At 41.8% G+C, this 115,343-nt stretch carries 88 protein-coding genes, 3 rRNA genes and 3 pseudogenes (1 of these 94 cut by a window edge); 44 read left to right on the top strand and 50 right to left on the bottom strand.

Features of this window, described 5'->3' with window-relative positions:
- Positions 1 to 385 precede the first annotated feature (385 nt).
- From RB214_RS16795 to rrf, 3 genes are all read left to right on the top strand, one after another.
- Positions 386 to 1,921: ribosomal RNA gene (locus RB214_RS16795) — 16S ribosomal RNA — on the top strand.
- A 297-nt stretch (positions 1,922 to 2,218) separates the two neighbouring features.
- A 23S ribosomal RNA gene (locus RB214_RS16790) occupies positions 2,219 to 5,108 on the top strand.
- Between the two features lie 143 nt (positions 5,109 to 5,251).
- Positions 5,252 to 5,366, top strand: a 5S ribosomal RNA gene (gene rrf, locus RB214_RS16785).
- The 16S, 23S and 5S rRNA genes sit together here, the layout of an rRNA operon.
- Before the next feature lie 153 nt (positions 5,367 to 5,519).
- Here rrf and RB214_RS16780 read toward each other — a convergent pair.
- Positions 5,520 to 6,047, bottom strand: a complete 528-nt coding sequence (locus RB214_RS16780; RefSeq protein WP_309167860.1) for a sugar O-acetyltransferase — start codon at positions 6,045 to 6,047, stop codon at positions 5,520 to 5,522.
- Positions 6,048 to 6,206: 159 nt separating this feature from the next.
- Between RB214_RS16780 and RB214_RS16775 the strand changes: the two genes are divergently transcribed.
- The 7 genes from RB214_RS16775 (at position 6,207) to RB214_RS16745 (ending at position 16,653) form a co-directional block, all read left to right on the top strand.
- Positions 6,207 to 6,971, top strand: coding sequence for a DeoR family transcriptional regulator (locus RB214_RS16775; RefSeq protein ID WP_309167859.1), 765 nt, complete (start codon positions 6,207 to 6,209; stop codon positions 6,969 to 6,971).
- A 46-nt stretch (positions 6,972 to 7,017) separates the two neighbouring features.
- Complete coding sequence (glmS, locus tag RB214_RS16770; RefSeq protein ID WP_309167858.1) at positions 7,018 to 8,838, top strand: glutamine--fructose-6-phosphate transaminase (isomerizing); 1,821 nt, start codon at positions 7,018 to 7,020, stop codon at positions 8,836 to 8,838.
- Positions 8,839 to 8,982: 144 nt separating this feature from the next.
- Entirely contained in the window at positions 8,983 to 9,813 is an 831-nt protein-coding gene (locus tag RB214_RS16765) for a TnsA endonuclease C-terminal domain-containing protein (RefSeq protein WP_309167857.1), read from the top strand.
- Positions 9,797 to 11,878 carry a DDE-type integrase/transposase/recombinase gene (locus RB214_RS16760; protein WP_309167856.1) on the top strand — a complete coding sequence of 694 codons (2,082 nt, stop codon included), beginning with the start codon at positions 9,797 to 9,799 and terminating at the stop codon, positions 11,876 to 11,878. Before RB214_RS16765 ends, RB214_RS16760 begins: the two co-directional genes overlap by 17 nt.
- Positions 11,878 to 13,533, top strand: coding sequence for an AAA family ATPase (locus tag RB214_RS16755; protein WP_309167855.1), 1,656 nt, complete (start codon positions 11,878 to 11,880; stop codon positions 13,531 to 13,533). The genes RB214_RS16760 and RB214_RS16755 overlap by 1 nt, the downstream gene beginning before the upstream one ends.
- Positions 13,523 to 15,043 (top strand): TnsD family Tn7-like transposition protein, encoded by a 1,521-nt coding sequence (locus RB214_RS16750; RefSeq protein WP_309167854.1) that lies wholly within the window; start codon positions 13,523 to 13,525, stop codon positions 15,041 to 15,043. The genes RB214_RS16755 and RB214_RS16750 overlap by 11 nt, the downstream gene beginning before the upstream one ends.
- The gene (locus RB214_RS16745) at positions 15,040 to 16,653 is read left to right on the top strand and encodes a Tn7-like element transposition protein TnsE (RefSeq protein ID WP_309167853.1); all 1,614 of its coding nucleotides are present in this window, start codon (positions 15,040 to 15,042) and stop codon (positions 16,651 to 16,653) included. Before RB214_RS16750 ends, RB214_RS16745 begins: the two co-directional genes overlap by 4 nt.
- Before the next feature lie 280 nt (positions 16,654 to 16,933).
- Here RB214_RS16745 and RB214_RS16740 read toward each other — a convergent pair whose 3' ends face one another.
- On the bottom strand, positions 16,934 to 17,590 hold the full coding sequence (locus RB214_RS16740) for a TetR/AcrR family transcriptional regulator (RefSeq protein ID WP_105188713.1): 657 nt from the start codon (positions 17,588 to 17,590) through the stop codon (positions 16,934 to 16,936).
- A 181-nt stretch (positions 17,591 to 17,771) separates the two neighbouring features.
- Between RB214_RS16740 and RB214_RS16735 the strand changes: the two genes are divergently transcribed.
- From RB214_RS16735 to RB214_RS16715, 5 genes are all read left to right on the top strand, one after another.
- Positions 17,772 to 19,256: an efflux transporter outer membrane subunit gene (locus tag RB214_RS16735; protein ID WP_105188712.1), complete on the top strand. Its 1,485-nt coding sequence runs from the start codon at positions 17,772 to 17,774 to the stop codon at positions 19,254 to 19,256.
- Positions 19,253 to 20,809: an MFS transporter gene (locus tag RB214_RS16730; RefSeq protein ID WP_309167852.1), complete on the top strand. Its 1,557-nt coding sequence runs from the start codon at positions 19,253 to 19,255 to the stop codon at positions 20,807 to 20,809. Before RB214_RS16735 ends, RB214_RS16730 begins: the two co-directional genes overlap by 4 nt.
- A 13-nt stretch (positions 20,810 to 20,822) precedes the next feature.
- Positions 20,823 to 21,857 (top strand): HlyD family secretion protein, encoded by a 1,035-nt coding sequence (locus tag RB214_RS16725; protein ID WP_309167851.1) that lies wholly within the window; start codon positions 20,823 to 20,825, stop codon positions 21,855 to 21,857.
- Between the two features lie 696 nt (positions 21,858 to 22,553).
- Positions 22,554 to 23,744: an alpha/beta hydrolase-fold protein gene (locus RB214_RS16720; RefSeq protein WP_309167850.1), complete on the top strand. Its 1,191-nt coding sequence runs from the start codon at positions 22,554 to 22,556 to the stop codon at positions 23,742 to 23,744.
- Between the two features lie 159 nt (positions 23,745 to 23,903).
- Entirely contained in the window at positions 23,904 to 25,205 is a 1,302-nt protein-coding gene (locus tag RB214_RS16715) for a DEAD/DEAH box helicase (protein ID WP_309167849.1), read from the top strand.
- A gap of 97 nt (positions 25,206 to 25,302) precedes the next feature.
- Here the strand turns inward: RB214_RS16715 and RB214_RS16710 are convergent, their stop codons facing one another.
- Positions 25,303 to 26,706: a 5-methyltetrahydrofolate--homocysteine methyltransferase gene (locus RB214_RS16710; RefSeq protein ID WP_309167848.1), complete on the bottom strand. Its 1,404-nt coding sequence runs from the start codon at positions 26,704 to 26,706 to the stop codon at positions 25,303 to 25,305.
- 32 nt (positions 26,707 to 26,738) lie between these two features.
- Positions 26,739 to 29,168 carry a TonB-dependent receptor gene (locus tag RB214_RS16705; protein ID WP_309167847.1) on the bottom strand — a complete coding sequence of 810 codons (2,430 nt, stop codon included), beginning with the start codon at positions 29,166 to 29,168 and terminating at the stop codon, positions 26,739 to 26,741.
- 141 nt (positions 29,169 to 29,309) lie between these two features.
- Between RB214_RS16705 and RB214_RS16700 the strand changes: the two genes are divergently transcribed.
- On the top strand, positions 29,310 to 29,726 hold the full coding sequence (locus RB214_RS16700) for a MerC domain-containing protein (protein WP_309169043.1): 417 nt from the start codon (positions 29,310 to 29,312) through the stop codon (positions 29,724 to 29,726).
- Between the two features lie 161 nt (positions 29,727 to 29,887).
- Here RB214_RS16700 and RB214_RS16695 read toward each other — a convergent pair whose 3' ends face one another.
- The 7 genes and pseudogenes from RB214_RS16695 to RB214_RS16665 all read right to left on the bottom strand — a co-directional run bounded on the left by RB214_RS16695 (position 29,888) and on the right by RB214_RS16665 (position 35,158).
- Complete coding sequence (locus RB214_RS16695; protein ID WP_309167846.1) at positions 29,888 to 31,429, bottom strand: BCCT family transporter; 1,542 nt, start codon at positions 31,427 to 31,429, stop codon at positions 29,888 to 29,890.
- Positions 31,416 to 32,321, bottom strand: a complete 906-nt coding sequence (locus tag RB214_RS16690) for a homocysteine S-methyltransferase family protein (RefSeq protein WP_309167845.1) — start codon at positions 32,319 to 32,321, stop codon at positions 31,416 to 31,418. Before RB214_RS16690 ends, RB214_RS16695 begins: the two co-directional genes overlap by 14 nt.
- A 168-nt stretch (positions 32,322 to 32,489) precedes the next feature.
- Positions 32,490 to 32,738 (bottom strand): DUF3297 family protein, encoded by a 249-nt coding sequence (locus RB214_RS16685; RefSeq protein WP_002963088.1) that lies wholly within the window; start codon positions 32,736 to 32,738, stop codon positions 32,490 to 32,492.
- A 231-nt stretch (positions 32,739 to 32,969) separates the two neighbouring features.
- A complete protein-coding gene (locus RB214_RS16680; protein WP_007580429.1) occupies positions 32,970 to 33,179 on the bottom strand; it encodes a cold-shock protein in 210 nt (69 codons plus the stop codon).
- A 186-nt stretch (positions 33,180 to 33,365) separates the two neighbouring features.
- The gene (locus RB214_RS16675) at positions 33,366 to 33,575 is read right to left on the bottom strand and encodes a cold-shock protein (RefSeq protein WP_024595869.1); all 210 of its coding nucleotides are present in this window, start codon (positions 33,573 to 33,575) and stop codon (positions 33,366 to 33,368) included.
- Positions 33,576 to 34,001: 426 nt separating this feature from the next.
- A pseudogene (locus RB214_RS16670) lies at positions 34,002 to 34,118 on the bottom strand (putative sulfate exporter family transporter); the annotation flags it as partial.
- A 290-nt stretch (positions 34,119 to 34,408) separates the two neighbouring features.
- Positions 34,409 to 35,158 (bottom strand): GntR family transcriptional regulator, encoded by a 750-nt coding sequence (locus RB214_RS16665; protein ID WP_165743225.1) that lies wholly within the window; start codon positions 35,156 to 35,158, stop codon positions 34,409 to 34,411.
- 582 nt (positions 35,159 to 35,740) lie between these two features.
- Between RB214_RS16665 and RB214_RS16660 the strand changes: the two genes are divergently transcribed.
- The 3 genes from RB214_RS16660 (at position 35,741) to RB214_RS16650 (ending at position 39,985) form a co-directional block, all read left to right on the top strand.
- Positions 35,741 to 37,330, top strand: coding sequence for an alkaline phosphatase (locus tag RB214_RS16660; RefSeq protein WP_309167844.1), 1,590 nt, complete (start codon positions 35,741 to 35,743; stop codon positions 37,328 to 37,330).
- 11 nt (positions 37,331 to 37,341) lie between these two features.
- Positions 37,342 to 39,132: an alkaline phosphatase gene (locus tag RB214_RS16655; protein WP_309167843.1), complete on the top strand. Its 1,791-nt coding sequence runs from the start codon at positions 37,342 to 37,344 to the stop codon at positions 39,130 to 39,132.
- 139 nt (positions 39,133 to 39,271) lie between these two features.
- Complete coding sequence (locus RB214_RS16650; protein ID WP_309167842.1) at positions 39,272 to 39,985, top strand: hypothetical protein; 714 nt, start codon at positions 39,272 to 39,274, stop codon at positions 39,983 to 39,985.
- Between the two features lie 1,155 nt (positions 39,986 to 41,140).
- Here RB214_RS16650 and RB214_RS16645 read toward each other — a convergent pair.
- The 10 genes from RB214_RS16645 to RB214_RS16600 form a co-directional block, all read right to left on the bottom strand.
- The gene (locus RB214_RS16645; RefSeq protein WP_309167841.1) at positions 41,141 to 43,030 is read right to left on the bottom strand and encodes a monovalent cation:proton antiporter-2 (CPA2) family protein; all 1,890 of its coding nucleotides are present in this window, start codon (positions 43,028 to 43,030) and stop codon (positions 41,141 to 41,143) included.
- Between the two features lie 162 nt (positions 43,031 to 43,192).
- Positions 43,193 to 45,589, bottom strand: a complete 2,397-nt coding sequence (locus tag RB214_RS16640; protein WP_309167840.1) for a PKD domain-containing protein — start codon at positions 45,587 to 45,589, stop codon at positions 43,193 to 43,195.
- A 209-nt stretch (positions 45,590 to 45,798) separates the two neighbouring features.
- Positions 45,799 to 46,692 (bottom strand): hypothetical protein, encoded by an 894-nt coding sequence (locus RB214_RS16635; protein WP_309167839.1) that lies wholly within the window; start codon positions 46,690 to 46,692, stop codon positions 45,799 to 45,801.
- A gap of 206 nt (positions 46,693 to 46,898) precedes the next feature.
- Positions 46,899 to 49,427 carry a TonB-dependent receptor plug domain-containing protein gene (locus tag RB214_RS16630; protein WP_375144330.1) on the bottom strand — a complete coding sequence of 843 codons (2,529 nt, stop codon included), beginning with the start codon at positions 49,425 to 49,427 and terminating at the stop codon, positions 46,899 to 46,901.
- Positions 49,428 to 49,708: 281 nt separating this feature from the next.
- Positions 49,709 to 50,554: a DUF4198 domain-containing protein gene (locus tag RB214_RS16625; protein WP_309167838.1), complete on the bottom strand. Its 846-nt coding sequence runs from the start codon at positions 50,552 to 50,554 to the stop codon at positions 49,709 to 49,711.
- Between the two features lie 34 nt (positions 50,555 to 50,588).
- Complete coding sequence (locus tag RB214_RS16620) at positions 50,589 to 51,092, bottom strand: DUF2271 domain-containing protein (protein WP_309167837.1); 504 nt, start codon at positions 51,090 to 51,092, stop codon at positions 50,589 to 50,591.
- A complete protein-coding gene (locus tag RB214_RS16615) occupies positions 51,092 to 51,724 on the bottom strand; it encodes a PepSY-associated TM helix domain-containing protein (protein ID WP_309167836.1) in 633 nt (210 codons plus the stop codon). Before RB214_RS16615 ends, RB214_RS16620 begins: the two co-directional genes overlap by 1 nt.
- Before the next feature lie 144 nt (positions 51,725 to 51,868).
- Positions 51,869 to 52,264: a YbaN family protein gene (locus RB214_RS16610; RefSeq protein WP_309167835.1), complete on the bottom strand. Its 396-nt coding sequence runs from the start codon at positions 52,262 to 52,264 to the stop codon at positions 51,869 to 51,871.
- 129 nt (positions 52,265 to 52,393) lie between these two features.
- On the bottom strand, positions 52,394 to 53,716 hold the full coding sequence (locus RB214_RS16605) for a carbohydrate porin (protein WP_309167834.1): 1,323 nt from the start codon (positions 53,714 to 53,716) through the stop codon (positions 52,394 to 52,396).
- A 99-nt stretch (positions 53,717 to 53,815) separates the two neighbouring features.
- Positions 53,816 to 54,298, bottom strand: coding sequence for a MarR family winged helix-turn-helix transcriptional regulator (locus tag RB214_RS16600; protein WP_007580457.1), 483 nt, complete (start codon positions 54,296 to 54,298; stop codon positions 53,816 to 53,818).
- 427 nt (positions 54,299 to 54,725) lie between these two features.
- Between RB214_RS16600 and RB214_RS16595 the strand changes: the two genes are divergently transcribed.
- From RB214_RS16595 to RB214_RS16580, 4 genes are all read left to right on the top strand, one after another.
- Positions 54,726 to 55,574, top strand: a complete 849-nt coding sequence (locus tag RB214_RS16595; RefSeq protein WP_024605152.1) for a D-hexose-6-phosphate mutarotase — start codon at positions 54,726 to 54,728, stop codon at positions 55,572 to 55,574.
- 29 nt (positions 55,575 to 55,603) lie between these two features.
- Entirely contained in the window at positions 55,604 to 56,137 is a 534-nt protein-coding gene (locus RB214_RS16590) for a PH domain-containing protein (protein ID WP_182197757.1), read from the top strand.
- Positions 56,130 to 57,677: a PH domain-containing protein gene (locus RB214_RS16585; RefSeq protein WP_309167833.1), complete on the top strand. Its 1,548-nt coding sequence runs from the start codon at positions 56,130 to 56,132 to the stop codon at positions 57,675 to 57,677. Before RB214_RS16590 ends, RB214_RS16585 begins: the two co-directional genes overlap by 8 nt.
- A 122-nt stretch (positions 57,678 to 57,799) precedes the next feature.
- Entirely contained in the window at positions 57,800 to 60,616 is a 2,817-nt protein-coding gene (locus RB214_RS16580; RefSeq protein WP_309167832.1) for a hypothetical protein, read from the top strand.
- A 35-nt stretch (positions 60,617 to 60,651) separates the two neighbouring features.
- On the opposite strand, the pseudogene RB214_RS16575 reads toward RB214_RS16580, so the two are convergent.
- Both RB214_RS16575 and RB214_RS16570 read right to left on the bottom strand, forming a co-directional pair.
- Positions 60,652 to 61,811: pseudogene (locus RB214_RS16575) on the bottom strand (tetratricopeptide repeat protein).
- A 49-nt stretch (positions 61,812 to 61,860) separates the two neighbouring features.
- Entirely contained in the window at positions 61,861 to 62,994 is a 1,134-nt protein-coding gene (locus RB214_RS16570; RefSeq protein WP_165743240.1) for a PepSY domain-containing protein, read from the bottom strand.
- A gap of 290 nt (positions 62,995 to 63,284) precedes the next feature.
- Here RB214_RS16570 and RB214_RS16565 point away from each other — a divergent pair, with 290 nt between their 5' ends.
- The 4 genes from RB214_RS16565 (at position 63,285) to RB214_RS16550 (ending at position 69,288) form a co-directional block, all read left to right on the top strand.
- Positions 63,285 to 63,899: a PQ-loop repeat-containing protein gene (locus RB214_RS16565; RefSeq protein WP_033013459.1), complete on the top strand. Its 615-nt coding sequence runs from the start codon at positions 63,285 to 63,287 to the stop codon at positions 63,897 to 63,899.
- Between the two features lie 72 nt (positions 63,900 to 63,971).
- Positions 63,972 to 64,760 (top strand): PhzF family phenazine biosynthesis protein, encoded by a 789-nt coding sequence (locus tag RB214_RS16560; protein WP_309167831.1) that lies wholly within the window; start codon positions 63,972 to 63,974, stop codon positions 64,758 to 64,760.
- A gap of 217 nt (positions 64,761 to 64,977) precedes the next feature.
- Positions 64,978 to 66,153, top strand: coding sequence for an efflux RND transporter periplasmic adaptor subunit (locus RB214_RS16555; RefSeq protein WP_309167830.1), 1,176 nt, complete (start codon positions 64,978 to 64,980; stop codon positions 66,151 to 66,153).
- Between the two features lie 12 nt (positions 66,154 to 66,165).
- The gene (locus RB214_RS16550) at positions 66,166 to 69,288 is read left to right on the top strand and encodes an efflux RND transporter permease subunit (RefSeq protein WP_309167829.1); all 3,123 of its coding nucleotides are present in this window, start codon (positions 66,166 to 66,168) and stop codon (positions 69,286 to 69,288) included.
- A gap of 90 nt (positions 69,289 to 69,378) precedes the next feature.
- Here RB214_RS16550 and RB214_RS16545 read toward each other — a convergent pair whose 3' ends face one another.
- Together RB214_RS16545 and RB214_RS16540 are read right to left on the bottom strand one after the other, a co-directional pair.
- Positions 69,379 to 69,831 carry a cytochrome c gene (locus tag RB214_RS16545; protein WP_309167828.1) on the bottom strand — a complete coding sequence of 151 codons (453 nt, stop codon included), beginning with the start codon at positions 69,829 to 69,831 and terminating at the stop codon, positions 69,379 to 69,381.
- 90 nt (positions 69,832 to 69,921) lie between these two features.
- The gene (locus tag RB214_RS16540; protein WP_309167827.1) at positions 69,922 to 70,392 is read right to left on the bottom strand and encodes a DUF2721 domain-containing protein; all 471 of its coding nucleotides are present in this window, start codon (positions 70,390 to 70,392) and stop codon (positions 69,922 to 69,924) included.
- A gap of 229 nt (positions 70,393 to 70,621) precedes the next feature.
- Between RB214_RS16540 and RB214_RS16535 the strand changes: the two genes are divergently transcribed.
- Positions 70,622 to 74,320 (top strand): S8 family serine peptidase, encoded by a 3,699-nt coding sequence (locus RB214_RS16535; protein WP_309167826.1) that lies wholly within the window; start codon positions 70,622 to 70,624, stop codon positions 74,318 to 74,320.
- A gap of 47 nt (positions 74,321 to 74,367) precedes the next feature.
- Here the strand turns inward: RB214_RS16535 and RB214_RS16530 are convergent, their stop codons facing one another.
- The gene (locus tag RB214_RS16530; protein ID WP_375144327.1) at positions 74,368 to 75,696 is read right to left on the bottom strand and encodes an IS4 family transposase; all 1,329 of its coding nucleotides are present in this window, start codon (positions 75,694 to 75,696) and stop codon (positions 74,368 to 74,370) included.
- Between the two features lie 201 nt (positions 75,697 to 75,897).
- On the opposite strand from RB214_RS16530, the gene RB214_RS16525 reads away from it, so the two are divergent.
- On the top strand, positions 75,898 to 78,072 hold the full coding sequence (locus RB214_RS16525) for a S9 family peptidase (RefSeq protein ID WP_309167825.1): 2,175 nt from the start codon (positions 75,898 to 75,900) through the stop codon (positions 78,070 to 78,072).
- A 43-nt stretch (positions 78,073 to 78,115) separates the two neighbouring features.
- Here the strand turns inward: RB214_RS16525 and RB214_RS16520 are convergent, their stop codons facing one another.
- The 4 genes from RB214_RS16520 to RB214_RS16505 all read right to left on the bottom strand — a co-directional run bounded on the left by RB214_RS16520 (position 78,116) and on the right by RB214_RS16505 (position 81,848).
- Positions 78,116 to 79,603, bottom strand: coding sequence for a HAMP domain-containing sensor histidine kinase (locus tag RB214_RS16520; RefSeq protein WP_309167824.1), 1,488 nt, complete (start codon positions 79,601 to 79,603; stop codon positions 78,116 to 78,118).
- A gap of 10 nt (positions 79,604 to 79,613) precedes the next feature.
- Positions 79,614 to 80,339 (bottom strand): response regulator transcription factor, encoded by a 726-nt coding sequence (locus RB214_RS16515; protein WP_007580488.1) that lies wholly within the window; start codon positions 80,337 to 80,339, stop codon positions 79,614 to 79,616.
- Between the two features lie 62 nt (positions 80,340 to 80,401).
- Positions 80,402 to 81,136, bottom strand: coding sequence for a spondin domain-containing protein (locus tag RB214_RS16510; RefSeq protein WP_024607274.1), 735 nt, complete (start codon positions 81,134 to 81,136; stop codon positions 80,402 to 80,404).
- A gap of 10 nt (positions 81,137 to 81,146) precedes the next feature.
- The gene (locus RB214_RS16505; RefSeq protein ID WP_309167823.1) at positions 81,147 to 81,848 is read right to left on the bottom strand and encodes a spondin domain-containing protein; all 702 of its coding nucleotides are present in this window, start codon (positions 81,846 to 81,848) and stop codon (positions 81,147 to 81,149) included.
- Between the two features lie 185 nt (positions 81,849 to 82,033).
- Here RB214_RS16505 and RB214_RS16500 point away from each other — a divergent pair, with 185 nt between their 5' ends.
- Positions 82,034 to 82,399: a DUF4870 domain-containing protein gene (locus RB214_RS16500; RefSeq protein ID WP_165729341.1), complete on the top strand. Its 366-nt coding sequence runs from the start codon at positions 82,034 to 82,036 to the stop codon at positions 82,397 to 82,399.
- 66 nt (positions 82,400 to 82,465) lie between these two features.
- Positions 82,466 to 82,900, top strand: coding sequence for a YqaA family protein (locus RB214_RS16495; RefSeq protein ID WP_309167822.1), 435 nt, complete (start codon positions 82,466 to 82,468; stop codon positions 82,898 to 82,900).
- Positions 82,901 to 82,916: 16 nt separating this feature from the next.
- Here RB214_RS16495 and folX read toward each other — a convergent pair whose 3' ends face one another.
- The 7 genes from folX to ycaO all read right to left on the bottom strand — a co-directional run bounded on the left by folX (position 82,917) and on the right by ycaO (position 91,607).
- Entirely contained in the window at positions 82,917 to 83,273 is a 357-nt protein-coding gene (gene folX / locus RB214_RS16490) for a dihydroneopterin triphosphate 2'-epimerase (protein ID WP_002962340.1), read from the bottom strand.
- Positions 83,274 to 83,277: 4 nt separating this feature from the next.
- Complete coding sequence (gene folE / locus RB214_RS16485) at positions 83,278 to 83,832, bottom strand: GTP cyclohydrolase I FolE (protein ID WP_002962341.1); 555 nt, start codon at positions 83,830 to 83,832, stop codon at positions 83,278 to 83,280.
- A 22-nt stretch (positions 83,833 to 83,854) separates the two neighbouring features.
- Entirely contained in the window at positions 83,855 to 84,574 is a 720-nt protein-coding gene (folM, locus tag RB214_RS16480; protein WP_309167821.1) for a dihydromonapterin reductase, read from the bottom strand.
- A gap of 222 nt (positions 84,575 to 84,796) precedes the next feature.
- Complete coding sequence (gene nadE, locus RB214_RS16475) at positions 84,797 to 85,627, bottom strand: ammonia-dependent NAD(+) synthetase (protein WP_024589633.1); 831 nt, start codon at positions 85,625 to 85,627, stop codon at positions 84,797 to 84,799.
- Positions 85,628 to 85,695: 68 nt separating this feature from the next.
- On the bottom strand, positions 85,696 to 86,325 hold the full coding sequence (locus tag RB214_RS16470; RefSeq protein WP_002962344.1) for a YceH family protein: 630 nt from the start codon (positions 86,323 to 86,325) through the stop codon (positions 85,696 to 85,698).
- 43 nt (positions 86,326 to 86,368) lie between these two features.
- Complete coding sequence (locus RB214_RS16465; RefSeq protein WP_309167820.1) at positions 86,369 to 89,731, bottom strand: ATP-binding protein; 3,363 nt, start codon at positions 89,729 to 89,731, stop codon at positions 86,369 to 86,371.
- Between the two features lie 115 nt (positions 89,732 to 89,846).
- Entirely contained in the window at positions 89,847 to 91,607 is a 1,761-nt protein-coding gene (gene ycaO / locus RB214_RS16460) for a 30S ribosomal protein S12 methylthiotransferase accessory factor YcaO (RefSeq protein WP_182682617.1), read from the bottom strand.
- A 156-nt stretch (positions 91,608 to 91,763) separates the two neighbouring features.
- On the opposite strand from ycaO, the gene RB214_RS16455 reads away from it, so the two are divergent.
- From RB214_RS16455 to RB214_RS16440, 4 genes are all read left to right on the top strand, one after another.
- Positions 91,764 to 94,049, top strand: coding sequence for a penicillin acylase family protein (locus RB214_RS16455; protein WP_309167819.1), 2,286 nt, complete (start codon positions 91,764 to 91,766; stop codon positions 94,047 to 94,049).
- A gap of 58 nt (positions 94,050 to 94,107) precedes the next feature.
- Positions 94,108 to 94,956, top strand: coding sequence for an MBL fold metallo-hydrolase (locus RB214_RS16450; RefSeq protein ID WP_039486908.1), 849 nt, complete (start codon positions 94,108 to 94,110; stop codon positions 94,954 to 94,956).
- 88 nt (positions 94,957 to 95,044) lie between these two features.
- A complete protein-coding gene (locus tag RB214_RS16445; protein ID WP_024595458.1) occupies positions 95,045 to 96,577 on the top strand; it encodes a bifunctional GNAT family N-acetyltransferase/carbon-nitrogen hydrolase family protein in 1,533 nt (510 codons plus the stop codon).
- On the top strand, positions 96,577 to 96,894 hold the full coding sequence (locus RB214_RS16440) for a multidrug efflux SMR transporter (RefSeq protein WP_002962354.1): 318 nt from the start codon (positions 96,577 to 96,579) through the stop codon (positions 96,892 to 96,894). The genes RB214_RS16445 and RB214_RS16440 overlap by 1 nt, the downstream gene beginning before the upstream one ends.
- 66 nt (positions 96,895 to 96,960) lie before the next feature.
- Here RB214_RS16440 and RB214_RS16435 read toward each other — a convergent pair whose 3' ends face one another.
- Positions 96,961 to 97,839, bottom strand: a complete 879-nt coding sequence (locus RB214_RS16435; protein ID WP_375144348.1) for an EamA family transporter — start codon at positions 97,837 to 97,839, stop codon at positions 96,961 to 96,963.
- Positions 97,840 to 98,078: 239 nt separating this feature from the next.
- On the opposite strand from RB214_RS16435, the gene RB214_RS16430 reads away from it, so the two are divergent.
- On the top strand, positions 98,079 to 98,462 hold the full coding sequence (locus tag RB214_RS16430; RefSeq protein ID WP_165743255.1) for an MAPEG family protein: 384 nt from the start codon (positions 98,079 to 98,081) through the stop codon (positions 98,460 to 98,462).
- 73 nt (positions 98,463 to 98,535) lie between these two features.
- Here the strand turns inward: RB214_RS16430 and RB214_RS16425 are convergent.
- The 3 genes and pseudogenes from RB214_RS16425 to RB214_RS16415 all read right to left on the bottom strand — a co-directional run bounded on the left by RB214_RS16425 (position 98,536) and on the right by RB214_RS16415 (position 100,922).
- A pseudogene (locus RB214_RS16425) lies at positions 98,536 to 99,744 on the bottom strand (TonB family protein).
- A 9-nt stretch (positions 99,745 to 99,753) separates the two neighbouring features.
- Positions 99,754 to 100,128, bottom strand: coding sequence for a BlaI/MecI/CopY family transcriptional regulator (locus tag RB214_RS16420; RefSeq protein WP_007580531.1), 375 nt, complete (start codon positions 100,126 to 100,128; stop codon positions 99,754 to 99,756).
- Between the two features lie 101 nt (positions 100,129 to 100,229).
- Positions 100,230 to 100,922, bottom strand: a complete 693-nt coding sequence (locus tag RB214_RS16415; protein WP_309167818.1) for a pseudouridine synthase — start codon at positions 100,920 to 100,922, stop codon at positions 100,230 to 100,232.
- Positions 100,923 to 101,011: 89 nt separating this feature from the next.
- On the opposite strand from RB214_RS16415, the gene RB214_RS16410 reads away from it, so the two are divergent.
- On the top strand, positions 101,012 to 101,317 hold the full coding sequence (locus RB214_RS16410) for a DUF6482 family protein (RefSeq protein ID WP_002961002.1): 306 nt from the start codon (positions 101,012 to 101,014) through the stop codon (positions 101,315 to 101,317).
- A 230-nt stretch (positions 101,318 to 101,547) separates the two neighbouring features.
- On the opposite strand, the gene RB214_RS16405 is transcribed toward RB214_RS16410, so the two are convergent.
- Entirely contained in the window at positions 101,548 to 102,585 is a 1,038-nt protein-coding gene (locus tag RB214_RS16405; protein WP_309167389.1) for an IS110 family transposase, read from the bottom strand.
- A gap of 355 nt (positions 102,586 to 102,940) precedes the next feature.
- Between RB214_RS16405 and RB214_RS16400 the strand changes: the two genes are divergently transcribed.
- Positions 102,941 to 103,348 (top strand): GNAT family N-acetyltransferase, encoded by a 408-nt coding sequence (locus RB214_RS16400; RefSeq protein WP_309167817.1) that lies wholly within the window; start codon positions 102,941 to 102,943, stop codon positions 103,346 to 103,348.
- 10 nt (positions 103,349 to 103,358) lie between these two features.
- Here RB214_RS16400 and RB214_RS16395 read toward each other — a convergent pair whose 3' ends face one another.
- The 8 genes from RB214_RS16395 to RB214_RS16360 form a co-directional block, all read right to left on the bottom strand.
- Positions 103,359 to 103,715 carry a HopJ type III effector protein gene (locus RB214_RS16395; protein WP_002960998.1) on the bottom strand — a complete coding sequence of 119 codons (357 nt, stop codon included), beginning with the start codon at positions 103,713 to 103,715 and terminating at the stop codon, positions 103,359 to 103,361.
- 21 nt (positions 103,716 to 103,736) lie between these two features.
- Positions 103,737 to 104,840, bottom strand: coding sequence for a retroviral-like aspartic protease family protein (locus RB214_RS16390; protein WP_309167816.1), 1,104 nt, complete (start codon positions 104,838 to 104,840; stop codon positions 103,737 to 103,739).
- 28 nt (positions 104,841 to 104,868) lie between these two features.
- Positions 104,869 to 105,576 carry an HAD-IA family hydrolase gene (locus RB214_RS16385; RefSeq protein WP_309167815.1) on the bottom strand — a complete coding sequence of 236 codons (708 nt, stop codon included), beginning with the start codon at positions 105,574 to 105,576 and terminating at the stop codon, positions 104,869 to 104,871.
- 8 nt (positions 105,577 to 105,584) lie between these two features.
- On the bottom strand, positions 105,585 to 106,529 hold the full coding sequence (locus tag RB214_RS16380) for a tyrosine recombinase XerC (protein ID WP_024605938.1): 945 nt from the start codon (positions 106,527 to 106,529) through the stop codon (positions 105,585 to 105,587).
- A complete protein-coding gene (locus RB214_RS16375) occupies positions 106,526 to 107,137 on the bottom strand; it encodes a DUF484 family protein (protein WP_024605937.1) in 612 nt (203 codons plus the stop codon). Before RB214_RS16375 ends, RB214_RS16380 begins: the two co-directional genes overlap by 4 nt.
- A complete protein-coding gene (gene dapF / locus RB214_RS16370) occupies positions 107,134 to 107,964 on the bottom strand; it encodes a diaminopimelate epimerase (RefSeq protein WP_007580548.1) in 831 nt (276 codons plus the stop codon). Before dapF ends, RB214_RS16375 begins: the two co-directional genes overlap by 4 nt.
- A gap of 64 nt (positions 107,965 to 108,028) precedes the next feature.
- Positions 108,029 to 109,282: a diaminopimelate decarboxylase gene (gene lysA / locus RB214_RS16365; RefSeq protein WP_024605936.1), complete on the bottom strand. Its 1,254-nt coding sequence runs from the start codon at positions 109,280 to 109,282 to the stop codon at positions 108,029 to 108,031.
- Positions 109,283 to 109,477, bottom strand: coding sequence for a lipoprotein (locus RB214_RS16360; RefSeq protein ID WP_024605935.1), 195 nt, complete (start codon positions 109,475 to 109,477; stop codon positions 109,283 to 109,285).
- Between the two features lie 341 nt (positions 109,478 to 109,818).
- Here RB214_RS16360 and cyaY point away from each other — a divergent pair, with 341 nt between their 5' ends.
- The 6 genes in view from cyaY to RB214_RS16330 are tightly spaced (at most 35 nt apart) and all read left to right on the top strand, a layout consistent with a single transcriptional unit that may run on beyond the window.
- Positions 109,819 to 110,142 carry an iron donor protein CyaY gene (gene cyaY / locus RB214_RS16355; protein ID WP_002960979.1) on the top strand — a complete coding sequence of 108 codons (324 nt, stop codon included), beginning with the start codon at positions 109,819 to 109,821 and terminating at the stop codon, positions 110,140 to 110,142.
- Positions 110,139 to 110,795: an alpha/beta hydrolase gene (locus RB214_RS16350; protein WP_182733921.1), complete on the top strand. Its 657-nt coding sequence runs from the start codon at positions 110,139 to 110,141 to the stop codon at positions 110,793 to 110,795. Before cyaY ends, RB214_RS16350 begins: the two co-directional genes overlap by 4 nt.
- Before the next feature lie 22 nt (positions 110,796 to 110,817).
- On the top strand, positions 110,818 to 111,795 hold the full coding sequence (locus tag RB214_RS16345; protein WP_309167814.1) for a DUF2914 domain-containing protein: 978 nt from the start codon (positions 110,818 to 110,820) through the stop codon (positions 111,793 to 111,795).
- Between the two features lie 35 nt (positions 111,796 to 111,830).
- Positions 111,831 to 112,769 (top strand): hydroxymethylbilane synthase, encoded by a 939-nt coding sequence (gene hemC, locus RB214_RS16340; protein ID WP_309167813.1) that lies wholly within the window; start codon positions 111,831 to 111,833, stop codon positions 112,767 to 112,769.
- Entirely contained in the window at positions 112,770 to 114,611 is a 1,842-nt protein-coding gene (locus tag RB214_RS16335) for a uroporphyrinogen-III synthase (protein ID WP_309167812.1), read from the top strand. It begins immediately after the preceding gene.
- Positions 114,608 to 115,343, top strand: the 5' portion of a protein-coding gene (locus RB214_RS16330; RefSeq protein WP_309167811.1) for a heme biosynthesis HemY N-terminal domain-containing protein. The gene runs 371 nt beyond the window's last position; only the first 736 of its 1,107 coding nucleotides appear in the window; it begins with the start codon at positions 114,608 to 114,610; its stop codon lies off the right edge, out of view. The genes RB214_RS16335 and RB214_RS16330 overlap by 4 nt, the downstream gene beginning before the upstream one ends.

Genomic DNA, 115,343 nt, shown 5'->3' with positions numbered 1-115,343 from the left:
ACTCAGAGAGTTAAATAAAACTTCGGTTTTAAATCTTCTAAAAAGAAATTTTAAAACAAAGTGTTGACTCGAAAAATAAAGGGTGTATTATTCGCATCCCTTGAGTCGCTAAAGCGACTCAAGCGTTCTTTAACAATATAAAGCAATCATCTGTGTGGGCACTCGTACAGATTGAGTTCTAACAGCCAACCTACTTAGGTAGCGAGGCAAACAAATTAGAGTCTCAATTGAAACTGAGTGACCATATGTTATTAAAAGATTCAGCCTTGAGCTGTTTTGATTTCACTTTTTTAAAAGTGAAAGTAATAACGCACAGTCAATTCGTTTTTGGCAACAAAAACAAAAATTCAGAATTCATTGAGCTGTCGAAAGACATAAAACTTTTTAATTGAAGAGTTTGATCATGGCTCAGATTGAACGCTGGCGGCAGGCCTAACACATGCAAGTCGAGCGGTAACAGAGAGTAGCTTGCTACTTTGCTGACGAGCGGCGGACGGGTGAGTAATGCTTGGGAACATGCCTTGAGGTGGGGGACAACAGTTGGAAACGACTGCTAATACCGCATAATGTCTACGGACCAAAGGGGGCTTCGGCTCTCGCCTTTAGATTGGCCCAAGTGGGATTAGCTAGTTGGTGAGGTAATGGCTCACCAAGGCGACGATCCCTAGCTGGTTTGAGAGGATGATCAGCCACACTGGGACTGAGACACGGCCCAGACTCCTACGGGAGGCAGCAGTGGGGAATATTGCACAATGGGCGCAAGCCTGATGCAGCCATGCCGCGTGTGTGAAGAAGGCCTTCGGGTTGTAAAGCACTTTCAGTCAGGAGGAAAGCGTGGTGGTTAATACCCATCATGTGTGACGTTACTGACAGAAGAAGCACCGGCTAACTCCGTGCCAGCAGCCGCGGTAATACGGAGGGTGCGAGCGTTAATCGGAATTACTGGGCGTAAAGCGTACGCAGGCGGTTTGTTAAGCGAGATGTGAAAGCCCCGGGCTCAACCTGGGAACTGCATTTCGAACTGGCAAACTAGAGTGTGATAGAGGGTGGTAGAATTTCAGGTGTAGCGGTGAAATGCGTAGAGATCTGAAGGAATACCGATGGCGAAGGCAGCCACCTGGGTCAACACTGACGCTCATGTACGAAAGCGTGGGGAGCAAACGGGATTAGATACCCCGGTAGTCCACGCCGTAAACGATGTCTACTAGAAGCTCGGAGCCTCGGTTCTGTTTTTCAAAGCTAACGCATTAAGTAGACCGCCTGGGGAGTACGGCCGCAAGGTTAAAACTCAAATGAATTGACGGGGGCCCGCACAAGCGGTGGAGCATGTGGTTTAATTCGATGCAACGCGAAGAACCTTACCTACACTTGACATACAGAGAACTTACCAGAGATGGTTTGGTGCCTTCGGGAACTCTGATACAGGTGCTGCATGGCTGTCGTCAGCTCGTGTTGTGAGATGTTGGGTTAAGTCCCGCAACGAGCGCAACCCCTATCCTTAGTTGCTAGCAGGTAATGCTGAGAACTCTAAGGAGACTGCCGGTGATAAACCGGAGGAAGGTGGGGACGACGTCAAGTCATCATGGCCCTTACGTGTAGGGCTACACACGTGCTACAATGGCGCATACAGAGTGCTGCGAACTCGCGAGAGTAAGCGAATCACTTAAAGTGCGTCGTAGTCCGGATTGGAGTCTGCAACTCGACTCCATGAAGTCGGAATCGCTAGTAATCGCGTATCAGAATGACGCGGTGAATACGTTCCCGGGCCTTGTACACACCGCCCGTCACACCATGGGAGTGGGTTGCTCCAGAAGTAGATAGTCTAACCCTCGGGAGGACGTTTACCACGGAGTGATTCATGACTGGGGTGAAGTCGTAACAAGGTAGCCCTAGGGGAACCTGGGGCTGGATCACCTCCTTATACGATTTAGAACTTATTTGTTCGTAGTGTCCACACAGATGATTGTTAATTAGTGCGTGTCCTTCGGGATAACTAATTAATATGCTCTTTAAAAATTTGGAAAAGCTGATAATAAAATTCTGATAGATACATTGTATTTATCAAGAGTTTTCAAAAGTAAAAAAAGAATGGTAGCAGTACCATTCAGTGCCATTTAATTAACGTTTTACGTTGATTGATTGGTATCTACTTTAGTATTCAATATTAACTTCTGGCGAAGTTAAACTGTCACGAAACAAAGACCCGTTTGGGTTGTATGGTTAAGTGACTAAGCGTACACGGTGGATGCCTTGGCAGTTGGAGGCGATGAAGGACGTATTAACTTGCGATAAGCCTAGTCAAGCTAGTAAAAAGCGCTTGAGACTAGGATTTCCGAATGGGGAAACCCACCTGCTTGCAGGTATCGTTAACTGAATACATAGGTTAACGAGGCGAACGCGGAGAACTGAAACATCTAAGTACCCGTAGGAAAAGAAATCAACCGAGATTCCGAAAGTAGCGGCGAGCGAAATCGGAACAGCCCTTAAGCTTATTATGTGTTAATGGAAGGCTCTGGAAAGTGCCACGATACAGGGTGATAGTCCCGTACATGAAAAGACATTTTAAGTGAAATCGAGTAGGTCGGAGCACGTGAAACTTTGACTGAATATAGGTGGACCATCATCTAAGGCTAAATACTCCCAACTGACCGATAGTGAACCAGTACCGTGAGGGAAAGGCGAAAAGAACCCCTGTGAGGGGAGTGAAATAGAACCTGAAACCGTGTACGTACAAGCAGTAGGAGCCCACTTGTTGGGTGACTGCGTACCTTTTGTATAATGGGTCAGCGACTTATATTTTGTAGCGAGGTTAACCGAATAGGGTAGCCGTAGGGAAACCGAGTCTTAACTGGGCGACTAGTTGCAAGGTATAGACCCGAAACCCGGTGATCTAGCCATGGGCAGGTTGAAGGTTGAGTAACATCAACTGGAGGACCGAACCCACTAACGTTGAAAAGTTAGGGGATGACCTGTGGCTAGGAGTGAAAGGCTAATCAAACCGGGAGATAGCTGGTTCTCCCCGAAATCTATTTAGGTAGAGCCTCGGACGAATACTTACGGGGGTAGAGCACTGTTAAGGCTAGGGGGTCATCCCGACTTACCAACCCTTTGCAAACTCCGAATACCGTAAAGTAATATCCGGGAGACACACGGCGGGTGCTAACGTCCGTCGTGAAGAGGGAAACAACCCAGACCGCCAGCTAAGGTCCCAAAGTCATAGTTAAGTGGGAAACGATGTGGAAAGGCCCAGACAGCCAGGAGGTTGGCTTAGAAGCAGCCATCCTTTAAAGAAAGCGTAATAGCTCACTGGTCGAGTCGGTCTGCGCGGAAGATGTAACGGGGCTAAACTATGCACCGAAGCTGCGGATTCAGAATTTATTCTGAGTGGTAGGGGAGCGTTCTGTAAGCGGTTGAAGGTGTACCGGGAGGTATGCTGGACGTATCAGAAGTGCGAATGCTGACATGAGTAACGATAATGGGAGTGAAAAACTCCCACGCCGGAAGACCAAGGGTTCCTATCCCATGTTAATCAGGGTAGGGTAAGTCGACCCCTAAGGCGAGGCCGAAAGGCGTAGTCGATGGGAAACAGATTAATATTTCTGTACTCGATATAATTGCGATGGGGGGACGGAGCAGGCTAAACAAGCATGGCGTTGGTAGTCCATGTGAAAGTGAGTAGGTTGGTGACTTAGGTAAATCCGGGTTGCTATTAAGACTGAGACACGAGACGAGTCACCACGGTGATGAAGTTGTTGATGCCATACTTCCAGGAAAAGCCTCTAAGCTTCAGATTATATGGAATCGTACCCCAAACCGACACAGGTGGTCAGGTAGAGAATACTAAGGCGCTTGAGAGAACTCGGGTGAAGGAACTAGGCAAAATCGTACCGTAACTTCGGGAGAAGGTACGCTCCTATCTGTGATGAGACTTGCTCTCTAAGCGGACGGGAGCCGCAGTGACCAGGTGGCTGGGACTGTTTATTAAAAACACAGCACTGTGCAAAATCGCAAGATGACGTATACGGTGTGACACCTGCCCGGTGCCGGAAGGTTAATTGATGGGGTTATCCTTAGGGAGAAGCTCTTGATCGAAGCCCCGGTAAACGGCGGCCGTAACTATAACGGTCCTAAGGTAGCGAAATTCCTTGTCGGGTAAGTTCCGACCTGCACGAATGGTGTAACCATGGCCACGCTGTCTCCACCCGAGACTCAGTGAAATTGAAATCGCAGTGAAGATGCTGTGTACCCGCGGCTAGACGGAAAGACCCCGTGAACCTTTACTACAGCTTGGCACTGAACATTGAACCTACATGTGTAGGATAGGTGGGAGACTTTGAAGCAGCGACGCTAGTTGTTGTGGAGTCGTCCTTGAAATACCACCCTTGTAGTTTTGATGTTCTAACGTTGGCCCCTGAATCGGGGTTACGGACAGTGCCTGGTGGGTAGTTTGACTGGGGCGGTCTCCTCCTAAAGAGTAACGGAGGAGCACGAAGGTTGGCTAAGTACGGTCGGACATCGTACGGTTAGTGTAATGGTAGAAGCCAGCTTAACTGCGAGACAGACACGTCGAGCAGGTACGAAAGTAGGTCATAGTGATCCGGTGGTTCTGAATGGAAGGGCCATCGCTCAACGGATAAAAGGTACTCCGGGGATAACAGGCTGATACCGCCCAAGAGTTCATATCGACGGCGGTGTTTGGCACCTCGATGTCGGCTCATCACATCCTGGGGCTGAAGTCGGTCCCAAGGGTATGGCTGTTCGCCATTTAAAGTGGTACGCGAGCTGGGTTTAGAACGTCGTGAGACAGTTCGGTCCCTATCTGCCGTGGGCGTTTGAGAATTGAGAGGGGTTGCTCCTAGTACGAGAGGACCGGAGTGAACGAACCGCTGGTGTTCGGGTTGTCATGCCAATGGCATTGCCCGGTAGCTACGTTCGGAACTGATAAGCGCTGAAAGCATCTAAGCGCGAAGCAGGCCTCGAGATGAGTTCTCACTAGACTTTTAAAGTCTCTGAAGGGCCGTTGAAGACTACAACGTTGATAGGCAAGATGTGGAAGTGGTGTGAGCCATTAAGCTAACTTGTACTAATTACCCGTGAGGCTTAACCATACAACGCCAAACGCGTTTTATGCGACAGTTTGACAGAAGTTAATATGACTAAAGTAGAAATTACTGAAAAGACTTAAAAAATATTATCAGATATTTTCCAAATTCAGTTAATGCGTAGAAATACGGATTAACGCCCTAATTTGCTTGGTGACAATAGCGTTTTGGACCCACCTGACTCCATGCCGAACTCAGTAGTGAAACGAAACAGCGCCGATGATAGTGTAGCATTTGCTATGTGAAAGTAGGACATTACCAGGCTTCAAATTGTAGAGAGCCCGACTAGAAATAGTCGGGCTTTTTTACGTCTGAAGAAAAGTGAAATACGCGCAATTAACACACACTCATATCAACATCATCACGCAGGGCGGGCAAGCATAGCGACTCCCGACGTTAAAATCACATCGGTAATAGCTATAATGTTCTTATTTCACGAGCTGGGTTACCCGCTACCACGGTATTAGCCATTACATTTTTAGTTACTACAGATCCTGCACCTACAATACTATTTTCACCAATACTCACACCCGCTAAAATAATAGCGCCTGCGCCAACCCATACGTTATTGCCTAACGCGATAGGGCCTGCAAAGTTTTCCTTATTAAGCCTTTCTGCTGGATTAGTAGCATGTGACACAGCTAAAAGCTGAACGTTCGGGCCTATTAAACAGTCATCACCAATGGTGATTGAGTGATTGGCTAATGGCGAGTCGAGAAGTGTGCAATTAATATTCATAAAAGTACGATCACCAATAACTATTTGATTGCCGTAATCGCAATGAAAACCTGATTCTATAATTACACCATCACCCGACTTTAAAAATAACTCTTTGATACGTTTTAAGTTGCCTTTACTTGGGCTCTTATTAAATAAACGGCAGGTTTCACCTGCTTGCTTTCGCTGTGCTAAGTATTCTTTACTGATACTGTTAAATGACTGCATTGTATTTATCTTTATCGCTTAATTAGTTATAGCTTACCGTACTTTTAGTTTTATTATTATTAGAATAAAGCTGTGTTTTTTTTGCTCGTTCACTTGCCATTTAGGTTGTTTCGTTTAAAATCGCATAACTTTCGAAATGAAACTTAATTCACGAGCTTTATGACTAAACGAAACACACAGCAGCGTCGTCACAATATACTGGTTCAAGTTAATGAATTAGGTGAAGTAGCCGTTGAAAAGTTAGCACAGCAGTTTCAAACATCTGAAGTAACCATTCGAAAAGATTTAACCTCGCTTGAAAAAAGTGGCTTATTACTTCGCCGCTACGGTGGTGCTATTGCACTACCTAAAGAAATTGTTAGCGATGAAGTAGATTCAAAGCGCAAAGTCGCAATAGCAAAAGCTGCAGCAAAACTTATAAAAGATCATAACCGCATTATTATTGATAGCGGGCGTACCACAGCAGCTATGATCCCTGAGCTTGCTGATAAGCATGGGCTAGTTGTTATGACCAACGCTATTAAAGTAGCGAGTCGTTTATTAGCACTCGAGAACGAGCCGACACTTTTAATGACCGGCGGAACGTGGGATCCACATTCTGAGTCATTTCAGGGGCAAGTTGCCGAAAATGTATTATGTTCTTACGACTTTGATCAGCTATTTATTGGCGCTGACGGCATAGATGTAAAGCGTGGTACTACTACCTTTAATGAGCTAGTTGGTTTAAGCCAAGTTATGGCAAAAGCCGCTCGTGAAGTAATTGTAATGGTTGAATCAGATAAGATTGGCCGAAAAATACCAAATTTAGAATTACCGTGGAAAATAGTAACCACATTAATAACCGACAATGGCTTAGCAGACGAAAAACGCAAAGCAATTGAGGCGTGTGGTGTAAAACTAATTTGCGCAGAGATTATTGAATAGTAACTACAAAGTGAGTTACTAGAATTAAAAAATTAATGGAGACACTATGTGTGGAATAGTTGGGGCAGTTGCAGAACGTCCAGTAAACAAAATTTTAGTTGAAGGCCTTAAACGTCTTGAATACCGTGGTTATGATTCAGCAGGCGTAGCATTGCTTGATGGCAACACACTTAATACTGTTAAAGCAGTAGGTAAAGTAGTAAACGTAGAAGCTGCACTTGAGAAAGCAGGCGTTAGCGGTCATACAGGTATTGCACACACACGCTGGGCAACTCACGGTAGCGTTACAGAAGAAAACGCACACCCGCATGTATCAAACAACCAGTTAGCACTTGTGCATAACGGTATAATTGAAAACCACGCAAGCCTGCGCGCATCGCTTAAAGAAGAAGGTTACGAGTTCCTATCTGAAACCGATACCGAAGTAATGGTGCACTTAATTCATAAGCTTCGTAAGCAGCACACTAGTTTACTTGCTGCAGTACAGGCAGCTGTTAAGCAATTTGAAGGTGCATTTGGCACGGTTGTATTTGATAAAGACAACGACAACGAAATTATCGTAGCACGTTCAGGTAGCCCTCTTGTTATTGGTTTAGGCCTTGGCGAGAACTTTATTGCCTCTGATCAGTTAGCACTATTACCAGTTACTCGTAGCTTCATCTTTTTAGAAGAAGGCGACGTAGCCCGCATTACACGTGACACTGTTGAAATCTTTGATGAAAATGGCGACGCTGTAGAGCGCGAAGTGATTGAATCAAACATCACACAAGATGCATCAGGCAAAGGCGACTACCGCCACTACATGCTAAAAGAAATTTACGAGCAGCCCCTTGCGGTACGTAATACCCTTGAAGGGCGTTTAAACGACGATCGCGTAGCAATTGATGCGTTTGGCGAAAGCGCTCAGCAAATATTTAAAGACGTAAAACACGTGCAAATTATTGCCTGTGGCACGTCTTACCATTCAGGTATGGTTGCACGTTATTGGCTTGAGCAATTTGCAGGCGTTAGCTGTAATGTAGAAATAGCTTCTGAATTTAGATACCGTCAGTCGTTTGTTCATGAAAATAGCTTACTTGTTACTATTTCACAATCGGGTGAAACTGCCGATACGCTAGCTGCATTACGCCTAGCTAAAGAGCAAGGTTACATGGCCTCAATGACCATTTGTAACGTACCTGGTTCATCGCTTGTACGCGAATCAGACCTTGCCTTTATGACCAAAGCTGGCGCTGAAATAGGCGTGGCTTCTACTAAAGCATTTACAACGCAATTAGTTGGTTTGTTAATGCTTACTGCGTCCATTGCTCAAGAAAAACAGCTTGATCAAAGTGCTATTGTAAATGCTATAAAAGTACTACCTGCTAAGCTTGAAGAAACATTACTGCTTGCAGATGGCATTGCAGACCTTGCAGAAGAATTTGCCGACAAGCATCACTCACTGTTTTTAGGTCGTGGCTCGCAATACCCAATCGCGATGGAAGGTGCGCTTAAACTTAAAGAGATTTCTTACATTCACGCAGAAGCCTACGCAGCGGGCGAGCTAAAACATGGCCCACTCGCACTTATTGATGCTGACATGCCAATTATTGTTGTAGCACCAAACAATGAGTTATTAGAAAAGCTTAAATCAAACGTAGAAGAAGTACGCGCACGTGGCGGCATTATTTACGTATTCGCAGATAAAGATTCACACTTTGAGTCAGACGACACAATGCGTGTTATCAACGTAAACCACACTGACGACATTATTGCGCCAATTGTTTACACACTGCCATTACAGTTACTGTCGTACTACGTAGCGGTAATTAAAGGTACTGACGTTGACCAACCTCGTAACTTAGCTAAATCTGTTACGGTTGAGTAAAATCAATAGGTTATTATTTATTAGTTGTGGGATAGTAATAAACAATCATACTAAGTATTAAAGTATCATACTGAGTAATAGAGTTGCATACCAAGACCGTCAGAACTATGCTTATTTAATGAGCTGAGTCAGGCGGTTTTTTTTATGGCATCGTACAAGAAGGGATTTACCGAGGTTAAATTCGATAAGTGGATCAAAGAGGGTCGCGGTAGCGGCCAGCATGCAGACTACAGACCTTGGTTAACGGTTAGAGATTTTCCTTCTCTAGGCCGCGTTCATCGAGTCTTTGGCCATAAATCGAAACGAACCCATCATCTATTTTCTGATCTTGAACTTTGCGTTTTCTTGATGCTGGAATGGCACAGTGAAGTCACCCAGATCCGCGAGCAATTTCCACTGGAGCGGGATCTTACCCGTAGACTGGCAATAGATTCAGGGATAAAACACCCCAATATCGCCGGGTTAGACCAGTATATGTCGTCGGATTTTTTGGTCGACTCTACCGACGAAAAAGAGCCTAGATGGGTACTACAGGCTAAGTATGCATCAGCTCTCAACGATGTCAGAACTGTGGAAAAAGTGGAACTCGAACGCCGATATTGGCAAGAAAAAACCTTGCCTTGGTATTTGATAACAGATCAGGACGTGCCAGATGTAGTAACCAATAATATCAAGTGGCTCTATCCGGCTCAAAGAGAGGAAGAAAAAGATGCTGAGCTGGCGCTGCAGCAGATCGAATTCTATGCCCACCACTTCAAAAAAAGCCCTCACAAGACGGTACTTGTCATCTGTAAAGAGATGGACATCGCTTATGACCTGCAGCTCGGCGAATCGCTTTACGAAGTTAGGTGTTTGTTAGCCAAGCGCTATTTCTCCTTCGATATATTTATTCCGACCACAAAGCTCAAGGCGTGTGATTTAAAAGCCGGAGAGCTGGGTTTTATCCGGGAGACATATCTTGTTTCGAATCAATGAAGTTCTTAAGATCGGCGAACGTAGTTACCGCGTTCTACAGTTGCTAGGTGAATACCTAGTATGGATAGATATTAACGACGAGTCTGCGTTCCCTGAATTAGCTTCTATCGACGAATTGATAAAAGCCATTGAGCAGGAAAACCTTGAGCGTGTCGAGGACCCATATCGCGAATTAGCCTTTGAAACGCCTAATGAAGGAAGCACTGCCAGAACCAAACGCGACACTAACTATGCTCTGATCAAACCGCTGCTCATTTTACCCGACTTCTTTGTACCGAAAAGCCGTGGCGCTGTCATTAAAAGCATCCTCGCCGAACATGGCTCTACCAAGCAGACTTTGTATAGGTTAGCTCGTCGCTACTGGCAGCGCGGGCAGACGCCGAATTCCTTATTGCCTGACTACAAAAATTCTGGCGGCAAGGGTAAGAGGCGGATAGCCAATGACAAGAAACTTGGGCGTCCGCGTAAATATGAGCCTGGCATCGGAGCCAAAATTGATGAGTTTATAGAGCGCCTGTTTCGTATGGCCATTGATCGTTATTTGTTGAAGGACAAAGGACATTCATTCCCCTATGCCCATCGTCGCTTCGAGACTCTATATCTAAACTATTTCCCCGATACACCTCAAGAAGAATTGCCCAGCAACTGGCAGATGATGCATTTTTATAAGCGCGAGTATTCTCAACCGGACAAGCTCAGAAAGCGTGTGTCGAGCATAGAATATAACAAGGATATTAGACCTCTGTATGGCACGGCGAATACTCAGGTACTCGGGCCAGGATCCCGCTACGAGATAGACGCCACCATCGCCGATATTTACCTTGTATCTGATAGTGAGAGGGGAAATATAGTCGGCCGTCCCGTTGTCTACATGGTTATAGATGTGTTCAGCCGCATGATTGCCGGTTTCTATATAGGTTTTGAAAATGCTTCCTATGCTGCAGCTATGCAGGCTTTATTTATGGCTACTACCGATAAAACTTCGTACTGCAAAGAATTGGATTTTGACATCGAATTGGAGAACTGGCCAAGCATTGGTCTGCCAGACGCAATTCTGGCTGACAGAGGTGAGCTGTTGGGCTATCAGATCGAAAATCTAGAGAGTAATTTTTCAGTAAGAATAGAAAATACACCGCCCTATCGCGGTGATGCTAAGGGGATCGTCGAGCGTAGTTTCAAAACTATTCAGGCTTCTTTCGGTCCTTTCGTGCCCGGTTACGTATCTGGTACTAAGGTAAAAAAGCGCGGTGGAAAAGACTATCGACTAGATGCGAAGCTGACAGTGAAGGCGTTCTCTCAAATAATCCTATCTTCAGTGCTTTATCATAATCAGTATGCGGTACTTGAGAAGTACGATAGAGACTCAGACATGCCGACAGGCCTGCCCACGACTCCTATCCACCTGTGGAATTGGGGTTTGCAGCATAGAACTGGACGTTTACATCAAGCCGATGAAGATGCGCTTCGCATTGCTCTTTTGCCGAGAAAGACGGCTACCTTGTCTGAACTGGGAATCTGTCTGTTCGGTATTTACTATGCGTCTTCTGAGCAGTTGCTGTTAGGCTGGATGCATCGGGGGAAGGACGTGAAGCGTCCTGCAAATATGGAAGCGGCCTACGATCCCCTTGTTGCCGACCGGATCTATCTTTTCCCCGAAAGGGGCAGCAACAAATATTGGGTGTGCAACCTAGCTGACCGCTCCAGAGAATTCCAAGGGGCTTCGTTCTGGGATGTCTGGCTACTCCGCAACGAGCAGAAGAAAACCATTGGACAAACTCGCGTACAGTCAAAAACTAAGAAGCGGCAGCATGAGCAATTCGTCATCGACAAGATAGCTCAGGCCGAAAAGACCGCGCCTGATACCTCTGGTCTCTCCAACGCGGGGCGAATTCGTGCTATCAATGAGAATAGGCGAGAAGAAAAGGCAAGAGAGAGGCATGAAAAAGCGCACCGCCCAGCTACAAGTGACAATAAGAAGTCCGGTGAGGTGATCCACCTTGTAAACCCAGAGCTTGATCTGAACTATCCTGATTATATAGACGAACTCTTCGGGGATGACGACTGATGCCGCTACCTGATAACTTTGTTGATGCCATCTATATAGATCCGGGCCTTGAGCGATATCGAGGCAATCCATTGATAGAGGCTCTGCCGCCCATAATGGACCTACAAGCTCTTAAAGTGAAGTTGACTGGTAAGGTTAAATTTAACCCAAAGGATTGTTATGAAAAAGGGCATATTCGCGCTCACCAGATCAGCGCGCTGCTTGACGATTTTTTCCAGCCTCTATCTATTCACAAACAGCTGGAGGAGAAAATTTCAGTTATGATCCGCGCTGGCTATGTTGGTCGTAATATAGCGGATGGCTCCCTGAATCAGAAGATGCAGGAAGGCTACCAAAGGATTATGTCAGGAGCGATAAACGATTTTTGCTTTGCACAGTCCAACTCTACGGCTAAGTGTATGTCGTTGATCGGCTGTTCCGGCAGTGGTAAGAGTTCGACAATCAACCGTATCCTAGCGACCTATCCGCAAGTCCTCTATCACCAGAAATATAACTTCATACAGCTACCCTATCTAAGAATTGAATGCCCTTCTGATGGTTCGTTGAAGAGCTTATGCCTGAATTTTTTCCGTGAAGTTGATCGTACGCTTCATACTGGGTATGAGGAAAAATACGCACGTAAGCGGCATAGCACTGAAGTTCTGCTTTCCCTGATGGGACAAGTGGCAACGCAGCGAGCGATCGGTGTCTTAGTCATTGATGAAATTCAGCGATTAGCGCTGAAACGCTCGATAAGCAAGGAGGCCATGCTGGAGTTCTTTGTTGCTCTGGTAAATGTAGTTGGCGTTCCTGTAGTTATGGTTGGTACACCCAAGGCTCGGCCTATATTCGAAATGGAACTTCAGGCAGGTAGACGCAGTGCTGGGTTCGGTGCGCTGTTCTGGGAGCCGATGCAACGAGGTATTATAAAAGCTGATCCTAAGACTGGAATATCGAGAAAAACCGAATGGCAGGCCTTTACCGACAAGCTTTGGCAATATCAGTGGTTGAGTAGCAGGGATGAGTTACTGAGTGACGAAATCCGCGACTGCTGGTTCGACTTGTCGCAGGGGGTACTCGATATAGTGGTGAAAATTTTCGTGCTCGCCCAGATGCGATCCATATCTACGGGATTGGAACGGATAACCGCCAAGCTACTGCGTACCGTATACGAGCAAGAACTGAAACTGGTGCATCCCATGCTGGATGCTCTACGTAGAGACGACCCGGAGCTTATCGTCAAGTATTCTGATTTACAGTTGCCAGAGATGGACAAACGACTCCTTGAACTAAGAAGGCTGATCGAAGAGCGGCAGGACGAAAAGGAAAGTGAATCGTTCTTCGGCGGCAATGAAAAAGCACTGCGGCTGCATACTATGTTGCAAGCCATGGGATGTACTTCCGAACTGTTACAGCCTCTGATCGTAAATGCTTTCAAAGAACACCCGAATCTTTCTCTGCCGGAGCTGAGTCGAATCATATTGGAGTGGTATTCTAAGCCGTCTGAACCAAAAAAGATCAAAGCTGAAAAGGTGAACCCTAGAGATTGGCATACGCTATCTTCTGAAGATTTGAGATTTAAGTTCTCTCAGGCAGACAAGGGACGGCTGTACGATGATCTGAAATACGATAAAGAGTTATTCGATGTGCCTAATTGGCTAAGGCATGTGGGCTGACATGCTGGGTTTCCCTCTGCCTTATCGCGACGAATTGCTATATAGCACTATTGCTAGGCACAGGGTTCACAGTGGTATTGTCTCGCCGAAGGGGCTGTTATTGGAGGTCTTCGGCGATACCAAGGTCTTAGCCACGTCTGATCTGCCATCGCATCTGGGGCGGATCGCAGAGCTTTACCCTGCAGCACTCGGTGTTACACCGCTCGATTTACTCTATCAAAATACCCTCTTCCCTTTATATGCGCCTTTCGTGGGGGAAACTCGGCGGATTGCTTTGATCCGGGAACTGACCGCAAACGACAAGAGTGCGGTTCACCTCGCTGTCGGGGTAGCGGCTTCGCGCATTAGGCAACCGATCTATCTTAGATATTGTCCTGCTTGCATGTGCGAGCAAGTGAGCAAGCACGGAGAATGTTATTGGCGGCGTGACTGGCAGGTGGCTGGTGCCGATAGTTGTCCTGCACACGGAAGCCTCATCAATTCAAAAACACGTCGTCACGATGCCCAACGGCATGAATTTATGGCGGCGGATCCGAATATTTGCCCTTTAATCGATCAACTACCGGGGAAATGGCAAAGCAATTTGCTTGCAGAAAGCATAGATGAACTGTTGAACCTAGGAACAGTAGTAGTACCCGAACTGCCCCAATGGAGCCTTTGGTATGCCAATTTGGCAGCCGAACACAGATTAACTCGCGGTATCCAAATGCGCCATAAGCTTATCCGCGAAAAGGTCGTCGGGTACTGGGGAGCAAGCTGGCTTTCTTTATACGGACTTATGCCAGATGATAGTGAAACTAATTGGCTTAAGAATATATTTCGGAAGCACCGCAAGGCTTTCAGCTACCTGGAGCACCTAGTAGTGCTTTACGCCTTTATGGAGCCAAAATGGAAACTAGTTGATGTCGTCGATAGGGTTGCTCGACTTAAATTGGATAAGAAAATCCCGACAAAGATTCTGGATGAAAAAGATAATCCTTTGCTAATTGAATATCGCAGTCGGTGGCTGGCCGTAGTCGAAAAGCAAGGTACTAAACAGGCTCGTCTCAATGGATTTGGGGGGGTATATGCTTGGCTGTATCGTCGCGATAGAAACTGGTTGTTCAAAACTAACCAGACTAATAGAAAGCTGGAGCCCAAACATAAAGCTAAGGTTGATTGGCAGAGACGTGACAAAGATATCGTTAGAAAGCTTATAGGCATTCTAGAACTAAGCGAACAGAAGCTCGATACACCTAGGCACTCAATGAACTGGTATTTGAACCAGTTGGAGTATAAGGCCCAGGTAGAAAAGCACTTAGATCTACTACCTTTGTGTAGTTTGTTTTTTGTTCGGTACTGTGAAAGTATATTTGAATATCAAATAAGAAGAATCACCCGCACCGTCATACACATAACACGGGATGACGAGCCACTGAAACGTTGGCAGGTGCTGAGGGGAGCTAGCTTGAGCGAGCAGCGGCTTACCAACCTGGCCCGTCGATTTCTTGAGGAGGTACTCGAAATTTGAACAGCAGCACCTACCTGAAAGGGTTCAAGGACGATACCTGGCTCAACGGAATTGGCGATTTTTTCTGTAGGGTGGACGGAGTCAGATGGGGGATCAATTTAAGCATCTACCCCAGCAAGGAGCATGGAAAGGATTCAACCTCTCTTTCCAATGCACCTATGCTGATACGCAAGAACATCATCAACCCAACCAAAGACTATTACCGTAAGAATTACGAGATAACATTTACAGTAACCTCGACCCACGAATGGCTAGTTGACGAGCTTGGTAACTGTCCGGCTCTTGAGAGGCGGCTGCATAAGGAAGCTAGGCAACATTGCTTCGTGTTCCACCATCCAGACGGTACCAGGATCTATCTTCCCCAGTTCGAACTGGCGAGAGCGCTCTTTTTTCACAATGGCTATCTGGCCCGTTCTTCGGTAATTCATGACGTATTGAACAATGAGTTTGCAGTTGAGTACGACAACGTGTGGGGAAAGGCCATCATCAACGTACTGGATACCTGCAATTGTCCGGCAGAGCTGTTTAACGATTATGGTTATCGCCGGGTGCTTGCCTGGTTGTTGATGGATGCTGATGCCTGGCGTTCATACGACAGTATTGGCAATTACCAGCTGCGTAATGGAGCTGATGACGGGCAATACAGAGTATGGACCTTTCAGTTCGAACCTCCAGTACTGGAAGGTGCCAGCCTGAAGTTGAAAGGTAATTTTGACCCAGAAAGCCAAACGTTCTTGGTTTACGAGGTTACCAGCATAAGAAATATTCCCGCCAACTTACCTGAGCATATCGAGTTTTACAGTCCCAAGTTTTTCACTCGGGTCGCTGGGAAAGGTGTAGTAGCCGGCTCTGCTCTTGAGCGGCCGCCTGGGTATAACGTGGATGACGCGGCGGAAGGAAGCCGGGAAAACAAGCCGGTCATGATTCGAGAAAACACGACTGAGCTTGCGTTCAATCGTGCGGTGGAGACGTCGAAGATCAGCAAAAAGAGAAAGTCCACGGTGAAAGGCCACGAGAACGATGGTGAGCAGGGTGAAGTTTCCAAAGATGTCAGTACCGAAGAGCAAGGACCATACGGAGGTCTGATAAGCGCCGAATGGAACAATCTTGATGACCAAACTGATGATGCTTACCTGTATCTGAACAAATTCGAGAGCTACTTAAAAATGCTCGGATTACTTAGGGATAAATATGGCTTTAAGGTCAACACCGATCCACTGAGAAAGTTGCCGAATATTGGTAAATGCAAAAAGCATATATTGGAAACTGATCAAAATCCGAGGTGTATGTCGGTCGCCCATGTTACAGCAGGCCTCACAGGGTACTATCTGCTGGAAGTCGATACTTCAGATGCAAGCAAGGCCTTATCGACTAAAGTGATTCTCGCCAAGGCTATCGGCGACATAGAGCCCCACTTGTTTGAGATGGAAAAGCAGTTGCTTAAGGCATCTCTATCCTGGCCGAAGCAGCATTTGGATAACTTGGTCGGTGCAGAGAATCACACTTGGATTCCACACCAAAAGTCTGACAAGCCCGGAGCAATTACCGCAGAGGACATTGATAAGTGGGCTGAAAGGGTGTTTGTGAGGCTGATTTCTACAGAACAATAATCACACAATGCATCTCAAGAGGCACATGCAAAGCCTGGCTTAGCGGCACAAATTGAAGGCTCTGAGTTTGCAAGTTGTGCGCTTGCAGCCGGACATCGTGATTAGGCTATACCGGGTTTATCACATGCTTGGTATTTACCCGCCGCCAGCAGGCTCCTGATATAAGGACCGGTGGCCCTACTCCCCGCATTTTCCCGTGAAGTTGCCAATTACCTTCTCGATCCTGTGGTGCTGTCAGAGCAATTAGTTTTTGCCATCAAGTGTTTATGTTGATTCTGGTTTATTTATCACCGCCTCCGTAGGCACGCATAAATAGGGTCACTACATTGGTTACCCAAGTCTCTATCTGCGCTGCCGAGGGTGGGCTGTCCGGGTAAGTCAGGTACTGTAACTGCAGCTCGCTGCGGACCAGGTTTACAAACATACAGGCGACGGCCTCCAGACTGGTGTCACCAAAATTTACTTCACCGGACTGGCTGGCACCGGCTAACAGATCGGCAACCAGCCTGGCACTAACCTGCGGCCCGGCACGGTAAAATGTATGTGCCAGAGCAGGAAAGCGGGCGCTTTCGGCAATGGCAACACGATATAGTGCCAGTCCGGACGGGGAGAGCACCACATCCAGATAGGTCCGAGCCAGTATGCCCAGGGTTTCTTTCAGTCGCCCCGGCTGAAAGCGGATATTATGCAGGGCTCTGGTAAAAGCAGCGCACTCGGATTTGATCACGGCGGTAAAGAGCGCTTCCTTGTTGGTGAAGTGCGCATATACCGTTGATTTTGAAACCCCGGCTTCGCGCTGGATCATGTCGGTGGTGGCAGCACTGAAGCCATGGGCCAGAAATACCTTTCGAGCAGCCTGCAAAACCTTGAGTGCTTTACCACTAAGCTCGGTTTCACCCGAAAGGGAAACATGTTCGGTTAGGTTGCGTTGTTGCATCTGAATCGGCCTCTTGGCAATGATGTATATTCTTGACACTGTATCGAACTGTACGGTACAGTGCAAATTGTATCGCTATCCTGGTGCATCCCATCGTTCTTGGTGGGCAATGTTACCCGGATTATTTTTTTGCCACCAGTTCGAACCGATCGGTTCGAACTGAAGTGTTCGGTGAGCTTATATGACTCCACAATCGTTGTTACCTTCGCTGCGTAAATCCACGGTAGCGCTCAGTATACTGCTGCTTGCCGGCTGTGCGGTCGGCCCCCATTTTGTTCAGCCCGGCAACAGTCTGCCGGGAACGCCGTTATCGCCTCGGGATGATTACCGTCATATGCAGGAAACATCCGTAGTCAATGTGCCTGTGCAGTGGTGGGTACTGTTCAATGATCCGATATTAACCGAACTGCAGCAACGAGCCCAGGCCGGTAACCTGGGCCTGCAAATGGCGGCGGAACGCATAGAGCAAAGCCGCGCACAGCTGGGTATCACGTCGGCCCAGCTGTTGCCCGGTGCGGCGGGCAATGCGAGCTATTCCCGTGGCGGGCTCAGCCAGCACGGCCGGCTGGCCGCGCTGGGAGCACCGACCAGCGCCACCGGTTTCTGGCAACTCGGATTTGACGCCAGCTGGGAGCTTGATCTGTGGGGGCGAGCTCATCGAGCGCGCGAAGGGGCCACTGCCGCCCTTGAGGCGAGGGTATACGACCATGAGGCGACCCGGGTGGCATTGTCCGCTGAGGTGGCCCGTGTTTACCTGCAATTACGGGGCACCCAGGCCCAGCTGAACATTACGCAGAAAAATCAGGCGATTGCCGAGCGAGCCCTAGAACTGATCGAAAGCCGTGAACGCAATGGGGTAGCCACCGGCTTTGAGGTCGCGTCCGCTCGTGCGCAAGTGGCTACAGTCAAGGGCATGGTGCCTGCGCTCATTCAGCACAGAAACGCTTTGATGAATGCGTTGGCCTTACTGCTGGGAGAGCAACCGCGGGCATTCGACACCGAGTTGAAAAACGCCATGCCCCTGCCTTCATTGCCGAGCAAGGTGCCGATGGGGGTTCCATCCGAGCTGGCGCAGCGACGACCCGATATTCAGCGTGCCGAAGCCGAACTGCATGCGGCCACCGCCGCCATCGGCGTTGCCAGGGCTGATTTCTATCCCCGCATTGGCCTGGGAGCTCGAATTGGGGTAGAAGCCTTTGAATCCGACGACCTAGATAGTTGGGATTCCCGCTTTTTTTCCGTCGGCCCTACCGTTTATCTGCCCATCTTTGAAGGGGGGCGGCTGAAACAGCGACTAGCACTGAATGAGGCGAAACAAAAGCGCGTCGCGCTGGCCTACCGGCAAACGGTACTGCAGGCCTGGCACGAAGTGGATAACGCCTTGGATGCCTGGGCAGCACAACGCAGCCAGCACGCCAACCTGCAGGTGTCCTACGAGCAGAACATACAGGCGCTGAATGCCGCCGAGCGAGGCTACCAGCAGGGTGCGGTGGACTATTTGCGAGTACTGTCCGCACAGCGCAACGTGCTGGAGAGCGAATCCCGGCTCAATGACAATGCCACCGACGCCACCCTAGCGCTGGTGAACCTCTACAAATCACTAGGGGGCGGATGGGATCCGGACGCCCTGTCGATTGCGCCGTCATCCCTGGAGGCGGACCAATGAGCACGGTCGTAGTACAGCCGCCCGCAAGCTCGCCTGCTGTGGCGGCAAAGCCATCCGGGCGCGCGCTTGGTGGCCTGGTCGGCATTCTTGTCGCCGCCATGATGGCGGGGCTGAACAACCGCGTTGGTGCGCTGGCGCTGGCGGACGTGCGAGGGGCGTTGGGTTTTAGCCTGGACGGCGCCTCCTGGCTTACCACTGTGTATACCGCCGGTGAGCTCATCGCCATGCCCTTCGCCCCCTGGTTTGCCATTACGCTGTCCATACGGCGCTTTGAGCTGTGGATGATTGGCACCTGCGCATTATTGGCCTTGGTGATGCCCTTTATCCAGCGTCTCGATCTGTTGCTCGCCCTACGCTTCGTGCAAGGTGTCGCTAGCGGAACTATGATTCCCTTGCTGATGATGGCGGCATTGAAATTCCTTCCTGTCCATATACGGCTGCATGGTCTGGCGTTGTATGCACTGACGGCTACTTTCGCACCCAATGTGTCGATCTGGTTGGCTGGGCATTGGACTGACGGACTGCTCGACTGGCGCTGGGTGTATTGGCAGATCATACCCTTGGCCCTTATCGCAGGTGGGCTGATTGCCTGGGGGCTGCCGAAGGATGCCATTCAGACCGGGCGTTTCCGGCAAGCCAATTGGGTTGGCCTGGCACTGGGTGCGCCTGCGCTGGGCCTTATTGCGGTTGCTCTGGATCAGGGAGTGCGGCTGGATTGGCTTAACTCCCCCCTGATTGTCGTGTCATTGGTGGCTGGCTTCACTTTGCTGGGCGTCTATCTACTTACTGAATGGTACCACCCTTCTCCGTTCATCAAGTTGCAATTGCTGGAGCGGCGCAACCTGGGGCTGAACTTTACACTGTTTGTCTTTCTACTGGTAGTCATGAGCTCCGGGGTGATGTTGCCAATGCACTACCTCGGGCCATTACAGGATTACCGCCCCCAGCAGATAGCTCCCATTGGTTTGATTATCGCCTTGCCACAACTGATCTTTGGCTCAGTAGTAGCGGTCTTGCTGTACCAGAAATGGGTCGATGCTCGCTTCGTTTTCAGCCTTGGCCTGCTTTTGATTGCGCTGGCGTGTTTCTCGGGCAGTTGGCTTACTCCAGATTGGAATCGGGATCAGTTCGTGATGGTACAGATGCTGCAGGCACTCGGCCAGCCCATGGCGGTGGTATCAATGCTGTTTCTCGCCACCAGCGTGGTGCGGCCTAGCGAAGGTCCTTATGTGTCGGGAACCATTAATACGCTGCGTGCTCTCGGCTCATTGATAGGCGGTGCCGTGGTCGGGCAGTTCCTGACGGTTCGCGGACGCTTTCATGGGGAAATGTTGCTGGATCATGCCGCGCTAGCTGAGTCCTCTCTCTCATCGGTGCCTGAGCCGTCCCAGTTGATGGGCATTATCGGCCAACAAGCATTGGTGCTGTCGGTGTCGGATGCCTATCGCGCCTTGGGGGTTCTGGCACTGATCTTGATTCCTTTCGTGCTGCGGCTGACCTACATTCCTGCGCCTGACCTGAAGGCCAGTACTTCTTTATCATCATCTTCATAAGGATCATTTCATCATGGCATTGCCAAAGAAAGCCAAAATCACCAGTGCAGTACTGCTATTGGCAGTCGCGATAGGCTGTGTGCTTTATCTCAATCGGCCAGAATCAAGCGCATCAAGTCAGTCCACAAAAGATGCTTATGTACAGGCAGACTTCACTTTTGTTGCCCCACAGATTGTTGGGAAGGTCGATCAGGTATTCGTGGAGGAGAACCAGCAGGTGAAGGCAGGGGGCTTGCTCGCGACCATTGACGACCGGGATTTCGTCGTCGCCGTGGATGCCGCTAAAGCACAAGTTTCCGGTGCTAACGCCAGTGTCGCCAGTCTGGAAGCTCGTCTGACACAGCAGCAAAACGCGATACACCAAGCGCAGGCAGCCGTTGCCATGGATAAGGCCGAGCTAGTATTGGCGAGAGCTAACCACGAACGCTATCGCAACCTGGCCGCCGATGGTTCAGGTACTGTCCAAGCCATGCAACAGGCCCAATCACAGTTGAATATCCGTCTGGCGAGCCAAGAGAAGAACCAAGCGGGACTAAAAGCGGCCCAGCAGCAGGTGGCCATTCTGCAAGCTGAACTGGAAAAGACCAAAGCAGCGCTAGCCCAAGCCCAGGCCGCTCAAGCCGCAGCGGAATTAAAATTGTCCTATACGCGTATCACGGCCCCAGTTGACGGTACCGTGGGACAGAAATCGGTTCGTGTCGGAGCCTTCGTCAATACCGGTACTCCACTGCTAGCAATCGTTCCACTTGATGCCGTCTATATCCAGGCGAACTATCGCGAAACGCAATTGGCTCATATCCAAATAGGACAAACGGTGGACATCAAAGTAGATGCCTTGCCCGGCGCCACCCTGAAAGGGACAGTAGAAAGTTTAGGCCCTGCTAGTGGGGTCAGCTACTCCGCCATTGCGCCACACAATGCAACCGGTAATTTTACTAAAATTGTGCAACGCCTTCCCTTACGCATTCGCGTGGATTCTGGTCAGCCTGAGGCGAATAAACTACGCGTGGGTATGTCTGTGGTGCCAACCATCCAAACCCGGAACTAATGAGACGTAAGAGTTGAGTTTGAACTTGCTGCTGCTCAGTGGCGATTAAACCGGTGGTAGTTTAGGTCGGTCAAGGTCAGCCGAAAGATGCATGGTTGCTGGCTACTGGCCTCTTTCCGACAGGATAAATTGATAGCGTCAGATCTGTTGCCGGAACAGTGTGCTCTAGCTAGCCGTGATGTTTTGGCGCTAACGATTTTCCAGCTATGCTTTTAGTCTTAAGGACCATCCTCGCTCTATTTGGAGGCTCAATTCAGGCCGTGGGTTGAGTTTTTATTTAGCCACCGTAAGCAATTACCCGTCATTGAATTGAAGCGCTGGAAGCGGGAGCCCACTTTGCTTATCCGTATTCATCGCTGGGAGCGAGGTCTTAACGAAAACTTCAATGGATTGAGAACTAGATCTCACCCGAGTTAACGTACATACCTCGATAACACGGCCGATCCCCATAGGTTTAGTATGAGACTTTATTACTTATAATTAAGGCTTTAACAACTAAATTTGTCTGATGAGTATGATACTTTTTTCAAAAATGACTTGAATCCCAAGCCACAGAGTCCGTTGTACATGGATTTTAAGTATGAAACTTTATTACTCTCCCACATTAGTTAAAACTAAAAAGGCGCTCGATGCGCCTTTTTTTGTACCTCAAAGCCTGTTAGATTAAATAACACACTATTTTCTAAAGGATTAGCTATGCGTTTATTCACTGCTATTTTTATATGTAGCTTATTTATAGTTTCTAATAACACACTTGCAGAGCCTGATTTAAAACAGCAAACCATTAGCTATACGCAACAAACACACACTATTAAATCGGCTGTTTTAAACGAAGAGCGCACAGTTGTCGTTCAATTACCAAAAAGCTATCAAGCTGAGCCAAACAAAGTTTATCCGGTCATCTATCGCCTTGATGGCGCGGGTAACATACCGCTTATAAGTGCAGTGATGGAGCGTTTGCAAAATGATAATCGTGCGCCAGAGGTTATTATTGTCGCTATTGAAAGTACCAATCGCTTAAGAGATTTATACCCCACAGTGAATAAAGAGCCACAAGGCCCGGTAGGTGAAGGGGGTGGTGCAGCAACGTTTTTAGCATTTATTGAGCAAGAACTTATGCCCTTGATTAATAAAAACTACCGCACGCATCACTTTAATGTAATTGCTGGCGGCTCAGCAGCAGGCGTGTTTGCACTTTATACTATGCAAGCTAACCCAGAGCTTTTCCAAGCGCATATTGCTTACAGCCCTGCCGTTTGGTGGAACTATGGCGCACCGGTAAAAGCAGCTAAGGCGTTTATTAATAAATCACAAGACCTAAGTAACTATGTTTACATTAATATTGGCGAAGAAGCCGGCATAATGCGTGAAAGATACGATGAATTACAGCAATCACTGCAATCGCATAAAGTGCGAGAGCTACGCTTCTTTAGTAATGCGTTTGACGGTGTCTCGCATAACCTGACTTCCGTTGCTGGTGCATTTAATGCCTATCACAACTTATTTTTGCCTAAACAAATGCCCATAAGTGATTTAACTGACGATGTAGCCTCTATTGATGCTTATTATCAAAACTTATCTCAACAATGGGGCGAGCAGGTTGCGCCACCAGACCGCGCTGTTAGATCACTCGGTTATAACTTAACGGGCAGCAAGCAGTTTACCCGCGCTATAGAGGTGTTTAAGTACAATATAAAAAACTACCCAAAATCAGTCGATGCGCTTTCAGCCTTATCTTATGGCTATGAAATGCAGGGGGATACTCGTCAAGCGCTTGAAAATATGGAATCTGCTCTAGCAATTGCAGATGACTCATACCCTTATATAAATTACTTAAAAGAAACAAAAGCTAGACTACAAATAGCTTTAGGCAAAGACGAAACATAACCACTTTTTAATCCAACTCGATTGTTATATATTTAAAGAGAAAAGGGAGTAACAGCTTTTCTCTTTTTCTAAAACCACATTAAAATCACTAACCCCTACTTAACGGGTAATAAATACGCTAAAATTGCAGGCTATTTTAGTAATGAGCCCGCAAATTTTATGACCTCAGCCGCAAATCCTAGTAATTTCAAAGAACTTGGCCTAATTCCAGAGCTAATTGCTCGATTGTCTGATCTTGAATACACACAACCTACACCTATTCAGGCACAAGCAATTCCGAGTATTTTGACGGGAAGTGACTTAATTGCGGGGGCAAATACTGGCTCAGGTAAAACAGCGACGTTTGCTTTACCTATGCTACAAACCCTATTTTTAGAGCAGGGCGCTAAAAATACTGCCAGCAAAGGTAATTTTGTAACGGGGCTTATTTTAGTACCGACGCGTGAGCTTGCTACGCAAGTGGCCGATAGCGTTAAATCGTATTCTGCAAATTTTAATGGCGCGATTAAAACGGTTGCGGTGTTTGGTGGTGTATCGGTTAATACACAAATGCAGGCACTGCGCGGCGGCGCCGATATTATTGTGGCAACACCTGGTCGTTTGCTTGATTTAATCTCAAGCAATGCTATTAAGCTCGATAAAGTGACGACCTTAGTGCTTGATGAAGCCGACCGTATGCTAAGCCTTGGCTTTACCGAAGAGCTGGCTGATCTTTTAGCGTTAATGCCTGTTAAAAAACAAACCATGTTGTTTTCAGCGACCTTCCCAGAGCAAGTCACTCAATTAACGCAAGAACTGTTAACTAATCCTGTTGAAATACAAGTACAAAATAAAGATGAAAGCACACTTGTTCAACGCGTGTTTACGGTAAATAAAGGCGAAAAAACCACGGTTTTAGCGCATTTAATTAAAATCCATAAATGGCGCCAAGCACTTATTTTTGTAAATGCTAAAAAAGACTGTGAGCATTTAGCCAGTAAACTTGAAAAACGCGGTGTGAATGCACAAGTGTTCCATGGTGATAAAGGCCAAAGTGAGCGTACTCGTGTAATTGAAAAATTTAAAGCCGGCGAAATAGAGGTGCTTATCGCAACCGATATTGCTGCACGTGGTTTAGATATTGAAAAGCTGCCAGTGGTAATAAACTTTAATCTACCACGAAGTCCTTCTGATTATATGCACCGTATTGGTCGAAGCGGCCGTGCTGGTGAAGTAGGCTTAGCGCTTTCATTGGTTGATTACGAAGATTTGCATCACTTTAAAATAATCGAGAAGAAAAACAAACTACGTTTAGAGCGTGAAGAAGTAACCGGTTTTGCTGTAAACCAAGCTAATCTTGATGCTGCCGAGGCGCTTAAAAATGAAAAGCCAATGGCAAAACCAGAAGGCACAGGCAAGAAAAAGAAAAAAAATAAAGCCGATGATATAGATGATGTATGGAGTGGCTGGCGCCGTAAGTAACAATAGAGCTAAATAAATAGCTGTAAAAACCCGTAATTAGTAAACCTAATTACGGGTTTTTTGTTTTGTGGCTTTAACTTAAAGCGTTAGTTTTAAATTAATGGTCGTGATCTTCATCTTCTATTTCTTGTGCAATCCCTAACCAGGTAATGCTTGTAGGTGGAAAAGTTAACTCTAGCTCACTTTCAATTTCTAAGTCTTCAAGGTGTACTTGCACAACGTGCTGAGCAATAGGGTCGGCTACATAAGCAAACTGACCATTTTGCGCCACTGTCATACTAAAGCTCATTCCTTCGGGCATTGTGGTTACGTTTGCTTGAGTAATATCAACTTGGCCTTCAAGCTCCCAATGCATTTCGCCATCATGGTCGTGTGCGCTAAATACATTTAAAAAGCCTAAGCTGTCTAATATTAAAAAGTGCTCGCCATGGGCAGAAAAAGAGTACGATACAGCACTTGCGCCATCGGCTAGTTGCCATTCTAGTTCTTCCATTTGTGCTGTTGCTGGGTTAATAGTTACAATTACGGCTTCGCCGCCACCGTGGCCAGATGCTACGCCAATAAAGGTCTCGCTATCTTCGTGGCCATAAATACTACCAATGCGTAAATCGCCAACGGCTGCAATGTTCGCTATTTTTTCAGCTTCGTATTCATCATCGTGCTGGTGGGTTAATAACACACCATCGCTACAGCCAAATACTACGTAGTCGTGGTTTTGTGCCGCACCGTGTAAATCAGGGCACGTAACTTCTAAGGTTTGTTCAAGCTCATATTCACCATCATGAAAATAATAAACACCTACTTGGTCTGGCAATACTTTAGCAACCGATGTGCTTTCGCTGTCATCACGGCGAATGGTTGATAATAAATGCTCACCGCGAGGCTCTGCTACACCGTGCATATTAATATCGTAGCTAATACCCGGTAGTGTTGCTGTTGCGCTTGTTATGTTGTTATCTGTTAATACTTCAACAGAGGCAACCGTACCTGAGTCTGCATCACCATCATAAAAAACAGCTAATTGCCCGTCGTGAGTTATTAAGTGAGTAGGGCGACTGCCACTTGTTAGCTCGTAGCTACTAAATGCAGGGCCTTGCTCGTAATCATGCAAGTGCTCACCATGATCTTCGCGCCACATACCGCCGTCTATAAACCCTAGGTAATCTTGAGTTCGGTTTGTAATTACAGCGTAACGAAAGTCAGGCGAAGCCGACAACGTATTCGACTCATCGTTTAATACAAACGTATCAAGCAGTGCGTTATCGTCTAAATCAAAAAAGCTCGCTTCGTTGCTATCCCCAGCCAGTACGGCAAGTCTGCCAAGTGATTCTATGGTGTAGCCGTCGTCATGGTCGTGATCATCATCATCGTCGTGATCGTGTTCATCTTCTACAACAATAGGATCTTGTTCCACAATGTTGGTTTCTGCATCACCACAAGCTGTAATAAATGTAGTGCTAATAGCCAGTGCAATAAGCTTTAATTTGTATAGTTTTTTCATGTTTATTTCCCTTAATTATAATTTTTTAATGCTTAAAAATAACCGCGAATACCTAGCGCAAAGCTACGTCCTGGACGTGGCGCTATATCCTTTACAAACGAGCTGTGCACGCGTGCTTCTGTATCTGTTAAGTTGGTGCCTCGCAGGTAAACAGACATATCTTGGTTTAATACTGAAAGGTCGTAAGAGATGCTCGCATCAACTAAGGTGTAACCGTCTGTGGCTGTTTCTTGTGGGGCTGTGCGGTCTTGCTTTTGATAGCGAGTTACGTGAATATGCGCACTGAGTTTATCTGTTTGATAGCTTAGCTCGCTGCCAAAACGAAGCGGTGGTGTACGGGGTAAATCGCCGCCGTCTTTAAGGCGTGCACGAACGTAGTCAGAGAATACATCTAGCTTAAACTCGTTAGTTAGTTGCCATGCAACTTGCGCTTCAAAGCCGTGTAAAACTACATCATCTGTTTTAAATAAATAAACGGGTAGCTCTGATGAATGGTCGTGCTCGTCAACGCCTTCTTCTTCATCGCCATGGTCGTGTCCACTTTCGGCGAATAAACCGGTGTCTATTTGGTAATAATAGTTATCTACTTGGTTGTAAAAGGCATTTAAAATAAAGCCAACATCGCCTTGAGTTTTACGTAGGGTTAAATCGATATTATTGGCTGTTTCCAGGTCAATTGCTTGTTCAGATAAACCCAAATGGTCGTTTTCATCTAAATCAAATAGTGCGCCTACTTCGTAAGTGCCAGTGCCAATATGCGGCCCAAACGATAACAACTCAGAGGCAGAAGGTGCACGTTCAGAGCGCGATACCGAAAGCCCTAAGTTATAGTTAGATGTAAAATTCCATACTACCCCTGCCGATAAACTGACTGGCGTAAATTCATGCTCTACATCAAATACGCGAGTGGTTTCTGCGCTTTCTTCGTGGTCATGATCATGCTCGTCGGCTTCTTCTGCTTCTTCTGCTTCTTCTGCTTCATCGTGTGCGTGAGCGTCAATATTTGGCAGTAATACGTCGCCTGCTTCAATTGTTACTCGCTCAATACGCGCACCTACCTGCACTAAAAAATCACCAAAGTGCCTTTCTTCCATTAACGCTACAGCAAAGCTTTCGGTTTTAGATGGAGGAGTAAAGGCCTCTTCACCTTGTGCTTCAACATCGCTTTGCTTGTAATGAAAGCTAATACCGCCATTCCATTCGTTAAATTGGTTATGCAGTAGGTCTATGCGTAATTCGTTGGTTTCGTTTTTAAAGGTAGTGCCAACAGCGCCGCTCTCAATTTCAGCGTGTTCGTAGTCGGTATGGCCAGCGCGGAGATTCATTTTGTTTAGCCATTTATTATCTAGGTTGTACTCACCTAATAATTGCACTTTAGTTTGTTCTAAATCAGCAAATACGCTTTTTTCTTCGTCGTTGTGTTCTTCCTCTTCTTCCTCGCCGTGCGTATGACCAGGAATACCGTATTGACGATTAAATTGCTCTACTGCTAAGCCAATAAAGCCGTTATCCATTAAATAGCTAGCGCCGACAGTAAAACCGTCAGACTCTTCATTACTGTTTTCAACAGTGTAATCGCCGCGATGCTCTTCACCATCGCTATCTATATCGGCAGCTACAGGCACCTCGTAGTCGTCGGCCTCACGCCAAAATGCATCGGCGTAAAAAGCCACCGAGTCTGTGCCTGTGGTGGCATTAAACGAGGCTACTTTTTGGTTATCTACCGAGTTATGTTCTACGTTCCACTCGCCGCGTGTTGTGCTGTCGGTTGGTACACGGCTATCTACCACATTAACTACACCACCAATGGCGCCACTGCCATAAAACAGTGTTGCTGGGCCGCGTAATACTTCAATTTGTTGTGCGGTAGAGGCTTCTGACGCAACAGAGTGATCAGGGCCAACGCGCGACACATCGCTTACATCAAGGCCATTTTGAGTAATGAGTACACGCGGGCCGCTTAAACCACGAATAATTGGTGTACTGGCTACTTTACCGTGAAAGTTAGTATTAACGCCTGGGAGTTTTTCAAGGCTGTCGCCAAGTGTTGCAGCTTGTTGTCGTCTTAGTTGTTCGCCAGATAAAACGCTAACAGGTGAGGCAGATTCCATTGCCGACATATGAATAGGGGTTGCTTCAATATCAATAACTTCAATAGGCGAACGCTTTAAATTAAACGTAACCGATTGGTTTTCATCATTCGTTATTGTTATATCGCGATGGAGATGCGCATAGCCAGGGGCTACAACGTGAAGTTCTTTTAAGCCATTGTTTAGCTCTGCTATAACAAATTTACCGTTTTCGTCGGTGGTGACTTTAAGGTCTGAGCCTTCAACTTCTATGGTTGCATTGGTAACTATTTTACCTTGATTGTTTAAAACAGCGCCTTCAATTGTGGATGCCAGCACACTTGCTGGTAATAAAGCTGCGATGAGAACAGCTAATTGTGATCTAGGTTTCATTTGACTACCTTGTTAGATGTTATGTTATATCAATTATGTGAGTAATGTTATAATATATCAACAGCAATTAACTGATGTTATTAAAATGTCTCTTTAAGAGTAACGTTTTTGAGTGGAGACACTGATTTAGTAGAGGAAATAATGAAGTCGAGTCAAAGTGTTATGGATCGTGTGGCAATTGGGTTATCGGTAATGTGCACAGTACATTGTTTTGCAACCCCGGTTATTTTAGCGTTATTACCAAGCTTTGCTGTATTGCAAATAGATAGTGAACAATTTCATTTATGGATTCTTGCAGCGGTATTACCCACCAGTTTACTGGCATTAAGCTTAGGCTGTAAAAAGCATAAACTTATGCGTTATATAGCTTGCGGCGTTATAGGGCTAGCCTTTATGATATGCGCAGTATTGCTAGGGCATGAAATAGCCGAAAAAGCGCTAACCTTAATAGGATCAGCGTTTATTGCTGTAGCTCATTGGTTTAATTACCAGCAATGCCTTAAGCAAAATGACGAAAAATGCCCGTGTTCAGGTAGCAAATTGGATCAAATGGTTTAACGCTTAGTTGTTGCTGGTGGTAAGGCTACGTCGGCTAAATTAATACTGATTTATTTTAAATACTAAGGCTTTTTTGTTTTAAAAGGCGACCTCTTTCATGCTGTAGTAACATGCTCAGTAATAGTAAATAAGGCCTCATAATATGAGGCCTTAAAATGTTACTAATTCACTTTAACTGTTTCGGAATTTATACTTTCATACTGCTCAAGTGTTTTTATTTGATTTACACCTTTTAGCTGCATCATTAATTGCTTTACTAAAATCATGTAAATAAACATCATTGGTAGGCCTGCTACAACGCAGAGTGACTTAATAGTATCTATTCCACCACCGCATAAAAATACGCTAAAACTAATGAGTGCAATTGCACCAGCCCATAGAAGCTTAACTTTATGATCGGGGTCGCCATTTAGTTCTAGTTTATTAGTTGTCAACATAGCGGTGGCAACGCTTGCGCTTGACATAGTCGTTAGCATTAAAAAAAATTGAATAATCAAAAATAATACTAAGCCAATATTACCCGATGGTAGAGTTTGAATTAGTGAAACTACTGCAAACGTTAAACCGCCTTCGCTCATCCATTGTTGAACAGGTAAGCCACCAATTAATTGTGCCCATACTGCATAACCACCAAAGATTGATATAAAGAATGCACAGCCGAGTGAACCCATCGAAATAGTGTACAAAATAACTTCTTTAATAGTACGTCCACGCGAAATGCGGGTAATAAAAAGCCCCATCATAATTAAATAAGCGTAGTACCAAAACCAATAGTATTGAGTCCACGATTGCGAAAAACCACTTTTTTGAACTGGGTCGGTCCAAAGTGACATTCTAAAAAAGTTATCGAGCATGACACCTATTGAGTCGGTAAAGTTATTTAAAATAAACTGAGAGTCAGCCACAAGTAATACAAATAAGGCAAAGCATATTGCTGCTACAACCGTATAGTCGGACACTTTACTAATGCCTTTTTTAAAGCCAACAAGCATTACCGCAACAAGCATTAAAACAAATAATAAAATAATACTGCCTTGGAGTAATAAGCTGTTTTTAATTCCTAATAATGCAGAAACGCCAGTACTTAATAAAGATACAGTAAGTGCTAGCGAGCTTGCAAAAGCTGCGAGGGTGCCAAAAATTGCAAGTAAATCGATTGCTTTAGCAATAATAGGATTGCTGCCTACTACAGGTTCGCAAAGGGTAGAGAGCTTTAAAGTACGCTTTTTTTGTACGTAAAACGCGTACGCAAACGGGATTGCCGGAAAGCAGTAAATGGCCCAGCCAGTCACGCCCCAATGAAAAATAGAATAAGTAACAGACCAAGCTGCTGCTGCGTAGCTATTTGGTTCGGCAAAAAGTGGTGGCGATTGCAAATAATACATCGGCTCACCAATTCCCCAATATATAAGAGAAGCACCTACACCTGCGGTAAAAATCATACCGCCGTACGAAAAGTTAGAGTGCTCTTTTTTTTCTTCACCTAACCTAATAGATCCGTACTTTGAAAAAGCTAACCAAAATAAAAAACCAACTAAAGCCAAGCTCACAAGCTCTACTAACCAACCAAACCAGCCTGTTACAAAATGCATGGCGTTGCTTGCTAATAATTGTGATTGCTCTGGATATAAAGTTGAGATAACTAATAAAGTAATTACTAATGTAATTGCAGGAATAGCCAGCTCAAAGTTAAGGTTTTTCAATGGAATTTCTCCATTGCACGAGTGCTTTGATATGGCTTGGGTTAATTCCGCAGCAACCACCAATAATATTAGCGCCAAGGCTATGCCATTGTTTTGCAAACTCAAGATACTCGTTAGGAGATAAATCACGGTAGTCTTGCACTGCTTCATTTGCTTTGTGAGCATTTGAAATAGGAGTAAAGCTGTTAGCAAATGCGCCTAACGTTACTTTTTTATTTTGCTTAGTTAATACGTTATTAGTATCACGCAGTGCTTGCTCAATAACTTCAGGGATAGAGCAATTAAAGAAAATACCTGCAATGTTTTGCTGCTCAAGTAGTGCGGTTATGGCATCGGTTACCAGCTCTCCTGAACGCAGCGTTGCCTGCTCAGTTACTTCGTCACTTAGGGTAAATGCGTAATAACATGGCTTAGTTGAGCCTTTAAGTACGCTTGCCATTACTTGTGCTTCTTCAATACTCGATATTGTTTCGCCAAGCCAGAGGTCTACATGGAGATTTTGTGCATTGTATAAGGTATTTAAAATAGTAAAAGCACGTTTACTTTCAAATAAATCGGGGCGATATGAACCAAATGCAGGGGGTAATGACCCTGCAACTAATACACTTTGTTTAGCATTTTGAGCTACTTCTTTAGCAATAAGCGCCGCTTGCTCTGCGAGTAACGCGCCTTGGCTTTCGTAGCGTTCTTCACCTAAATGAAAGGGCACACAGGCATAACTGTTAACCGTAATTATTTCAGCGCCTGCATCTATAAAGCCTTGATGAGCTTGTGCTACATATTGAGGAGCTTCTATAAGTGCTTGTGCACTCCAAAGTGGCTGTGAGAACGGTGCGCCAATGCGCTTAAGTTCACGTCCCATGCCGCCATCTAAAATTGTTACCTTTTTCACTTATGGACTTCTATATGTCTAAATAATATGGCGCTATTCAAACATATTTTTTAAAAAATCATAATGAAACTTCATCAGGTTGGGCATGAAAAAAGCTCAACCTATTAAAAAGGCACAAAAAAAGCGACTACCCAATATGGTGTCGCTTTTTTAGTAAGTAGTATTAGCTTACTTATAAAAGGCTTCAACAGTGCCTTTTCTTGTAAGTAAAAGCGGTTGTCCGCGACGATCAAGCCCTTTTGGGGATGCAAACTTTATCCAACCTTCGCTGATGCAGTACTCTTCAACATCAAAACGCTCTTTGCCGTTGAACGTGATACCAATATCGTGTTCAAAAACTTCTTCCACATGATGTGGGCTACGTGGATTAATAGAAAGGCGATCTGGTAAAGCAGGTTTTGCGGTAGTGTCGTTCATGGTCATATTCTATATTGAATGAAGTATGCGCTATTGTAGGCAATACAAAGCTTTCGCTCAAGAGAGATAGTAGTAAATGTGTTTAAAAATGTACTAATTAATGAGTTGTGTATACAAATGAGATTGCGCTTGGAAAATATGTATAGAAGGGGATTTTGACGATATTTGACTAAAAACTATATAGATAAGTATATTAATGGGCTATTGCTAACCCATTAAATTGTGTAGCAATTAGATGCTAACAATGTTCTCGGCTTGAGGGCCTTTTTGACCTTGAGTAACAGTAAACTGTACACGTTGGCCTTCAGCTAAAGTTTTAAAACCGTCGCCAGAGATTGCGCTAAAATGTGCAAAAACGTCTGCGCCAGATTCTTGCTCGATGAAACCAAAACCTTTTGCTTCGTTAAACCATTTTACTGAACCAGTAGTTGTATTAGACATAATATGTATCCTAAAAAATTAATATAAGTGTGCCTGAAAAGAGGCGATTGAGCCGGAAAAAATAGTTAACTTGAGGATATCGCGTGGGATTATTACTAAAACAACGGGGTACTAACAAATAAAACAGAACTTCTTTCAAACTAGTATTCAAAATGGGTTATTGCTAACCCATTTTAACGAAAGCAATTAGATGCTAACGATGTTTTCAGCTTGTGGACCTTTTTGACCTTGAGTAACAGTAAACTGTACACGTTGGCCTTCAGCTAAAGTTTTGAAACCGTCGCCAGAGATTGCGCTGAAATGTGCGAAAACATCAGGACCAGATTCTTGCTCGATGAAACCAAAACCTTTTGCTTCGTTGAAAAATTTAACTGTACCAGTTGTAGTTGTAGACATAATAGTATCCTAAGGATTAATAAAAGTGCGCCTTAAATTAGGCAATTTAACAGGAAGAAAACATACATTTAACTGAGGATAACGCGAAGGATTATTACTAAAACAACGTGGTACTTACAAATAAATAGGGTTTTCTGTCAACCCGATGCGAGGCAGGATAACAGTAAATTAAAGTATATACCAAGCCCTATTGTAAATTTATTTTAGAGTAAGTACTTTATTTGTTTGTTGTTTTTTTAATTAAATAGTTATGATTAAGATGATATTTTATACTTTTAAAATAAAGGTAAGCTTTGTTTAATCAATATGTTAAGCCTGTTTTTGTGCGTAGTTTTAAAGTAGGCAAAACACAGCTTTTAATTGGTTAAAACATGACCTAATTACCTACTAATTTTTTTTTAGATATACCCTAAATAATGCAATTCTTTAGCTCCAAATTACAAATCCAAGTATTAATAACGCAATCCAAAGTGTTTCAGCCACAATTAAAATAATGGGTTTCATACCTACTTCGGTTAGTTTTCCTAAATTAGTTTTCATACCGTTTGTACACAATATTATTACTCTAAGCTTAATAAATAGACCCTACTGGAAGGTAGGTACTTAATTATTTCAATAGGCATTTATCTCGAAGATGCGTTATGTAATAAGTGAATCATGCTGCGTTTACAGCAAAGCGGCTGATTAGTGGGTGGAAAGCCTGCAGAAAGCCATCAAGGTAAGGCTTCATAGATTCTAATTGGAAGTGCACCACCTAATTCATTATGGTGCCTTTAAAAAATATTTAATGGTTACGCGCTAAGATTGCTAATTAGTAGTTGAAGTACGTTTAACTAGTCGAGCTCAATTTGGTAATGATAGTGATCGCTACGGCATTTACTTAGGCGGTATTCAATACGCTTACCTTCGATTGATTCGGTAATGCGCGATACTAACAGCAGTGGATCGCCTGCTTTTATAGCAAGCATTTTTGCATCATCTATTGTAGCAAGTACGGCTTTAATACTGTCTTGGGTTTTGTGTACCGTTTGGTTAAATTTACTCTGATAGTAATGATATAGAGTGTGCGGTATATCACTACTTTTATGTATATCAGGAAAGTAGCTTTGCGGTAGGTATATAGTTTCGCTCATGCAAAATTCGTTATCGAGAGTACGTCTGCGAACTAGCTTAGTAACCTTGTCTTTTTTATTTAGCTGCAAAGCCTTTATAGCTTCAGCAGGCGCTGCACAAAGCTCAACCGATAGCAGTTCTGCCTTTGGTGAGTTGTCACTTTTACCGTCGGCTTGTAAAGGAAAAAACCTGAATAAGGCATCTTGCGAGGTATGCTCAGATACAAATGTACCAACGCCTTGGCGACGAGTTACTATTTTATTGTCGGTTAATAAATTAAGCGCTTTACGAACAGTACCTTGGCTTACGTTAAATTCTTCAGCAAGGCGAAATTCGCTTGGTAAAGCCTCGCCGGGCAACCAATGCCGTTTAACAATGAGTTGTTTTATACTATCAGACACTTGTAAGTAGAGTGGTTGAAAATCCAAGCTTGGGCTACTTAATTTGTGATCAAACATAGAGTTACTCATTGTTATTTACCATTAAATTTAATCCACTTGTAGTTATATCATAGGTGAAGCCTTTTACGCATATTTGCGTTTCTTGATTAAACGTGAGCTACCGCAGTAATTTCTTATTGAGGCAAACTGCATATTATGTTTAAAAATCGTCCTCATTCATTTTAATCTCAGGTGGAGTAACCACATTACTTGAAGGATTGTTTGTTCACTGGGTTTGCCACTTGTTTTTCAGTGTTATAAATACAATTACTCGATTAAATTTACCCGTAGTACCGGTGATACCACTTACACTAAAGCTGAAGTTGACGAATTTAACTCTCCGGCAAAGGTAGTAGTGGTTTCATGTACAGGGGATCTGGGTTAGATATAGCATTTTCGCCAGATTTTAAATAACTCCCTCAATAATTTCCCTTAAAAGCGTAACGTTTAACGCGTTGCGCTTTTTTTGTGACTTATTTTTGTAATAGTTTAGTCATCTTACTTTCATCAAAATTACCTTTATCAGTCACATCTGTTTTCTATAGTGCAGCGGTTGATCTTTTTTGTGTTTACACATTTCAAAAAATAACCACTAAACAATGGGAATTACGGATGAAAATTAAAAAAGTCGCTGCGGCAATCGTGCTAACATTTGCGTTTAGCGCAGTTAGCCATGCTGATGTACTACCGCAAAGCCAAAAAGACAGCAGCTGGTATAGCGCTGCGCAAACTAAACTAACAACAAAAACAGCACAAGCGCAGGCTACACAAGCCACTAAAGCTAAAAATGTCATTTTATTTGTGGGCGATGGCATGGGTATTTCTACTCTTACCGCCGCGCGTATTTTGCAAGGGCAGCGTAATAACCAATCTGGCGAAGAAGGTTATTTAAGCTTTGAAGAGTTCCCATACTCTGCACAAGTTAAAACGTATAACGTAGATGCTCAAACTCCTGATTCAGCAGGCACGATGACGGCTATTATTTCCGGTGTAAAAACCGATGTGGGCGTTATTGGTGTAGACGAAGATATTGAACGCGGCGTGTGTTCAACAGTGGCAGGTAACGAGCTAATTACCGCAACTGAATTGGCTGAAATTAAAGGGCTATCTACCGGTATTATTTCTACAGCACGTATTACTCATGCTACCCCTGCTGCCACATATGCTAAATCGGCTGACCGTAACTGGGAAGACGTATCCGATATGCCAGAAGATGCAGTAACAGGTGGCTGTGAAGACATTGCATCGCAACTGGTTAACTTTGAAAAAAACCTAGAAGCACGATTTGTAGGGACCGACGTAGACGGTCTTGATTTTGTAATGGGTGGCGGTCGTCGTCACTTTTTACCAAAAGACGAAACAGCTAACTCAACAGATGCAGTAAGTGCTATAGAAGGCGACCGCACTGACGAGCGCAACTTAGTAACTGAGTGGCAAACACAATACCCAGATGCTACGTACGTAATGGATCAAACAGGCTTTGATGCAATAGCAGATGACGCCACTAAAGTGTTTGGTTTATTTAACGAATCCCATATGCAATACGAAGCTGACCGCGCAAACGATGTAGCGGGCGAGCCTTCACTTACCGATATGACCACTAAAGCAATTGAAGTGCTTGGTAAAAACGATAATGGATTTTTCTTAACGGTTGAGTCGGGAAGAATTGACCACGCGCACCACGCGGGTAATGCATACAACGCGCTTAACGACACCATTGAGTTTGCTAAAGCCGTGCAAGCAGCGGTAGATAACACCAACTCAGAAGAAACCCTTATTTTAGTAACCGCCGATCACAGCCATGTATTTACTATTGCAGGCTACCCTAAGCGTGGTAATCCAATTTTAGGTCAAGTAGTTGCAGTAGGTGCAACTACTCCAAGCCTAGCCGCCGACGATATGCCGTACACCACAGTCGGTTACGCAAATGGCTTAGGTTTTAGAAATCTAGGCGACGAGACTGATGCTGATGCAAGTTACGCAAGTGCTGCTGTAGCAGGGCGTGTTGAGCTAAATGGGGTTGATACAACAACCCCAGGTTTTCACCAAGAAGCAACCGTACCAATGGGGTCAGAAACACACGCAGGTGAAGACATATCTTTGCATGCTAAAGGTCCTGGTGCTCAGCTAGCACAAGGCGTAATTGAACAAAACGTAGTGTTTCATCTAATTAATCAAGCTCTTGAACTAACTCAGCAATAATGGCGGCTAACATGAACAAATTAACGGTACTTTCTTTGGCAGTAATGGTCGCGCTAGCAGGTTGCTCGAGTGACGATAACAAAAATGAAAATAATATTATCGCAGTAGATAACGCTATTGCAGTGGGCTCTGAGCAGTGCATTAATGGCGGTGTAGAGACGCAAGTAGGCGCAGATACCAATAATAACGACGTGCTAGACAGCGACGAAGTTAACTCAACTAATTTAGTGTGTAATGCACCTGCAACGTCGTTAACAAGCGAGCAGTTAGCCTCGCTCACTAGTAATACTTGGTTTAGTGAAGCACAAACAAAATTGGGTGCTGCACAAACAGCCAGTAGCAACATTGTTACTGAATCAGGCAAAGCTAAAAACGTAATTTTATTTGTGGGCGATGGTATGGGTATTTCTACCATAACCGCAGCACGTATTTTAGCGGGTCAGTTAGAGGGTGAAATGGGTGAAGATCACCAGTTAAGCTTTGAAACTATGCCTTTTTCGGGCTTTGTAAAAACATACAACGTAGATGCGCAAACGCCAGATTCGGCAGGCACTATGACCGCAATGGCATCGGGCGTTAAAACCGATGCGGGCGTTATTGGTATTGATGAAGCGGTTGAACGTGGTAATTGTGCATCAGGCAAAGGGCACGAACTTGTTACCTCGTTAGAGCTTGCTGAAATTGCAGGCAAAGCAACAGGGATTATTTCGACAGCGCGTATTACTCACGCAACACCAGCTGCAACGTATGCTAAATCGGCAGAGCGTAACTGGGAAGATATCTCCGATATGCCAGAAAGTGCCGCAACGTGTGAAGACATTGCATCGCAACTGGTTAACTTTGAAGCCAACCTAGAAGCACGCTTTAGTGGTGTTGATGTAGACGGTATTGACGTAGTAATGGGCGGCGGTCGTCGTCACTTTTTACCAAAAGATGCCGCGTTTAATTCAGCCGATGCAGTAAGTGCTGTTGAAGGGGATCGAACAGATAACCGCGACTTAACCGCAGAGTGGAAAACGCAATATCCAAATGGCACGTACGTAATGGATCAAACCGGTTTTGATGCAATAAGTAACGACGCCACTAAAGTGTTTGGGTTATTTAACGAGTCCCACATGCAGTACGAAGCTGACCGCGCAAACGATGTAGCAGGCGAGCCTTCGCTTTCACAAATGACCGAAAAAGCAATAAATGTGCTTGATAACAACGAGCAAGGTTTTTTCTTAACGGTTGAGTCGGGTCGAATTGACCACGCGCATCATGCGGGTAACGCTTATAACGCGTTAAACGACACTATTGAGCTTGCTAAAGCCGTTAAAGTGGCGATGGAAAACACCAACCCAGAAGAAACATTAATAGTTGTAACTGCCGATCACAGCCATGTATTTACCATTGCCGGTTACCCTAAACGCGGCAACCCAATTTTAGGTAAAGTGGTTGCAGTAGGCGCTACTGAGCCAAGCTTAGCTGCCGACGATATGCCTTATACAACGGTTGGTTACACCAATGGTGGTGGCTTTAGAAACCTAGGTAGCGAGACCGATGCCGATGCAGGTTATGCCTTTGCACCAGTTACAGGGCGTGTTGATTTAACAGATGTTGATACAACAACACCTGGTTTTCATCAAGAAGCACTGGTACCAATGGGCTCAGAAACACATGCCGGTGAAGACGTAGGCGTTTATGCAATGGGGCCAGGTGCACACTTGGTAACAGGCACAAACGAGCAAAGCTTTTTATTCCATGTAATGGACTTTGCCGCTGACTTTGTAAAAACAGCAGACGAAAAACTAGCGCAATAAATACCGGCTAGTTATAAATTTAGTTAAATATATCTAAATAAAAAACCCCGCCTACGGTGCGGGGTTTTTGTCATTAAACTGACATTTATAATCGTTATGTTATTGCCATAAACTTGAAATATAAATAAGAGATAGCTAAATGAAAAAAGCGTTATTAATAATTGCCACGCTTGTAAGTACAAGTAGCTTTGCCTCGCAATGTGGTATTGATGCCAAGCATTTAAAAGCCGATTATAAAATTACCAACAGCCATAAAGCACAGCAAAGTAGCGAGTCACTTACCCTTTGGCGAAACAACCAGCAAGTAGCGCATCAAAGTGAAGTAATAACCGAGATTTGGCAGCACTTAGCCAATAATCAAATACGACCAATACGTTACTTTAATGCCCAGCAACGCGGCATTGAATACCAACCATCTGAAGTACGCGGCGTACAAAATTGGAGTGCTAAAAGTCAGCTGGTGGATAACCACTTAATCGAAAAAATGACCTTATTAAGCACACAAGGCACAGGCTGCGGTGAAGTAAAAAACTATACACTGAGCGAAAATGGCAACGACTTTTACCTTGCCTTTATTACGCATTCAAAATTAGTTAAAACATTTAGCATTAGTAATAAAAAAAGCCAAATAACTACCTTGCTAAGCCTTAACAATGTAAGCACTGATGTGCCATTAATTACTGCTCAATTTGCACAGTGGGATCGCTTTCAAACCACCGATTACGCCGACATTGGCGATAACGAAGGCGACCCATTTTTAGCTAAAATGATAAACCTTGGTTTTATAGAGCACAGTGCAACTGGCTTTTATAACCAGCAGGGCGAGGCTATTCAAGGCGGGCACCATCACTAGATTTTAGCGTTTTTAAATGTAGTAGCTCATAGCTGAAAGAATGAAAGGCTATGAGCTAAATGTAACACTGAAAGAGCTACCCTAAATTCCTGCCACAGATATAACCTAATCAAATACCTTTTTTCGTATTTTCAAAGTTAACATATCGACGGCGGTTCTTTTTTGATAAAACAGACGTTACTTAATATCGGTACGCGACCAAGATTTAAAGCCTCTTTGTAATAAAGCTAGAGTCTCATTCATTAATGATATTAGCTTGAGTTAATGGCTCTTTGCTTCTTTAAAAGGACGATATAATGGAAACTAATCCTATATAAAGAGGTTATTTAGTTATGGAAAAGTTGATTATGAAACTACTAAGCGTAGTGAGAGTTGAGAATGTTTCAACGGTTACTGTTTGTATTTGTCTTGTTTTATTAGTGTTTAAATTAGGGTGAAAAAATGGATATTGATGAGTTGACTGAATTAGTGAAAGGGAAAGTTTTTTTTGCAGGCGCTTATAAAAATACATCTTGAAGATGTAGTGGAAGTGAGAGAAATTTTAAAAGCTTCTTATAAACATAATGAGTTTCCATACTACGCAAAGCTTGAACATAGCTGGAATATGCTAGAGAAAACTCATTACATAATGTAATTGAGTGTGAACTAGTAGAAAGTAATCTATTAAACAGCTTTTTATACTTCATAGAATCTGGGTTTTATCCACCCCCCGAGTTATTAATTATTGTCGCAAGTTGTTTTCGAGCTCATATGATTAGCGGAGGGAAAACTAATTTATCTGAAGATTTCTTCGGGAAAAATAATCAGTTTGAGCATTGTATAAACGTGTCTAAGATTACTAAGTATATGGATTTTGAATTAAAATTGGTTACAGATAAGAAGGAATCATTGAAGGTTGTTGCGGAACAATACTTACTAGAATGCTCAGAAAAAAAATAATAACACATTCGGTGAAAATACTGATGTTGAAAGCTTCTTAAGAGGTTATCGTCGTTGGAAAAATGATCCAAAAAACAAAAATATTATTAAAAATTATTTAGGGATTGAATGTTCGTCGCAGTGCCAGCTACAGGCTTAATAGAGCGTTTAGCAATCATATCTCAAGTTTATGTGCTGCAAGCTATTGCCAACAGCACAAATATAAAAGCCTTAACACTACTCCAAATGAGAATCATCAGGCTTTTTGGGTCTATCAGCTAGCTCTGTTAAGCCGTCTTCGCAATCACCGCTGTCGCAGGTATTTAAATCGCTTTGTGCTTGTTTATCTTGTTGCAGAACTTGTTTTAAATCTTCCATGCGTTGGCGCACGGCTACGCCGTAGCTGGCGTCGTCGCCCCACAGCTCGGCAAGTTGCACAACCGCAGCGCGGTCGTGGTCTCTAAACAGCTTACCAGCACGCTCTGCATCTTGCTTAGTGTTACCTAGTAACTCGAGTGCTTCTACGGCAAGGTTAATAGCTGAGTCGACTGTTTCGCGGTTAAACGCATCTACTTTTAAATTAAGTAACTGATACGCATGGCGGCGGTCGATTGCGCGAGCAGCAATTTTTAACTGCGGGTAGTTTTTATGCGCGAGCTTAATTATCTCGATAGTTTTATCTGGGTTATCAATTGCAATTACCAGCATTTGCGCGGTGTGCGCGCCTGCGGCTTCAAGGAGTTCTTGGCGTGCGGCATCGCCATAAAATACAGTATTGCCAAAACGGCGTAGTAATTCTATTTGGCTAGGGCTGTGATCAAGTACGGTAATTTCGTAGCCTTGCGCGTGCAGTAAACGCCCCATAATTTGGCCAAAACGTCCGTAGCCCGCAATAATTACGTGCTTAGCGGTGTTAATTTGCTCTGGCTTATCAAACTCAGGCGGAGCACTGCTGCTGCGTTTTTGTATTTGCTCATAAACCATAAGTAGTAACGGCGCTATTAGCATTGATACCGCTACAACTAAGGTAACAAGGCTGGTTTGCTCGGGCGTTAAAATACTTAAGGTGGTGGTTACGCTTAAAAGTACAAAGGCAAACTCACCCCCTTGGGCAAGCGCTAAGGCAAATAATAACTGCTGTTTACTGTTAATTTTACAGGTAACGGCAAGGGCAAATAAAATGCAGGCTTTAACTACAATAAGTAAAACCACTAAGCCAATAACAGTACTAAACTCGTTAAATAGCAGTTCAAAGTTAATTGATGCGCCAACAGTTATAAAAAACAGTCCTAAAAGTAAGCCTTTAAAGGGTTCTATATCGGCTTCTAATTCGTGTCTAAATTCACTCTCGGCAAGTACAACGCCTGCTAAAAAAGTTCCTAATGCAGGCGATAAACCAATACTTTGCATAACCAGTGCAATAGCGACCACTAAAAACAGTGCAAAAATAGTAAATATTTCACGCATGTGCGTTTGGGCAATGTATCTAAATAACGGCGCCGATACATATTTACCGCCGGCAATAATAGCGGCAATAACCGCAACCGAAACACATACTTGTTGCCATACAGGCCAGCTTGCAATAATCGAATCGCTGATTTCTTTTGTGCTAGTTTGCGGGGCAAATGCGAGCAGTGGCAATAGGGCTAAAATAGGGATAATTGCGATGTCTTGAAACAGCAATACCGAAAAAGCGTTTTGTCCGGCTTCTTGCTTTAGCCAACCTTTTTCTTCAAGGCTTTGCAGTACAATAGCGGTAGAGGAGAGCGCGAGCATTAAACCAATGGCGAGTGCGGTTTGCCAATGCATGGCAAAAAACCAATAACAAAATGCAAATATAGCCGCTGCCGATAACACAACCTGTAAGCCGCCAAGCCCTAAAATAGAGTGGCGTAATGTCCATAAACGCGAAGGTTGTAGCTCAAGGCCCACTAAAAACAGCATCATTACTACGCCAAATTCAGCGAAGTGCATTACATCGGTTTGATCGCCCACAACACCCAGCGCATAAGGGCCAATAAGTATGCCCGCAATTAAATAACCTAATACTGAGCCAAGTCCGACTCGTTTTGCAATAGGCACAGCTACAATGGCTGCTGCTAAGTAAATTAAAGCAATTTCTAACACGCGTTTATCCTAATAACATCAAGGCTTTTATAATGGCTTAGCTGCTTATAAAATACAATGGATTATATGGCTCAAAGTTGCTTATTTATCAGTAGCTATAACACTAATGGTTATAACTACTGGGCTAAAAATAGCACTTTGTGTTGAAGGGCTTATTGGGAGCTAAATATTACAAATACTTATAATTGCTGAGCTTGGTTGGCCTGAATCAGAATGGTAAATAGTAATGTTTGAGCTGATTGTATTTTCAACGTTTGTTTCAATTGCTGTTACTTCAAATTCGGCAGATGCAGGTAGGTCGATATCCAATTCGCTATCGAGGTAAGTACTTCCGCTTTTTTGCAAAGTAAGTGGTTTTGTTTGATCAAAGCTAAATTGAAAGCTATCTGACGCTAAAAGTGTATCTACCATGTTAAAACGTAAATTAACGGTGTCGGGGCCTGAAAACTCAGCACACACAAATACCGAAACCTCAACAGCTTGTAAAACGGGCATGCTATTTTGGCCTATATCCACAGTAAAGTTGCCTTGCGTAATAGCTACAGAGTTGTATTCCCCAGTTGCTAGCCTTTGATCTGCTGTTTTTATCGTTATTTTTTCACCTTGCGCTAAATTAACCTCTTCATCAAAAAAGCCATTTGTGTTGGTGCTGTACTGCTGTCCATTAATTGTTAGCGGTGCATTGCTTATAGCCGCTTTTTGCACATTAGTGAGTTGTCCTTTAATGCGACCGGTAAGTTGTGCAGAGTTAGTTACTGTAATTGAAAATTGCACACTTTTTGAAAAGCCATCAGCATCAGTTGCTACAACGGTTAGCGTGTAAATACCTGTCATATCGGCGATAAATTCGGTAATACTTTGGTTTGTATTGCTTAAGCTGGTGCTCGAGCCTGAAGGGGCTGATAGTGTCCAAGCGTAATCGAGAGAGGTTCCCTCTGGGTCGTAACTTTGGCTTACATCAAATTTAACTGTATTACCCACTACATCGTAGCGCGATTGCTCCCCCGTGAAACTAATTACTGGCAGTGCATTTTGTATTACATCAATTGTTAGGGTTTTTGTGTCAGAGAACTGCACACCATCGTTAGTGCGTAACGAAATAACAACTTGCCCCTCTACTGATGCGCTAAACGTTGGTTTTGGTATTGTATTACTGCTAAGCGTTGCTTGGCCTTGCGACGAAATGATTTCCCATTGGTAACTTAGTGGCTGGCCTTCTGGATCGTAACTATTTGAAGCATCAAGTAAAACTTGTTCATCAACCGTTATAGAGGTTTCATAAGTTACCAAAGTAACAGGCTTTTTATTGCTACTGGCATGCAGTGCTGAGGTTGCTTGGTTTGAACTTAATTGCCCATCAGACACTGTAAGCCTTACAACGTAGTCGCCTTCTTTATCGGCAACAATAGAGGGCGTTGCTGATGTGTTGTTAGTTAGTTGTGATGTACTATTTAAAGGCTTGGCTTGTAACTGCCAGTTATAACTCAGCGTATCTCCGTCTGGGTCGCTACATTGTTGGCACTGCAAAGTGGTTGATTCGTTTAACGTAATATCACGTTCGGATTCAAGTGTTGCAACGGGGGCTTTATTACTTGTGGTAACAGTTAAAATAACTGATGCGGTATCACTTTCGCTTTGTTGATCGGTAACAGTGAGTGAAAGCGAGTAATCTCCAGCTGTTGACGCTGAAAATCCAGCGGTATGATTTTGCATGTTTGAAAGAGCCGGCGTGCTGCCCTGGGGTTTTGATGTAATTGCCCACGCATAACTAAGCGTATCGTTTTTATCGGGATCAGTGCTTTGGTTACCATAAAGTGTAACAACTTCATTTGGGGCAATTGTTTTATTTTCTACGTTAATAACCGCTTGTGGTGATGAGTTAGAATTAAGCGATTCACTTTTTATGAGTACGACAGTGCTTGCTGTATCACCTTGTGAATTAGTAACGGTAAGCTCAACTTTAAACTCGCCTATTTCGTCTGCAACAAACTGGCTTTTTACTTGAGTCGCATTTTCAAGCGTTGCATTACTTGCTACGGGCTTGGTAATAAATTGCCATTTGTATTGATTAATGGCGCCGCTGGTTGTGCTACTTTGCGCGCCATTTAAAAGCACAACATCACCTTGTTTAACGGTTTGTGTGCTACCTGCGTTAGCAATTAGTTGGGTATTTGCAGTAACGGTGAATTGTTTTTGTGCAGGTGTGCTTGAAAGCTTGCCGTCATTCACGGTTAATACTAATTGGTACTCTTGTGCTTCAGATACTGAAAACTCAACGGTACTTTCATTATTAACCGTAATCGGTATTTCTACTTGCGCATTTTTGCTGGTTAATTGCCATTGATAGGTGAGTGCATCGCCATCAGGGTCACTACTTTGTGCTGCGCTAAAAACGAGGGTGGTATTTACTTTAAACTCCGATTGCTCGGTAGTAATAACTGCAATAGGCTTTGTGTTAGTACTGACTGGTTTAGTTACTGTTTTGGAGTCTGAACCTCCAGAGCCACAAGCTACGAGGGTGAATAAAGCAGTAATTAAAATTAATAACTTCCATTTCATAATATTAATATCCTTTTAATAAGTTGAATATCAATATGTACCTAAATTAGCTATAAAGCAAAAAAATAAATCAAATAAGTACTTTTGCATTATTTTAGGAAATAGTTAACGTGAAACAGTGCTAATTTTGAATCATTTATACTTTGAGGGGAGTGCTTTATGCCCAGATTGAGAGGGCATAAAGTATATTAAATGGCAGTTAAATAAAGTTAGTCTGCTACTTTTACTGAACCGCTAATATTATCGATACTTACATCGCCCGAGCCCGACTCAGTAATAGTCAGCCCCTTTGCATGATTAACGCGAATATCACCCGAACCGTCTTCAATTGTTACACTTGAACCAATATACTCAATAAGCAGGTCGCCAGAGTTATCATCAACATTAACTGCACCGCTAATATGGCTTATTACTATATCACCCGAGCCATCTTCAACGTTTAGCGAACCGGTTATGTTGCTCACGTGCATTTCGCCAGAACCATCGTCAATAGTTGCATTGCCACTTACGTTGTTTATATGAATACTGTCAGAGCCGTCGGTTAATTCTAAATTACCTGCGATGTTTTCAAAGTTTACTTCACCTGATCCATCGTCAACAGTTAGGTTTTTAGCACCGCTTATTGTTAAATTTCCTGAGCCGTCTTTTACATCAATATTGCTTTGCATAGCATTTATTAAAATGTCGCCAGAGCCATCATCAATATCTAAATTTAGATTACTTGGCACAGTAACCACTAAATTAATACTTGGAGATTGGCCACTGTAAAAGCTAATACCATTACGACTTTTATTTTGGGCAACAAGCTTTGCCTGTTTACCGTCTTGCTCGAGCGTTAGTTCGTATTCGTCTTCAATGTCGGCTGTGTAAATGGTGGCGTTAACACTAATTCTGATGGCCGTTTTTGAGCCTTTTATTTCAAGGCTACCTGCACCGCTTAATACATTTAAATACTCAAGATTATTGCTTGGCAGTGATAGCTGTTGAGTTTGCTTTACTGAGGCAACGCTTGGCGATATGTGAAATACACAGCCACTTAATAATAAAATGCCGCCAACAAGTGAAAGTGGTTTTGTAATGCTTAATTGTGTTGATGAGCTCATGTTTAGTCCTTTGGTATTTATTGTTTGTATTTATATAAACAATATAGAGCAAAAATGAGGCCGAAATGTAAGCTGTTGTTTTATATAGGGTGGTTGTTTTTTATGAAAGTTGAAATACTAATAAGTGGTTAAAATAACTAATTATTAATATAAAAGGATGCGCGATGCATCCTTTTATAATTGCTCAGCATTTATTAGGGAACTAATTAAAAGCTGTAAGTAATATTACCGTATAAAAAGCGTCCGTCTAATCCGTAAGGTGCATACGGTGTGTACGGGAATATTTGGCCAAAGTCAGAGTAACCAATGTTATCCATAGTTGCTTGTGGGTATTGATCGAATAAGTTGTTTGCACCAACGGAAAATTTCCAATATTCGTCTGGACGGTATGCCACTTCTAGGTCGGTGATCCACTTAGGGTCTAGGTATTCATCGCGATCAGCTGTGGTTGATATATCAGCGACTTCACCATAACGTGTGGCACGAAGCGTTGTTTGCCATTCGTTAAAGTTCCACACTGCTGATAGATTCCATTTGCTATCTGGCGTGCCTTCTTCAAAGCGACCTACTTCACGACGTGCAAACACTACGTAGTCGTCACCTAGTGAGTTAAGTTCGCTTGGGTTGTCGTTTACGTGTGTTACTTCGGTGTCGTTAAAGTTAGCGGCTACGTTTAGGCGTAAGTCACCTAAATCGCTTAAATCTAAGTTGTAAGTGGCAACTATATCTACACCTTGTGTGCGTGAGTCAATCGCGTTGGTAAAGTAACGTACTCTATCGGTATTTAGCTCACCGGCATTTTGTAGTATTTCAACAACTGCATCGCCCTCTAAGTTTTCAGACAAAACAATACGGTCATCAATATCAATGCGGTAGGCATCTACTGTTAGGCTAAAGCTGCCTTGCGTGTACATAAAGCCCGCTGTTACGTTTACAGATTCTTCTGCGTCAAGCGGCTGCGCACCAAGTGCTTGCGCTGCTGCTGAATCGGTTGGGAATAAACCTACTTCAAACGGTTCGTTGTTCTCAAGCACGGTAGAGATTTGGCGGTACGAGCTTTGAGCAAGTGATGGCGCACGGAAACCTGTGCTAATTGCACCGCGCAGTGATAGGTTTTCAGTAATGCTGTAACGCGAAGCAAGCTTAGAAGTAAATGTGTCACCAAAGTCGCTGTAATCTTCGTAGCGACCTGCTAAAACAAGGTTCCAGTTTTCTGTTAGGTAAGTATCAAACTCAACAAACACGGCTACGTTGTGACGGCTTTCGTCGGTAACACTTTGCGGACCAAAACCAGATAGTACCTGTGCACCACCTGCTGCAATTTGGTTGCCGTTACTATCAAGCGCGGTAATATAAGAAGCTTCTTCGCCTTGTTCTATTTTGTAGCTTTCGTGGCGGTATTCAGCACCTATAGTAAAAAATACGTCATCTGGTAAACCTAAATCAAATGCTGTGCTGGCATCTCCATTAACAATAAATTGGTCATAAACCAATGCGCCGTTGTCAAATTCGGTTGGGCTGTCGGCACCTAGCGATGTATTAATGCTATTTACAACGCCAAAGCCAAAGTCGTTACGGCCGTAGTTGGTACTTACATCCCAAGTCCACTCGCCTGTTTCGCCTTTTAAACCTAGTGCAAATGAGTAATCTTGTACATCGGTTTCAATTTGCGGCAAAAAGCCGTCTGGGTATACTTCTAACACGTTGCGGTCGTCTTTTGCACGGCGGTAAAAACCACCTGAATTACCTTCGCGTTTTGAGTAACTACCAAACGAGTATAGGTTTAAGCCATTATCTAAATCGTAACCCATGTTGTAAAACAAAGCGTAGTCTTCAAGGTCGGCTTTACCAAAGCGGTGGTTGTAACGGTCGATAGTAAACTCGCGTGGGTCTAAGCTGCCGTCATCAAGTTTGGCGTATTGTGGGCGCGGGTCAAAGCCAGAGCGTTGAGTTGAGTCGTTATCGCGGTACTCAATAGATACGTTTACAAAGCCGTTATCAGATAACGCAAAACCAGAGTTTGCACTAACAGTGCGTGTTGCGCCGTCGTTTACTTCTCTATCGCCGCCTAAATTAAATGCAAGGTTACCGTTTGCATCTGCGTAGGTGCTTTCTAGCTGAGATACGCCAGCCATTTGTGTATCGTATTTACCGTACGTTACGCTTACGCTACCGCCTTCTGAGGCATCTTTAAGTACAATGTTAATTACGCCTGCAATGGCGTCTGAGCCGTACTGCGCTGCAGCACCGTCACGCAGTACTTCAACACGTTTAATAGCTGAAGTTGGAATCATGTTTAAATCAACAGCAGTAGAGCCACGGCCAACAACACCCGCTAAGTTTAATAACGCGCCTGCATGGCGGCGTTTGCCATTAATTAGCACTAGGGTGTGATCGGGTGCTAAACCACGTAAAACAGCTGGTTTTGCATGGTCAGTACCATCACCCATAGTGGCACTTGGGTAGTTAAAGCTAGGTACTTGGTTTGCTAGTATTTGGCTTATTTCTAGCTGACCCGTACTTTGCATATCACCGCTGGTAATAATATCTACAGGTACGGTACTTTCGGCAATACTACGTAAACTTCTACGTGTACCAGTAACCGAAATGACTTCAATACTTTCTTGAGCTTGTGTGTCTTGCTCAGCAGCAAACGCTGGTGAATAAGACGCGCTAAGCGCAGAGGTAACGGCCAGACTAAGTGCTACTTTTTTGGCTGATAATTGCTTTAACATGATGTTGATTCCCTTAAGGGCTGCTGACTATTGATTTTTAGAAGGAGCGCATCATATAGAAGCGGCTACCCTAGTGCAAAGATAAAAACTATCTAAGATATTCTAAGTTGTTAACACATAAGGTCAGTGTTTACGAACGATAGAGACGTTTGGATCGTTTCAGTTGCAATCTTGTGTCGAATGGTTGCGAATTCAAGGGGAGCGTGGATAAAAGTTATTAAAAAGTAAAAAGGCCAAGCAAGTGCTCAGCCTTTATAAAGTGCTAACCTACGTGAATAAAATTATTCAGGCGCAACTTCAAGTGTTGTGAATAAAGCATAACGGCCAGCGTCTACGCCTTCTTCGTTTACTTCAACATCGTTAGATGTTTCTATTAGGTATAAGCCAGGCTCTTTCCACGTAGTTGTGAATATACCATTTTTATCGGTAGTTACTTTTACTTCGCCACGCTCGTTACGGTAACGAGTGTCACCTTTTAAAATGCTTACTTCAATACCTTTACCTGCAGGTTTGCCATCTTGTAGAAGTTGGAAATGTGCTTGCTCACCTACAAATAAGTCATTTGGATGAGTTGCACCGCTAAGCTCTAAGCCTAAACCTAACTGTGCAGGCTTTGAGGTGCCATTTCGGCTTACAAATGTATCTACTGTTGAAACAACCTTCGTTGTAGTTACATCTTTTGCATTGCTAGGTAACTCGGCGTCTGTTTTTTTACCAAATACGCGCTTGCGCTTACCTTCTTCGTTTTTATAGAAGGTCATGTACATTGGCTTTTGGGTCATTGCAATATGGTAAGTGCCTTGCTCTGTTAAGCTTACTGCAGCTGAGCTTTTACGCTTTAAGTAATAAGCACGAATGGTTTCAGATACTGGCTCACCATTAGGCGCAAGTGCCATTAATAATGTGTCGTCGTACTCTGCGCCTTTTTCTTTAGGTTTAAAGGCTTTGTCTGGTGCAAAAATTTCGTTTGAAATACTTGCGTCAATCATTACGTAATGCGCTTTATCGCCTGATAAAGATGTATGCGAAGGTAGTAACCAACGTCCGTGTGCACTTGCTGAAGTTGACACTAAAGCAGATAAGCTCAATGCGCCGATTAATGCCGTTTTTAATAAATTAATTTTCATTGTATTTCCTTAAATTCAAATGATTAAGTAGCAGCTACTTAGTGCTTACAGTGACGAAGCTTTTAGAAAACTCGTTTTTACCATCAATTGTTAGTTTGCCTGATTTAGTTAAATCAAGCTCAACGCGGGTGTAGTCTCTGCCGCCTTCTTCGCGTACAACTTCAATATTTAGTAAGTATTTACCTGGTTTTACTGGGTTACCGTCTAAATCATTACCTTGCCAATTTATGGTGTAAGTACCTGCGCGTTTGGTTGCGCCGCTAATGCCGTCAAAATTAATGTCGGTTTTACCAGCTTTACGCCACCATTGGCGTAAATCTTTAAACCATTCTGCTTTTTGCACCCAAAGTGCCAGCGTTGTAACGTGTTTGCGCTCTGGTGTTTCAAGCCAAACTGCAACGTATGGGCGGTGATATGGTTGTACTTCTAAGTCGGGAAGCGTTAATTCAACCTCTAGCTGTGGTGTTTGCGCATGCGCTGATGTTTGAAAAAACGCAGCTACAAGTAGTAACGTGGCGCTTATAAATAATTTAACCATTAAGACACTCCTTTTATTTGTGGAACCCAACATAAATAAATAACCAGTGGAGTTGCGACTCCTAGTACGGTTATCCATATTCCTGCTAAGCGTTTTTTTCTATTTTGAAATAAAATAATCATGCCGGTAATGGCAAATAAAATCATTAATACGGCCGATATATCAATTACCCAGCTCCATACCTTGCCGGTGTAGCGACCTTTATGTAAGTCGCCAATAAGGCTTAAAAAGCCACCTGTTTGGTAATCAAGTTTGAGCTCGCCAGTTGTAAAGTCGAGTTCGGCATAAGCAAACCCCGCTGGTAGTGGGTAGTCGAGCATGACAAGTGCATCTTCTTTTTCCCACTCAATACTTTTTACTTTTGTGAGTGAATACTGCTTAGCTAAATAAGCTTCTATTTCAGGATATAGCGTAGGCAACGTATTTAGCTGTGCATTTGCTTTAGTAACTAGCTCTGCAGGAATCGTTGCGGTTACTTGACCGTTATTTTTATCGTTTTTAAGCCAATCGACGTGATTAAGCACAATGCCGCTAACGCAAAATAAAATAAGCAAAAAAAACAAAGCTGTAGAAATATAAATATGTAGAGCACGGCTTGTACTATACAAAGCCCGCTTATTAATAAACGACATAAAAACAGTTAATAAATTAAATTTACAACATGATAATGATTTGCATTAGCTATTACAAATTTACTTACTTATCTTTACATAAAAACTTTAAAAATAAAGGATATATACCGGTTAAAAAGTGAGACTTAACCATAAAGTGCCTATTTACTGTTTAGGAGGGCTGGAAGGTCTTAAAATAAGGTAAATCATTACCAATACTTCTATTACTGCAACGAGATAAATAACCCAAATAGGGGCGGCTGAATACAGTAAAAATATAAATCCAATTAACATGCCAATGGCGGCGTAGCATTTGGCTTTTACAGGCACTACTTTATGGGCTTGCCATTGTTGCAAAGTTGCACCGTAACGAGGGTGGTTTAACAGCCATTGTTCGAGCGCGGGTGATGAGCGAGTAAAGCAGGTGAGCGCTAAAATAAAAAATATAGTGGTAGGCATGACCGGTAACACAATGCCAATAATACCCAAGGCTACAAGTATTAAGCCAAGCGCTTTAAACCATAAGTTTTTATAACAAATAAACACTGCTTTTATATTCACTTAGGCTCTTTTTAGTAATGGCTGATACTTTCGATTGTAGGCCAAATAGTTATAAAATCGAAGTGTAAAAACATAAAAAAGGGCAAACTTAGTTTGCCCTTTTAAATTTATAAAATAGGTTTTACTTATCTAGAAGTAGTAACCTACGTTGATGTTGAAGCGACGTTCTGTATCGCCATCACCAATAATTGTTCCGCCAATAAATGGCTGGTTACGTGCTTGAATAAAGTCGAAGTAACTAAAGAAACCACCTGCAGCAACACTCATACCCGTTACGTTCATCCATGTATCTGCGCTGTCGTCAGACTTGTCATAAATAATGCCGTAATCGTTGTAAAATTGAATGTCGGTAACTGGGCCCCAATCAAGCGAGTAATTATAAGCAACGTTAAAGTTAGTCATAGTTGCTTCGCTAGATACGGTATCGTAATAAGCATACGCACCAACAACAAAACGGTCGCTACTGTCATCTAGGTCGTAGTCGTATTCACCGTGTTGAAATTGGATATTCCAGTTGTTAATTGTGCTATCAACATGAAATGCCCATGCACCGTAGTTACCTGCACGGTCGTTACCGTCATGTAAGCCACCACTTAATAATGATACACCCACATCGGTAGTTATATTTTTGCTGTGCTCAATTTGATACGTCGCACGCCCGGCAAACGTATTGTATTCACCAATATTGTTACCTTCAGTAATCCCAGCTTCAGAATCATAAGTACCACTTCCAACTATATCGTAAGAGTAACGCTTGCTTTTATCGGAACCACCGTCTACTCCACCTAGCTCATCATTTTTGAAAAAGCCTAGGTCTAGCTTCCAGTTATCTTTAAGTTTACGTTTTACTACTACACCTAAATCAAAGTCATCTTCTAGGCCAACATAGTAGTTAGTACTAAAAAAGTAGTTGTGTGAGTTATATGGGCCATTACCAAAAGGCACGGGTGCAATACCTGCTTGTCCTTCCCAGCCATCTGCAAACTCGTAACCTAAGTAAGCATATTTAACAACGGTCATATAATCGTAAAAACGTACTTCACCGTTCAGTGAAATATCGTTAATTTCACCAGATACATTTATACGGAAAATATCAAAATCAAAATCGCCACCGCGATCTTGGGTATCTTCATCGTATGTGTTGGTGCTGTAATTAAAGCGTATTGCTCCACCAACTTTAATGCCTTCATCTTTTTTCTCAGGTTCAGCTGCGGCAACTTCAACTACTTTTTGATCAGATTTTTTACTGATGTTTGCAACTTGTTGTTCGTGCTGCTTATTAATTTGCTGTTGTTTTGTTTTTTCATCAGCTAACTTATTTTCAAGCAGTTGCATTTGTTGCTTTAGCTGTTTAAGTTGGCTTTGTAGTGTGTCTAGATCATCAGACGCATAAGAAGTGCTTGTAACACCACCTAGGACTAGTGCTAGTGTTAATTTTGAGAGTTTAGTCATAATAGCCGCTCTGCTTGTGATTAAAAAATAAAAAATTCAAGACGTCAGAAAACGCCTTACGTTTAGAGTAAGTACAAAACTATGTGTTTTTTTTATTGTTTATTCTTTAGGAGCTTGAGTAAGTGCACCAACTTCTAGAAGGGGCGATGCATCTAATTTATCTGCATCCATCATCGCGGCTACACGCTGCATTGATGAGAGTAAAAGGCTCTGTTCCCACTCAGCAAGCGCAGAAAACTTTTCAATAAAGTGTTCTTGCAATGGCTGAGGTGCTTTATCAAGTAACTCTTTTCCTTTATCGGTGAGGTATAAGCTCACTCTGCGTTTATCCATTTGACTGCGTACGCGTGTTACTAAGTTTCTGCTTTCTATTCTGTCGAGAATATTGGTAACCGTTGCTGGGCTTAAATTTACATTTTGAGCAATACGGCTCGCCGTTATTCCATCGGTTTTTTTAACTTCTTGCATTATAAGCAATTGTGGGCCAGTTAAACCCGAAGTTTTATTTAGCTGCTTAGAATGTAAGTCAATCGCGCGGATAACTTTACGTAAAGAAACCAATAACTCGTCATATTTTTGCATTTGCTTATCTCGTCGATGGGGCGGTAGTTTGCCGTAATCGCGAAATGTTACACATCAAATAAATTGAATTCAAATAATATATTGTACTTTAGCCCGCTTTTATTGGTTTTTAATAGTTAGAGCAGTAACTAATGTAAAATTATATTGTTTAAATATTGGTAAATTTTCTTAGCACCTTGTGTGCATTAAGTTGCGCACAGTACGTATGTTGTGAATAATTGGCAAGTCTTATTGTATAGACTTTAGTATTATTCATTTACAGCTGTTAGTACAAAGTAATTGTTTGTGAGTTTACTGTATATGTATTAATCGGCAATGAACAAATTCAGCAATCAATATTTAATATCAATAGCGTATACTTTAAGCATGCATTATTGTTTAGATGTAAACATTAAAAATCTTTAGTATCAGTATTATAGGGGAAGGTATGAAATTATCGCCATCAGTTAGCATTGAGCAAAGCGAATCCGGACTTGAGTTTATTAAAGTAGCTAGTGAAAAGTGCGACGCAAAAATATTTTTGCAAGGTGGGCAAATTACCGAGTTTATCCCTAAAAATAACAAGCCACTTATTTGGGTTTCACAAGAGGAAACCTATCAAGAAGGAGCGAGTATTCGAGGCGGTATTCCTATTTGTTGGCCGTGGTTTGGTACACACGCTAATGATGGGTGGCCTGCCCACGGTTTTGCGCGCACAAGCGTATGGCAAGCCGATGAAGTACACGAATCTGATGAGCAAATTACAGTTAGTTTAAAGTTACCTATGAAGCTAGTTAATACAACGTATTGGCCACATCAGTCAGCATTAAAAGTTGAGTTTGTATTAAGCGATAAATTACAGGTTCGCTTAACTACTACTAACTTAGGGAGTGTGCCATTTAGCTTTACTCAAGCGCTGCATACCTATTTTCCTACATCAGACATTACAAATACCCATGTAGATGGTTTGCAAGGTGCGCAATATATTGAGTTTAGTGAAGGGCCATTTGTACAAAATGATGTTGTAAGCTTTAATCGCGAAACCGACATGGTTTATACACAAGCAAATACAATGCAAACTATTAATACGCCAGAAGGTGTTATTAATGTGAGCCGCGAAAACTCAAGTTCGTGTGTACTGTGGAACCCATGGATAGAAAAATCAAAGCGCTTATCTAATTTTGCTGACGATGAGTATAAAACGATGCTCTGCTTAGAGGCTGCTAACGTATTGACAGATAAAGTAACGCTTGAACCAAAACAAAGCCACACCTTAATAACCACCATTAGCTGGTAAGTAATCAAAAGCAGTAATAGGGATAAATAGTGTTTAACAATCAACAAATAATGGATTTACCAAAGCATAGTGATATTAGCTTTAAGCCATTGGCTGATAAAGCCTTATTACATACACAACTTAGCTCGCTTCTGTTTTATGTACCGCTAATTGGAGCGCTTATTGCTGTTTGTTATTTTAATGAAGCCTTTGCTAATAACGCACAAACATATTTACTAATTGGCATGCCAATTTTGGTGGCCGTATCTATGGCGTACAACATGATAAGTGTGAGGTTGCGAGGTTTTGCAGTGCGAGATCATGACATTGCTTTTAAAAAAGGCGTTATTTGGCAACAAGTGACGGTATTACCTTTAGCGCGTGTACAGCATATGGAAATACACCAAGGGCCAATAGAGCGAAAACTTAGCCTTGCAAGCATTAAATTATTTAGCGCTGGCGGTGTAAGTGCCGATTTACAAATTAGCGGGCTAACCCATGATGATTGTAAAAATATGCGCCAATTTGTACAAAACTACCGCCAAGACGACGCAACTACTCAGGCAGCTTTAGTCGATGAGTAATACAACTATCGAAGATAAAGCCAGCCCTATTTACTGGCAAAAAGTATCGCCCTGGGCACTTTTATACTTTGTTGTGCACTTTAGTGTGCGCTTTGTAAAAGATGGCCTTTTAAACTTACTGCCCATGCTTGTCGTGTTTGTTACTCAAGTAGAAAATAAGTTGTTTTGGGCGCAGGTTGCAGGCGGTATTGCACTAATTTTGCTACTTGTTTACTCATTTTTATATTATTTAAATTTTAAGTTTAGTATTAGTAGCGACAACGAAATATTGCTTAACAAAGGTGTATTTAAAAAAGAGCGACTTACGCTTAAATTTGGCCGCGTGCAAAACGTTAATATTGCCGAGCCGTTTTATTTTACCCCCGTAAACTTAGTTAATTGTATTTTTGATGCCGCTGGCAGTGTGTCGCAAGAAGTTGTTTTACCTGGTGTCACTAAAGATTATGCACAGCAAATTCGTAAACAAATATTTGATTTTAAAGCGCAGCAACAGCAAGAAGCACCAAATACTGAACAAAGCGAAACAGACACTATCGAAAACAGCCTAAGCATTAGCAATAAAGAAATAGCCAAATTTGGTTTAATGTCGAATATGGCTATTTTAGCAATCGCTGCTTTTGCTCCTTTTATAAACCTAATTGTTGATTTTTTAGAGAAGCAAATTATTACCAAAGTAGAAGGCTTTTATCAACAAGAGCTTGGTATGCTGGCCAGCGCTGCTACCTTTGCGATGATCACCTTAATTGGTTTGTTAGTTGTGGTGGCTGTAATGCTATCGGTGACTATGTCGCTTATTCGCTTTTATAATTTTGAGCTTTATTTTAAAGGTCAAAAGTTTAAACGTATTGCTGGCTTGTTAGAGCGCCATCAGCTTTCTATGAGCATGGACAAGGTGCAATCTATTGTTATTAAACAAAACCTAATGGGGCGATTACTAAAGCGATTTACCGTTGAGTGTTTACAAGCAAGTAGCGGCGGAATAGCAGCCGGTGCTGCGGCTAAAAAAAATAAACAAACCTTAGTATTACCTGTATTAAATAGCGAACAAGTTGATAGTGTATGCCAATGGATTTACCCGTGGTTTAATAGTAAAAAACTCGCTTTTAAGCGCGCAGAACGCGCGCTTTTGTATAAAAATTTAGGCTTTTATTCACTGTTACCCAGTGCATTAGTGTTTGGCTTTTGTTTTATTGCTGATATTAATACTTTGATAAGCCTTGGTATTTTGGTGGTATTTTCTGGCTTGGTAACTTTATCGTATCAGCGTTATGGTTATTACATGCATGAGGATAATGGCCGATTTTACATGGTTGTACGCAAAGGTATGATTGGTGTGCATTACCGTGTGTTTGAACTTTATAAAGCACAAAGCGCACGCAGTATAAGTACGTACTTAATGAGAAACTCAGGCTTAAAAAGCCTGTATATACAGCTTGCTTCAGGCTTTGCGTTTATGCCCTACATAAAGCAGCAAGATGCTGACTTTATTATTGATTTTACAATTAAGCAGATTGAGTCAGATACTCGCAGCTGGATGTAAATTACCCTAATAAAGCATGTGTAAATTACCATTTTCACATGTTTTATTACACTTTCTTACTGCCCATGAAAGACATTTAATAATACCCTAGGTGGTATTAAGGAATTATTTTAGGGACGCTCATGAAAAAAACACTTATCGCATCAGCTTTATTACTAGCAGCACCGAGCTTTGCAGCCGATTGGCAAACTATTCATACTGAACATTTTAATATTCACTACAGTATTGAGCATGCTGATTTTGCTAAATCAACTGCAACAGAGCTTGAAATAGTACGCACCAAAGTGCTTGAGCAGCAAAACCGAGCACTTGATAAAACAGTTGATGTAGTGGTGTTTGATCCCCTAAATGCGGCAAATGGCTTTGCGCTACCTACCTCAAATAATCCTGTAATGGCGCTTTTTACAACCCCACCACAATCCGACACCGTTATATCAAACAGCGCTGGCTGGCAGCAGTTACTTGTACTGCATGAATATATTCACTTAGTACACTTAGCACAGCCTACACGCAATGACTGGCAGCAAAAAGTACGTGGCATATGGGATTTATACGACTTAACTTACAGTGATACACCGCGCTGGGTAGCCGAAGGTTATGCCACATTGATTGAGTCTAAAATGACGGGCCGTGGGCGTTTATTTGATAACTACTCAGAGTCAATACTGCGAGAATTTGCTCAGCAAGGTGCTTTGCCAACCTATGGGCAATTAAATGGCGAGCAGGGCTTTATGGGCGGCTCAATGGCGTATTTAATGGGTAGTCGCTTTTTAAATTGGTTAGAGCAAAACTATTCAGAGCAAACACTCGATAGTGTTTGGACGCGAATGCAAGGCGTAAAAACGCGTGACTTTGATGAGGCATTTAGCGGTGTGTTTGGGCAAAGTGCAGCCAAGCTATATCGCCGATTTATAGCTGAATATACCTATAAAGCAATGCAAATAGAACAAGGAGAGCCGTTACTTAATAGTGAACTTTGGCTTGAACTTAACTTATATGCAAGTAACCCTGTACTTTCAAAAGATGGTAGTAAAATTGCAATTGTTGAGCGAGACAAAGAGAGCAATACCAAGCTTATAATTTATAGCACGGGTGACAACATAAAGGCGCAAGAGGAGTTTACTAAAGCGCAAAAAGAGCTACTCGAAAACGATGCACAAGACATCCCCGATACAGCGCCAAGAGTATTTAAGCGCGAACAAAAACAAGTGCTTAATCAAATTAACCGAGCTGGTATTGCAAACCCGCAATGGGTAAATAACACAACGTTGTATTTTAATGCGTACAGCAATGAAGAGTCGGGTATTTATAACAAAGTGTCTGATATATTTAGCTATAACACTGACACTGGATATATCACACAGCTTACCAAACTTGCTGGTATACGACGATTTAGCGTAACCAGTAACAGTGAAACCTTGTATGGCGAGCAAATAAGAGATGGCTACTCTGAATTAGTAAAGGTTGATCTCAATACGCAAACCACCACACCATTATTTACAAAAAGCCTTGAGACAACTTACGATTATCCAATACTCAGTCCTGATGAAACTAAATTAGCTTATTTATCAACGTCATTAAATGAAAACTGGCAATTGTATATACAAGATGTAGGTGGCAGTCAGCAGCAATTAGTACCTATGCCAAACGGGTATCAATATTTAAGCCAGCCGAGCTTTAGTTTTAATGGCGAGTCACTTTACTTTGTTGCAGGCTTAAATAGCACTACTGATATTTATAACTACAACATAGAGAGTAAAACACTTACCAAGTTAACTCAGGGGCAGGAAGCCGTTGCCCACCCGATTGAAATGGCCGATGGCTCGTTACTCTATTTTTCGATAACCGCAGATGGGCCAAATATAAAAACACTGCCAAAAGCTATAAAGAGCACTGTAGTTACTGAATTTTCGGCTAACAAAAAAGCACCGCTGCTAATAGTAAACGAACATACACTTCCAAAAGCTAAAATATATACGCACCAAACAACGCAGCAGACAAATTACAACGTACTCGATCAGCACGCTACTTTTGCACTAGGAACGCAGTATTATTCGGCTTCAACAAGTTTGTTAGATTTAAGCATTAAAAGTAGCGACTTATTAAAGCAGCTCGACTTACAAGCGGGATATAGCACTGACTTACACGATGGAGCACTGCACGGTGGTTATGTGCAGGCAAAATATAATGCGCTTGATGTAAAACTGAAACTTGCACTGTTTGACTATAATTTAAATACATCGCGCCAGTATCAACAAAGCCTAAATGCAGATATGGATGCCCGTGGTGGTTTTGCTGCAATAAGTTACCCCGTTAAATTTGGGCAGTTAAGTTTAACGCCAGAGCTTGCCTACAATTACACTGATTATAAACAAAGCCATAAAAATTGGACGCGTTTAGGCGTTGCCCAAAATTGGCAATATGATCGTCAAGACTTTGTGATAGGCCAAAGTGTTTATGCGAGTTGGTACGATGGCAGTAGTAAAAGTAGTAATTGGCAAGGTTACGATTTAGCCGCCAAAATTTTTGGTAAGGCGTTTGGTATTCCTCTTTATGCAAACTTTTCTCAAAAGCAACGTGATGACAGCAGCCTTGCATTAGGTGGTTTTAGCTCAAATCTTATTAATCAGCAACAAAGTAGTGAACATGTACTTTCATCTGATCTGCCCTTTTACAGCGCAACTGCAAAGCGCTATCAAGGCTACGGTGGCGGCTTTAGCTTTAAAGAAGGCATGCCGTGGCTTTATTCCAAGCAACATCAACTCGACGGCACCGTATATGCACAAAGTTACGGGATAAAACACCAAGGTGATTTTAGTTTTGGAATGGGGCCTGCTGGTATAAATGACTTAATATTTAATATGGGACTGTCGCGAGTAGAAGGCGACAGTTTTGAGGATGAAATGCGAGCGTGGCTGAGCTTTTATTATTCCCTTTAGCGTTTAAAGTTAACCACGGTTTGGCTAAGTCATTGTTATTTGTCCATTTGTAACGACAGTAACTTAGCTTGATATACATCGATTTTTTGGTTATCACGTTCTAGTTCGATAGCTTTCTCAAGTAAGGTTTGTGTTTGTTTAATATTACCTTGTTGATAGCGAACTTTTGCGAGTTCCAAGTATAACTCAGCAATGTAAGGCGCTTTAGTAATAGCTTGCTCAAGGTGCGCTTTAGCCTGATGAGCGTGGCCAGCTTGTAAGTCGTTTTTAGCGATTACTAGTAATTCATATGGGTCTTTTTCTTTATTAACTAATTGTGAAGTGAGCTCTTTAACAAGCTCTTCGTCGCCTAATTTTTTAGCTAAAAGCTGATAGTTGCTGATTAAATTAATGCTTATTTCATTATTACTAAGTGCTGTTTGATAGATGTTTTTAGCGCTTTGTAAATCACCAGCCCGACGATGCAAAATGCCCGCTATATTAAATAATTCAGGATCATTGGGAGTGTATTTGTTTGCTTGTAGAATAAGTGAGTACGCAATATCCAGCAGTTTGTCTGCTAGCGCTGTTGCAGCTAAATTACTGTAAAACTTAGAAACTAAATCGTTATAATCTGCACTGCTTGAATAAAAGCTGCGACGGGTAGGAAAGTAGTCGATTAAGGTGCCCGCTCTGAAAAATTCAACAATATTATCATCTTTTTTCTCTACTTTTGGGGCGTATACTCTTGTTCTAAAGTGGCTTGCTACATAACAACATTATTTTCTTTTGCGTATACAGGCTGACTTGTTACTTCTTGAAAGCTCGTTTCTAATCCGAGAGCTTGTGCATAGCTTTGTGTTAAAACAGCTAAGCTAATGCAGTTGCCTTGCGAAAGTTTTAAGGCTTGGGCTGAAGTAAGTGTATCGCCGTGGTATTTAAAGTTAGCTAAGTTGCTTTCGAGGTAGTTGTAAATAATGCGGTCATGACGGATTTCAGACTGTTTTTGTTTTTCGGCATAGGCTAAAAATTGTTCTTTTTCAACATTTGGCAGCTCGAAAATACTGTACTCAGAAGGAGTGTCGAGTTTATTAAACAAAGAATGGTTTAATAGTTGTTCAAGCTCTATTTGTTGTTCTACTTGCTGAACCTTGGTTGTGTTACATCCAACTAAATATAAAAAAGTAATACAGACTGCTATTTTATAAAACATCATAAACCCACTCCATTGTTAAATTTTACATTACAATGTGGTGGGTTTTTAATCAAGCACTTGCTGTACTGCGTTTACTTGAGCGATTTTTTTGTGATTGTTTTTTACGTTTACGGCGGGTAAACCACAAGTAAAAACCAGTACCTGCTAGCCACACTGGGCTCAAACCAATTACGCACCACAGTATTTTACTTATTAGCCCTGCAAAGTAGCCAAAATGAAGTTTTCTAAAGCTATCAATTACTTGCCAGCCAACGCCTACTTCGCGAATATCCCAGTTAGTTAAATGTTCGCCTGTTTGCTTATCGTAGCTAACCGTATTAGCGTATTCGCTCGCAAGCGGGTTATTTGTATCGACTTCGCCGAATAAGGTGATATTTTCGTCAGGCTCGAGTGGCATAACTAAAAACGTACCATTAAAAGTGGGTATTTGCTTTTTACTGTCATCGAGTATGTGTTGAAACGAAATATCGCTATTGTGCAAGTTTTTGGTTAGTACAAAGTGCTCTTCCTCAGCGTGTTCAATAACTTCGTGATACCACACCGCCCAGTTAAAGTAGCCACCTGTAATAGCTAAAATAATAATGATGGGCGACCCTATCACCCCCGTCATTTTATGAATGTCGCTAAGTACAATTTGCAGTGTTGCACGCCAGCGCACACTAAATAGGCGCTGCCAAAATTTACGATAAATAATAAGTCCTGTAATACCTAATACCAATAAAAACAGAGCAAAAAAGAAGCCTAGTACTGTGCCTGTTTGCCCTGGCAGGTTTTTAAAGTCGTTAAGTAAAAAGGTGTAATGCAGTTCTAAAAACCAATCAGTAAAATAATGGCTGGTACCAACAGGCTCTGACAAAATGTCACCCGTATACTGGTTTAAATGAAACTTATACCATTGCTCTGTCCCGCGTTTAACTAAGTAAACCCGATCAGCAGTATCATCGTTAAATATTTCCCAACTACCTACTACATACTCAGGGTAAGCAAGCTCTGTTTTTGCGATTAATTTGTCGATTGGCATGCGCTCTGGCAGTGCTTTTATAACATAGTGACTGCTTGGCATAAGTAAGCCATCTATTTCACTTTTAAAAACTAATACGCTCCCTGTAATACTAATAACAATCAAGGGAATGAGAGCTATAAGAGCGATCCAACTGTGAATTTTAAAAAGAGTTTTTCTCATAGATAGTTTTATATATTGCAGTTAATGACTTGCGCATGATAACAACTATCATTTTCATTTGATAGCTTGTGAGTAGGTTTCCTATTAAATAAGTAAACCGTGAACTTAATTCTACGGTTTTTGTATACCTAGCTTGCCAGTACCTAAAATAAGAATGTCTTATTTAGTTGAGTTAAATTTACGCGGCTCTACAATGCCGCGCTCATAGTAAAAGCCTTTTAAAAACAGATGTTTATTAAATGTTTTTATTTCTGTTTTTAATTAACATTTATATAACGAGCGAGGTTGCTTTGGCGCATTATTTGCCTATATTGTCTTCTTTTATTTTGGTTTTTAGTTTTTTACCATTACTAAACAAAATTCGAAAAAATCGTAGTGTCTCTGGTTTGTCACTATTAATGATGACATTTGGATTAGCACAAAGCCTTTATTTTATAACCTACAATATTTTCTTTGAGCGCTATTATATTGCGTTACCATTTATTGTAACCGGTGCATTAAGCGGGCTTATTTTATATTTTTTTGCACGTTTCAACGCAGCTAAACGAGAACGTGTACAGCTGGTTACTATGCTAGGCTTTTCGTTACTGCCGTTTTCACTGCTTTTAAATTCAAGCCTTGATACTGCAACGGTATTAAGCGCTTTAACGTATGTTGGCCTTGTGATGAGTTCTGTACGTGTTATGCCGCAAACTTATAAAACATTGCGTACGGGTAATGTGAGTAATTTAAGCGCGCGCTACTTTAGCTTGCAGTTTATTGCTGGTATTTGCGGCTTAGTTGTTGAGCTCACAACAGTTGCTCCAAGCACGGCGCACTTACTTATGTTTATTATGCTATTGCTTACCAATGCTGTGCAATTTGGTTGTATGCAATACTATAGAATGCGACCTGTAATGGCTTAAAGCAAAAATAAAAGTGCTAATTTAGTTTAGGTATGGCAGTTTTAAGCTATTAATCATTACAAAGTTTAAACAATGCAATTAGCTATTCATCAAATTGATGCGTTTACGAATGAGTTATTTAAAGGTAACTATGCGGCAGTGATCCCACTAGAATCGTGGTTAAGTGACGATTTAATGCTAAAGATTGGCGCTGAGAATAACGTATCTGAAACTGCTTTTACCTGCCTGCAAGACGATGGAAGTTTTGTTATTCGCTGGTTTTCGCCGTTAATGGAAATCGACTTTTGTGGTCATGCCACACTTGCGGCTGCCTATGTTTTATGTGAAGAGCATAATATATCGCAAATTCGCTTTATTGCTGATGCGGTGGGCGAGCTAATCGTTAATAAAAACGCTGATGGCAGCTTTGCAATGACCTTTCCTAAACAAGCACCGGTTAAAGTGCAAAATGTACCGCAGCAATTGCTTGATGGCCTGTCTATACAACCGAGTAAAGTGCTTAAAAACCGCCAAGCTTACTTTGCTATTTATGAAAATGCCGATCAAATACTTGAATTAACAACTAACTCCGAGCTTTTAAAAGCGCTTTATCCACTTGATGTAGTAGCTACAGCACCTAGTGATGATTATGATTTTATATCTCGTTATTTTTGGCCTGCAAGCGGTGGCGACGAAGATTATGTAACGGGCTCAATTCATACTGGCTTGGCACCTTACTGGGCGCAGCAATTGGGTAAAACTACGTTAAGTGCTTATCAGGCTTCAAGCAGAGGCGGGCATTTAATTTGCAAAGTGGATGATACAACCGTCACCTTAACGGGGCATGCTGTAAGGTATTTAAAAGGCACTATTTATATTTAATTAGGAACTTTATATTTGACAAGGAATAATGTTTAACTATTCATTTCAAAATCATATTAGCAAGTTGTTTTTTATAATCCCACTAGTCATTTTTGAATTACCGTCTTTATTTTATCTATTAATACACGCATTTGTAACAGTTGCTTACAAATGTCACCTTAATGTTTCATAAGGCTCTGGTATTATGATGTTAATAGAGTTTTGGGGATAATAGAATATGCAAACAAATTCACTTAGATGGGTTTTTCCATTTGTAGCGCTAATTGTTGGTGTTGTTGGCTTTATGGGAATAAATGCCATTGCACAAGAGCCAGAAAAAAAAGAAGTAATTGATACTCGTCCAACAGTGCAAGTTGAGCCAGTGGCTGCAAACGATCATCAAGTTATTATTAATAGCTACGGTGAAGTAAAGCCTCTTGAAAATACACTGCTCTCGGCGCAGGTGTCGGGTGAAGTGTTAAGTTGGCATCCTAATTTTGTAGCTGGTGGCATAGTTGCTCGCGGTGAAACGTTATTCACTATCGAAAAAGATAATTATGAAGCAGCAGTACTTGTTGCAGAGGCTGAGCTTGCTCGCGCGCAAGCGGGTTTAATAGAAGAACAAGCTCAAGCTCAAGTAGCCGAAGACGAAGCCAAGCGCTTTCCAAGTAAAGCGCGCACAGATTTATTTTTACGTAAACCTCAAGTGTTAAGTGCGCAGGCATCTGTAAAGTCGGCGCAAGCAGCATTAAAGCGCGCGCAACGTGATTTGGATAATTGTGATGTTACAGCCCCTTACGACGCATTGGTGATTAGCCGAAATATAGGTGTTGGACAATTTGTCACTATGGGCTCACAAGTTGCTGAACTCAATAATATTGAGACCGCTGAAGTGATTATTCCTATCGCAGGGTTCGATAGCGTGTTTTTACCAGAGCGTATTAAAGGCATTACCGCTACAGTGATTCAAAAAGGGCTAAATAGCTTTACGCGCGAAGGGGTAATAGACCGCGACTTAGGAATTGTAGATAGCGCTACGCGCATGAGCAGTTTAGTTGTGCGAATTGAAGACCCTTATGGTTTAAAAACAAAACAGCCATCTATTAAATTTGGTAGCTACGTACAAGTTAATTTTGCAGGGGCTACGCTTAATAATATTTACCGCTTACCGCAAGCTTTAGTGAATAACCAAACCGCATGGGTCGTAAACAAAAGCCAAGAGCTTGAGCCACGTAAAGTAACGGTTATTCGTGAAGAAGGTGAATACTTTTATATCAGCAGTGGTTTAAATGCTGACGACCAACTCGTTACTACTTTGCCTGAATACCCACAAAAAGGGATGCAGGTTAAAATTGCCGGTGTAGCTACACCTGAAAGCTCAGAGTTGAGCACCTCAAACACGCAACAGCTGTAAGGTGTATTAGACATGAGCGAATCAATACAAAAAAAACAAACAGGACTCATTGCCTACTTTGCTAATAACTCGGTTGCTGCAAACTTAATGATGTTTTTTATCATTGTTATGGGGGCTATAAGTTACTTCACCATTCAGCGTCAAATGTTTCCAAATATAGAAGTTAACTATATTAACGTTGAAGCTAACTACCCAGGTGCCTCTCCTCAAGAAATAGAAGAAAGTATTCTTATAAAAATTGAAGAGTCACTTAAAGATATAACCGAAATTAAAAAAGGTGTGTACCGCGCTTTTAGAAATGGCGGCACTGCAAGCCTTGAAATAAACACTGATGCTGAACTTACCGATGTGCTTGATAAAGTAAAGTTACGTGTTGATGGTATTGCGACTTTTCCGGCAGGTATGGAACCGGTCACCATAAGCCAAGTTGAATTTAGGCAAGATGTAATAGGTATGACACTTGTTGGCGATTTATCGCTTACAGAGCTTAAGCCTATTGCTAACCAAATAGAAGATGAGTTACTACAGCTATCTAATGTTTCACTCGTTGAAAACGATGTACCGCTTGACGAAATTGCAATTGAGATAGACCCCGATACGCTTCGCCAATATAACCTTACCCTTAGTGATGTTATGAATGCGGTGCGTCGTTACTCAGCTAACTTTTCGGCAGGGCAATTAAAAACCGATGCGGGTGTTATTTCTGTTCGAGTAGAGAACCAATTTTACTCGGGTGAAGAGTTTAGACACATCCCGGTAAAAATTGGTGAGTATGGCGCTAAAGTTTTACTGCAAGATATTGCCGTTATTAAAGATCAATTTACCGAAGGTGAGCGTTACTTTAAATTTAACGGTGAAAATGCCGTTTATATGTCGGTTAAAGCAACACAAGAGCAGAATATAATTCCTGTGGCCGATTCGGTTAAGACATTTATTGATCAAAAAAATAAGCAGCTACCGCCAGGTATTAGGTTAGAGCCATTAATGGACATGACATATTACCTAAACGCACGCCTTGATATGATGAAGGCTAACTTGTTTCAAGGTGCAATTTTAGTGGCCATTATGCTGTCGTTATTCTTGCGCTTTAAACTTGCATTATGGGTAATGATTGGCTTACCCGTTTGTTTTTTAGGGGCCATGATGATGATGCCGTTATTTGGCATCAGCATTAATATTATTTCGTTATTCGCGTTTATTATGGTGCTTGGCATAGTGGTGGATGATGCCATAGTAATAGGCGAAGCCGCCTATACCGAGGTAGAAAAAAGCGGTGGTGGTGTCGAAAGCATCGTACGTGGTGCAAACCGCGTAGCAACTCCTGCAACGTTTGGCGTACTAACAACAATTGCTGTGTTTGCTCCGTTTACGCTTTCAAGCGGTCCAGAAAGTGCCTTTTTTTATGGTATAGCTGTTGTAGTTATGCTGTGTTTAGTATTTAGCCTTGTAGAGTCAAAGCTTATATTACCGGCTCATATTGCACATACACACTTTTCACCGATTAAAAAAGGTGGCTGGCGCGATCGCTTTAACACTCGATTTTTTGGTTTTGTAAATGGTCCATATAAACGTTTTATTGCGAAATGTGTAGATTGGCGCTGGACAGTGTTATTCGCTTTTATTGCTATGTTTATAATAAGCATTGCACTTATTACGTCTAATAAAGTACGTACAGTACCTACTCCTAAAGTGCCGCACGACTTTCCGCAAATACAAGTTGAAATGAACGATAACGTTTCTGACTTACAAACTATTGCGGCTATTCGTGAAATAGAAGCTATGGTACTTAGAGTCGATGAAGAAACAGAACGTGAGTTTGGTCAAAAAATTATTCGTGATGTGTTGGTATTTAATCAAGGCAGAACTGAGTCGCAGTTACTAGCTCCATTAGTTGACGAAGATTCACGTCCATACAATGCATTTGAGCTTTCTCGACGGTGGCGTGAGGCTATGCCGACTATTGCTGGTATTAAGTCGTTAACTATTCAAGACGATGTTGGTGGCGGCGGTGGTAATGGCGGCGGCGAGTTTGGCTATTTACTGTATGGCTCAGACATAGATACTTTAAATCAAGCGGGTCGTCGTTTTATTCAATTACTTCAACAGCAAAAAGGATTGTTTGATATTAGCTCAACCATAGATCCTGCGAGCAAAGAAGTGCAAATGAGCCTTAAACCTGTTGCTTACGATTTAGGCTTAGATTTAGCAGGTATTGCAAATCAAGTGGGTGCTAGTTTTTATGGTGGCGAAGCGCAGCGCGTAATCCGAAACGGCGAAGAAGTTCGTGTAATGGTACGTTACCCTAAGCTGACTCGTGAGGCATTTTCATCGCTTAAACACACCGTTGTTACCACCCCACAAGGGCGAGAAGTACTGCTTGGTGATGTAGTAGAATTAACAGAAACGCCAGGTATAAGCTATATACGCCGCGAAGGTGGCTACCGTACCGTGTATGTTTATGGCAATATTGATGAAGAGCAAATTGAGCCAGGCGAAGTGGTTAAGCAAGTAAAAGAAAACTTACTGCCACAGCTAATAGAAGAATTCCCAAGTGTTAAATCAGAGCTTGGTGGCGCAATAGAAGAGCAGCAAGCCCAAGCTAATGAGCAAATAATGTTTTTTATTGGCGGAATGATTTTAGTATACATACTGCTAGCTGTGCCACTTAAAAGCTATTCACAACCGCTTATTGTAATGTCGGTTATTCCATTTAGTTTAACCGGGGCTATTTGGGGTCATTACTGGTTTGATTTAGATATGAGCTTAATGTCGGGATTTGGCTTAATTGCAGCAGCAGGTGTTGTTATAAATGATTCACTTGTAATGACCGATTATGTAAACCAAGTTCGCCGCGAAGGTGTTAGCGTTAAAAATGCAGTAATAGAAGCCGGTTGTGCCCGCTTTAGAGCAATACTATTAACGTCGATAACAACCTTTGCTGGTGTATTACCTATTATGTTTGAAACAAGCTTACAGGCTAAGTTTGTAATACCAATGGCAGTAGCACTTGGCTTTGCTGTTATGTTTGCAACGTTAATAACGCTTATATTAGTACCGTGTTTATATATTATTTTAGGTGATATTGGTGCCGTATTTAAACGCCCATTTAAAAGCCGAGCTGTGAAAGTCTCGTAGATAAAAAACATAAAAAAAGCACTGACCGTTATTAACGCTCAGTGCTTTTTTATTATCTATTTATTGTTGTTAAACTGGCTACAACAATAATTAATCTTTAAATTGCTTATGGCAATCTTTACAGCCTTTAGCCCATGCGCCAAAAGCTTTACCAATTACGGCTTTATCGCCCGATTGAGCAGCTAACGCTAGCTTATCTGCATTTGCTGCAAAAGCATTCGCTTTTTCAACAAAGGTTGCATTTTCGGCCCAAACAGCAGCAAGTGCAGCTGTGTCACCTTTATCTGTTCCTTCGTAAAACGCTTCCCATGGCATTTTTGAAAGTGCAGCAGCGTTGTTAGCACGCATTTTAAATTGCTCTGCGTCAAAAGGTACTTTGCCTTTTAGCATTGCGCCCATGTCACCAATTTGCACTGAGATCATTGAAAACGCAGCTTGGCGGTATTCAATCGCGTCACTTGGCTCTTTAAATGCAGAATTTGCCGACACGCTAAATGCACATGTAGCTAATGCTATACCAGCTAATATTTTTTTAAATTTCATAGTTTGCCCCTGTTGAGTATTATTCCTAATTTAATATCTTGTATGCAACGTCATTTTTATTCAAGCGAATACGACGGATTTAATGAAAAGTTAATCATTAATGCCTATATCGGCAAATATCATGCCTCGTCGCATGCTGCGCGTTGCTAAAAATACTTCACCTAATAACGAAATAAATGCACAAATGAGTAACGCCATGGCAGCTACAAAACAACAAGCAATGGTCACGCTTAAGTTAATGGATTGTATATGCGACAAAAATAAAAACATAACCACAGCACATACAAGTAAGGCACTTAATACACTTAAACTAAAAGCAATGTGTATAAAACGAGATCTTTTCAATAAAGCGCGCAGTTCTGTTGCTAGCGACTTACTAAAATCGTCATCTGTATTTACTTTTAATCTTCGCTCCAGTAAACGCGCTCTGTCGGTAATTCGTGCTAAGCGATTAGACAAAACACCTAAAGTAGCAGCAATACCCGTGATTAAGAATACAGGAGCGACAGCTGTTTGAATCACTTTGGCCATGGTTAAAATGTTTATTACTTCGTTATTCATACTTTTCTCGAAAGGGTTAATGTGTTTACACTCATTTACAAAGCAAAAATAAATAATACCTATTAAGAATCAATTACTTATGATTTTTTGTAACCTTTTCATACATAAGTTGTAATTTGTTTGTAATCAAGGTGTTGCTCAGGATGGGTGTAAAGTTTTATATTCTAAATACAGACCAATTACGATTGGTAATAAGTACAATAATATAAAACTCACCTCAGGGGAAATAATGTCAAATATAATAATGAGAAAAACAGCTATATCGACTGCTATTGGTTTAGCTATGATGTCATACGGTGTAGCTGCAGCACCTGATTTTTCTAAAGGGTATGTACCTGAAACTTCAAGCGTTAAAACTTATTCTCAAGATAAAACAATATCTATAAAAGCGCGTTATATTATTCAGCTTGAAGACGAACCATTAGCGACTTACAGAGGTGGTATTATAGGGCTAGAAGCAACTTCAGCAGTTATAACGGGCGATAGTAAAATTAAGCTATCTTCTGCACCCGCTTTAAAATACAACAGCTACCTAAAAGCAAAGCAAAAAAGTGTAGCGCAAGTTGCAGCGTCTGTAAGTGGTGGTTCAGTATCTCATTCGTTTAGTACGCTATTTAACGGTATTGTTGTTGAAGGTGAGGAAGGTCAGCGTGAAGCGCTTGCTAAGCTTTCAGGCGTTAAAAAAGTATTTTTAGATACTGAATATCATACCTTAATGGATGCATCTATCGATGTTATAAAAGGTGTTGAAGCATGGGAGGCTTTAGGTGGCCAATCTGAAGCTGGTAAAGGTGTTAAAGTTGCAATTATAGATTCTGGTATTCGCCCTGAAAACCCGATGTTTTCAGATGTTGGTTTTGCTGCTGCAGAATTTAGCGAAGAAGAAGCTGCTTACATTGCTGAAAACCCAGACTTCTGTCGTGTAGATGGCGGCGAAGCTGATTTTTGTAATAACAAATTAATTGTGGCGCGTGCTTTTGGCCCAACCCCTAGTAATTTGCACCCAGATGAATACATTGGATCTCCTTTAGGTTATGACGGCCATGGTACTCACGTAGCGGGTACTGCAGTTGGTAATCCTATTGAAATTACGTATAAAGATAATAACGTATCTATTTCAGGTGTAGCTCCTGCTGCGCAGCTAATGGCTTATAAGGCGCTGTGGCATACGGCTGATGGAAATGGTAGCGGTACAACTGTTGCATTAATGTCTGCATTAGAAGCAGCCATTAATGATGGTGCTGATGTTATTAATAACTCTTGGGGCGGCGGCGCAGGTGGTAACCCGTCAACGAGTGCCTACAGTGACTTATTCAAAGCTGCTGAAGAAGCAGGTGTAGTAGTTGTTACTGCCGCTGGTAATGACGGTAATGGTGCCCAGACAATTGGTTGTCCAAGTTGTATCGAATCGGGTCTAACTGTAGCTAATACACAAACTGGCCGTTTTTTCTCACAGTCGATTGAGGTTGCCGGTGAGACCTTCATGAGTATTGAAGGTAGTAATGGTTTATTAACAGACCCTACTTCATTACCTATTATTTCTGCGCAAGTGATTGCTCCAGATAACTTTGAAGGGTGTGAAGAGTTTGCTGAAGACGTATCATTTGCTGACTCTGTAGCATTAATCTCTCGTGGTAGCTGTGCATTTTCAGCCAAAGCTGCAAATGCTGAAAAAGCAGGAGCTAAAGCTGTTATTATCCACAATAATACCCCTGGCGGAGCTATGGGTATGGCTATGGACGATGCGACTATTCCAGCATCATCAATTAGCCAAGAAGATGGGTTAGGTTTAGTTGAGTTATTAACTGAGGCTGAAGAGTCTGTCATTGCATTATTAGATCCAAGTGTTAAGCGCACAATTCAAGAGAAATTTACAGATGCAGTGAACTCCTCAAGCTCTCGTGGTCCTAACGGCGAACCTAGCTTCTTAAAACCTGATATTGCAGCTCCTGGTACAGATATTTTATCAGCATATTCTCCTGATGAAGGCGATGGTATTACTTTTAATGCGATTACTGGTACAAGTATGGCAAGCCCACATGTAGCTGGTGCTGCTGCGCTTATGAAACAGGCACACCCTGAATGGAATGCAATTCAAATTAAAACAGCTTTAATGAGCTCGTCAAAAATGGATGGCTTACATAAAGAAGACCTAGTAACGAAAGCTGATGCATTTGATGTGGGCGCGGGACGTTTAGATATGCCTAGTGCGTTAGATGCATCCCTTACATTTGGTCATGGTTCATACGCTGATCCAAGTTGTTTAAGTGTATGTAGCTTTACTAATACAGTTGAGAACATGGCTGACGTGGCAGGAGAGTGGACGGCTAAGATAGTAACAGATATGGAAGGTGCTGAAATTACAGTGACTCCAAGTACTATTATGCTTGAAGCAAATGGTTCTGTTTCCACAAGTACTGACAGTGCAGGAATAAAAGCTAACGTAGCTGAATTTAACTTAGATATTGATTCTACTTTTAATAGTGTGAAAGGTTGGAACTTTGGCCATGTAGTATGGACTCACACTGAAACAGGACAAGTTGCGCATTTACCATTTGCTATTTACGATAATGAAGCCACAAATAGTAGCGTATTTAGCGCAACAGTTGATGCAGACTCACTAAATTCTTCTACGCCAGCAAAGATTGGTGTGCAATTTAATAATACTTTGTTTACTGATGAGTTATCAGTAAATGTGAAGCTTGATGAAAATGCTGAACTCCTCAAAGGTGCTCCGCCTGTAGTTGAAGTAACAAATGGCGCTGGTGCAGTAACTTTAAGTGAAGACAACAAGGAGCTAACTTGGACAGGTACACTTGGTCCAAAAGAGTTTGGCATTAACAGCAGCGACCTCTTAGGCACGCTCTCTCTTGCAGATGAAGGTTTTGACCCACAATCTTGCCCTGATGGATGTGATGAGATAACGATTACCGTAGAAGCAGATTTTATTTTTGATGGTAAAGAGTACTCAGCATTTACAATCTCAGATAACGGCTTTATTGCTGTTGGCGCTGATGTAAATACAGCTAACTCATGGAGTCCTCAAGCAATGCCTAATGCTAGTTCACCAAGCGGTGTAATTGCTCCATTATGGGCTGATTTTGATTTGGCGGGTGGGACTGGTGGCGGCGATATATATGTAGCTAAATTTGAAAGTGGTTATGTTGTCGTTGAATGGCATGACGTTGAACTTTATGGAAGCACTTCAGGTGATAAGTACACTTTCCAAGTTATTTTAAAGGAAGGTACTGATGAGGTTCGTATAAACTACATCGATGTTCCAACTTTACCTTCTCCTTACTCTGCAGGTGTCGAGTCTGCAGATGGTAATGTAGGTGCAATGATAGATACAGTTCCAACAGGAGCAGGTATTGGTAGTGGGTATCTAGTTGATCAGATTAAAGGCGGAACTGTTGATATTCAGTATCAAGCTTTTGCAAAAGATCGTAGCCATTACACTACTGCAGATTCAGTGGAAGTTGACGAAGAGCAAACAATTAATATTAACGTATTAGCTAACGATATGGCTGAATCTCGCTTTGTATTCGACGCTGTCGCTTCATCGGCAACAGAAAATGCGGAGTTCTCCGCGCATAAAGGTGTGAGAGTTAAGGGTAGTCTTGTAGCAACGACTGTTGAGGTTGTATCTGCACCTTCAAACGGTTCAACAACAGTTAAGGAAGATGGCACTATTGATTATACACCAAATGCCCAGTTTTCTGGCGAAGATAGCTTTACATATACAGTACGTGAAGCGTCAGGTACTACCGCTGAAGAAACAACAGTATCAATAGTTGTTAATGATACAATTGCTGACCCTCAGCCAGTTACACCAGAGCCTGAAAGCAATGGATCGTCTGGTTCACTTGCATGGTTAACATTACTAGTAGCGCCGTTTGCATTTATGCGTCGTCGTAAACAAAAGTAATTTTATAACTTAATAGTTATATAAAGGGAGCCTCGGCTTAATGCCAGTCAGTTAAGCTGACTGGCATTTTTCTTTTTATGGGGATACTTAGATGGTTTTGGCTTAACCCATCGGGGATATCTTCTATCCTCTCGTCTAGCTGGAAGCTTAAATAAGACCAGTGTATTGAGTAAGTGCTGCCAGTGTATTGGAATGTTTCCTGGACTCATTATAGATACTGACGAGAAATACTGAATGACAGCCATCGAACTGCTAGAGAAACTAAGCTGGTTAGGCCATATCCCTGTAACTGTCGCCGCCATCGTCATTATTCTTCGTATTAAATTATAGGCGAGTAACACGCCCCATAGCTCCTGACGCACCATGTCTGGACGCTTGCTTCTTAAATGGTATGCGCTATCAAGCATGGTTTGTTTGATTTCTCTAAACCCAAGTTCTATCTCCCAACGATGACAATATAATTCAACAATTTCATTACCTGGATAACGCAATCTATCCGTCATCGAGGTTAATATACGGTAGCTTTTGCCCTTTATTGTTTTGCTGATTAATCTCGCTTTAATCGTTTCAGGAACATCGGGAAAGTTTTTTTGTGCATGCTTTGTGGTTTTCAATTCAATGATATGGTCATTTTTACCCGCGCTGGAGATGATTTCATACTGTAAGTCGGGCCTTGCTGGTATCAGCCAGTGCCTCATCTCCCCAGTTTGGTGCCAACGGTTTAACAGGCCTAAAGAATAATATCCTTTATCAAACATAGTCAGTGAATTATCTGGTGTACGTTCAATTAAACGCTCAGCTAATTTCATCTCGTTGGTTTTATAGTTATCAAACTCGCTACTGAGAAGTTGATGGCTGGTCAATTCCATATGACAAACCATGCGTATTTGAGGAAAGGCTGTATCACCGTATTGGTTGCTACCTGAAGAGAAGGCTTTACGATTATCAGGCGTGTCGGCTGTTCGCCACACAACACCGTCAACAGCTAATAGGTTCAAACCATTCCATGTTTCGAATGACTGTTGCTTATACATTGATTGAGCAGATTTATTGAAAACGTGTTTAACGGAATCATCACCTAACCTTTGTCTCGCCTGTACCATCGCACTTGGAGCAACGAGTTGGTTCTTGCCAGGTAACATGATATCTAGCTTATTAGCGATATTCCAAACTGATTCTTTTCGAAACAATGCCATGCCAATAACTGACCACAAAACGGCTTCAAGCGGTAACCTTCGCTTACGAACGGTTGCAATCCCAGCTTGTTGAAAACCTTGTTCAATGATTTCAGGGTCAAGAATTTCTGATAATTTTTCAAAGGTATGGTATCGGCTGCTTTCTTCAAGTGTTGCTTGCAGTGCTTGTTCTATATTCACAAAAAAATCCGTAGTTAGTTTCCTAACTACGGATTTTGCATGATCGTTTGGATCGGTCAACCGGTCATTTTCTTAACTGATCGGCATTAAGCCTCGGCTCCCTTTTTACATTGCTTCACAAACTAAACAACTACAAACTCTAATTTATAGGTATATTTAATTACTTAATAAAAAATACAAATACGACAAGGACTTTGACTGATGAAACGTACCCCATTCGCTCTTGCTGCACTATCGCTCGCTATTTTAAGTAGCTGTAATCAAGCCCCTGAAGAAACTCAAAAAAATAATACGCAAGTTAAGACAACCCAAGTTGCACAAGCTATTGCACCGGTTGCTAAAAAAGTGCCACATGAAATGACTATTCATGGTGACACGCGTATAGATGATTACTATTGGCTGCGTGATGATGAACGTAAAGCACCAGAGGTAATTAACTATTTAGAAGCTGAAAATACATACACTGATGCAATGCTTGCACATACTAAAACGCTGCAAAGTGAGTTGTTTGAAGAGCTAAAAGGGCGTATTCAAAAAGACGATGATTCAGTCCCAGTTAAAAACGGTGATTATTTTTACTCAACACAAACACGTGGCGATAACGAGTACACTACTTACTTACGCAGCAGCGATTTTGCAGGTACCGATCAGCAAGTTATTTTAGATGTAAATGAGCTTGCTAAAGGCCATGATTATTATGCAGTAAGTGGTTTAGATGTAAGCCCAAATGGCAATTTAATGGCTTATGGCGAAGATACTGTTAGCCGTCGTATTTATAGCGTAAAAATAAAAGATTTAACTACCGGTAAATTACTCGAAGACACACTTGAAGGCACCAACGGTGGCATTGTGTGGGCAAACGATAATAAAACGGTTTACTACATTAAAAAAGATTTACAAACTCTACTAGGTTACCAAGTGTATCGTCATACATTAGGTACACCACAAGCTGATGATGAGCTAATTTACGAAGAAACTGATACCAGTTACTACATGGGTATGAGTAAAAGTAAAGATGAGTCAGAGATTTATATTTGGCACAGCAGCACGGCTGCATCAGGCGTATCTGTATTAAGTGCTGATGATACTAAGGCAATGCCTAAACGCTTAATTAAGCGCGAAGCAGGGCTTGAATATGATATTTCGAAGCTAGGGAATACTTACTACATTGTAACTAACTTAAATGCTGTAAATTTTCAGCTGATGAAAGTTGATATTGATAAAGCAGGCGACAAGGCTAATTGGCAAAGTGTGATCCCTGCGCGCGATGATATTAAACTCGAAGGCATTGATTTATTTAATAACTACTTAGTTTACCAAGAACGTGAAATGGGCCAATCAAAGTTGATTGCGCGTGATTTAAAAACAGGTAAAGAGTTACCACTGAGCTTTAACGATAGCGCTTATACAATTGGTACTTATGGCAATAACGATATAGATAGCAGCACGTTACGTGTTTACTACACAAGCATGACCACTCCAAGCTCATCGTACGATGTAGATTTAGCGACTGGCGATAAAACGCTTCTTAAGCAACAGGTTGTGTTAGGTGATTTTGATGCTGACAATTACGCGTCAGAGCGTATTTTTGTAACAGCACGTGATGGCATAAAAGTACCGGTAAGCTTAGTTTACCGTAAAGATGCGTTTAAAAAAGATGGCACTAACCCGCTACTGCAATATGGTTACGGTTCTTATGGCGCTACCATGGATCCAACGTTCTCAAGCTCACGTTTGAGCTTGTTAGACCGTGGCTTTGTATTTGCAATTGCCCATGTACGTGGATCGCAAATGCTAGGTCGTCCTTGGTACGAAGACGGCAAGCTACTAACTAAAAAGAATACATTTAACGACTTTGTTGACGTAACTAAAGCACTGGTTTCTCAAAAGTATGGCGCAAAAGATGAAATATTTGCGTTAGGCGGCAGTGCTGGTGGCTTATTAATGGGCGCAGTAGCAAACCAAGCGCCTGAGCTTTATAAAGGCATGGTTGCTGCGGTACCGTTTGTAGATGTAGTAACAACGATGCTTGATGCGAGCATTCCGCTTACAACAAATGAATACGGCGAGTGGGGTAATCCGAACGAAAAAGCGTATTACGATTACATGCTGTCTTACTCGCCATACGACCAAGTATCTAAGCAAGCATATCCTAATATGTTGGTAACGACTGGCTTGCACGATTCACAAGTTCAATACTTTGAACCTGCAAAATGGGTTGCTAAGCTGCGTGACTATAAAACTGATGACAATAAGTTACTGTTTAAAATAGATATGGAAGCAGGGCACGGCGGCGCATCGGGTCGCTTTAAGCGCTTAGAAGATACCGCGCTAAACTATGCATTTATGCTTGATTTAGCGGGTATTAAAAAGTAATTAATTTATATATTTAAAATAAACAAAAAATGTAAGGTGCTTTTTAAGAAAGCACCTTTTTTTGTGGCAAGTTAAAGCTAAACATAGTGCCTTTACCAATTTCACTTTGTACGTAAATTTCGCTATCCATCAGTTTTAATAACCCTCTGCAAATAGCCAATCCTAAACCACCTTGCTGGCGCCCTTCCTTATTAGAATTACTTGCTTGGTAGTGCGGATCAAAAATAGCATTCAGCTCATCTTCTTTTATGCCTACGCCCGTGTCTGATACATGCACAAATAGTTGATTATCGTCACTGCGTTTTACATGTACTGCAATGCTGCCGCCGCGAGGGGTATGCCTAATTGCATTATCAATTAAGTTACTTAACACGCGCTCTAATTTAGCTATATCGGCAACCACAGGAAAATCACAAATCGCAGGTTCTACCGACAAACTAATGCCTTTTTTATCAACGGCTAAACTAAATTTTGCCATGCAATCGTAAATGAGTTCACCTAAATTAAAGGTTTCTTTATTTATACTTATTTCGCCATTTTCTAAGTGAGCAAGTTCAAATATTTGTTCTATGAGTAGCTTTAATTGCCCACAATTATTAAGCGATACCTGTAAGTATTCTTGTTGCTCTTGTTTACTTAGCTGCTCGCCCGACTGATTTAATACTTCTAAAAACCCCTGCAGTGAAGCAAGTGGTGTACGTAGGTCGTGCGATAAGTGAGTTAGTAACTCTTTGCGTTGTTTATCGCCTTGTTCAAGCGCTTTAAACTGCTCGTTAATACGCGTTAGCATGGCTTGAATACTTCGCCCTAAACTATGCACTTCGTTACTTTTTTGCGTTAAATAGTTACTTAGCTTGGTGTCGGTAAGGCTGTAGTTAGCGGCTTCAATATTACTAACATCGCGTGCTAATCGCTGAATTGGGTTGGTAAAAAAACGTAGTAAAATGAGCATCGCAATAAATAAAAATGCGAGTGCAGAGCCAAGCCATAAAGCAGCTAGCCATAACTTATCATTATTTTTTACAGTGCTTAGTGAGGTATCGTAAGCCTCACCACCAATAATTACATATAAATAACCTTGTAGCTTATCTTGATTAAATACTGGCGCGGCTGAAAATATTTTTTGTTGCTCTTTATTACGAGGATTATCACCATAAATAGGTGCAGCGCTTGGGTTGTTAATCAACTCTTTTAAAGGCGTTAAACTAATATGCGTACGTTTAACTTTCCCTGGCTTTGCTGAGTAAGTAAGAATTTTTCCGGTTTCGTCTACAAAATAAAATTCAAACGCAGGGCCTAATAACATCAAGGTATGAAAGAGGTTTTCAAGCGCTTTATAATCGTAAACACCTTCTTTTATTAATGGGTTATCTTGTACTAAATGTTCCGCTAACGCTAAGTGCAGATTTTGTTCGGCGTGGTGTTTTGAAGTCAGTTCTAATTGCTTGCTCCAGCCGTAAACTAGGGCGCAAATAAAACAAAAAATCACGACTAGCGATATAGCTAATTTTTGATACAAAGATAATTTCATAATAGGTGTCTTAATTGAGTTGGCTAGGGTTTAGTTTGTAACCAACACCCCAAACTGTTTCGATAATAGGCGCTTGTTGGTGTTCTTCTAGCTTGGCACGTAAGCGGTTTATATGTGAATTAACCGTATGCTCGTACCCACTGTGTTGGTAACCCCATACTTTATCGAGTAACTGCTGGCGGCTAAAAACATGATTAGGATGGCGTGCAAAGTAAACGAGTAAATCAAATTCGGTGGCGGTAAGGTTAAGGGCTTGCTTGCCTAAATACACTTGGTGCGAACTAAATTCTATATTGAGTGAGCCTACATTTAGTGTTTGTTCGCTATCAACGGGGGAGTTGTCGTTATTTTGGCTAGCGAGTAGCTGTGCTCTGTGGCGTAATTGGGTTTTTACTCTGGCTTGTAATTCGCGTGCAAAAAAGGGTTTACAAATATAATCATCGGCGCCCATTTCAAGGCCAATAACTCTGTCCATATCGCTACTAAGCGCGGTGAGTAAAATTACGGAGGTAGTTGGGTAATGCTCTTTTATTTTTCGGCATAAGCTCAAACCATCCATTTGGGGTAAGTTTATATCGAGTAAAATAAGTCCGTAGGGATGCTTAGCTATTTTTTTTAAGGCAAGTTCTGCGCTTACAACATGATCAACATGTAAGTTAAGCGACGTTAGCTGCGTGGTAATTAACTTACCTATTTCTCTGTCATCTTCTACTACTAATATTTTTTCGTGACGCATGTATTACCTCGTAAAAAGGGGGGCATCCGTGCTCCCTTACTTCCCCATTACAAGCTGGAACGTTACTGCGTGCGCGTAATTACTATTTTCGATACTGGGTTATCAAACTTATGTTCAACACCAAGTGCTGATGTAGATAATCCATCTTGATTTGAAACAATGCCTGGATGCATCGTTATTATATCGGCTGTATCGTCACGTATTTCGTTGAACCCTTCACCGCTAGCGGCAGGACCTGGCACAGTTTCAGCTGTTTCTGTATTTGCTTCCGTACCCGCATCATAAGCAGTCGTAGTGCGTGATAACGAGCCGCCAACTTCTAATGTTGATACATCTAAAGAACTAAGACCGGTAAAAGCATCATTTGTATTCCCAAGCATGGCAGCAAATGACAAATTAAGCGTTTCTTGCTCTTCAACAGTAATGATTACTGTGGTGGTTTCACCAGGGCCAATAGCGCCTTCAGCTGAAACTGCAGCAAGTGCACTTTCGTAGCTGAGGTATTCTTCATTTGCACCGCTTTCTGCAAGCATTTCTAAACCAACAGAAGCTGTTGTACCGAATGTCCAAGGTGCTTCATCTTCAAAAGCAATGACAGAGAGTGGTGACAAAGGCTGTCCTGCAGTTAAGTTACTAAAAGTAATAGTAAACTCACTGATCACAGGTTCTACAACAATTGGCTCAACAACGACCGGCTCTTCAACCACTGGGTCGTTATCATTATCGCTACACGCTGCAAGTGTGGTTGCAAGTGCAAGCACTAGTAGACTTTTTTTAAGGTTGTTAGCAGATGACATAATCATGCTCCTACTTAACTGTAACGGTTAATTGCGCTACTGGGTTTAACCATCTGTGTACTGTATTACTTAAATCGCTATTACCCGCTTCTAAATCGTCATCACCTAAGCTACCTGGGTGAATATGGATGCTTGTATTTGTATCACCACTTAATATACCTGTACCGCCAGTGCCAGCGTCGCCACCTGGAGCCGCAGGAATACCCGGAGTACCTGGTGCACCAGAGCCTTCAACTACAAGCTCATTGTTTTGTTCTGTGCCTGCATCGTAAGCATTTAAATTAATTGTGTAAGTACCCGCTTCTGTTGGGATTTTCCAGCTGTTTAAGCCTACAAAGCCATCATTAGTTGGTAGCATCATTGCAGTTAAAGATAGGTAATCATTACCGTCGGTAGTGGTAAGTGTTGCCGTTGTAGATGCGGCTGGTGCAAGTAAACCTTCAGCTGGATTTGCAGCCATATCACTGCCCGCTGCAGTTGCTTGTGCAACTAGCTCTGCAATATTGCCGCCTTCAGCCATTGTTTGTAATGCTGTAGATGCTTGCGTTGCTACTTCAAATAGTGTGTCTTCGCTGTTGTGTGCTGTAATTAACAGTGGAGTAAAGTGAATACCCTTGGTTAGGTTAGTAACTTTTAGGTCTAATTCTGCGGCCATAGTCGATTGGCTAGCTGCCGCTAAAAGAATTGCAATTGTTAATGTAGAAGTTTTCATTATTATTTCCTGTAAGTGATGATTCGAGTTAAGTATTGAATAATCGTCTCCAGAAACTCTCACAAACTTATCACTTTTTTATCACAAGATTTTACGCTGTGATTTTTAAATACAAATACGTTGGTTGATTTGTAGACATTTGTTTAGTTAAGAGGCAACATACATAAAACAAAAAGGAGAGTGTTATGGAAGAAAATCAACAGGTTGAACCAGTTAATAAAGATGACCGTATGTGGGCTATGTTATGCCATTTGAGTGCGCTTGCCGGATTTATTGTGCCGTTTGGCTCAATAATTGGGCCATTAATAGTGTGGTTAATTAAAAAAGATGAGATGCCAGTTGTTGACGTGCACGGTAAAAAGGCGCTTAACTTTCAAATAACGATGGCAATTGCATATGTAGTTTGTTTTTTACTGATGTTTGTAGCTGTAGGCTTAATATTACTACCTATAGTGGCAATTTTTGGGTTTGTAATGGTTGTAATGGCGAGTATTAAAGCTAACGAAGGTAAAGAGTTTAATTACCCGTTTAGTTTAAATTTGATAAAATAAAACCTCAGTCATTATATTATAAACCCAGCTATAGGCTGGGTTTTTACGTTTAGCCATAAGGACATTATGCTTTATCTCACGTTATTTATTAGCGCATTTATATCTGCGACATTACTGCCTAGCTCTTCTGAGGTGATAATGGTGGGAATGATTACTCAAGATAAAGTTAATTTATGGCTTATGTGGTGCGTAGCAACACTTGGAAATGTGTTAGGGAGCTGTGTTAATTACTGGTTAGGCACGCAAGTACTGCGTTTTAAAGATAAAAAATGGTTTCCTGTATCGCAAAAAGGGCTTGATAGCGCACAAAAGCAATTTAATAAATATGGAGTGTATAGTTTGTTATTTGCTTGGTTACCGGTTGTGGGGGACCCATTAACGGTGATTGGAGGTATATTTAAAGTGCGATTTAACACCTTTTTACTGTTAGTAACACTAGGCAAAGGCGCGCGCTATTTAGCGGTTATCGCCCTTGCCGTAGGATTCGAAAAGCTTTTTTAAATAAGTTTTTAAGTGCTTATTTAGCCCAATCAAGCGTTAACGACACTGAGTCGGCAAAACGCAGTGCATGTGGTTTATCAACACGTGCTTTAGCGTAATGAACGCTTGGGTGCGCGTGACAAACGGCAAGAATTTCAGCCACTAATTTTTCGAGCAGTAAAAAGTGCCCTTGCTCTACTAAGCTAATTACTTCTTTGGTGATCACTTTATAATTAAGTGCTTGGTCAACTTCATCCGTTTTACACGCATCATCAGCAGGGTAGTGAATCTCTAGATTGATCACTACATCTTGCTTTTTTTCACGCTCATCGGGGTTAAAGCCAATAAACGTACGCAGGCGTAAATTAGTAACGTTAATAATTGCATTAGCCATAGGGTTAACCTTTTATAAGCTGCAAAAATTCGTTACGTGTTTTAGGATCGCTTCTAAAGTTACCTAACATTACTGATGTACGCATGCTTGAATTTTGCTTTTCTACACCACGCATCATCATACACATGTGTTTTGCCTCAACAATAACGCCCACGCCCTTAGCGCCAGTCACTTCTTCAACTGCTTTAGCGATTTGATGCGTTAACTGTTCTTGAATTTGAAAACGGCGTGAAAACATATCAACAATACGTGCAAATTTAGATAAGCCTAATACTTTACCGTTTGGTATATAAGCAATATGGCAACGACCAATAAAAGGCAGTAAATGATGCTCACACATAGAGTAGAGCTCTATGTCTTGCACTAACACCATATCGTCGGCGTCAGATGTAAATACTGCTTTATTAGTTATTTCATCAAGCGTTTGACGATACCCTTGCGTTAAATATTCCATTGCTTTTGCAGCACGTTTTGGCGTATCAAGTAAGCCTTCGCGGTTAGCATCTTCGCCTACAGCGGTGATGATTTTTTCATAACTTTCTTTTAATTCATTGTGCATAAATATCTCAGTTTATTTATATTCACTTTAAATGACGACCACCATCAATAGGCAAAGAGCGCCCTGTGATGTAGTGGCTTTGTAATAGTAAATCAATGCTATTGATAATTTCTTGGCATCCGGGTTCAATGCCCATTAATGATTTTTTAAGAGTCTTAGCTCGATATTGCTCATCGTCATGTTCATTAAAAATAATGAGCGATGGAGCAACCGAGTTCACTTTTATATCTGGCGCATATTTAGCGCTAAACGATTTGGTTAGGTTGTCGAGTGCTGCTTTACTTGCTGCATAAGCTAAGTGTTTAGGGCTGCCTGTTTCAACTACATAATCAGTAAGATGTATAATATCGGCAGGTACTTTTTCATTTTGCTGATAGTTTAAAAGCAGCTCTGCACACATTAAATTAATTAAATACGGTGTTTTGGCATGTATACGCATCATATTATCGAACAGTACTGCAAAGTCAGGATTGTTAGCTTCGCAGTCCCAGCTTGATGCATTGTGAACAACAGCGCGCAGCGATGTTGTATGCTCTTTAAGCGTATTTATAAATGCACTAATACCGTCATCGTTACTAAAATCGGCATAAATACATACAGCGCCTTGTTGCTCTAATTTATCAACAGCGGCGTGACGAGTACGATACGTGATAATAATGCTCTGCCCTTGGGCTATATAATGCTGAGCGAGTGCTAAGCCAATACGTTGGCCTGCGCCGGTAATTAAAATGGGCGATGTCATATAAGGCAGTGTTCTCTTTGGCGGGTAGTTATACCAATATTATTAAAAATATCATCGTTTTATCGCTATTTCATAGGGCTATAATAGCTCACTAATTTAATGCAATTGGTATTATAAAATTCAAAGCGTTAATTTATTAAAATATACGCAGCTTCTTAATCTGTCGATCAAAAAAGCAATTAATCCTTAAAGCATTAATTGCTTTATTTTAGCTACTAAACATTAATCGTAAATTGTCGGAATTGGTTGACGCTTATGTTGTGTACGCGTGTAAATGCTTACAAGCTTTTGTTCAACATCATTAGACACAGGTTTACCTTCTAAAAAGTCATCAATTTGCTCATAGCTCAAACCAAGTGCTTCTTCGTCTGTTAAACCTGGGCGGTCACTTTCTAAATCAGCTGTAGGTGCTTTATCTACCAATAAAGCTGGCGCACCTAGCGCAGTAGCAAGTGCACGAACTTGGCGTTTTGATAAACCAAACAGAGGGGCTAAATCGCACGCGCCGTCACCAAATTTAGTATAAAAACCAGTAATGTTTTCAGCACTATGATCGGTACCCACTACTAAGCCTTGGCAAAAACCTGCAATTTCGTACTGAGCAACCATACGTTGACGCGCTTTAACATTGCCTTTAATAAAATCTATTTGAGCTTGCTCAGGCAGTGCTTCACCACAGCCAACTACGGCAGCTATCGCTTGCTCATGCAGTGCATCAGCCGCAGGTTGTACGTTTACGGTCATACGTTTACTTGGCTGAATAAAATCAACCGCCATTTGTGCTTCATCTTCGTCAGCTTGTACACCATAAGGTAGGCGCACTGCAATAAACTGATACTTGTCAGTATCGTGTTCTTTATTTAGCTCGTTTACAGCAAGTTGACATAAGCGGCCGCAGGTTGATGAGTCAACACCACCGCTAATACCCAGTACTAACGAGCGTGAATGAGCTGCTACCAAACGTGTTTTAATAAAATTAACTCGGCGAGTTATCTCAGCATTTACATCAATCGTTGGCTGAACCTTCATTTCAGCCATAATTTCGGCGCGCATTGCCAGCTCCTTATAAAATTTAATATGTGATACGCAATAAACTTATTATGTGATTTAGTTTTAGTTAATTAAAGTTTTAAATGAGCTTTTATTTGGCGAAGCTCTGCTTTTAATTTTTCTACTTCTTCAAGTAAATCGCTTAATTCTTTGTCTTTAATTACTTCGCTTGGTAGCGCAACAAAGGCATCGGCGGGATTATTTTGTTGTTCGCCAAATAAATGAATATATCGGCTGTCACGTTTACCAGCTTCACGCTCTAGCTTTGTGACGTACTCGCTTTCAATCAGTTTATTGAGCGCTGCCTCTACTTCATTTACGTTATTAAAATCAGCAAGCCTAGCACTGCGGGTTCTTAATTCACCAGGAGTCTGAGCACCACGCAAAAGTAACAAACAAACAATGGCACGCTGCTGAGCAGAAAATTGCAGATTACTAAATTCAGTGTTGCAAAAGCGGTGGTCGTATTTATTTACGCGACCCGAAAGACCTTCATCTATTGTAACCAAACGCATTTCTATTAGTTCATCGAGTGCGTTTTGCACGTCTTCATCTGTAAGGCTTAACACAGGATCGCGATTAGATTTTTGGTTACATGCGTTCACGAGAGCGTTTAACGATAGCGGATAATGCTCTGGCGTCGTGCTTTGTTTTTCTAATAGGCAACCAAGAATACGTTGTTGATTTGTTGATAACTGCATAAATAATCTCAAATTAGTAAGCGTATTTTATTAGCTTACACCTTTATTGAATGCCAAGCCATTGTTGAAGCTTTGGTTGTAATGCAGCTAAATCGAGAGGCTTACTTAAATAGTCGTTCATGCCTGCGGCTAGGCATTTTTCTTTATCGCCCTGCATGGCATTGGCTGTTAGCGCAATAATAGTAATATTTTCATTATCTTTACCTGCATCACCTTCTCTAATGGCTTTAGTGGCTTGGTAGCCATCCATTTCGGGCATTTGGCAATCCATTAAAACTAGCTTATATGGTTTACCTTGTTTTGCATTGAGCTTTACAATTGCCTCAAGTCCATTTTCGGCAATATCAAAAGTAACACCCGCCTGCTTTAATAGCGCAGAGGCAACCACTTGGTTTATTTTATTGTCTTCAACAAGCAATAGTTGTGGTTCTGATGAATCCAGTACTGGCGCTTTAGTTAGCTTGTTTTGCAGCTGTGCTTGTTGCTGCTGTTGTTCAATGTATTTATCGTTTGTAAGTGAGTCAAACAAATCAGACGGTGTGAGAGGTTTGAAAATCATACAGTCGACTTCCATACCTACTTTAGACTCCTCAGGTGAATAACTCACTGGCGCCATAATAACTAACTTGCAACTATGCATATTTATAAAGTTTTTGAGCGCGGTGATATGCGTTTGTGGGGCTTTTTCAAAAAAGTAGTAGTCAACTAAAATAGCACCAAGGTGGGTGGTTACATTATTTAAGTAATCATCAACCTCAAGATAGTTATGTATACAATTAACTTTTGCACCCCAAACAGTGAGCTGCTTATTAGCGGTATTAGCATTTAACGAGCACTCATCAATAATTAAAATATGTTTGTTTTTAATTAAATGACTCGGTAAATCTTGTTCTTTACTTAAGCGCGGTTGTATTTGTACTGTGAAAGAAAATGTACTTCCTTCACCTTGCATACTGTTTACACTTACTTCACCGTTCATCAGTTCGCACAATTGTTTTACTATGGCAAGACCAAGCCCTGTGCCCCCAAATTGGCGTGTTGTTGAAGCATCGGCTTGTGTGAATGAGTCAAATAACGACGCTTGTTTTTTAGGGTCAATACCAATACCAGTATCAATAATCGAACACTGTAGGAACGAGCCATCCGTTGTTTCATCTATTCTGGCAGTAATGACTACTTCGCCATCAATAGTAAATTTAACTGCGTTGCCAATTAAGTTATTTAAAATTTGGCGCAAGCGGTTAGGGTCACTAATTATCTCGCTAACAGTTATTTGAGTCGCATCTAGAATAAGTTTTGTATTGTTTTGTTCTACCTTTAAAGCAAAGGATTCCACCACTTCGCCTAATAACCGAGGTAAATTAAATTGCACGTTTTCAATATCGAGCTTACCGGCTTCAATTTTAGAAAAGTCTAATATGTCATTAATTATATTAAGCAAAGATTGAGCTGATGATTGAGCAAGTTCAATATGATGTTTTTGCTGTAGGTCCAATTGAGTTTGCTTAATTATGTTAAGCATACCTAAAACACCGTTCATTGGGGTGCGAATTTCGTGGCTCATACTTGCTAAAAATTCACTTTTAGCTTCAACAGCTTGTTCGGCGGTTTCTTTGGCAGAAACTAGTTTTTGTTCGGTTTCAATTCGCTGTTGGCTTGAGTGCAAGCTGCCTATTAACGCTGCAACGGCAATTAAAAAGCTTTCTTCGTTTTTAGACCAGTAGCGTTTTGATTGGCATTGCTCTGCGCAGACGACTCCTATAGCGCCACTTCCTGCAGGGATTATTACGCACAGCATTGATTTAATCTCGAGAGTCATTAAATACTGTTCTTTAATTGGCTCGAGTATTGGGTGTTCTTGGGCGTCAGGCACATTAAATACAGGCTGGTGATCTATTGCATTAAAAAAGCCGGGAAGATTTTTTCTTAGCCAAATAGAGTCAATTTTATCACTAGACGAATGTTTACTATGTATGGCAAAAGGGCTTAGTTGGGATTTGTCTTCATTAAAAAACCAAATACTGGCACGTTTAATATCAAATGCTTGGCAGATTGCTTCAGTAATAATATCTTTTGATTGGCTCAGTTGCCCAGTTAATATTAATTTATTAACGGTAAGGGAGGCTAAAATTTCGTTGTGTAATGCTGTTTTATTATTTTCTAATTCAATCTTTTTACGGGTATCAATATTCTGTAATGAGCCAAAAATACGTGTGCATCGTCCATTTTTTCGTTCTGCTTCACCATGTACGAGTACCCAAACAGATTCACCTTCTTCATCCATTACTTCTAATTCAACTTCGTAGCTTTCACCATATTTTATAGCTCGTTCAATTAAAGGTTTAATTGTTTCTCTGCTAGTGCCTTTTTTAAAGTAATTTAAATCTTTAGGCCATTCTGGTTGGCTATTTAATGGGTATTTAAATAGTTTTTTGGTCATATCAGACCAATACACTTGTTTCGTTTCTAAGTTAAATGACCATGCGCCTATTTGGGCTAGATCACTCATTGCCTCAAGCATTTTTTCGTTTTGTTGCTGGCGATTAAGCATTTTCAAAAAGAATAAAAAGGCCCAAATTAATAACCCGCAAATAATTATAATTGATAGCCTAAGTGGCCATACAGCTGAATTTGGTGGGCTCCAACCTATTTTAGGTGCTACGTAAAGTTGCCAATTGCCACCTTGAAAGCTTAACGTAAACTCAAGGGGGTCTTGCTCTATTATGTTTTGATTACCGTAAAAAAACTCCCCTTTGCTGCCAAGTCCATGCCTGCCTTGTAAAGCGACGTTGTATTCTTTTTCTAGCTCATAAATACCTGAATTTTCATAGACTTTTTCAATGTTGAGAACAACTGAAAGTAATCCCCAAAAGCGATTTTCTGGCGGTATGTAAACAGGAACGCGGGCTATAAGTGCTATGTCACCTTGGATTAATTTTAATGGGCCAGCCATTACAATGGTATTTGTATCGCGAGCTCTAATAGCATCAGCGCGTTGGTTTTTTTCTTCTAAAAAGTTTAAACCGAGTGCTTTTTCATTACCTTTTAAGGGGTAAGTCATGCGAATTACCATATCGGGAGCGCCACCAATATTGCGAAGCTCATTTGAGGTTTTAAATAGTGGTTGGGCAATTTGTTCAAACTGTGTTTGCTGTAAATCAGGCTGCGCCGCTACGGCAACACCTAAACCTCGAACTAGTTGGATATTAGAAACTAAAATAGATTCTAATTGAGCTCGATATGTACTTACTTCAGAAAGAATTTGTAGGCGATGAGCATCTTTAACACGATTGTAGTTAATACGATCAAGAACGATACCAACTAGTACAGTTAGCGTAAGAGATAACCAAAAGGTCAACTTAAAGTTATGAACGTTCGTTTTTTTATTGTTAGTAGATGGTGGCATTTGCTACATCGTGGCGTTAATTTAGGCAAATTAACTATAGCTAATTTATTACATAAATGAAAACGGCGCATTAACAAATGCGCCGTTTATTTTTTATAATTAGTAGTTTAGCGAGTTACGAGTCGCTAACTTCACGCGCCCAGTGATTTTGCTTTGCTACATGTAGCTTGCGGTAACCATCAAGTAGCGCCGCATGCTTTTTAAAGCCTTCAAGCGATAAACCAGGGAAAGTTAAACCGTTAAACTGCTTTTTACCTTCGGCAATTTCTATAGCCAGCGCTACATTATTAGCACCAAACATTAAGCCTAGTGCATCTTGGTAATCTGCGTATTCGCGCTCGTCATCGTATTTAATTTCAAGAACTGCTTTTAAACAGCGGAAGTGGCGCATTGCCTCTTCATTTACTTGGCCTGTATGAAGTATCCAGTCAACCCAATCAATGGCTTCTTCGCTGCCTGCAGCTAAACATAGGTGCGCTTTAAGCTCACCTATACGCAGAGTGTGCCATGGTGTGTCGGCATCGGTTGCAAGGCCAATAAATTCTGCGGCGCGGATAATATCGCTGTGGCCTGCTTCTTCAAGGCTGTCGTAAATTTCCATCCATTGCTCTGCATCGTACTGATCAAGCGATAGGAATACTTCGCGAAATTTTGCGCCTTCGTTGTTGTTACGCCAAATAAGCTCATCAACAGGGTAAATGTCTGACATGCCAGGTACTAAAATACGACACGCGTATACGTTTAGGTGCGTGTAATCCATGATATAGATATCATGATCCATGCTATGAATTAGGTCAGTACAGAAGTTATATTCTTCTTCAGTTGTTCCGCTAAAGTCCCAGTGTACAAATTCAAAATCAGGTTTTGCACGGAAAAAATCATGCGAAATCAAACCGCTTGAATCAATAAAGTGCAGTTCAATGTTCTCTGGTGTTGCTACTTCATCGTTATCAAATGTTGCAGGTTGGAATACATCTAGTTGATCAAGACGACGACCTTGTAGTAACTCAGTCACGGTACGTTCAAGCGCAACTTCAAATGATGGGTGAGCACCAAAAGAAGCAAATACAGAACCATCTGTTGGGTTAATAAGCGTTACGCTCATTACAGGGTATTTACCCCCAAGTGATGCATCGGCAATACGTAAATGAAAGCCATGGCTGCGAAGCTCTTCACACGCTTCGTGAATTTTAGGGTATTGCTTAACAACATCTTCAGGCACGATTGGTAAACAAATACCTTCGGCGATGATGCGGTTTTTAATAGCACGTTCAAATACTTCTGATAAACCTTGTACGCGAGCTTCAAACTTGGTGTTACCTGCGCTCATACCGTTAGATACAAAAATATTACCGATAACGTTTACCGGAATGTATACGTCTTGGTTATCGCGTTGGCGTGTGTATGGCAGGGTACAAATACCACGATCAATATTGCCTGAGTTAAAATCAAAAAGGTGTGATGCGTTTAGTTCGCGCTCTGGGTCAAAGTAATCCCATAAGCTTTCATCCATAATGCCCTCTGGCACTTCATCGCCTTCAACTTTAAACCATTTTTCGCTTGGGTAATGAGTAAACTCGCCATTAGCAAATTCTTCACCTAGATAAAAGTCTGCAAAAAAGTAGTTACAGCTTAAACGTTCAAAGTATTCACCGAGTGCTGAAGCAATAGATGCTTTGTCGGTTGCGCCTTTACCATTGGTAAACATAACACCGCAGTCGCTGTCTTTTATATGAACCGAATAACAGTTAGCTACAGGGTTAAGCCAAAGCGCTTCTTCAACATTAATATTTAGGGCTTTAAGCTTGTTTTGCATGGTAGAGATTGACGATTCTAGGTCGCGGTCTTTACCTTTGATAAATGTTTTTTCAGTCATATTGATCTCAACTAGTTCTGCACGATGTGTGGAGCTGACATTATCGTGGATTTTGATGTTTATTTCACCCTTTGCGAGCAAGAACATTATTATTTAATAAAACTGTGGTTATTATATGTGCTTAACGCTTGGTCAAAACGTGCAAAGGAAACGGTGATGTTTAAAGTAATCAAACGCTTGTTGTTATTAATTGTGATATTAGGGCTGGCAAGTACCGCTGTTGTTTATGGGGTACTTAGTTTAAGTTTACCCGCCCTTGATGGAAACGGACGCAGTAACGCGGTAGCAGAGCCTGTAAAAATTTCGCGAGATGCATTAGGGCAAGCAGTAATAAGCGCCAATAGCCGAAACGACGCCGCCTACGGTTTAGGTTATGCGCATGGGCAAGACCGATTTTTTCAAATGGATTTACTAAGGCGTAATGCCGCAGGTGAGTTAAGTGAATTATTTGGCCAAGCAGCGTTGGGGCTCGATAAAAAAATGCGTTTTCATCAATTACGTAAACGCAGCCAAATTATTTTACAAACCCTGCCTGAAGCAGATAAGCAATTACTTAAAAGTTACGCTCAAGGTGTAAACGAAGGTTTAGCGCAAGTAGGGTATTCAAGCTTTGAATATTTACTAACCGGTGCAGCGCAAAAGCCATGGCAAAGTGAAGACAGCCTACTTGTGATATTTAGCATGTACCTTGATTTACAAAGCGCCACATTTGAGCGCGACCAAGCACTTATTCAAATTGAGCAAGCATACACAAAGCAAATGGTTGATTTTTTAACGCAACCGAGTAAGTACCAAGCCGCGCTTGATGGCAGCAAATTAGCGCCTTATAACGGCGGCATACCTACCTTTCCAACTCAAACAAAGCATATAGTTAAAAGTATTGAAGCTAACCAAGAGCGCGGCAGTAACAACTGGGCTGTTACAGGGGCGCTTACTAAAACAGGTGCTGGTATGGTGTCGGATGATATGCATTTATCGATGGCAGTACCTGTAGTTTGGTACAGGGCACAATTAAATTACATGTACAGTGGTGAGCAGACTCAGGTAACCGGAGTATCGCTGCCCGGAGCACCAGCCATTGTTGTTGGCACTAACAACAATGTTGCATGGGGATTTACTAACGGTTATTTAGATACTGCCGATTGGATTGCATTAAACGATGATAGTAAAACATGGCAAGTTGATAAATCGATTGCATTACCCGATGGGGAGGTTGAAAACTATTCATTAATACTCAGTGAATACGGACCTGTAAAATATATTAACGAAAAACCTTATGCGTTGAGCTGGGCTGCCCATCAGCCTTATGCCGTTAATATGCAGTTATTAAAATTAGAGCAAGCCAAAACGGTAGATGATGCACTTGCTGTAGCAAGCGATGTGGGCATTCCGGTGCAAAACCTAATGGTGGTAGACAGCCTTGGTAGCGCAGCGTGGAAAAACATGGGCGGTATACCTGCTCGTAAAGCGCCAAGTGTGCTTGGCGTAAATGCCGATGACTACTCAGCGCTTTGGCAGCAAAATGAATTACAACGCCCTTTTATTAAAAACCCGCAAAGCGGTCGATTATGGACTGGTAATTCTCGCGTGGTATCGGCTGAAGATGACGCGCGTTTTGGTAATGGTGGTTATGCACTCGGCGCACGTTCGAGTCAAATTCGCGATAGATTATTTGAAAAACAAACATTTGCTGAGAGCGACTTTTACGCATTACAACTTGATAACCAAGCTCGCTTTTTAATGCCTTGGCATGCTCTGCTGTTAAAGCAATTAAAAGCCGATCAAACTAAAAATCAGCAATATATAACAGCGCTTGAAAACTGGCAGCAATGTGCGTGTTCAACCTCCACAGGGTATACCTTAGTTAAGCGCTACCGCGATGAAGTGATTAATATTTTATTTAGCAGTATGGAGGATGAATTAAATAAACAACAAGGCACACTTAAATACGTAAAACGAGATTTAGAGCCCGCTGTTTGGCAGCTTATAAACAACAAGCCCGACACATGGATAAACCCACAATTTAAAAGCTGGGATGAGCAGCTACAAGGAGCATTTAGCCAGACTATTACTAAGCTTACAGAACAGTTTGGTAATAATGTACAAAACTGGCAGTGGGGCAAGGTAAATGAGTTAGTGATAGAGCATCCGTTTGCAAAGCAAATGCCGTTACTTGCTAAGTTATTAAATATGCCCACAGCAGCGGGTTTTGGAGATAGTTATATGCCCGCCGTACAAGGGCGTAGTTTTGGCGCATCGCAGCGTTTTATTGCTCAACCTGGGCATTTAGAGCATGCAATTTTAGCTATTCCCGGTGGGCAATCGGGGCACCCTCTTTCTGAATTTTACAGAGCGGGGTTTAGTGATTACGTAGAAGGTAAAAATACGCCTTTATTGCCTCAAGAGTTAATACATCAAATAGTAATAAAGCCGACACGATGAACTAAAGTATAGCTAAACACGTTCTATATAATTACCAATAAAACAACAGAGAACTAAAATGAAAAAAATACTACCCGCATTAATAACAGGTTTATTACTAAGCACTACAGCGCAAGCAGATGATGGCCCAGTAACAGCACAAAAGCTAAGTGAGCATGTATACGTACTATTTGGGCAAGGCGGTAATATTGCAGCAAGTGTAGGTGATGATGGCATTTATATTATTGATGATCAGTTTGCCAAACTCTCAGATGATATTAAAAAAACCATTAGCGATTTAAAACCAGGCAGTGCAGAGTTTGTTATTAATACTCACCATCATGGCGATCATACCGGTGGCAACGAGAACTTTGCTAAAGCGGGTGCGCACGTTATAGCGCACGACAATGTACACAAACGTCTAGAAGAGCAGCACGGGGAAGGGTCAGACTTTTTACCGCGCATTAGTTTTGGTCATGACTTAAAACTACATTTTAATAACGAACACGCCCATGTAGTGCATTACGAACATGCACACACCGATGGCGATTCGGTTATCTTTTTTAGTAACGACAACATAGTGCACATGGGCGACATTTACTTTAATTTTGGCAGCTTACCGTTTGTTGATGTAGATAGCGGCGGCAGCGTTGATGGGATTTTAGCGGCAGTAAACGATGTAGTTAATCAAATTGACGACAACACTAAAGTAATACCAGGACACGGCAAGGTAAGTGACCGTTCAGGACTGATAGCGTATGGTAAGCTAGTTCAAAACGCGAAAGACGTGATGCTAAAAGCAATGCAAAATAATGCAAGCTTAGAGCAAGTACTTAAAGCCGATCCATTGGCTGAGCTGAATCTTGAATACGCAGGCTGGTTACCAAAAGAGAAAGTAACCACACTTTTTTATCGTAGCTTAAAGTAGTACGCGTAACGTAAAAAACATGATACAAAGCTGAGTGTACTTTAACGTACATTCGGCTTTTATTTTCTTATGCCCAAAGGAGTTGTGTATGTCGGCAGAAAAAACCCATCTTGAAATTTGTAACTTAACCAGAGAGCAATATCCGCAAATTAAAACCTTGATGGATCAAGCGTATCCCGACTTAGGCGGTGCGTGGCCAAGTCATACCATTTTTAGATTAATAGACCAATTTCCTGAAGGGCAAATAGGTATTGTAGATGACGGCGTGCTGGTGGGCTTAGCATTAAGCGTGCAGGTTGATTACACGCGTTTTTCAAACCCGCATACATACGAAGATATTGCAGACGGTCACGACCGTGTATTTAGCGATACCGACGGCGATGCGCTATACGGCTTAGATGTTGCTATTAGCGAAAGTCACAGAGGCATGCGTTTAGGTCGTCGCCTTTATGATGCCCGTAAAGAATTGTGCCGCCAATATAACTTACGTGCTATTTTAGCAGGTGGGCGTATTCCGCGTTATTACAATCACAGCAGTGAAATGACGCCAATGGAATACATTGCAAAAGTAGATCAAAAAGAATTATACGATCCTATTTTGAGCTTTCAGTTATCTAACGATTTTCAGGTAAAACGCTTACTTAAAAAGTATTTACCGGAGGATCAAGAGTCCGTTGGTTACGCCACTTTACTTGAGTGGAATAACATCATGTATGAGCCAACCGACACAGTACTTGAGTCAACTAAATCAATCGTGCGAGTAGGTGCTGTGCAATGGCAAATGCGTTGTGTTGAATCGGTTGAAGAAATGCTAAAGCAGGTTGAATACTTTGTAGATACCGTATCTGACTACAAAAGTGACTTTATACTATTCCCTGAGTTTTTTAATGCGCCACTAATGGGCTTAGGAAATCAAAGCAACCAAACGGAAGCGATTCGTTATTTAGCGGAATATACCGAAACGTTTAAAAACGCCATGTCGCGTATGGCAATAGAATACAACGCTAATATTATTACCGGCTCTATGCCACTTGCCGAAGATGATAAAATTTATAACGTAAGTTACCTATGCCATCGTAGCGGTAAGATAGACGAGCAACGTAAAATACACATAACCCCGCATGAGCAAAACGATTGGGTTATTCAAGGCGGCGATAAAATTGCCGTGTTTGATACCGATGCCGGTCGTGTGGGTATTCAAATTTGTTACGATGTAGAGTTTCCTGAGCTTTCACGCATATTGGCCAAACAAGGGTTAGATATTCTGTTTGTGCCATTTTGGACTGATACTAAAAACAGTTATTTACGTGTGCGCCACTGTGCACAAGCGCGTGCAATAGAAAACGAATGTTATGTGGTTATTGCAGGCTCAGTAGGTAATTTACCAGAGGTAGAAAGCCTTGATGTGCAGTACTCACAATCGGCGGTATTAACGCCATCGGACTTTTCGTTCCCGCACGATGCAACACTTAACGAAGCCACACCAAACACCGAAATGCTGCTATTTAGTGACCTTGATATGGATAAGCTTAAAATACTTCACAGCGAAGGCACAGTGCGTAATTTAAAAGATCGCCGCGAAGATTTATACGAAGTGATTGTTAAAAAGAGAGACGTTTAATGGCGTGGGTGTACTTAATTATTGCTGGGTTACTTGAAATTGGCTGGCCGATTGGCTTAAAAATTTCGCAAAACGCTGATACTCGCTGGCAAGGTATAGCAATAGCGGTGGTATTTTTAGTCGCTAGTGGTTTTATGTTGTGGCTTGCACAAAGGCAAATATCAATGGGCACCTCATACGCCGTATGGACAGGTATTGGCGCCGCCGGTACATTTTTAGTGGGTATATTGTTTTATAACGATGCCGCTACATTTGGTCGTATTGCGGGAGTATTAATGATTATTAGTGGTGTGATAACACTAAAAATCAGCTCTTAGAACCAGTTCTTAAAGCTATAAAAACTATAACAGCGCAGGTATAAAAGCCTGCGCTTTTTTATGCCCTTAATTCGGCAACATAACCAAAACAGCGGCAATGGCTATGAGTATTAAGCCTGCTGTATCTTGTTTCTTAAGTGGCTGCTTTAACCAAAGAACGGCAATTAGCATGGTAAAAAACACTTCAACCTGTCCAAGTGTTTTAACGTAAGCAACGTGGTGTAAGCTCATTGCACTAAACCAGCCAATAGAACCGACACAACTAAAAACACTAATTGCGGCTGTAGTACCTTTGTATTGCCACAGTTTACTAAGTGTTTGCGGCTCTTTTAATAATAAATAGCCCAGTAGTATTAGTGTTTGTAAGCTAATTACAAACAGCAAAACCCAAGCTGCTGAGTGAGGAAATAATAATCCTGAATTTAAGCTCGCTTCTCGTACCCACAGCGATGTAAGTGCAAAGCAAGTACCACAAGCCAGTCCTAGTAATGCTGTTTTAGCATTAAAGTGTTTAACGCTTGTTATGCCGCTGAGTAGCAATACGGCAATAGCGCCAAAAAACACACCAAGCCAACCGAGCAAAGAAAGTGCCGAGCCAAAAAATAATACACCTAAAATAGCAGCTACTAACGCCTCGCTTTTGGCAAGACCAGCACCTACAGCGTAATTATTCATTTTAAATAACTTAACCATTAAACCAGTGGCAAGTATTTGCATCACACTTGCGCCTACAATAAATCCCCAAAAGGCATTATTAAACGTAGGCATGGCGGTATCTTGATATTGATACAAACCATATAAATACACGCCAGCAATAGGGCTTGCAATAATAAAGCGAGAGAGTGTTACGCCAGCAACACTCACATCGTTACTTAATTTACTTTGCAGGGCATTACGCCATGCTTGCATGAAGGCGGCTAAAAAAGTGAAAAATATCCAGGTCATGGTCGTCATCGTTAAAATGTAAGGCAGTAAAGTTAACAAGCTTTGTGAAGTAAAGCGATGCATTAACTATGATGTTGAATATTCATCATCTGCGACATTATGTCGCATGGGTTTGAGGATAAATTTAGCTATAGTAGGTCTGATGTTATTGTTAGCCGCCAGAGTTTGTCATAAAACGTATCTGGCGGCTTTTTTATTACGCTTATGCTAAATTATCCGAAACATCAAAAGGATAAATTATGACAACATTAGTTGTATGTGCATTACTTGCGGTATTAATGCCTTACTTTGCAAAAGTGCCGGTTGCTATAGCAATGGCAAAATTGGGTCGATACGACAATAAACACCCAAGGGCGCAACAAACAAAATTAACCGGCTTTGGTGCACGGGCGCTCGCTGCTCATCAAAACTGTTTTGAATCGCTTGCTGTTTTTGCTGTCGCTATTGCAGTTGTACTGGGCACTAACTCTGTAGGTGCAGTGACCGAAACGCTAGCGGTTACGCATATTGTGTCGCGTATTTTGTATTGCGTATTTTACTATATGAACCTAGATATAATTCGCTCATTAGTGTGGTTTATTGGTTTGGGTACAGCCATTGCCATGATTGTGCTGAGTTTGTAGGTTTATAGCGTAAAACCACAAAGCAAGCAGCCTAAAAGGGCGCTTGCTTTGTAGTCTTGAACAACTCGTGGCGTTAATGCGATACTTTAATTCGCTCAATTAAATCGGTAGGCGCCACTTCACTGTTAATCGCAAAATCTAGTTGTACAAGTACATCTTCAAAACCTGAATCTGATGCTTTATATTTCCATTTTGCTAGCGCTTCTTTCGCTGATTTATCAAAAGTATTTTTAGGTTTAGATTGAATAACACTAATGTTTTTTGTTTTACCGTTTGCTGCAATATCGTATTTTAATACAACAGAGCCGCTGATCCCTTGTTGAGCTGCTTGTATTGGGTAAGCAGGTTCAATGCGTATTGTTGGTGAAATGTGATCCTCTTTAGTCATTGCCTCTGGTTGCTTTGCAATCGCTAATCCGCTTAGCATACTTGCTGCTACAAGCAATAAGCCACCTTTAGCAAACTTTGAACGCTCCCCGCTGTGTTTTATATTAGTAAGTCGTTGTAACATGGTTTTTTTATCTCCGTAGTGTGAATAAGCCATAAGCCCTGTGGGCGTATTTGCCGCGCAGTTTATTAAGGCTTTGCTATATAAAATGTGTTGTTGTGTGGTTTTATTGCTAAGTACCCGTTCATCACAAGTCAGCTCTTGTAGACGGCGCATGCTTGCGTAACAAACCCAAGCTAGTGGGTTAAACCAAAGTAAAATAGTAGGTAGTAATATAAGTGCGTTTGTTAGGTTGTCTTTGCGTTTTATGTGTACGTTTTCGTGCTCTAAAATAAGCGCTAATGTGGCTTTATCAAACTGGGTATTGTAGTTACTCGGTAACACCAGCTTGCTGTTTAAAATACCGACCACCATTGGCGTGGCTACATGTTGGCTGGTATAGGCATTAACACCAGTGGCAAGAGTACCTTCAAATTGTGTTAACTCAGTTAACTGCGGGCTTTTAACAAAACGGGTATGTGTAATAAAACTAGCTATTAATAACCCTGCGGTAATAAGTACATACATGAGCGCCCAGCTAATACCCATTTCATGTGTAAAAGGCTGGTTAGGGGTGATTAAGTAACGGCTAATATTGCTATTTTGCAGTGGTTTAATCGCATTTGGTAAATTAGCAATCACCAATGCCGCAGGTAATAGCCATGCTAATTTATATACAAACCGCTAGCCAAGGGCTTTTAAAGCAAATAGCTCAAGTAAAATAAATCCACAAAACAAAATACTTAATAGTAATTGCTGCTCAATCAACCAATTAAAACCAGTTTGAATAACCATGTTAATCCCTTACTTTTGGTTTTTTTCCCAGTCATCTATAACTTTTTTAAGCTCGTTTATATCTTGCTGAGAAAGCTGCTCCGATTTAGCAAAACCGCTTACAAGTGGCGCAATACGTCCACTAAAAAAGCGCTCAATAAAGTTTTGGCTTTCTTTTAGGGTGTAGTCGGCGCGCTCCATACACGGCATATAAATATACTGGCGACCTTCTTTTTCAAATGTAAGTGCGCCTTTTTTTACTAGTCGGCCTAGTAGGGTTTTAATGGTTTTTTCGTGCCATTGCTTATCGTCGCTTAAGCGCTCAATTATTTGGCTCGCGGTGGCGGGGTAGTTAATCCAAAGTGCGTCGAGCACGTCAAACTCTGCTTTTGATAACTCAATCATGCTATTGCCTACAAGTGTAATCTTTAATTTAAGGCTACACCTGTAATCTATTTTTGCAAGTTTATTTTTAACTTTTTGAGATATAGTTAAGTGACTTGGTATTAGATTTTTGAAATATCGTTTTTATTAATTTGTATATATTGGTTTTCAGGTAGGTTTAGCTTTGAAAGGGTGAGGTCACTAAATTGCACTCTAAATAAGTCAATTACTTTGTATCCGTAGTAATGCGCCATTTTACGTATTTGTCTGTTTAGCCCTTGTTTTAAAACAATACTAAACTGATTACTGGCTATTTTATTTACCTCACAAGGCAGGGTTATGTGTTTATCAACGGGTACGCCTGCTGCCATTTTTTTACAAAAATCATCGTCTAAAGGCTTATTTACGGTGACTAAATAATGTTTAGGCTGGTGGAAGTCAGGATGTATTAGTTGATTACAAAAATCCCCATCGTTGGTCAAAATAAGCAAACCGCGAGAGTCTTTATCTAATCGACCAATAGGGTAAACACGGGTGAGTGTGGGCAAATGGTGAATAAGGCTGGCAGGGTCATCAATATTTAATTTACAGTCAATACCTACTGGTTTGTGGTACGCAAAATAAACTAAATCGGCAGCACCTTTAATTTCTTTTTCGTTCACTATTATTGTGTCTTGCTCATCAACGTGATCTATATGATTTGCTGGGCGATTATTTACAGTCACCACACCTTCATCAATTAAACGCGATGCCTGTTTACGAGAGCAAATACCTGCATGGGCAATATATTTAGCGAGTCGAATTTTTGTGATCATAACGTGTGACGCCAGCGGCTAATAAAAATTTGATCGCGATTATAGCAAAGCTGCGTATCGATAATGCTAAATATAAAAAGGTAAACATGATGGGTATTAAATTTTCACAGTTAAAAAAGCACGAACCGCTACAAAAAGTTATTGTTCACTCTTTAGATATGGCGCTTTATCAAGTATCAGTAATGATTAATAACGTTGAATATTATGTAACAGAAGACAGCGGTGAGTTTTTAAGAGCACTCAGCCCACTGCATGTACAAAAACGTTTTGAAAAAATAGCGTACGCACAGATGATGTTAAGGCAAACAAGCGCTTACGACGAAATGTGCGGTCAGCCGGATAAAACCAGCAGCAATATGCTTGAAGTACCTTACGGTAAAAATAATCTTTATTGATAGCACTAGTTTGCTAGGGCCTTATATGGACTCCCCGTAAATGTCAAAAAGAAAAAGTTAAAATAAATTTAGATGCTAGCTTATATACGGGCTCAAATGAGGGGCTACCTCTGGCCTCTTATGTATTCGCACCTTCATGACTATTCTGTTGAGCAGTTTATGAAACTTCAGACCCTAACAGTCTATTGAAGGTTGGTCTTACCTATTTTAAGCGCTCTTATTGACAAATTTTAAGCCGCAAGTAATTGTGGCTGGTATTCTTTATTATGCTTTTGCATTGCAAAAGCCGTTCTTATCGTTTTATTCGCTAAAGCAATTGCTGCGACTTTCTTTCCTCGACGCGCGGTTAATGCTTTTAACCATACATCTTTTTCACTGCGACTTTCTCTTTTTTCTAGTTGGGAAACAACAGCTAATGCACCTTTAAACAAAGCACTTCGCAGCTTCTTATTTCCTATCACTTTAGATATCGAGCCTATTTTTTCTTTACCACCACTGCTATGTTGTACAGGTGTTAGACCAAAGCAAGCGGCGGCTTCTCGACCACTTTTGAAATGTGTCGCATTACCTAGCGCTATTTTTATCAAGATTGCACAGACTGGGCCGACTCCCTCTAAGGCTTGTAAGCGATTGCAGGCTTTATCTTCTTTAACTATTTCATGCAGTTGTTTTTCAATCAGCTTTGCTTCTTCAATTGTCTCCTTAAAGCGTTGAAAAAGGAGGTGAATTGAAAAGCGAAATGAGGATGTTAAACTATTTTCTGCGTCTTCTAGTATCTCTGGTATAGCGTGAATTAATGGGGTATCACCTTGAGCTATTGGGTACCCTAACTCCAAAAGCAAGCCTCTGAGTTGATTACTTAAACTTACTTTTTGTTTGACCAATAAATCACGCATACATTCAATGCCTTGCAGGCATTGGTCCTGCACTGAAAGTAATCGGCTTTCTTTAATATGAGGCTGACGAGCGGCAACAGAAATAGCCAGTGCATCATTAGCATCTGTTTTTTGTCCTTGACGAAATGCTTTTACTTGTCGTGCATTAATTGCTTTTACTTGATGACCAGCTTGTTTAGCAAAGCGTGCCCAATAATGTGTTCCGCCACACGACTCCATAGCAACTAAAGATTGCTTCTCTTTAATTAACAACTCTTTAAGTTTAGCTCTTGTGATTGCTTTGTTATAAATAACGTTTCCATTTTTATCTGTTTTGCAGACCTGGAATAAATTTTTTGCTAAATCAATTGCGATTACATTACAATCAAACATGTATGGGCTCCTTGGTAAAAGTTTGGTCGCTTATTACGTTACTCCTGAGGGAAGTGGGAGTCCATACATCTGTTGACCTTTCAGGATTAAAATTTGTTCAATCTAGGGGCTATTTAATCGCGGCGCGAGGTTTGTGACCTAGTGGGCTAAGTAAAAACCGAGCAACAAAGAGTAAATTGCCCCTAGGCAGAACCCTTCGGGCAGCGTATGTTTGGCATTTGTGCTACGTTATTGCCTATTTATGGGGAATAACCACACTACATAGGCTCTGCCTTGCCTAAATACCAAACATACTGCTGCAAATTTAACCTCGAAAGATAAACAGGCCCTAATATCCGCTTTTTAAGGGCGATAAATGTATCAATTAAAAGTAGATAATACCGATGCGTTAAACTCAGCGCTTCGCGCACAAATGGTTGAATTTAACGCCGAGCATTTTGATGTGCAAAGAGTGCCATTAGCCTATAAATTTACTGATGAGCAGGGCGAGCTTGTTGCCGGTATTAGTGGGTGTGTGTTTGGAAACTGGCTGATGATTAGTTGGCTTTGGTGTAGCGATAGTGCGCGAGGTAAAGGGCTTGCAGATAAACTGCTAACGGCACTTGAACAAGCAGCTATTGAGCTAGGTGCTACAACTGCTCAGCTTGATACACTTGATTTTCAAGCAAAACCCTTTTATGAAAAGCGCGGTTATAGTGTTAAGTATCAACTTAATAATTACCCACGCTCAGGTACGCGTTACTTTATGGAAAAACCACTTTAATTTTTGCTGGCTATTTTGCTTTTAGTGGCTCGCCTTCAAAGGTAATACCTAAAAAAGGTGTTGCCTCTGGTGCTAACATAAACGTGCGAATGTTCATATGATCATCCCCTTTAGGGTTTTGCAGCACGTCTTCTCGGTAAAACTTACCAAAACAATCCAACGTATTTTGTTTACTTAAATCGTTTAATTTAGCAAACGCAAAAATTTTACACGAGCCGTTGTTCTCACTCGCAGCGCTAAGTAATCCATGGTTATTAAAGCCACATGCAGTAAAGTCGTAATTTGCTTCTATCACGGCCATTGTATCGGTAAATTGAATGCTTTTTGGGTTTTCAGCAAGTGCTTTTAAATAGTTATTTAGTGTCATGTGTTACCTTTGGGTTTTTAATTATTTAGCGCTCAACTCTAGCTCATCTGTTTGCTGATTTATATTGAATTTAAATCGCGATAAAAAGTTCATTCCTAGCAAACCTTGCCCACGGGTGTTTTCAATGCTTAGCACTTCAAAGCCGTAAATAATTTGCGAGCCCACTTTAAACGATTCAATTTGATAACGCTTTACAACAATTTGACCATTTGCTGTATTTACCGTTACATCGCCTAAATATAAAGGCTGTGGCGAAATTTGCTCAATTATACTTGTAGGTAGTGAGGTTACGCTTGCGCCTGTATCAATCATTAGTTCGGTTGATAGGTTATTATTTATTTCGGTGTTTATTAAGTAATGCGCGCCGTAAGGCGTTAAAGCAACAAAGTCGTCTTGCGATTGTGCTTTATTGATCATCGCTTGCAGTGTTTGCACTTGGCTTTTTAGATTGTGCTGGTTTGGCATTCGATCAAGGGTTGCTTGTGCGCTAATTAAATCGCCTTGCTGATAGTAGGCATACGCAAGCGGATATAAAAACTGCGCGTTATCGCTTTTATAATCAAGCCAAATTTGTGTTTGCTCAATAATAGCTTGCCAATTTTGTTGCTCAGTTAATGTGTGTAATTCGTTTTGAGTGAGCGTATTTAAACGCGTATTTACATTACTTTGCTGATCAGCAGGTTGTAATGAATTAAGCTCAAATAAAGCAATAATGGCATTTTGTGTTTGCTCGCTATTTATTAAATACTCAACCTGTAAATTAAGTAACTCTACGTTATAAGGGCTGTTATTTAATAGCGCATTGAGAAATGATTCGCTGAGTAATAAATTGCTATTTAGCCATGTTTTAAGCTGCACTAGCCACGATGAATAAAGGTTTTTTGCGATTTCTGGATTGCTGTTTTTGAGTTGTTGATAGCTACTAAGTGCGGCTTCAAATTGGTGTTTTTTAAACTGCTGCTTTGCCGTATTTAATAGCGTATTTTGTTGTTTAGGCGATATGCTTTTTTCAGCACCTTGCGTTTTTTGTACTTTGGTTGGCGCGGGCTGCGGCCACAATAAATAAGCGTTAAGGCTAAGTGAGCCAATTAATAGCAAGGTAATTAGCTTGGTATAGTGGCTCATTGTGACCTCTTATTTAATGCAATTGGTATTATTTAATAAAGTGCGTTAAGGCATGAATATTGGCTATTTCAATATCAGCCAGCCCTTTATAAGCATAATTGGCGCCTTGATCGTTTAACCATACCGATTGGCAACCGGCATTATTTGCGCCTTGTACGTCGGTATCTAGGCTATCGCCAATGTGTAAAATTTCACTTTTAGCAACGTTTAAGTGCTCGGCGGCTTTATCAAATAAGGTGCTGTGAGGTTTTGCTTTACCGTGCATACCGGCTTGTAATACAAGCTCAAATTTATCGTGTAAGTTAAAGCGTTCAATTTCAACATTACCATTAGTTATAGCAACCAGCGTAAAGTGCTGGGCTAAGTTATCTAGCAGCTTTAGTACGTCGTCGGTTACCACTATTTTACTGCGCGCATTGGCAAAGGCGTTATAGGCAGCATCGGCATGATGCTCTACCTCTTGCTCGTTCAAATCTAGTTTAGAGAGGGCTAAGCGCAGTGTATGTTGGCGCCATTTAGTGACGTTATCAGCAAGTTCAGGTAACTTTAATACGGCCTCATTGCGGCATTGTTGCCAGTATTTTGGGCCTTGGGCTAAGTAGCTCGGGAGCGCGTTTAAATAATTTTGCTGCGCTTTAACGGCTGCTTTTATAATAGGATGGTTGCTGTATAGCGTGTCGTCTAAATCAAAGCTCATGACAGAAAATGGCTTAATAGCACGATTAAATCGGATCATATTACTTCCTAATCAGTTCGTTTTTTTGCGCGAGGATGGGTATTGTCGTACACCTTGGCTAAATGTTGAAAATCTAAATGCGTATACACTTGTGTAGCCGACAAACTACTGTGCCCTAGTAACTCTTGCACGGCGCGTAAATCACCAGATGATTCTAAAATATGTGACGCAAACGAGTGGCGTAACTTATGCGGGTGAACCTGCGAGCTAATGCCTTGTTTTATTCCCCACTCTTGCATACGCAGACGCACTTGGCGAATTGAAATACGATTTTTTTGGCTACTTAAAAATACGGCTGTTTGATCGGGCTTTGCAAACTGAGGGCGTATTGTGAGCCATTTTTTTAGTGCGTCTAACGCTTTTTTACCAACCGGAATTAACCGCTCTTTATTGCCTTTACCACGCACTAAAATTTCGCCATTGGCAGCGCTAATATCTTGCATGTTAGCGCCAACTAACTCGCTTATACGCAGCCCTGATGAATACATCAACTCCATCATCGCTTTATCTCTAATTGCGAGAGGTTCGTCGTCGGGTATTTCGAGTAAGCGTGCCATTTGATCTACATCGAGATTTTTAGGTAGAGGCTTCGCAAACTTAGGGCCTTTTATACCTATTGCCGGATTATGGTAGTGCGATTGCTCGGCAATATTTTTTGCTTTTAAAAACTTATACAAGCTGCGAATACAACTGAGCTTTAAGCTAATTGTACGGCCACTTAATTGTTTTGAGCGCAGCGCCATGCTGTAGCGGCGAATATGCTCGCCTTGCACGCCAAACCAGTCGTCACACAATTTGCTAAAATAAAGGGCAGCAAAGCCAAGTTGGCTTACGTATTGGTTAACTGTGTGCGCTGAATATTGTTTTTCAAACTTTAAATAATCGCTAAATAGCGTTATGGGTGCGCGCCAGTTGTCGCTTAACTCAGTGGTATTAGGCGCATCGTCACTCATGCTAGTTTTTGTAACCGCAGATGTAATGCGTTTATAAAGTCGAGTACAAAAAGATTATCTTGAGCGGGCTCAAAATGGTTTACGTTACTGCTACCAAACGCCAAAATAGCGATAGGGTGCTTGGTGTCGCCAATTAAATAAATAGCGACGGATTGTGTATCTTCACTAAATAATTGTTCGCGCTCTTGTTTATTAATTCGCCCTAAATAATGCCCTGAATGGGTAAGGCGATGCGCAATAAGCTCGTCGTACTCGGGGTTATATTTTACTAATTTGCAGTCGTTAACATCTTCACTTGAGCAGATTATATTGCGTAGGTTATTTGCAAGAGTGTCAAAATCGTCATGATTCCAAAGCTGGCGATGGCACTGGCTAAACAAACGATATACAAGCTCGTTTTGCGTTGCATGCTTGCTCATGGCGTCTATTTGGCTTTTTAAAAGCGTGTTGTGCTCGCGTAATTGGCGTTGCTGAATATGTACCAGCGACGTTGCACCTTGAGCTTGCTGTTGCAGCTCAAGTTGTGCGAGTAGCTCGGGGTGATGAACTAAAAAGTCAGGATGTTGATGTAAGTAATCAATAACCTGTTCTTTACTTAGCTCGCTCATAGCGCTACTTGCCCGTCGAACACATGCTCTGCGGGGCCAGTCATGCGTACTGGGTGACCTTCGCCACTCCAACGTACTTGTAAGCTACCGCCTGGTAAATCTACTTGAACAGTTGTTGATAACTTATTTTGCATATGACCAATCACCATTGCTGCACACGCACCTGTGCCACAGGCTAGGGTTTCGTTAACGCCGCGCTCCCACACTCTTAATTTAATGTGTTCATGCGATACAACTTGCATAAAGCCAATGTTCGCTTTTTGCGGAAAACGTTCGTGGTTTTCAAGTAATGGACCCAATATATCAACTTGCGCGGTGGTTACGTCGTCAACTTCTAGCACGCAATGCGGGTTACCCATAGATACCGCGCCACTAAATACAGTGTGTTCTTCGGTTCTAATAATATAAGTAAGCTCACGCTTGCTCGCTTTTAAAGGGATTTTACTTGGCTCAAAATTTGGATGACCCATGTTAACCGTTACTTGACCGTCTTTTTCTATGTAGAGCGTTAAGTTGCCCGACTTGGTCGACACAGTAATTTTATGCTTGTTAGTAAGGCCCTTCATACGTACAAAGCGGGCAAAACAGCGTGCGCCGTTACCGCATTGTTCTACTTCGGTACCATCGGCATTAAATATTCGATAATGAAAGTCGAGATCAGGAGAGTACGGCGCTTCAACCATCAGCAATTGGTCAAAGCCAATGCCAAAATGGCGATCTGCCAGTTTTTTGATTTGATCTCGCGACAAAAAAACATTTTGTGTAATGTTATCAATCACAACAAAGTCGTTGCCTAAGCCGTGCATTTTGGAAAAATTAACTAACATAGCGCTCTAATTCGGTTTTGCTCTGTGCTAATCATGCCACAGAGCAGCTAGTAGACAAAAACGTTTATGGTAAAACTTTCTCACCCTGATAAAGGCTTTCAATAGTTTCGCGTTCACGAATAAGATGATGCTGCTGACCATCTACCATAATTTCTGCAACACGCGGGCGCGAGTTGTAGTTTGAGCTCATTGTAAAGCCATATGCACCCGCACTTCGTTGTGCAAGTAAATCGCCTTGTTTAAGCGCTAGATCGCGGTCTTTTCCTAAAAAGTCGCCGGTTTCGCACACCGGACCCACAATATCAAAGTTGTGAGTAGGTGTTTCGTCGTCGCGAACGGATACCGGAATAATTTTTTGCCACGCTTGATAAAGCGCAGGGCGAAGCATATCGTTCATACCAGCATCTACAATTGCAAAAAACTTGTCTTGGTTTTGTTTAATAAATTCAACTTGAGTGACCAAAATACCTGCGTTAGCTGCAATAGCGCGCCCTGGTTCAAAAATAAGTTCAAGATGTTTGTAGTTAGCTAAGCGTTCGGTAACTTGCGCTGCATATTCACTTGGGTGTGGTGGTTGCTCGTTGTCGTATGGCACGCCTAAACCGCCACCAATGTCTAAGTGAGTTAGCTCAATACCGTTGGTTTTTAGCTCATCAATAAGCGCCATTAATTTATCAAGGGCTTCTAAAAAAGGTCTAACTTGCGTTAATTGAGAGCCAATATGGCAATCGACACCAATTACTTTTAAACCAGGTAAAGCCGCTGCTTGTTGATAAACACTCAGCGCAGTTTGTATATCAATACCAAATTTATTTTCTTTTAAACCGGTAGAAATATACGGATGTGTTTTTGCATCTATATCGGGGTTTACGCGAATAGAGATAGGCGCTTCTAGATTTAGCTCACAAGCCACTTCAGAAATACGCTCAAGCTCAGACGCCGACTCTACATTAAAACATTTAATGCCCAGTTTTAATGCGTAAGCTATTTCGTCAGACGTTTTAGCCACGCCTGAAAAAACCACTTTAGAGGCATCCCCTCCCGCTTTAATTACACGCGCTAGTTCGCCTTTAGATACAATATCGAAACCTGATCCTAAGCGCGCTAATATATTAAGTACGGCAATATTTGAGTTTGCTTTTACAGCGTAACATACCAAGCTTTTATGATTTTTAGTGGCGTTAGCAAATGCTAAGTAATGGCGCTCAAATGTAGCACGCGAGTATACATAACACGGCGTGCCGTATTGCTGCGCTATGCTTGCTACGCTGACGTCTTCGGCAAATAATTGGTTGTTTTTGTAGTTAAAATAATCCATTTATTGCTCCTGACTTTGCGATGTTTTAGCTTGCTCAGCGGTAGTGGCTGGTTTAGCTGTATTTTGAGGTTGGTTTTGCTCTGTTTTTTGCTCTGGTAAATATAACGGACCGCTTTGTCCGCAGCCAGCTAAGGCGCTTAACAGTACAGTGCTTATTAATAGTCTTTTTAATTGTAAGGTATGTGTCGCTTTCATTAGATTAATACGGTTGCTGGCTTTATAATCGCAGAGTAACAGAATATCTAAAAAATGCAGCTATTCGCGGATGATTTTATTCCTGTTACACTAAGGCTTGTTTATCTCTCGAGGTTGAATTTGCGCTGCCCGTTGGGTTCGCCCTAGGAACGATTTGCTCTTTGTTGCTCGGTTTTAACTTAGTCCACTAGGTTACAAACCTCGCGCCGCGATTAAATCGCCCCTAGATAGAACAAATTTCAATCCTGAAAGGTTAACAGGCCCTAGCTGCACATTTTTAAAGCTAATTTAAAGCTAAAACGTACCCAATATTAGGCGGCTCGCCTGCAAAGGAAATAACAATGACTGAACACGAATATCACCAATTAGCCGAAGCTCTTATGTTCACTATTGAAGAGCAGGTTGATGATTGCGAAGCTGATTTAGATTATGAATCGGCACAAGGTATTTTAGAAATTATTTTTCCTGATAAAAGTAAAATAGTGATCAATAAGCAAGCACCTCTTCATCAAGTATGGGTTGCGACTAAGTTTAACGGACATCATTTTGAAATGCGTGATGGGTTATGGATTGATAACCGCTCTGGCGCTGAATTTTGGGCGTTTATAAATGAAGCCTCAACTCGCCAAGCAGGCCAAGAAGTTAAGTGGCAATCATCACTATGAGTTTAGAATTTGTAGAATATGCAGCCCAGAGTGAACACAAAGCAACGGTTATTTGGTTACATGGTTTAGGTGACTCTGGGGATGGTTTTGCGCCAGTAGCCCCGCAGCTAAATTTACCAAGCGAGCTTGGTATACGGTTTATTTTTCCGCATGCGCCAGTGCAACCGGTCACCATAAATGGTGGTATGGAAATGCGCTCTTGGTACGATATTAAGTCTATAGAATTAGATAAGCGTGCCGATGAACAAGGCGTAAGAGATTCTGCTGCAAAGGTAGAAGAGTTAATTAATAAAGAAATTGCTAATGGCATACCTGCTAATAAAATTATTTTAGCTGGTTTTTCTCAAGGTGGTGTTGTGTCTCTGCATTTAGCACCGCGCTTTGAGCAAAAGCTTGGGGGTGTTATGGCGCTTTCTACTTATATGTGTGTGCCACACAAATTTGCTGATGAAGCAAAACATACTGATTTAAACGTATTTATGGCTCATGGTAGCCAAGATAACGTTGTACCGCATAGTGCGGGAAGAAGTGCGTTTGAAGTATTAACAGCACATAACATGGATGTAAGCTGGCAAGAATACCCAATGGCTCACCAAGTTTGCGCAGAAGAATTGCAAGCTATTCGCCAATGGTTAATTGCTCGTTTAAGCTAATTTTGGAACCGCTGAGGTCAATATGAGTCAAAAAATAGTTATTAAAGCAAATGTTAAACGCGAACTACAAGAGAGTGTACCAACGGTAAGCTACGAGTGGAATTGGCGTCGTATTGTGAGTATTGCTATGTTGGTATTAATGACCTCTGCAGCAGTTGTGTATGGCTTAACAACGTCAGCCAGTGCAGAGCAAGGTGAGCATCCAAATGAGCAGGAGCAATTTTTAAGCTTTAGCAGTAACGCTCAAAACCAGGCAAGCGTTGAAGTAACGGATGTTGAGCTTGAATCATCAGTAAACAATACCCCTAATGAATCTGCAGAGGTAATGCAAGCTCGGATTGAACCGTTGTCAGCTGAGCAAAATGAGGCTCAACTAAGCATTTCAAGTAATACATCTGATGAAGCTGAGCTTGTAAATAATCCCCCTGTTTTATTGGCTAACAACGATAGTGTTACTGAACAAAGCGAAAGCATTAATACAGAGTTAAACTCAAACCTTGATAATGATGTGCAAGAAGAAACCGCAGAAGCTCAAAACGTAGCTGAGCTAGCCAGTCAAAGCGACTTACTTTTAGAGTTAGAAAGTGATGATGGCGCATTGAGTGGCACTGAAGGTTTTTCGCCGACAGCACAAGTGGCAAGTGTGGCTTTGGGCGCGCAAATAGACACGGGTAAAATTAGCCGTGCGGTACTTACTCGTAAAGTAAGTAAGCGTGAGCCCACTAATGTGTTTGCTGCTGATATTAGATTAAGTCAGTTTGATGAAGGCGTATCGTTTTTTAGTGAGATTAAAAATCTTCAAGGCCAGCAAGTTAAGCATGTTTGGTCGTTTGAAGGTGAAACTATGGCTGAAATTACACTTAATGTTACTTCGCCTCGCTACAGAACGTACTCAACAAAAAATATCATGGACACACAAACAGGCCATTGGCGTGTTGATGTAGTTGATGAGCAAGGCAATTTAATTGCCCAAAAAGAGTTTAGAATTTTAGCTGACTAAAACTAGCTAAACGCAGTAATTAATTGGATATCCCTATGACAGAAAAAACAAAATTAGTACGCATCGCAACGCGCAAAAGCGCCTTAGCACTTTGGCAGGCCGAATTTGTAAAAGCAGAGCTTGAGCGTTTCCATGCAGATGTGCGCGTAGAATTAGTCCCAATGTCGACGCAAGGGGATATAATTTTAGATACGCCATTGGCTAAAATTGGCGGTAAAGGCTTATTTGTTAAAGAGCTAGAGCAAGCTATGTTAGATGGCCGAGCTGATATTGCCGTGCATTCTATGAAGGACGTGCCAGTAGAGTTCCCAGAAGGATTAGAGCTGTATACTATTTGTGAGCGTGAAGATCCGCGTGATGCGTTTGTATCAAACAATTTTGCAAATTTAAACGAGCTACCACAGGGCGCCATTGTGGGTACTTCGAGCTTACGCCGCCAGTGCCAAATTAAAGCACTTCGCCCTGATTTAGATATTCGTGATTTGCGCGGTAATGTAAATACGCGTTTAGGTAAATTAGATGATGGCCAATACGATGCTATTATTTTAGCGGCAGCGGGGCTTATTCGTTTAAAAATGAGTAAGCGTATTGCTGACTACATTGAGCCAGAAGTGTCATTACCGGCAAATGGTCAAGGCGCTGTAGGTATTGAATGTCGTATGGATGATGAAGTAACAAAAGCATTACTTGCACCACTTGAGCATACCCAAACACGTATTCGCGTAAATGCAGAGCGTTCGATGAACCGCTATTTAGAAGGTGGTTGCCAAGTTCCTATTGGTGCTTATGCATTAGTTGATGGCGAGCAGGTACATTTGCGTGGTTTAGTGGGTGCTGTTGATGGCAGCGAAATTTTACGTGACGAAGTAACAGGTCATGTAAATGACGCAAAAGAACTAGGTATTGAGCTTGCTAAAAAATTACTAGCTCAAGGCGCAGACAAAATATTAGCTGAAGTTTATAGAGACGCATAAATGACACATATTCTGATAACTCGGCCCGAAGGAAAAGGCGCAGCCCTTGCACAGCAACTTGAGCAAGCGGGTTATCAGGCGTCTTTATTTCCGGTATTAAAAATAACGCATTTAACACCCTCCAGCACTGAACTTAGTCCGCTGTTAAATGCAGATAAAATAATATTTATATCGCAAGATGCAGTCAGTGCACTTTCGCAATTAAAACCCGATATAAACACCAAAGCGCAGTTTTATGCGGTTGGACAACAAACAGCCGACATTATATATGAGCAATTTGGTGTGCGCGCAGCAGTACCAAAGCAGTATGATTCAGAAGGGTTGCTTGCGCTCAAATCACTCGCCGAGGTTGATGGCAGTAATATAGTGTTAGTTAAGGGGCAAGGTGGCCGTCCTGAGTTAGCTAAAACGCTCAAAGAGCGCGGTGCTTTTTTAAATAATTGTGTTGTGTACAAACGTGAACCGACAGAGAGTATTACCTCTAACTGGACAGACCACTGGAAAAGCCAGAATGTACACGGTATAGTCATAACAAGTAATGCAGCAGTTGATGCTATATTTAAAAGCCTTACTGCACACCAACTACAATGGTTACAACAGTGCCGATTTTATGTTGCTAGCGAGCGTATAGCCGCTTATTTAAAGCTGCAACAGGTAAGTTCGGCTAATATACACATTGCAGCAGGGGCTAGCGATAATGCTATGTTTACCTGCATAAATCAGCAAGGTAGCAACATGAGCGAACAGTCAAAGCCAGTTACGGCAGAAAAAGCCACATCAACAATAGCTAACCCGGCCTCAGCTAAATCAGCTAAGCAAGAGCCAGCAGCTACAAAAAATACGACAGAAAAAAACAAACAAAAGGTAAGTAAGCTTGCAGCACTTGCGCTTCTTATTTCGTTAATTGTGGCCTCTGGTGTTGGATACGAGTTTTATCAAAAATTAAATGCTGGTAAGGCGCAAAACCTAGCCGTTAATGAGTTAAGCGAGCAAAATAAGTTACTCGTTCAAGAGCTGCAAGCACTTAAATCGGCGCAATCTAATTTGCAGCAATCGCTGTTTAATAGTGAGAAAAAAGTAGCCGCAACCCTAAGTGAAAGTGCAGCTCAAAATCAGCAAGAGCTAAAAGCAGCCCTGCAAAAAGCGCAGCAACAAGGCTCGTCTTTAAACCCACAAGAAGTAACCAGCTTACAGCGTATGGCTGAATTTAAATTATGGGCTGAAAAAGATTACCAAGGCACTAGTGCTGTTTTAAAGCGCTTAGATGCATTACTTAGCGAACACCCAGGAACAGTTGAAGTTCGCCAAGCTATTATGCAAGACATACAAACACTTGATAGCCTTAAACCTATAGCAACAGAGGCTATTTATTTACAGCTAAACAGTGCACTTAATAGCGTTGATAATTTAGTTTTTAATGCGGTTAACTTGCCAGAAGAAGCGGCTGCAATAGATGAAAATGCTTTAAGTGATGACGTGAGTGATTGGCAGCAAAACCTGAGTAATAGCTGGAATAAAATTGTGGATAGCTTTATTACTATTCGCCAGCACGAAGGTGTTTCCATTGAGCCATTACTTACAGATCAAGAGCGCCATTTAATTAATCAACGAATCAAGCTTAATATAACTCAGGCACAAGATGCACTTATGAGTAAGCAGGCGAGTATTTTCTTTAGCGCCTTAAGTGAAGCAAAACGTTTAGTTGGTGAGTACTTTAAGCAAGACGATGATGCAACCAAAACGGTACTTAAAACGTTGTCTAAACTCGAAAAAGAGCAGCTTAATTTTAATCCAAAAATAACCTTAAATAGTACACAAAAGGTTAAGGAGTGGGCGCAATGATAGGGCTAATTATTTTAATTGTAGCTATTGTTGTACTAGCGGTTACTCCATTTGTGCTAGATGAAAAAGGTTATGTACTTATTTCATTTAACAATACGACGATAGAAGGCACGATAGTATCGTTTTGTATAATGGCAGTCATTACCGCTGTTGTTTTATATTTAACATATAAGCTAATCCGCTACTTATTATCGATTTATCATAATACTAAACATGGCTTTTTTGCACGTAGCCAAGAGCGCAAACAAGTAGCTATTGAGCAGGCTCTGTGGAGTGCTATTAATGATGATTATGAGCATGTAGAGCAGGCTCTATCGGGTAATAGCGTACCAGATAAGTTTGAAGATATTCGCTTAGCATTACTTGCAAAAGCAGCGCTTGCTAATAATCAAACAGATAAAGCACTTGAGCGTTTATTTGAAATAAGCCCAGAGCATCAATTAAAAGTAGCAAAGCTATGGTTGGCAAGTGGCGACAGTAGCGCGATTGAATCACAAATGCGTATTAGCGCAGAAGCTAAAAAAGCCACCGCACTTGAGTTAAAACTTTATGCAGAAGTATTAGTACAGCAACAACACTTTAGTGCGCTGGAAGATTTTTTGCCGCGTTTATTACGCAAAAAAGCACTTACTGATGCACAGTGGACGCAGTTATTTAGTGCCTACTTTAATGCGTTAGATGCAGACAAACTGAGTGAAAAATATAAACAGCTACCGAAAAAGCTGCAAGCTC

This window comes from Pseudoalteromonas sp. HL-AS1 (assembly GCF_031198785.1).
GTDB classification, from domain to species: Bacteria; Pseudomonadota; Gammaproteobacteria; order Enterobacterales; family Alteromonadaceae; genus Pseudoalteromonas; species Pseudoalteromonas distincta.
The sequence above is the reverse complement of the archived record's forward strand: the minus strand, read 5'-3'. Positions and strand labels throughout refer to the sequence as shown.

Coding starts and splice junctions, on each gene's coding strand:
- RB214_RS16750 (WP_309167854.1), top strand. CDS start 13,523: ATGTGGGCTGACATGCTGGGTTTCCCTCTGCCTTATCGCGACGAATTG.
- RB214_RS16505 (WP_309167823.1), bottom strand. CDS start 81,848: ATGAAAACTTCTACATTAACAATTGCAATTCTTTTAGCGGCAGCTAGC.
- ycaO (WP_182682617.1), bottom strand. CDS start 91,607: ATGACTGAAAAAACATTTATCAAAGGTAAAGACCGCGACCTAGAATCG.
- RB214_RS16520 (WP_309167824.1), bottom strand. CDS start 79,603: ATGAAATTATCTTTGTATCAAAAATTAGCTATATCGCTAGTCGTGATT.
- RB214_RS16710 (WP_309167848.1), bottom strand. CDS start 26,706: ATGAAAAAACTATACAAATTAAAGCTTATTGCACTGGCTATTAGCACT.
- RB214_RS16730 (WP_309167852.1), top strand. CDS start 19,253: ATGAGCACGGTCGTAGTACAGCCGCCCGCAAGCTCGCCTGCTGTGGCG.
- RB214_RS16430 (WP_165743255.1), top strand. CDS start 98,079: ATGACAACATTAGTTGTATGTGCATTACTTGCGGTATTAATGCCTTAC.
- RB214_RS16715 (WP_309167849.1), top strand. CDS start 23,904: ATGACCTCAGCCGCAAATCCTAGTAATTTCAAAGAACTTGGCCTAATT.
- RB214_RS16395 (WP_002960998.1), bottom strand. CDS start 103,715: ATGACACTAAATAACTATTTAAAAGCACTTGCTGAAAACCCAAAAAGC.
- RB214_RS16470 (WP_002962344.1), bottom strand. CDS start 86,325: ATGCAGTTATCAACAAATCAACAACGTATTCTTGGTTGCCTATTAGAA.
- RB214_RS16740 (WP_105188713.1), bottom strand. CDS start 17,590: ATGCAACAACGCAACCTAACCGAACATGTTTCCCTTTCGGGTGAAACC.
- RB214_RS16350 (WP_182733921.1), top strand. CDS start 110,139: ATGAGTTTAGAATTTGTAGAATATGCAGCCCAGAGTGAACACAAAGCA.
- RB214_RS16495 (WP_309167822.1), top strand. CDS start 82,466: ATGCTTTATCTCACGTTATTTATTAGCGCATTTATATCTGCGACATTA.
- RB214_RS16380 (WP_024605938.1), bottom strand. CDS start 106,529: ATGAGTGACGATGCGCCTAATACCACTGAGTTAAGCGACAACTGGCGC.
- RB214_RS16735 (WP_105188712.1), top strand. CDS start 17,772: ATGACTCCACAATCGTTGTTACCTTCGCTGCGTAAATCCACGGTAGCG.
- RB214_RS16570 (WP_165743240.1), bottom strand. CDS start 62,994: ATGAGAAAAACTCTTTTTAAAATTCACAGTTGGATCGCTCTTATAGCT.
- RB214_RS16550 (WP_309167829.1), top strand. CDS start 66,166: ATGAGCGAATCAATACAAAAAAAACAAACAGGACTCATTGCCTACTTT.
- RB214_RS16525 (WP_309167825.1), top strand. CDS start 75,898: ATGAAACGTACCCCATTCGCTCTTGCTGCACTATCGCTCGCTATTTTA.
- cyaY (WP_002960979.1), top strand. CDS start 109,819: ATGACTGAACACGAATATCACCAATTAGCCGAAGCTCTTATGTTCACT.
- folE (WP_002962341.1), bottom strand. CDS start 83,832: ATGCACAATGAATTAAAAGAAAGTTATGAAAAAATCATCACCGCTGTA.
- glmS (WP_309167858.1), top strand. CDS start 7,018: ATGTGTGGAATAGTTGGGGCAGTTGCAGAACGTCCAGTAAACAAAATT.
- RB214_RS16455 (WP_309167819.1), top strand. CDS start 91,764: ATGTTTAAAGTAATCAAACGCTTGTTGTTATTAATTGTGATATTAGGG.
- RB214_RS16600 (WP_007580457.1), bottom strand. CDS start 54,298: ATGCAAAAATATGACGAGTTATTGGTTTCTTTACGTAAAGTTATCCGC.
- RB214_RS16595 (WP_024605152.1), top strand. CDS start 54,726: ATGAAATTATCGCCATCAGTTAGCATTGAGCAAAGCGAATCCGGACTT.
- RB214_RS16400 (WP_309167817.1), top strand. CDS start 102,941: ATGTATCAATTAAAAGTAGATAATACCGATGCGTTAAACTCAGCGCTT.
- dapF (WP_007580548.1), bottom strand. CDS start 107,964: ATGTTAGTTAATTTTTCCAAAATGCACGGCTTAGGCAACGACTTTGTT.
- RB214_RS16620 (WP_309167837.1), bottom strand. CDS start 51,092: ATGGTTAAATTATTTATAAGCGCCACGTTACTACTTGTAGCTGCGTTT.
- RB214_RS16410 (WP_002961002.1), top strand. CDS start 101,012: ATGGGTATTAAATTTTCACAGTTAAAAAAGCACGAACCGCTACAAAAA.
- RB214_RS16720 (WP_309167850.1), top strand. CDS start 22,554: ATGCGTTTATTCACTGCTATTTTTATATGTAGCTTATTTATAGTTTCT.
- RB214_RS16775 (WP_309167859.1), top strand. CDS start 6,207: ATGACTAAACGAAACACACAGCAGCGTCGTCACAATATACTGGTTCAA.
- RB214_RS16560 (WP_309167831.1), top strand. CDS start 63,972: ATGCAATTAGCTATTCATCAAATTGATGCGTTTACGAATGAGTTATTT.
- RB214_RS16700 (WP_309169043.1), top strand. CDS start 29,310: ATGAAGTCGAGTCAAAGTGTTATGGATCGTGTGGCAATTGGGTTATCG.
- RB214_RS16615 (WP_309167836.1), bottom strand. CDS start 51,724: ATGTCGTTTATTAATAAGCGGGCTTTGTATAGTACAAGCCGTGCTCTA.
- RB214_RS16765 (WP_309167857.1), top strand. CDS start 8,983: ATGGCATCGTACAAGAAGGGATTTACCGAGGTTAAATTCGATAAGTGG.
- RB214_RS16390 (WP_309167816.1), bottom strand. CDS start 104,840: ATGAGCCACTATACCAAGCTAATTACCTTGCTATTAATTGGCTCACTT.
- RB214_RS16755 (WP_309167855.1), top strand. CDS start 11,878: ATGCCGCTACCTGATAACTTTGTTGATGCCATCTATATAGATCCGGGC.
- RB214_RS16555 (WP_309167830.1), top strand. CDS start 64,978: ATGCAAACAAATTCACTTAGATGGGTTTTTCCATTTGTAGCGCTAATT.
- RB214_RS16780 (WP_309167860.1), bottom strand. CDS start 6,047: ATGCAGTCATTTAACAGTATCAGTAAAGAATACTTAGCACAGCGAAAG.
- RB214_RS16345 (WP_309167814.1), top strand. CDS start 110,818: ATGAGTCAAAAAATAGTTATTAAAGCAAATGTTAAACGCGAACTACAA.
- RB214_RS16540 (WP_309167827.1), bottom strand. CDS start 70,392: ATGAATAACGAAGTAATAAACATTTTAACCATGGCCAAAGTGATTCAA.
- RB214_RS16685 (WP_002963088.1), bottom strand. CDS start 32,738: ATGAACGACACTACCGCAAAACCTGCTTTACCAGATCGCCTTTCTATT.
- RB214_RS16510 (WP_024607274.1), bottom strand. CDS start 81,136: ATGTCATCTGCTAACAACCTTAAAAAAAGTCTACTAGTGCTTGCACTT.
- RB214_RS16680 (WP_007580429.1), bottom strand. CDS start 33,179: ATGTCTAATACAACTACTGGTTCAGTAAAATGGTTTAACGAAGCAAAA.
- RB214_RS16375 (WP_024605937.1), bottom strand. CDS start 107,137: ATGAGCGAGCTAAGTAAAGAACAGGTTATTGATTACTTACATCAACAT.
- RB214_RS16675 (WP_024595869.1), bottom strand. CDS start 33,575: ATGTCTACAACTACAACTGGTACAGTTAAATTTTTCAACGAAGCAAAA.
- RB214_RS16415 (WP_309167818.1), bottom strand. CDS start 100,922: ATGATCACAAAAATTCGACTCGCTAAATATATTGCCCATGCAGGTATT.
- RB214_RS16630 (WP_375144330.1), bottom strand. CDS start 49,427: ATGTTAAAGCAATTATCAGCCAAAAAAGTAGCACTTAGTCTGGCCGTT.
- RB214_RS16660 (WP_309167844.1), top strand. CDS start 35,741: ATGAAAATTAAAAAAGTCGCTGCGGCAATCGTGCTAACATTTGCGTTT.
- RB214_RS16640 (WP_309167840.1), bottom strand. CDS start 45,589: ATGAAATGGAAGTTATTAATTTTAATTACTGCTTTATTCACCCTCGTA.
- RB214_RS16435 (WP_375144348.1), bottom strand. CDS start 97,839: ATGACCTGGATATTTTTCACTTTTTTAGCCGCCTTCATGCAAGCATGG.
- RB214_RS16650 (WP_309167842.1), top strand. CDS start 39,272: ATGAAAAAAGCGTTATTAATAATTGCCACGCTTGTAAGTACAAGTAGC.
- RB214_RS16665 (WP_165743225.1), bottom strand. CDS start 35,158: ATGAGTAACTCTATGTTTGATCACAAATTAAGTAGCCCAAGCTTGGAT.
- RB214_RS16635 (WP_309167839.1), bottom strand. CDS start 46,692: ATGAGCTCATCAACACAATTAAGCATTACAAAACCACTTTCACTTGTT.
- hemC (WP_309167813.1), top strand. CDS start 111,831: ATGACAGAAAAAACAAAATTAGTACGCATCGCAACGCGCAAAAGCGCC.
- RB214_RS16655 (WP_309167843.1), top strand. CDS start 37,342: ATGAACAAATTAACGGTACTTTCTTTGGCAGTAATGGTCGCGCTAGCA.
- lysA (WP_024605936.1), bottom strand. CDS start 109,282: ATGGATTATTTTAACTACAAAAACAACCAATTATTTGCCGAAGACGTC.
- RB214_RS16335 (WP_309167812.1), top strand. CDS start 112,770: ATGACACATATTCTGATAACTCGGCCCGAAGGAAAAGGCGCAGCCCTT.
- RB214_RS16440 (WP_002962354.1), top strand. CDS start 96,577: ATGGCGTGGGTGTACTTAATTATTGCTGGGTTACTTGAAATTGGCTGG.
- RB214_RS16705 (WP_309167847.1), bottom strand. CDS start 29,168: ATGAAACCTAGATCACAATTAGCTGTTCTCATCGCAGCTTTATTACCA.
- RB214_RS16585 (WP_309167833.1), top strand. CDS start 56,130: ATGAGTAATACAACTATCGAAGATAAAGCCAGCCCTATTTACTGGCAA.
- RB214_RS16385 (WP_309167815.1), bottom strand. CDS start 105,576: ATGATCCGATTTAATCGTGCTATTAAGCCATTTTCTGTCATGAGCTTT.
- RB214_RS16500 (WP_165729341.1), top strand. CDS start 82,034: ATGGAAGAAAATCAACAGGTTGAACCAGTTAATAAAGATGACCGTATG.
- RB214_RS16360 (WP_024605935.1), bottom strand. CDS start 109,477: ATGAAAGCGACACATACCTTACAATTAAAAAGACTATTAATAAGCACT.
- RB214_RS16580 (WP_309167832.1), top strand. CDS start 57,800: ATGAAAAAAACACTTATCGCATCAGCTTTATTACTAGCAGCACCGAGC.
- RB214_RS16535 (WP_309167826.1), top strand. CDS start 70,622: ATGTCAAATATAATAATGAGAAAAACAGCTATATCGACTGCTATTGGT.
- folX (WP_002962340.1), bottom strand. CDS start 83,273: ATGGCTAATGCAATTATTAACGTTACTAATTTACGCCTGCGTACGTTT.
- RB214_RS16515 (WP_007580488.1), bottom strand. CDS start 80,339: ATGCGTCACGAAAAAATATTAGTAGTAGAAGATGACAGAGAAATAGGT.
- RB214_RS16725 (WP_309167851.1), top strand. CDS start 20,823: ATGGCATTGCCAAAGAAAGCCAAAATCACCAGTGCAGTACTGCTATTG.
- RB214_RS16420 (WP_007580531.1), bottom strand. CDS start 100,128: ATGATTGAGTTATCAAAAGCAGAGTTTGACGTGCTCGACGCACTTTGG.
- RB214_RS16450 (WP_039486908.1), top strand. CDS start 94,108: ATGAAAAAAATACTACCCGCATTAATAACAGGTTTATTACTAAGCACT.
- RB214_RS16445 (WP_024595458.1), top strand. CDS start 95,045: ATGTCGGCAGAAAAAACCCATCTTGAAATTTGTAACTTAACCAGAGAG.
- folM (WP_309167821.1), bottom strand. CDS start 84,574: ATGACATCGCCCATTTTAATTACCGGCGCAGGCCAACGTATTGGCTTA.
- RB214_RS16465 (WP_309167820.1), bottom strand. CDS start 89,731: ATGCCACCATCTACTAACAATAAAAAAACGAACGTTCATAACTTTAAG.
- RB214_RS16545 (WP_309167828.1), bottom strand. CDS start 69,831: ATGAAATTTAAAAAAATATTAGCTGGTATAGCATTAGCTACATGTGCA.
- RB214_RS16405 (WP_309167389.1), bottom strand. CDS start 102,585: ATGTTTGATTGTAATGTAATCGCAATTGATTTAGCAAAAAATTTATTC.
- RB214_RS16605 (WP_309167834.1), bottom strand. CDS start 53,716: ATGACTAAACTCTCAAAATTAACACTAGCACTAGTCCTAGGTGGTGTT.
- nadE (WP_024589633.1), bottom strand. CDS start 85,627: ATGCGCGCCGAAATTATGGCTGAAATGAAGGTTCAGCCAACGATTGAT.
- RB214_RS16625 (WP_309167838.1), bottom strand. CDS start 50,554: ATGAAAATTAATTTATTAAAAACGGCATTAATCGGCGCATTGAGCTTA.